General features: G+C 73.6%; 104 protein-coding genes and 1 rRNA gene (1 of these 105 running past the window's edge). 46 read left to right on the top strand and 59 right to left on the bottom strand.

Going from position 1 to position 113,450, the window contains the following annotated elements:
- The 15 genes from G339_RS0111035 to G339_RS0110965 form a co-directional block, all read right to left on the bottom strand.
- Positions 1-31, bottom strand: the 5' end (the start) of a protein-coding gene (locus G339_RS0111035) for an STM4012 family radical SAM protein (RefSeq protein ID WP_019631140.1). The gene continues 1,244 nt to the left of window position 1, outside the view; 31 of the gene's 1,275 nt are visible here — the first part of the coding sequence; its start codon is at positions 29-31; its stop codon lies beyond the left edge, outside the window.
- Positions 28-819, bottom strand: a complete 792-nt coding sequence (locus G339_RS0111030; RefSeq protein ID WP_033322923.1) for an STM4013/SEN3800 family hydrolase — start codon at positions 817-819, stop codon at positions 28-30. The genes G339_RS0111035 and G339_RS0111030 overlap by 4 nt, the downstream gene beginning before the upstream one ends.
- Positions 816-1,889 carry an STM4014 family protein gene (locus G339_RS0111025; RefSeq protein ID WP_019631138.1) on the bottom strand — a complete coding sequence of 358 codons (1,074 nt, stop codon included), beginning with the start codon at positions 1,887-1,889 and terminating at the stop codon, positions 816-818. Before G339_RS0111025 ends, G339_RS0111030 begins: the two co-directional genes overlap by 4 nt.
- A 5-nt stretch (positions 1,890-1,894) precedes the next feature.
- Entirely contained in the window at positions 1,895-2,827 is a 933-nt protein-coding gene (locus G339_RS0111020) for an STM4015 family protein (protein WP_019631137.1), read from the bottom strand.
- 15 nt (positions 2,828-2,842) lie between these two features.
- Positions 2,843-3,799, bottom strand: a complete 957-nt coding sequence (locus G339_RS0111015) for an STM4015 family protein (protein WP_019631136.1) — start codon at positions 3,797-3,799, stop codon at positions 2,843-2,845.
- Positions 3,800-4,049: 250 nt separating this feature from the next.
- Positions 4,050-4,967 (bottom strand): STM4015 family protein, encoded by a 918-nt coding sequence (locus G339_RS0111010; protein ID WP_033322921.1) that lies wholly within the window; start codon positions 4,965-4,967, stop codon positions 4,050-4,052.
- 5 nt (positions 4,968-4,972) lie between these two features.
- Positions 4,973-5,899, bottom strand: a complete 927-nt coding sequence (locus G339_RS0111005) for an STM4015 family protein (protein WP_026341342.1) — start codon at positions 5,897-5,899, stop codon at positions 4,973-4,975.
- 10 nt (positions 5,900-5,909) lie between these two features.
- Positions 5,910-6,896: an STM4015 family protein gene (locus G339_RS0111000; protein ID WP_019631133.1), complete on the bottom strand. Its 987-nt coding sequence runs from the start codon at positions 6,894-6,896 to the stop codon at positions 5,910-5,912.
- 131 nt (positions 6,897-7,027) lie between these two features.
- On the bottom strand, positions 7,028-7,336 hold the full coding sequence (locus G339_RS0110995) for a hypothetical protein (protein ID WP_019631132.1): 309 nt from the start codon (positions 7,334-7,336) through the stop codon (positions 7,028-7,030).
- A gap of 108 nt (positions 7,337-7,444) precedes the next feature.
- On the bottom strand, positions 7,445-8,248 hold the full coding sequence (locus G339_RS0110990; protein WP_019631131.1) for a MetQ/NlpA family ABC transporter substrate-binding protein: 804 nt from the start codon (positions 8,246-8,248) through the stop codon (positions 7,445-7,447).
- 35 nt (positions 8,249-8,283) lie between these two features.
- Positions 8,284-8,940 carry a methionine ABC transporter permease gene (locus G339_RS0110985; RefSeq protein WP_019631130.1) on the bottom strand — a complete coding sequence of 219 codons (657 nt, stop codon included), beginning with the start codon at positions 8,938-8,940 and terminating at the stop codon, positions 8,284-8,286.
- Positions 8,937-9,935: a methionine ABC transporter ATP-binding protein gene (locus tag G339_RS33255; protein ID WP_019631129.1), complete on the bottom strand. Its 999-nt coding sequence runs from the start codon at positions 9,933-9,935 to the stop codon at positions 8,937-8,939. The genes G339_RS0110985 and G339_RS33255 overlap by 4 nt, the downstream gene beginning before the upstream one ends.
- 360 nt (positions 9,936-10,295) lie before the next feature.
- On the bottom strand, positions 10,296-11,102 hold the full coding sequence (locus tag G339_RS40835) for a DUF4097 family beta strand repeat-containing protein (RefSeq protein ID WP_019631128.1): 807 nt from the start codon (positions 11,100-11,102) through the stop codon (positions 10,296-10,298).
- Positions 11,099-11,746: a response regulator transcription factor gene (locus tag G339_RS0110970; protein ID WP_026341341.1), complete on the bottom strand. Its 648-nt coding sequence runs from the start codon at positions 11,744-11,746 to the stop codon at positions 11,099-11,101. The genes G339_RS40835 and G339_RS0110970 overlap by 4 nt, the downstream gene beginning before the upstream one ends.
- Positions 11,734-13,038, bottom strand: coding sequence for a sensor histidine kinase (locus G339_RS0110965; protein WP_019631126.1), 1,305 nt, complete (start codon positions 13,036-13,038; stop codon positions 11,734-11,736). The genes G339_RS0110970 and G339_RS0110965 overlap by 13 nt, the downstream gene beginning before the upstream one ends.
- A 154-nt stretch (positions 13,039-13,192) precedes the next feature.
- On the opposite strand from G339_RS0110965, the gene G339_RS33250 reads away from it, so the two are divergent.
- Positions 13,193-13,648, top strand: a complete 456-nt coding sequence (locus G339_RS33250) for a hypothetical protein (protein WP_019631125.1) — start codon at positions 13,193-13,195, stop codon at positions 13,646-13,648.
- Between the two features lie 130 nt (positions 13,649-13,778).
- Positions 13,779-14,351, top strand: coding sequence for a hypothetical protein (locus G339_RS0110955; protein WP_157407508.1), 573 nt, complete (start codon positions 13,779-13,781; stop codon positions 14,349-14,351).
- Between the two features lie 3 nt (positions 14,352-14,354).
- Here G339_RS0110955 and G339_RS0110950 read toward each other — a convergent pair whose 3' ends face one another.
- From G339_RS0110950 to G339_RS0110930, 5 genes are all read right to left on the bottom strand, one after another.
- Complete coding sequence (locus tag G339_RS0110950) at positions 14,355-14,960, bottom strand: response regulator transcription factor (RefSeq protein ID WP_019631123.1); 606 nt, start codon at positions 14,958-14,960, stop codon at positions 14,355-14,357.
- Positions 14,957-16,102, bottom strand: coding sequence for a sensor histidine kinase (locus G339_RS0110945; protein WP_157407506.1), 1,146 nt, complete (start codon positions 16,100-16,102; stop codon positions 14,957-14,959). Before G339_RS0110945 ends, G339_RS0110950 begins: the two co-directional genes overlap by 4 nt.
- Before the next feature lie 47 nt (positions 16,103-16,149).
- A complete protein-coding gene (locus tag G339_RS0110940) occupies positions 16,150-16,797 on the bottom strand; it encodes an ATP-binding cassette domain-containing protein (protein WP_026341339.1) in 648 nt (215 codons plus the stop codon).
- A 91-nt stretch (positions 16,798-16,888) separates the two neighbouring features.
- Positions 16,889-18,052, bottom strand: coding sequence for a lactate 2-monooxygenase (locus G339_RS0110935; RefSeq protein ID WP_019631120.1), 1,164 nt, complete (start codon positions 18,050-18,052; stop codon positions 16,889-16,891).
- A 10-nt stretch (positions 18,053-18,062) separates the two neighbouring features.
- Complete coding sequence (locus tag G339_RS0110930) at positions 18,063-18,722, bottom strand: GntR family transcriptional regulator (RefSeq protein ID WP_019631119.1); 660 nt, start codon at positions 18,720-18,722, stop codon at positions 18,063-18,065.
- A 110-nt stretch (positions 18,723-18,832) separates the two neighbouring features.
- Between G339_RS0110930 and G339_RS0110925 the strand changes: the two genes are divergently transcribed.
- Genes G339_RS0110925 through G339_RS0110905 form a run of 5 tightly spaced genes read left to right on the top strand, consistent with a single transcriptional unit; the run spans position 18,833 to position 24,377 of the window.
- On the top strand, positions 18,833-20,002 hold the full coding sequence (locus G339_RS0110925) for a CaiB/BaiF CoA transferase family protein (RefSeq protein WP_019631118.1): 1,170 nt from the start codon (positions 18,833-18,835) through the stop codon (positions 20,000-20,002).
- Complete coding sequence (locus G339_RS0110920; RefSeq protein ID WP_019631117.1) at positions 19,999-21,171, top strand: acyl-CoA dehydrogenase family protein; 1,173 nt, start codon at positions 19,999-20,001, stop codon at positions 21,169-21,171. Before G339_RS0110925 ends, G339_RS0110920 begins: the two co-directional genes overlap by 4 nt.
- Positions 21,172-21,203: 32 nt before the next feature.
- Positions 21,204-21,461, top strand: a complete 258-nt coding sequence (locus G339_RS0110915) for a type II toxin-antitoxin system Phd/YefM family antitoxin (protein WP_019631116.1) — start codon at positions 21,204-21,206, stop codon at positions 21,459-21,461.
- Positions 21,446-21,844 carry a type II toxin-antitoxin system VapC family toxin gene (locus G339_RS0110910; protein WP_019631115.1) on the top strand — a complete coding sequence of 133 codons (399 nt, stop codon included), beginning with the start codon at positions 21,446-21,448 and terminating at the stop codon, positions 21,842-21,844. Before G339_RS0110915 ends, G339_RS0110910 begins: the two co-directional genes overlap by 16 nt.
- A 58-nt stretch (positions 21,845-21,902) precedes the next feature.
- Complete coding sequence (locus G339_RS0110905; protein WP_033322917.1) at positions 21,903-24,377, top strand: DNA gyrase/topoisomerase IV subunit A; 2,475 nt, start codon at positions 21,903-21,905, stop codon at positions 24,375-24,377.
- A 593-nt stretch (positions 24,378-24,970) separates the two neighbouring features.
- Here G339_RS0110905 and G339_RS38705 read toward each other — a convergent pair.
- Together G339_RS38705 and G339_RS0110895 are read right to left on the bottom strand one after the other, a co-directional pair.
- The gene (locus tag G339_RS38705; RefSeq protein WP_019631113.1) at positions 24,971-25,750 is read right to left on the bottom strand and encodes a hypothetical protein; all 780 of its coding nucleotides are present in this window, start codon (positions 25,748-25,750) and stop codon (positions 24,971-24,973) included.
- Positions 25,751-25,824: 74 nt separating this feature from the next.
- Positions 25,825-26,481 carry a hypothetical protein gene (locus G339_RS0110895; RefSeq protein WP_019631112.1) on the bottom strand — a complete coding sequence of 219 codons (657 nt, stop codon included), beginning with the start codon at positions 26,479-26,481 and terminating at the stop codon, positions 25,825-25,827.
- Positions 26,482-26,832: 351 nt separating this feature from the next.
- Here G339_RS0110895 and G339_RS0110890 point away from each other — a divergent pair, with 351 nt between their 5' ends.
- The gene (locus tag G339_RS0110890; RefSeq protein WP_019631111.1) at positions 26,833-27,402 is read left to right on the top strand and encodes a thioredoxin family protein; all 570 of its coding nucleotides are present in this window, start codon (positions 26,833-26,835) and stop codon (positions 27,400-27,402) included.
- Between the two features lie 6 nt (positions 27,403-27,408).
- Here G339_RS0110890 and G339_RS0110885 read toward each other — a convergent pair whose 3' ends face one another.
- From G339_RS0110885 to G339_RS0110875, 3 genes are read right to left on the bottom strand one after another with little or no spacing between them, the layout of a single operon-like run.
- Positions 27,409-28,062, bottom strand: a complete 654-nt coding sequence (locus G339_RS0110885) for a response regulator (RefSeq protein ID WP_019631110.1) — start codon at positions 28,060-28,062, stop codon at positions 27,409-27,411.
- Complete coding sequence (locus tag G339_RS0110880; protein WP_019631109.1) at positions 28,059-29,228, bottom strand: sensor histidine kinase; 1,170 nt, start codon at positions 29,226-29,228, stop codon at positions 28,059-28,061. Before G339_RS0110880 ends, G339_RS0110885 begins: the two co-directional genes overlap by 4 nt.
- Positions 29,228-29,707 (bottom strand): DUF1453 domain-containing protein, encoded by a 480-nt coding sequence (locus G339_RS0110875; RefSeq protein WP_157407504.1) that lies wholly within the window; start codon positions 29,705-29,707, stop codon positions 29,228-29,230. Before G339_RS0110875 ends, G339_RS0110880 begins: the two co-directional genes overlap by 1 nt.
- A 271-nt stretch (positions 29,708-29,978) precedes the next feature.
- Between G339_RS0110875 and G339_RS0110870 the strand changes: the two genes are divergently transcribed.
- Positions 29,979-30,836 (top strand): hypothetical protein, encoded by an 858-nt coding sequence (locus G339_RS0110870; protein WP_019631107.1) that lies wholly within the window; start codon positions 29,979-29,981, stop codon positions 30,834-30,836.
- 313 nt (positions 30,837-31,149) lie between these two features.
- The gene (locus G339_RS0110865; protein WP_019631106.1) at positions 31,150-31,992 is read left to right on the top strand and encodes a hypothetical protein; all 843 of its coding nucleotides are present in this window, start codon (positions 31,150-31,152) and stop codon (positions 31,990-31,992) included.
- A gap of 236 nt (positions 31,993-32,228) precedes the next feature.
- Here G339_RS0110865 and G339_RS0110860 read toward each other — a convergent pair whose 3' ends face one another.
- On the bottom strand, positions 32,229-32,840 hold the full coding sequence (locus tag G339_RS0110860; RefSeq protein WP_019631105.1) for a TetR/AcrR family transcriptional regulator: 612 nt from the start codon (positions 32,838-32,840) through the stop codon (positions 32,229-32,231).
- A 57-nt stretch (positions 32,841-32,897) separates the two neighbouring features.
- Complete coding sequence (locus G339_RS0110855; protein ID WP_019631104.1) at positions 32,898-34,988, bottom strand: DNA gyrase/topoisomerase IV subunit B; 2,091 nt, start codon at positions 34,986-34,988, stop codon at positions 32,898-32,900.
- A gap of 197 nt (positions 34,989-35,185) precedes the next feature.
- On the opposite strand from G339_RS0110855, the gene G339_RS0110850 reads away from it, so the two are divergent.
- From G339_RS0110850 to G339_RS0110835, 4 genes are all read left to right on the top strand, one after another.
- Positions 35,186-36,088, top strand: a complete 903-nt coding sequence (locus G339_RS0110850; RefSeq protein WP_019631103.1) for an ABC transporter ATP-binding protein — start codon at positions 35,186-35,188, stop codon at positions 36,086-36,088.
- Positions 36,085-37,155 carry an ABC transporter permease gene (locus tag G339_RS0110845; RefSeq protein WP_019631102.1) on the top strand — a complete coding sequence of 357 codons (1,071 nt, stop codon included), beginning with the start codon at positions 36,085-36,087 and terminating at the stop codon, positions 37,153-37,155. The genes G339_RS0110850 and G339_RS0110845 overlap by 4 nt, the downstream gene beginning before the upstream one ends.
- A 128-nt stretch (positions 37,156-37,283) precedes the next feature.
- A complete protein-coding gene (locus tag G339_RS0110840) occupies positions 37,284-37,514 on the top strand; it encodes a DUF7455 domain-containing protein (RefSeq protein ID WP_019631101.1) in 231 nt (76 codons plus the stop codon).
- A gap of 119 nt (positions 37,515-37,633) precedes the next feature.
- A complete protein-coding gene (locus G339_RS0110835) occupies positions 37,634-38,374 on the top strand; it encodes a YaaA family protein (protein WP_019631100.1) in 741 nt (246 codons plus the stop codon).
- A 156-nt stretch (positions 38,375-38,530) separates the two neighbouring features.
- Here the strand turns inward: G339_RS0110835 and G339_RS0110830 are convergent, their stop codons facing one another.
- The 3 genes from G339_RS0110830 to G339_RS0110820 all read right to left on the bottom strand — a co-directional run bounded on the left by G339_RS0110830 (position 38,531) and on the right by G339_RS0110820 (position 43,855).
- Positions 38,531-39,520 (bottom strand): hypothetical protein, encoded by a 990-nt coding sequence (locus G339_RS0110830; RefSeq protein WP_019631099.1) that lies wholly within the window; start codon positions 39,518-39,520, stop codon positions 38,531-38,533.
- Positions 39,521-39,740: 220 nt separating this feature from the next.
- Complete coding sequence (locus G339_RS0110825) at positions 39,741-41,402, bottom strand: RNA polymerase sigma factor (RefSeq protein WP_084693200.1); 1,662 nt, start codon at positions 41,400-41,402, stop codon at positions 39,741-39,743.
- A gap of 257 nt (positions 41,403-41,659) precedes the next feature.
- On the bottom strand, positions 41,660-43,855 hold the full coding sequence (locus G339_RS0110820) for a SpoIIE family protein phosphatase (RefSeq protein ID WP_019631097.1): 2,196 nt from the start codon (positions 43,853-43,855) through the stop codon (positions 41,660-41,662).
- A 484-nt stretch (positions 43,856-44,339) separates the two neighbouring features.
- Here G339_RS0110820 and G339_RS0110815 point away from each other — a divergent pair, with 484 nt between their 5' ends.
- Positions 44,340-45,824 carry a WD40 repeat domain-containing protein gene (locus G339_RS0110815; RefSeq protein ID WP_019631096.1) on the top strand — a complete coding sequence of 495 codons (1,485 nt, stop codon included), beginning with the start codon at positions 44,340-44,342 and terminating at the stop codon, positions 45,822-45,824.
- Positions 45,825-45,827: 3 nt separating this feature from the next.
- On the opposite strand, the gene G339_RS0110810 is transcribed toward G339_RS0110815, so the two are convergent.
- Positions 45,828-46,328 (bottom strand): HhH-GPD-type base excision DNA repair protein, encoded by a 501-nt coding sequence (locus G339_RS0110810; RefSeq protein WP_276203762.1) that lies wholly within the window; start codon positions 46,326-46,328, stop codon positions 45,828-45,830.
- A 679-nt stretch (positions 46,329-47,007) separates the two neighbouring features.
- Complete coding sequence (locus G339_RS0110805; RefSeq protein ID WP_019631094.1) at positions 47,008-47,736, bottom strand: hypothetical protein; 729 nt, start codon at positions 47,734-47,736, stop codon at positions 47,008-47,010.
- Positions 47,737-47,904: 168 nt separating this feature from the next.
- Here G339_RS0110805 and G339_RS0110800 point away from each other — a divergent pair, with 168 nt between their 5' ends.
- The 4 genes from G339_RS0110800 (at position 47,905) to G339_RS0110785 (ending at position 49,430) form a co-directional block, all read left to right on the top strand.
- The gene (locus G339_RS0110800) at positions 47,905-48,273 is read left to right on the top strand and encodes a hypothetical protein (RefSeq protein ID WP_157407502.1); all 369 of its coding nucleotides are present in this window, start codon (positions 47,905-47,907) and stop codon (positions 48,271-48,273) included.
- Positions 48,270-48,482: a hypothetical protein gene (locus G339_RS0110795; protein WP_019631092.1), complete on the top strand. Its 213-nt coding sequence runs from the start codon at positions 48,270-48,272 to the stop codon at positions 48,480-48,482. Before G339_RS0110800 ends, G339_RS0110795 begins: the two co-directional genes overlap by 4 nt.
- Complete coding sequence (locus G339_RS33240; RefSeq protein ID WP_019631091.1) at positions 48,479-48,718, top strand: hypothetical protein; 240 nt, start codon at positions 48,479-48,481, stop codon at positions 48,716-48,718. The genes G339_RS0110795 and G339_RS33240 overlap by 4 nt, the downstream gene beginning before the upstream one ends.
- Positions 48,719-48,872: 154 nt before the next feature.
- Entirely contained in the window at positions 48,873-49,430 is a 558-nt protein-coding gene (locus G339_RS0110785) for an HD domain-containing protein (RefSeq protein WP_019631090.1), read from the top strand.
- Here the strand turns inward: G339_RS0110785 and G339_RS0110780 are convergent.
- Complete coding sequence (locus G339_RS0110780; protein WP_019631089.1) at positions 49,423-49,899, bottom strand: NUDIX domain-containing protein; 477 nt, start codon at positions 49,897-49,899, stop codon at positions 49,423-49,425. The two genes, G339_RS0110785 and G339_RS0110780, sit on opposite strands and share 8 nt — an antisense overlap.
- Positions 49,899-50,645 carry a helix-turn-helix domain-containing protein gene (locus G339_RS0110775; protein ID WP_026341336.1) on the bottom strand — a complete coding sequence of 249 codons (747 nt, stop codon included), beginning with the start codon at positions 50,643-50,645 and terminating at the stop codon, positions 49,899-49,901. The genes G339_RS0110780 and G339_RS0110775 overlap by 1 nt, the downstream gene beginning before the upstream one ends.
- Before the next feature lie 180 nt (positions 50,646-50,825).
- Between G339_RS0110775 and G339_RS0110770 the strand changes: the two genes are divergently transcribed.
- From G339_RS0110770 to G339_RS0110755, 4 genes are all read left to right on the top strand, one after another.
- Positions 50,826-51,035: a hypothetical protein gene (locus G339_RS0110770; RefSeq protein ID WP_019631087.1), complete on the top strand. Its 210-nt coding sequence runs from the start codon at positions 50,826-50,828 to the stop codon at positions 51,033-51,035.
- 128 nt (positions 51,036-51,163) lie between these two features.
- Positions 51,164-51,349, top strand: coding sequence for a hypothetical protein (locus tag G339_RS0110765; RefSeq protein ID WP_019631086.1), 186 nt, complete (start codon positions 51,164-51,166; stop codon positions 51,347-51,349).
- A 17-nt stretch (positions 51,350-51,366) separates the two neighbouring features.
- Positions 51,367-51,690: a hypothetical protein gene (locus G339_RS0110760; RefSeq protein WP_157407500.1), complete on the top strand. Its 324-nt coding sequence runs from the start codon at positions 51,367-51,369 to the stop codon at positions 51,688-51,690.
- Positions 51,687-53,453, top strand: coding sequence for an FtsK/SpoIIIE domain-containing protein (locus G339_RS0110755; RefSeq protein ID WP_019631084.1), 1,767 nt, complete (start codon positions 51,687-51,689; stop codon positions 53,451-53,453). The genes G339_RS0110760 and G339_RS0110755 overlap by 4 nt, the downstream gene beginning before the upstream one ends.
- A 270-nt stretch (positions 53,454-53,723) precedes the next feature.
- Here the strand turns inward: G339_RS0110755 and G339_RS0110750 are convergent, their stop codons facing one another.
- Entirely contained in the window at positions 53,724-55,349 is a 1,626-nt protein-coding gene (locus G339_RS0110750) for a recombinase family protein (RefSeq protein ID WP_019631083.1), read from the bottom strand.
- A gap of 266 nt (positions 55,350-55,615) precedes the next feature.
- Between G339_RS0110750 and G339_RS0110745 the strand changes: the two genes are divergently transcribed.
- The 7 genes from G339_RS0110745 (at position 55,616) to G339_RS0110715 (ending at position 64,443) form a co-directional block, all read left to right on the top strand.
- A complete protein-coding gene (locus G339_RS0110745) occupies positions 55,616-57,130 on the top strand; it encodes a hypothetical protein (protein ID WP_019631082.1) in 1,515 nt (504 codons plus the stop codon).
- 101 nt (positions 57,131-57,231) lie between these two features.
- On the top strand, positions 57,232-58,446 hold the full coding sequence (locus G339_RS0110740) for a TY-Chap domain-containing protein (protein WP_240489786.1): 1,215 nt from the start codon (positions 57,232-57,234) through the stop codon (positions 58,444-58,446).
- Between the two features lie 62 nt (positions 58,447-58,508).
- Positions 58,509-61,754 (top strand): TY-Chap domain-containing protein, encoded by a 3,246-nt coding sequence (locus tag G339_RS0110735; protein WP_026341335.1) that lies wholly within the window; start codon positions 58,509-58,511, stop codon positions 61,752-61,754.
- Complete coding sequence (locus G339_RS0110730; protein WP_026341334.1) at positions 61,751-62,131, top strand: hypothetical protein; 381 nt, start codon at positions 61,751-61,753, stop codon at positions 62,129-62,131. Before G339_RS0110735 ends, G339_RS0110730 begins: the two co-directional genes overlap by 4 nt.
- Before the next feature lie 49 nt (positions 62,132-62,180).
- Positions 62,181-62,933, top strand: coding sequence for a LamB/YcsF family protein (locus G339_RS0110725; RefSeq protein WP_019631079.1), 753 nt, complete (start codon positions 62,181-62,183; stop codon positions 62,931-62,933).
- Entirely contained in the window at positions 62,930-63,526 is a 597-nt protein-coding gene (gene pxpB, locus G339_RS0110720; RefSeq protein WP_019631078.1) for a 5-oxoprolinase subunit PxpB, read from the top strand. The genes G339_RS0110725 and pxpB overlap by 4 nt, the downstream gene beginning before the upstream one ends.
- Entirely contained in the window at positions 63,523-64,443 is a 921-nt protein-coding gene (locus G339_RS0110715; protein ID WP_019631077.1) for a 5-oxoprolinase subunit C family protein, read from the top strand. The genes pxpB and G339_RS0110715 overlap by 4 nt, the downstream gene beginning before the upstream one ends.
- Before the next feature lie 19 nt (positions 64,444-64,462).
- Here the strand turns inward: G339_RS0110715 and G339_RS0110710 are convergent, their stop codons facing one another.
- Complete coding sequence (locus tag G339_RS0110710) at positions 64,463-65,530, bottom strand: winged helix DNA-binding domain-containing protein (RefSeq protein WP_019631076.1); 1,068 nt, start codon at positions 65,528-65,530, stop codon at positions 64,463-64,465.
- A 37-nt stretch (positions 65,531-65,567) separates the two neighbouring features.
- Positions 65,568-68,000 carry an AAA family ATPase gene (locus G339_RS0110705; protein WP_084693198.1) on the bottom strand — a complete coding sequence of 811 codons (2,433 nt, stop codon included), beginning with the start codon at positions 67,998-68,000 and terminating at the stop codon, positions 65,568-65,570.
- A gap of 150 nt (positions 68,001-68,150) precedes the next feature.
- On the opposite strand from G339_RS0110705, the gene G339_RS0110700 reads away from it, so the two are divergent.
- The 6 genes from G339_RS0110700 to G339_RS0110675 are packed head-to-tail and all read left to right on the top strand — an operon-like array spanning position 68,151 to position 73,049.
- Positions 68,151-69,065 (top strand): ABC transporter ATP-binding protein, encoded by a 915-nt coding sequence (locus tag G339_RS0110700; protein WP_051107825.1) that lies wholly within the window; start codon positions 68,151-68,153, stop codon positions 69,063-69,065.
- Complete coding sequence (locus tag G339_RS0110695; protein ID WP_019631074.1) at positions 69,062-69,790, top strand: ABC transporter permease; 729 nt, start codon at positions 69,062-69,064, stop codon at positions 69,788-69,790. The genes G339_RS0110700 and G339_RS0110695 overlap by 4 nt, the downstream gene beginning before the upstream one ends.
- A gap of 44 nt (positions 69,791-69,834) precedes the next feature.
- Complete coding sequence (locus G339_RS33235; RefSeq protein WP_019631073.1) at positions 69,835-70,992, top strand: sensor histidine kinase; 1,158 nt, start codon at positions 69,835-69,837, stop codon at positions 70,990-70,992.
- Complete coding sequence (locus tag G339_RS0110685) at positions 70,989-71,594, top strand: response regulator transcription factor (protein ID WP_019631072.1); 606 nt, start codon at positions 70,989-70,991, stop codon at positions 71,592-71,594. Before G339_RS33235 ends, G339_RS0110685 begins: the two co-directional genes overlap by 4 nt.
- Before the next feature lie 20 nt (positions 71,595-71,614).
- The gene (locus tag G339_RS0110680; RefSeq protein WP_019631071.1) at positions 71,615-72,373 is read left to right on the top strand and encodes a ribonuclease HII; all 759 of its coding nucleotides are present in this window, start codon (positions 71,615-71,617) and stop codon (positions 72,371-72,373) included.
- Positions 72,374-72,410: 37 nt separating this feature from the next.
- The gene (locus G339_RS0110675) at positions 72,411-73,049 is read left to right on the top strand and encodes an HhH-GDP family DNA glycosylase (protein ID WP_019631070.1); all 639 of its coding nucleotides are present in this window, start codon (positions 72,411-72,413) and stop codon (positions 73,047-73,049) included.
- 379 nt (positions 73,050-73,428) lie between these two features.
- On the opposite strand, the gene G339_RS40990 is transcribed toward G339_RS0110675, so the two are convergent.
- Complete coding sequence (locus G339_RS40990; RefSeq protein ID WP_019631069.1) at positions 73,429-75,978, bottom strand: oxidoreductase; 2,550 nt, start codon at positions 75,976-75,978, stop codon at positions 73,429-73,431.
- 53 nt (positions 75,979-76,031) lie between these two features.
- Between G339_RS40990 and G339_RS0110665 the strand changes: the two genes are divergently transcribed.
- The gene (locus tag G339_RS0110665) at positions 76,032-76,436 is read left to right on the top strand and encodes a MerR family transcriptional regulator (protein ID WP_019631068.1); all 405 of its coding nucleotides are present in this window, start codon (positions 76,032-76,034) and stop codon (positions 76,434-76,436) included.
- A 5-nt stretch (positions 76,437-76,441) separates the two neighbouring features.
- Here the strand turns inward: G339_RS0110665 and G339_RS0110660 are convergent, their stop codons facing one another.
- From G339_RS0110660 to G339_RS39785, 4 genes are all read right to left on the bottom strand, one after another.
- Positions 76,442-77,413, bottom strand: a complete 972-nt coding sequence (locus G339_RS0110660; RefSeq protein WP_026341328.1) for a zinc-binding dehydrogenase — start codon at positions 77,411-77,413, stop codon at positions 76,442-76,444.
- 129 nt (positions 77,414-77,542) lie between these two features.
- Positions 77,543-81,454: a vitamin B12-dependent ribonucleotide reductase gene (locus tag G339_RS0110655; protein WP_019631066.1), complete on the bottom strand. Its 3,912-nt coding sequence runs from the start codon at positions 81,452-81,454 to the stop codon at positions 77,543-77,545.
- 117 nt (positions 81,455-81,571) lie between these two features.
- On the bottom strand, positions 81,572-82,042 hold the full coding sequence (gene nrdR, locus G339_RS0110650; RefSeq protein ID WP_019631065.1) for a transcriptional regulator NrdR: 471 nt from the start codon (positions 82,040-82,042) through the stop codon (positions 81,572-81,574).
- Positions 82,043-82,387: 345 nt separating this feature from the next.
- Positions 82,388-83,128: a LysM peptidoglycan-binding domain-containing protein gene (locus G339_RS39785; RefSeq protein WP_019631064.1), complete on the bottom strand. Its 741-nt coding sequence runs from the start codon at positions 83,126-83,128 to the stop codon at positions 82,388-82,390.
- Positions 83,129-83,322: 194 nt separating this feature from the next.
- Between G339_RS39785 and lexA the strand changes: the two genes are divergently transcribed.
- The gene (lexA, locus tag G339_RS0110640) at positions 83,323-84,003 is read left to right on the top strand and encodes a transcriptional repressor LexA (RefSeq protein ID WP_019631063.1); all 681 of its coding nucleotides are present in this window, start codon (positions 83,323-83,325) and stop codon (positions 84,001-84,003) included.
- Positions 84,004-84,244: 241 nt separating this feature from the next.
- Here the strand turns inward: lexA and leuS are convergent, their stop codons facing one another.
- Positions 84,245-86,755: a leucine--tRNA ligase gene (leuS, locus tag G339_RS0110635; RefSeq protein WP_019631062.1), complete on the bottom strand. Its 2,511-nt coding sequence runs from the start codon at positions 86,753-86,755 to the stop codon at positions 84,245-84,247.
- Between the two features lie 336 nt (positions 86,756-87,091).
- Between leuS and G339_RS0110630 the strand changes: the two genes are divergently transcribed.
- Positions 87,092-88,636 carry a long-chain-fatty-acid--CoA ligase gene (locus G339_RS0110630; RefSeq protein WP_019631061.1) on the top strand — a complete coding sequence of 515 codons (1,545 nt, stop codon included), beginning with the start codon at positions 87,092-87,094 and terminating at the stop codon, positions 88,634-88,636.
- 40 nt (positions 88,637-88,676) lie between these two features.
- On the opposite strand, the gene G339_RS0110625 is transcribed toward G339_RS0110630, so the two are convergent.
- The 6 genes from G339_RS0110625 to G339_RS33225 form a co-directional block, all read right to left on the bottom strand.
- Entirely contained in the window at positions 88,677-89,552 is an 876-nt protein-coding gene (locus tag G339_RS0110625; RefSeq protein ID WP_019631060.1) for an alpha/beta fold hydrolase, read from the bottom strand.
- A gap of 43 nt (positions 89,553-89,595) precedes the next feature.
- Positions 89,596-91,143, bottom strand: a complete 1,548-nt coding sequence (locus tag G339_RS0110620; RefSeq protein WP_019631059.1) for a GMC family oxidoreductase — start codon at positions 91,141-91,143, stop codon at positions 89,596-89,598.
- 142 nt (positions 91,144-91,285) lie between these two features.
- Positions 91,286-92,551 carry an SAM-dependent methyltransferase gene (locus tag G339_RS0110615; protein ID WP_026341327.1) on the bottom strand — a complete coding sequence of 422 codons (1,266 nt, stop codon included), beginning with the start codon at positions 92,549-92,551 and terminating at the stop codon, positions 91,286-91,288.
- A gap of 88 nt (positions 92,552-92,639) precedes the next feature.
- Positions 92,640-94,007 (bottom strand): FAD-binding oxidoreductase, encoded by a 1,368-nt coding sequence (locus G339_RS0110610; protein WP_019631057.1) that lies wholly within the window; start codon positions 94,005-94,007, stop codon positions 92,640-92,642.
- A 102-nt stretch (positions 94,008-94,109) separates the two neighbouring features.
- Entirely contained in the window at positions 94,110-94,646 is a 537-nt protein-coding gene (locus G339_RS0110605) for a DUF1707 and DUF4870 domain-containing protein (protein ID WP_019631056.1), read from the bottom strand.
- Positions 94,647-94,937: 291 nt separating this feature from the next.
- Positions 94,938-95,552 carry a polysaccharide deacetylase family protein gene (locus tag G339_RS33225; protein ID WP_051107823.1) on the bottom strand — a complete coding sequence of 205 codons (615 nt, stop codon included), beginning with the start codon at positions 95,550-95,552 and terminating at the stop codon, positions 94,938-94,940.
- Positions 95,553-96,027: 475 nt separating this feature from the next.
- Between G339_RS33225 and G339_RS0110595 the strand changes: the two genes are divergently transcribed.
- Positions 96,028-96,402: a hypothetical protein gene (locus G339_RS0110595; protein ID WP_019631054.1), complete on the top strand. Its 375-nt coding sequence runs from the start codon at positions 96,028-96,030 to the stop codon at positions 96,400-96,402.
- Positions 96,403-96,651: 249 nt separating this feature from the next.
- Here G339_RS0110595 and G339_RS0110590 read toward each other — a convergent pair whose 3' ends face one another.
- The 3 genes from G339_RS0110590 to G339_RS0110580 form a co-directional block, all read right to left on the bottom strand.
- Positions 96,652-97,647, bottom strand: a complete 996-nt coding sequence (locus G339_RS0110590) for a DUF4192 domain-containing protein (protein ID WP_033322898.1) — start codon at positions 97,645-97,647, stop codon at positions 96,652-96,654.
- Positions 97,648-97,717: 70 nt separating this feature from the next.
- On the bottom strand, positions 97,718-98,215 hold the full coding sequence (locus tag G339_RS0110585; protein WP_019631052.1) for a phosphoribosyltransferase: 498 nt from the start codon (positions 98,213-98,215) through the stop codon (positions 97,718-97,720).
- Between the two features lie 19 nt (positions 98,216-98,234).
- Positions 98,235-99,248: an MlaD family protein gene (locus G339_RS0110580; protein ID WP_019631051.1), complete on the bottom strand. Its 1,014-nt coding sequence runs from the start codon at positions 99,246-99,248 to the stop codon at positions 98,235-98,237.
- Between the two features lie 158 nt (positions 99,249-99,406).
- On the opposite strand from G339_RS0110580, the gene G339_RS0110575 reads away from it, so the two are divergent.
- A complete protein-coding gene (locus tag G339_RS0110575) occupies positions 99,407-101,473 on the top strand; it encodes an ATP-dependent DNA helicase (RefSeq protein ID WP_019631050.1) in 2,067 nt (688 codons plus the stop codon).
- Positions 101,474-101,497: 24 nt separating this feature from the next.
- Here G339_RS0110575 and G339_RS0110570 read toward each other — a convergent pair whose 3' ends face one another.
- A complete protein-coding gene (locus G339_RS0110570; RefSeq protein ID WP_019631049.1) occupies positions 101,498-101,929 on the bottom strand; it encodes a pyridoxamine 5'-phosphate oxidase family protein in 432 nt (143 codons plus the stop codon).
- Between the two features lie 58 nt (positions 101,930-101,987).
- A complete protein-coding gene (locus G339_RS0110565) occupies positions 101,988-103,199 on the bottom strand; it encodes a pyridoxal phosphate-dependent aminotransferase (protein ID WP_019631048.1) in 1,212 nt (403 codons plus the stop codon).
- 118 nt (positions 103,200-103,317) lie between these two features.
- On the opposite strand from G339_RS0110565, the gene G339_RS0110560 reads away from it, so the two are divergent.
- The 4 genes from G339_RS0110560 (at position 103,318) to G339_RS0110545 (ending at position 107,591) form a co-directional block, all read left to right on the top strand.
- Positions 103,318-104,076, top strand: coding sequence for a TetR/AcrR family transcriptional regulator (locus G339_RS0110560; RefSeq protein ID WP_240489785.1), 759 nt, complete (start codon positions 103,318-103,320; stop codon positions 104,074-104,076).
- Positions 104,073-105,077, top strand: a complete 1,005-nt coding sequence (locus tag G339_RS0110555; protein WP_019631046.1) for an AurF N-oxygenase family protein — start codon at positions 104,073-104,075, stop codon at positions 105,075-105,077. The genes G339_RS0110560 and G339_RS0110555 overlap by 4 nt, the downstream gene beginning before the upstream one ends.
- A 2-nt stretch (positions 105,078-105,079) precedes the next feature.
- On the top strand, positions 105,080-106,615 hold the full coding sequence (locus G339_RS0110550; protein WP_019631045.1) for a flavin-containing monooxygenase: 1,536 nt from the start codon (positions 105,080-105,082) through the stop codon (positions 106,613-106,615).
- A gap of 154 nt (positions 106,616-106,769) precedes the next feature.
- Positions 106,770-107,591, top strand: coding sequence for an SDR family NAD(P)-dependent oxidoreductase (locus tag G339_RS0110545; RefSeq protein ID WP_019631044.1), 822 nt, complete (start codon positions 106,770-106,772; stop codon positions 107,589-107,591).
- Between the two features lie 40 nt (positions 107,592-107,631).
- Here the strand turns inward: G339_RS0110545 and G339_RS0110540 are convergent, their stop codons facing one another.
- From G339_RS0110540 to G339_RS33220, 3 genes are read right to left on the bottom strand one after another with little or no spacing between them, the layout of a single operon-like run.
- Complete coding sequence (locus G339_RS0110540) at positions 107,632-108,948, bottom strand: ABC transporter substrate-binding protein (RefSeq protein ID WP_019631043.1); 1,317 nt, start codon at positions 108,946-108,948, stop codon at positions 107,632-107,634.
- Positions 108,929-109,306, bottom strand: a complete 378-nt coding sequence (locus G339_RS0110535; protein ID WP_019631042.1) for a DUF742 domain-containing protein — start codon at positions 109,304-109,306, stop codon at positions 108,929-108,931. The genes G339_RS0110540 and G339_RS0110535 overlap by 20 nt, the downstream gene beginning before the upstream one ends.
- Positions 109,306-111,510 carry a sensor histidine kinase gene (locus G339_RS33220; RefSeq protein WP_051107812.1) on the bottom strand — a complete coding sequence of 735 codons (2,205 nt, stop codon included), beginning with the start codon at positions 111,508-111,510 and terminating at the stop codon, positions 109,306-109,308. The genes G339_RS0110535 and G339_RS33220 overlap by 1 nt, the downstream gene beginning before the upstream one ends.
- Before the next feature lie 182 nt (positions 111,511-111,692).
- Here G339_RS33220 and G339_RS0110525 point away from each other — a divergent pair, with 182 nt between their 5' ends.
- Positions 111,693-112,214 carry a 2-thiouracil desulfurase family protein gene (locus tag G339_RS0110525; RefSeq protein WP_019631041.1) on the top strand — a complete coding sequence of 174 codons (522 nt, stop codon included), beginning with the start codon at positions 111,693-111,695 and terminating at the stop codon, positions 112,212-112,214.
- A 152-nt stretch (positions 112,215-112,366) separates the two neighbouring features.
- Here the strand turns inward: G339_RS0110525 and G339_RS0110520 are convergent, their stop codons facing one another.
- Positions 112,367-113,068 (bottom strand): haloacid dehalogenase type II, encoded by a 702-nt coding sequence (locus tag G339_RS0110520; protein WP_033322890.1) that lies wholly within the window; start codon positions 113,066-113,068, stop codon positions 112,367-112,369.
- 232 nt (positions 113,069-113,300) lie between these two features.
- Positions 113,301-113,417 (bottom strand): 5S ribosomal RNA (gene rrf / locus G339_RS0110515).
- Positions 113,418-113,450: the final 33 nt, after the last annotated feature.

Genomic DNA, 113,450 nt, shown 5'->3' with positions numbered 1-113,450 from the left:
AGTAGACGTAGGACTGGTAGGGGCTGGTCATGTCAGCGGGAACTCCCCGTATGGAACGGTCCAGACGACCGGGTGGCCCAGGCGGTGCCCGGTATGGCCGTCCTCGCCGTAGGCGGTGCCGTGGTCGGAGCAGACGATCACGTAACTCGGCCGCCGCAGCAGCCGGAACAGGCGGCCCAGCTCGGCGTCCGCGCGGCGCAGCGCGGCGGCGTGGCTGGCGCGGGTGTCGCCGGACGCGCGGGTCGCGCCCGGCAGGTAGAACCAGTTCGGCTGGTGCAGCGCAGCGACGTTGAGCAGCAGGAACAGCCGCCGCTCCGCCGGGAGCCCCGCCAGCACCTCGGTGATCCGGTCGACCTGGTTGCGCAGCGAGTCGGGGTCGGTGACGCCGAACTCCGGCTCCCAGTGCGCCTCCTGGAACAGCGACGGCAGCGCCGAGCCGAGCGCGGTGCGGTTGTTGAAGAAGCCGACGCCGCCGACGCAGACCGTCCGGTATCCGGCGGCGGCGAGCCCGCCGGGCAGGTCGGCCGCGTCGAACGTCCAGGTGCCGGGCGCGGTGGTCTCGCTGCCGGGGAACGCGGCGGCGAAGAGGCGCGGGTGCGGGCCGGGCGCGGCCGGGGTCGGCAGGAACCCGGCGAGCATCGCCGCGTGCGCGGCGTAGGTGAAGCTGCCGGGCGTGTGCCGCTCCTCCCAGCGGCCGCCCGGCAGGACGGCCGCGAGGTTCGGGGTCTCGCCCGCCGCGCAGAGTTCGGCCGCGACGTCGTAGCGCAGGGTGTCGAGCGTGATCAGGACGATGTCGTGCGTCCCGACGATCTCGTTCATGTCCGGCACAGGGCCTCCCGGTCCGCGTTGATCTGGGCGGTGTAGACGTCGAGTCCGGCGGCGGGCCCCTCGGGCAGGCCCGCCAGGTTCGGCAGCAGGTCGCCGAACGCGTTGACCTCCCCGACCGCCAGCCGCCGCCCGCCGATGCCGACGAGCAGGTCCACGCCCGCGACCGGGCTGCCCGGGAAGCACGCCGCCGCGTCGGCGCAGACGTCCAGCGCGCGGCGGAACCCGGCCGGGCCGAGCAGGTCGCGGACGGCGGCCAGGTCGCCGCGCGCGCCGCCGAGGTGCAGGTTCGTCAGCGGGCCCGAGCCGGTGCGCGCGACCGCGTGGGTGGGCGCGCCGCGCACGACGACGACGCGCAGGTCGAACGGCCGCCCGTCCAGCGCGGCCTTGGGCAGCCAGTGCTCGACGTGCAGCCCGTCGGGGGCGAGCGCGTCGATCAGCGCGGCGACCTCGCGTTCGGTGGTGTAGGTGCGCAGCCGCAGCGAGTTGACGGGGCCGTCCGGGGTCAGCGCGGTCGGCGTGACGGCCTTGATCCGGCCGGGCGCGACCTGCAGCGCGACGACGCCGGACCCCGACGAGCCGTGCGCGGGCTTGACGAACACGCGCCGCTCCCCCGCCGCGTCCATCGCCGCGCGCAGCTCGTCGTACCCGGTGACCTCCGGCAGCGCGGCCGGGACGGGCACCCCGGCGGCGGCGAGCCGCACGTGGCAGCGGCGCTTGTCGAACATGACGCCGATTTCGTCCGGGTCGCGGGTGAGCCGCGCCCCGGCGGCGCCGGCGGCGGCCCCGACGCGGCGGAGCGCGGCGGTGAACGCGGCGTGCCAGGCCGCGCCGCCGCCGGTGCGCGCCGGGTCGCCGGGGCCGCGCAGCAGCGCGTCGGCCTCGGGGCTCTCGCCGGGCGAGTCGACGCGGACGAGCGTGCCGGGCGGGATGCGGAGCGGCGCGCCGCGCAGCACGTCCGGCCAGCCGACCAGGTGCGGTTCGGGGAGCCCGGCGGCGCGGCACGCGGCGGTGAACAGGGTGACGCGGCGGTCGCCGGGCGAGCCGAGGACGGTGTACTCCATGCGCGTCATTCGGAGACGGCGATGAAGCGGCGCCTGCCGTCCGGATCGAACCGGTCGTCCAGGTTGATGTCGATGCCGGGCAGCGCGGTGCGGAGGCGGTCCATCACCACGTCGGTGAGGAAATGATGGTGGAGGTCGAGTTTCTTGAGATGCGTGAGGGGCTGGCCGGACAGCAGCGCCTCGGCTCCCGCGTCCGACAGCGCGCCGAGGGCGAGGCTCAGCGACTCCAGCCGGGCGACGACGGGCGCGCCCGCGACGGCCGCCGCGATGCCGTCCGCGTCCTCGGCGTCCTCCAGGCCGAGGTGCCGCAGCGCGGGCAGGCGCTCGCCGCTGAGGATCGGGGCGAGGTCGGCGGCCGTGGCGTCGCCGCCGTACGCCTCGGTGCCGAGCCACAGGTCCAGGTGCTCCAGCGCGGGCAGGTCGGACGCCGCGACGGAGCGGACGACGGTGGCGGGCAGGCCGCCGGTCTCCAGCCGCAGCGTCCGCAGCGCGGTGCTCTTGATCGGCTCGAAGGCCAAGCCTTCGGCACCGCGCACGTCCAGCCGCTCCAGCTCCGGAAACGCGGGGAACAGCGGCGTCAGGTCGCCGTGCTCGATCCAGGAGACCTCGGACTCCTCCAGGACGATGTCGCCGACGAACAGCGACCGCAGGTTCGGGAACCGGTCGGCGGACTCGGTGAGCAGCGCGGTCAGGGCGGGCGGTTCGGCGTCCTGGAAGCCCCAGTAGCCGATGATCAGCGCGCTGACGGCGGATGTCTCGACGGTTTCGAGGAACCGCGCCCACACGTCCTCGAACGGGGTTCCGTCGAAGTCGGTGCGGACGCGCCAGGCGTGCCCGGCGGCCGGAGGCAGCTCGCTCCCGGCGTCCGGCACGTGGACGTCGGAGAACTCGGCCACGGGAAGTCCCGCGTACGTGCCGAGGTGGTCGTTGAAGGTCATGGGGGGTCCGTTCGGCTATTCGGATACGGCGATGAAACGGGCGACCTCGCCGTCGTCGAAGACGTACGGCTCTTCCCGCTCGTCCAGGTCCACCTCGACGCCGGGCAGCGCGGCGCGGACCCGGGCCATCATCTCCTCGCTGAGGTAGTGGTGGTGCAGGTCGAGTTTCTTGAGGTGCGTGAGGGGCTGGCCGGCGAGCAGTGCTTCCGCGCCGTCGTCGGTGAGCGCGCCGAGGGCCAGGCTCAGCGACTCCAGGCGGGCCACGACGCCCGCGCCCGCGACGGCCGCCGCGATCTCGTCCGCGATTTCGGAGTCCTCCAGGCCGAGGTGCCGCAACGCGGGAAACCGCTCGCCGCCGAGGATCGGCGCGAGGTCCGCGACGGTGGCGTCGCCGCCGTAGTTGCCGGTGCCGAGCCACAGGTCCAGGTGCTCCAGCGCGGGCAGGTCGGACGCCGCGAGCCCGCGCACGACCGCGCCGGGCAGCCCGCCGGACTCCATCCGCAACTCGCGCAGCGCGTTGTGCGCGACCGGGTCGAGGCGCAGGCCGGACGCGCCGCGGACCTCCAGCCGCGTCAGCTCCGGATAGGCGGCGAACAGCGGCGTCAGGTCGCCGTGCTCGATCCAGGAGATCTCCTGCTCCTCGCCTTCGATGTCACCGATGAACAGCGACCGCAGGTTCGGGAACCGGTCGGCGGCCTCGACCAGCAGCTTCACCGGGTCGGCGGCGTCGTTGTCGTAGGACGCGCCCCAGTAGCCGAGGACCAGCGCGGCGACCTCGGCCGTCTCGACGGCCTCGGTGAACTCGGTGAAGACGTCCGCGAACGCGGGGCCGTCGAACTCGGTCGAGACGCGGAGGGCGTGGCCCGCCGCCGGGAGCGGGTCGGCGGCGCGGCCGGGCTCGTCGGCGCTCGTGGGGACGAACTGGATGACGGGGAGGCCGGCGAAACCGATCCCGTGGGTCATGTTGCGCATGATTCCTTTCGGTCATTCGGAGACGGCGACGAAACGGGGGGGCGTCCTCGGTCGCGGTGTCCTGGTCGTCGAGGTCGATCTCGACGCCGGGCAGCGCGGCGCGCAGGCGGTCCGTCATCGCGTCGTCCAGGAAGTGGTGGTGCAGGTCGGGTTTCCGCAGGTGCGTGAGCGGCTGGCCGGACAGCAGCGTTTCCGCGCCGTCGCCGGTGAGCGTGCCGAGCGCGAGATGGTCACGAGGGCCTTTCCGTGGTCATTCGGAGACGGCGATGTAGCCGGCCACGCCGCCGATGATCTCGGCGGGGGCCATGCGGTCGGTCAGGTCGAGCTCGGCGCCGGGCAGGGCCGCGCGGAGCCGTTCCGCCGCCGCCTCGCCGACGAAGTGGTGGTGCAGGTCGAGTCGGCGCAACGCGGGAAACGCGTGGGCGGCGAGGGCGTCGGCCCCCGCGTCGGTGAGCGCGCCGAGGGCGAGGCTCAGCGACTCCAGCCGCGCCGCGATCGGCGCGGCCGCCAGCGCCGCCGCGAGTTCGTCGGCGTTCTCGGCGTTCTCCAGGCCGAGGCGGCGCAGCGCCGGGAACCGGCCGTCCAGGACCGGGGCGAGGTCCGCGGCCGTGACGCCGCCGCCGTAGTCCTCGGCGCCGAGCCACAGGTCGAGGTGCTCCAGGACGGGCAGGTCGCTGGCGCCGAGGGCGCGGACGACGTCGGGCGGGAGCCCGCCGGACTCGAAGCGCAACGTCCGCAACGCGCCGTGCGCGAGCGGGTCGAAGGCCAGACCGCCGGAGCCGCGCACGTCCAGCCGTTCGAGGGCCGGGAACTCCGTGAACAGCGGCGTGATGTCCACGTGCCCGATCCAGGAGATCTCCGACTCCGCGACCGTCACGTCCCCGAGGAACACCGACCGCAGGTTCGGGAACGCGTCGGCGGCCTCGGCCAGCAGGTCGGTCGGGTGGCCGCGGACGTCGTGGTCGGCGTCCCAGTAGCCGACGACGAGCGCGGTGAGGCGCGCCGTGTCGGTCTCGTCCAGCAGCGCCTCGAACGCCTCGGCGTAGGTCGCGCCCGCGTACTCGGAGCGGACGCGGACGGCGTGCCCGGCGGGCGGCCGCCCGTCGCCCGGCGAGAAGTCGATGACGGGCAGGCCCGCGTACTCGGCGAGGTTCTCGTAGAGGTCCATGCGCGTCACTCCGCCGCCGCGACGAAGTAGTAGGTCTCCTCGCCGTCGTCGTCCGGCTCCTGCTGGTCGTCGAGATCGACGGCCACCCCGGGCAGCGCGGCGCGGACGCGGTCCATCATCGCGTCGGTGAGGAAGTGGTGGTGCAGGTCGAGTTCCCGCAGGTGGGTGAGCAGTTGCCCGGCCAGCAGCGCTTCCGCGCCGTCGTCGGTGAGCGCGCCGAGCGCGAGGCTCAGCGACTCCAGCCGGGCGACGACGGGCGCGCCCGTCAGCGCCGCCGCGAGTTCGTCCGCGATCTCGGAGTCCTCCAGCCCGAGGTGGCGCAACGCCGGAAACCGCTCGCCGTTCAGGAGCGGCGCGAGGTCGGGGGGCGTGACGTCGCCGCCGTACTCGTCCACGCCGAGCCACAGGTCCAGGTGCTCCAGCGCGGGCAGCTCGCAGGCCAGCACGTCCGCGACGACGCGGCGCGGCAGGCCGCCGCTCTCGAACCGCAGCGTGCGCAGGCGGTCGCTCGTGAACGGGGTGACGCGCAGGCCGTCCGAGCCGCGCACGTCGAACCGCTCCAGGCCGGGGAACGCGCTGATCAGCGGCGTGACGTCGCCCAGCTTGATCCAGGAGATCTCCTGTTCCTCGAACACGACGTCGTTGAGGAACAGCGACGTCAGGTTCGGGAAGCGGTCCGCGACCGCGATGAGCAGGTCGGCGGGGTCCTCGCCGTCCCAGTCGCCGTTCTCCCAGTAGCCGAGCACGAGCGCGGTGACGCGGGCGGTGTCGGCGCCGTCGAGCAGCGCGGCGAGCGACGCCGCGAACGACGGCCCGCGCCGGACGGCCCGGACGCGGAACGCGTGTGCCTCCTCGGCGGGCAGCGCTTCGCCGGGCACGACGTCCACGACGGGGAGTCCGGCGTACTCGTCCATCAGTTGGCCGATGGTCATGATCAACCCCCTATTCGGAGACCGCGACGAAGCGGTCCTCGGCGTCGTCCCAGACGTCCGGGCTGTACGGGTCGTCCAGATTGACGGCGACGCCGGGCAGCGCCGCGCGGACGCGCTCCATCATCGGCTCGCTGATGAAGTGGTGGTGCAGGTCGAGTTCCCGCAGGTGGGTGAGGGGCTGGCCGGACAGCAGCGCCGCCGCGCCGTCGTCGGACAGCGCGCCGAGGGCGAGGCTCAGCGACTCCAGCCGCGCGACGACCGGGGCGCTCGCGACGGCCGCGGCGATCTCGTCCGCGGCCGGGGAGTCCTCCAGGCCGAGGCGGCGCAGCGCGGGGAAGCGCGCGCCGTCCAGGAACGGGGCGAGGTCCGCGACGGTGGTGTCGCCGCCGTAGTGCTCGACGCCGAGCCACAGGTCGAGGTGCTCCAGCGCGGGCAGCTCGCTGGCCGCGACGGATTCGACGATCCCGCGCGGCAGGCCGCCGCTCTCCAGGCGCAGCGTGCGCAGCGCGGTGCTCGTGATCGGGTCGAAGCCGAGGCCCTCGGAGCCGCGGACGTCCAGCCGTTCGAGCGCCGGGAACGCGGTGATCAGGGAGGTGATGTCCTCGTGCTCGATCCAGGAGATCTCGTCCTCTTCCTGGAGGACCTCGCCGAGGAAGAGCGCGCGCAGGTTCGGGAACCGGTCGGCGGCCTCGGCGAGCATCGGCGCGGGGTGCGGGACGTCGTCCGCCGAGATGCCCCAGTAGCCGATGATCAGGGCGGTGACCTCAGTCGTGTCGACGGTGTCGAGGAACGCTTCCCAGACCTCGGTGTACTCCGCCTGGTCGTACTCGGCGCGCAGCCGCCAGGCGTGCCCGGCGGCGGGCGGGAGGGGGCCGCCGGTGCCGCGGAGCGGTTTGACGTAGGCGGGGAGCTCGGCGGCGGACGCCGGGAGTCGCGTGACGTCGAACTCCGCGACGGGCAGTCCGGCGTACTCGCCGATCAGGGTGCTGGTGGGCATGGACGAACCGGCCTTTCGTCGGCTCTGGGGATCTTCGTCCGGACCGTCCTACCAGTTCCGCCCGACAAATCCCGCCGAAACGACGAACACCCCGTGACCGGACCAAGGCGATTTACGCCCTGCTTTCCTTTTCAGACCGGGCAGCAGACCGGGTCGTCGCAAGGTTCGCCGACCTCGCTGCCGTAGACCGCGAAGCCCTGGACGGGCGCGAGCACCTGGGCGGCCAGCGCGGGGTCGGGCGCGGTCGCGGACGTTTCCAGCGGGGCGCCCCACTCGGGCGGCAGCGCGTCGGCGTCCCAGCGGGCGGCGCCGTCCACGAAAACCGTCCACAGCGGGTGGTCGGGGAACCCGTTGAGCCGCAGCACCACCCAGCAGCCGTCCATGTTGGCGGCGACGGGGAAGCGCGCGTCACCGGTCCGCCACCACTCCAGCCCGTCCATCGCCCCATTGTGTCCTGGTTGACCCGTGCGCACGCGAAGTCCGGTTTCGGCCCGATACGCGCGCGGCCCCGGCGGGACAGTCCGCCGGGGCCGCGCGCGTGCTGCGGGTCAGGCCGGGATGACCGAGCCCTGGTACTTGTCCTCGATGAACTTCTTGACCTCGGGGCTCTTCAGGAGTTCGACCAGCTTCTTGATCTTCGGGTCGTTCTCGTCCCCGGGGCGGGTGACCAGGCCGTTGACGTACGGGTTGCCCTCGGTCTTCTCGGCGACGAGCGCGTCCTTGGCCGGGTTCAGCCTGGCCTCGAGGGCGTAGTTGCCGTTGATGACGGAGGCGTCCACGTCGCCGAGCTGGCGCGGGAGCGACGCGGCGTCGGTCGGGCGGAACTTGATGCCCTTCGGGTTCGTCGCGACGTCCTTCTCGGTCGCGGTCTGGCCCGCGCCGTCCTTCAGGGTGATCAGGCCGTTGTCCGCGAGGAGCTTCAGCGCGCGGCCCTCGTTCGTCGGGTCGCTCGGCAGCGAGACCGTCGCGCCCTGCTTCAGCTCGGAAAGGCTCTTGACCTTCTTGGAGTAGACGCCGAGCGGCTCGAGGTGGATTCCGGCGACGAACACCAGCTTCTCGCCGGTCTTCTGGTTCGACTCGTCCAGGTACGGCTTGTGCTGGAAGTAGTTCGCGTCGAGCTGCTTGTCGGCCAGGGCCGGGTTGAGCTGCTCGTACTCGCTGAACTCCTTCACCTCCAGCTTGATGCCGGCCTTGGCGGCGAGGTTGTCCTTGACGTAGTTCAGGATCTCGGCGTGCGGGACCGAGGTGGCCCCCACGGTGAGGGTGTCGTCGTCGTCCGACGATCCGCCGCACGCGGCGAGGCCGAACAGGAGCCCGGCGGACAGGGCGACGGCGGTCAGTTTGCGGAGCACGAGAAGTGCCTTTCTCTTCGGGTGGGACAAAGAACTCAGCGGTGGCCGAGCCGCCGGGCGGCCCAGTCCCCGAGCATCTGGACGAGCGCCACCAGCACGACGAGCAGGACGACGATGATCAGCATCATCCCGGTCTCGAACCGCTGGTAGCCGTAGCGTTTGGCGAGGTCGCCGAGGCCGCCGCCGCCGATCGCGCCCGCCATCGCGGAGTAGCCGATGAGCGCGATGACGGTGACGGTCAGCCCCGCGATGAGGCCCGCGCGGGCCTCGCGGAGCAGCACCTTGCCGATGATCTGGACGCGGGACGCGCCGAGCGCCAGCGCGGCGGCGACGGTGCCCGGCTCGACCTCCCGCAAAGACGTCTCGACGAGCCGTGCGTAGAACGGGATCGCCGCGATCGTCAGCGGCATGATCGCCGCCGTGGTGCCGATGGACGTCCCGACCACGGCCGTCGTGACGGGGATCAGCGCCATCAGCAGGATGATGAACGGCACCGCCCGCCCGATGTTGACGATCAGCCCGACGACGGCGTTGACGGGCGCGAGCGGCAGCAGCCCGTCCCGGTCGGTGACGACGAGCACGACGCCGAGCAGCAGCCCGCCGACGGCGGTGAACAGCGCCGACCAGAACGTCATCTGCAAGGTTTCGAGTGTTCCCTGGCGCAGCAGGGGCTCCATCTCGTCCCAGGTCATGCCCGCACCTCCGGCGTGTGGGTCTCGAAGGCCAGCCCCGCGTCGCGCAGGTACGCCAGCGGCCCGGCGTTGGCGGCGGGGTCGCCGGGCAGCTCGACGCGGAGCCGCCCGATGCGGGTGCCGCCCGCCTCCGCGACGGAGCCGCCGAGGATGTTGACGTCGATGTCGTGGGCGCGGGCGAGCGCGGACACGAACGGGCGGTCGGCCCCGTCGCCCTCGAACGTCACGTCCACGACGGTCGTGCCGGGCCGCGGGTCGGGGTCGGGCAGCGGGAACAGGCCGCGCGCCAGCTCCGAGCCGGGCCGCAGCAGCAGGTCGCGGACGGGCCCGGACTCGGTGAACCGGCCCGCGCGCATCACCGACGCCGAGTCGCAGATCCGCCGGACGACGTCCATCTCGTGCGTGATCAGCAGGATCGTGAGGCCGAGCCGCCGGTTGAGGTCGCGCAGCAGCTCCAGGATCGACGCGGTGGTCTCGGGGTCGAGCGCGGACGTCGCCTCGTCCGACAGCAGGACGTGCGGCCGTCCGGCGAGCGCGCGGGCGATGCCGACGCGCTGCTTCTGCCCGCCGGAGATCCGCGCGGGGTAGGCGCCCGCGTGGTCGGTCAGCCCGACGAGGTCGAGGAGTTCGGCGACGCGCGCGGCCCGCTCGGCGCGCGAGACGCCCATGACCTCCAGCGGGAACGCGACGTTCCCGGCGACGGTCCGGCTGGACAGCAGCCCGAAGTGCTGGTGGATCATCCCGATCCGCTGCCGGGCGCAGCGCAGTTCGCCGCGCGGAAGGGCGAGCAGGTCGCGGCCGTCCACCAGGACGCGGCCGGAGTCGGGGCGTTCCAGCAGGTTGACGCAGCGCAGCAGGGTGCTCTTGCCCGCGCCGCTGCGGCCGAGGACGCCGTGGACCGTTCCGGCGGCCACCGCGAGGTCGACGCCGTCGACGGCGGCGACGGTTCGGCCGCGGGTCTTGTAGACCTTGCGAAGTTTCTCGATCTGAATCACAGGAAATCTGTCCCGGCGGAGGCGGGCCGCGGGCGGGCGGCGCGGACGAGGGCGGTGCTGGACGGCGCGCGGCTACGCGAGACCCGGCGGATACGGGGCGTGCGTCAGCCGGTGCAGTTCGAGTTCCACGTGCGGTGTCCAGAGGCGCGGTGCGGTTCGGCTCGCTTCGGGGCGCGAGGCGGGACGGGGGCCCTCAGCACCCGCACATTCGGCACGCGTGCGCCGTCGCGGCGGCGGTCCCGGGCATCCGGGAGCGGCACGGCGGGCGGAGGCGTGCGACGGTCATGCGTACGAGTTAACACGCTCCGCACAAAAAACGTCAAACCGTACATGCCGGATGACCTGGGGTTATGACGAGGGTCACAATCCCTCGTCGGGCGCGGCGTACCGCACCGCGACCGAGCCCGAACCGGTCGACAGGTCCAGAACCCCCGGCGCGTTCGAGTCCGGAACGGCCTGGTCGATGTTCCGGTCCCCCGATCCGGTCTCGCCCCGCAACCGGTAGTGCGAACCGGGCGGCACCGCAACCTCGATCTCCCCCGAACCGGTCCGCGCGTCCACCGACTCCGGCGCGCCCGCGAACCCCATTCGGACGTCGCCCGACCCGACGTGCGCCTTGACGCGCGCCGCGCGCAGGCCCCGCGCCAGCAGATTCCCGGAGCCCGCCTCGAAGTCCACCGGCCCGGACGTGTCGGCCAGGTCCAGCGAACCGCCGCGCGTCCGCATGACCACCGGGCCGGTCAGACCGCGGACCGCGACCTCGCCCGCCGCGGACGTGGACGTCACCGCCGTCGCCGCGGGGACCTGGAAGTCCAGCGCGACCGAGCAGGACAGGCCCGGCGTCATGCGCTCGCGGTGGCCGCACTCGACCTTGACCCACAGGACGTCGCCGGACCACGTCATCCGGACCGCCGGACGGCGCAGCGCCCAGGTCAGCCGCTCGTGGACGCGGGCGCGCCCGTCCCGCGCCGCGCCGAACGACACCCGCGCGTTCCCGGCGTCCAGCCGGACCTCGCGCGGCGGCCGGTCGAACGCCACCGGCACCTCGACGGTCTGCCGCAGCAGATGCCCCGCCGCCTCCGCCGACGCGGGCAGCACCACCGCGCAGCCCGTCAGCGCCGCCAGCGCCAGCCACACGCCGCGCCGCCGCGGCCGGCCGGCGCTCACGCGTCACCGTCCAGGAACCGCAGCACCGCCAGGACGCGGCGGTGGTCGCCCTCCGCGTGCGGCAGGTCCAGCTTGGTGAAGATGCTGTTGATGTGCTTGGCGACCGCGCTCTCGCTGACGGTCAGCGCGCCCGCGATGCCCGCGTTCGACCGGCCCTCGGCCATCAGCGCCAGCACGTCGCGCTCGCGGGGCGTGAGCCGGCCGAGCGGGTCGGCGTTGCGGCGCAGCAGGAGCTGCGCGACGACCTCCGGGTCCAGCGCGGTGCCCCCGGCGGCGACGCGGCGCAGCGCGTCGAGGAACGCCGAGACGTCCGCGACGCGGTCCTTCAGCAGGTAGCCGATCCCGCTCGTGTGCTCCGACAGCAGGTCGGCGGCGTACCTCTCCTCCACGTACTGCGACAGCAGCAGCACCGCGACGCCCGGCGACTCGCGGCGGATCACCAGCGCGGCGCGGACGCCCTCGTCGGTGTAGCCCGGCGGCATCCGCACGTCCACGACGGCCAGGTCGGGCCGGTGCTCGGCGACGGCGGCCAGCAGCCCGTCGGCCTCCCCCACCGCCGCGACGACCTCGAACCCGGACGTCTCCAGCAGCTTGATCAGCCCGGCCCGCAGCAGAACCGAGTCCTCGGCGATCACAACGCGCACGGCAGCTCCACGGTCAGGGCGGTCGGGCCGCCGGGGGGACTCACGATGCGGAACGTCCCGTCCACGGACCGGACGCGGCGGGCGAGGCCGGTCAGCCCGGTGCCGCGCGCCGGGTCCGCGCCGCCCGCGCCGTCGTCGGCGACGCGGACGCGCAGCGCCGGGCCGTCCCGGACGACCTCGACCTCCACCGACGCCGCGCCCGCGTGCTTCACGACGTTGGTCAGCGCCTCGGACACGACGAAGTAGGCGACGGCCTCGACGGTCGCGGCGACCCGCTCGGGCACGTCCACCCGCAGCCGCACCGGCAGCGGGACGCGCGCCGCGACGCCCGACAGCGCCGCGTCCAGGCCCCGGTCCTCCAGGACGGCCGGGTGCAGGCCGCGGATCAGGCCGCGCAGCTCGGTCAGCGCCGCCTTGGCCTCCTCGTGCGCCTCGACGATCACGCGCATCGCGGGCTCGGGGACGCCGGTCAGCGTCTCGCGGGCCAGCCCGAGGTTCATGGCCAGCGACACCAGCCGCTGCTGCGCGCCGTCGTGGAGGTCGCGCTCGATGCGGCGGCGCTCCAGGTCGGCGGCGTCCACGACGTCGGCGCGCTTGCCCGCCAGGTCCTCGACGCGGCGTTCCAGCTCGCGGGCGCGGTCGGGGCCGAGCAGCGCGCGCATGGCCCGCAGGTCCAGCCGCCGGACGGCGGCGGCGGCCCACGGCGCGGCGGCCAGCAGCGCCAGCCCGGCGGCGGTCAGCACGGCGGTGCGGACGGTGTGGGAGCCGAGGCTGACGGTGAACCGGGCGAGCGTCCCGGCGTGCGCGCCGATGTCGAGCGGGTCGGCGTTCGGGAGCTTCCACGCGTACAGGGCGTACGCGGCCAGGCCGGCGCCGCCCGCCCAGGCGAGCGCGAGCAGCGCGGCGGCCGCGCCGAGCAGCGGGCCGACGAGCAGGTGGTAGCGCAGCTCGCGCCACAGGTCCTCGGTGCGCAGCGCCCGCAGCGGGCCGCGCAGTACGCCGCCGGGCCGGGGCGGCGGCTCGGGCACGTCCGCGCCGAGCACCGCCCACGCGCGCTCGCGGTGCGCGCGGGTCAGCGGACGCGCCAGCGCGAGGACGGCCAGGAACGTCGCGGCGAGGACGCCGAGCACCGACAGCGTGTCGACGGGCACCCACACGGTCCACGGCAGGACGAGGATCGCCCAGCACGCGGCGTGCAGCGGCGCGCCGGACAGGGCGAACGCCGTGTCCCGCCACGCGGCGCGCGTCCAGGGGGCGTGCGCCCGCAGCGACCGGGCGGGCGGGGAGACCATGCCGGAAACCCTAGAGGCCGGGACGAACCCCCACCATGCAGCGACTTCCAGGGCGGGGGTGTACCTAGTGCCACCCCCGGTCGGAAAGCCGCGTTACCGACATCGACGGCGCGCGGCGGAAGGCTGGGGACCAGACCACCGAAGGGAGCACGACATGATCAGCAGCGCGCCCACCGCCCGGCCCCTGTTCCGGACCCGTCCGCTCACCGCGCGGGGCCACCTGCCGTGGGTCCTGACGGGCGCGGGCGCGGCGCTCGTCCCGTGGGTCTGCTTCCTCGCGGCACGGCTGCCGGCGACGGCCGAGGTGTCCAACTGGTCCACCGCGTGGGTCGGCCTGGACCTGGCGATGGCCGCCGGTTTCGTCGCCACCGGGCTGCTGCTGCGGCGGGGTGATCCGCGCCACGGCCTGACCGCCGCCGCGACCGCCGCGCTGCTCGCGATGGACGCCTGGTTCGACGTCACGACCGCCGCTCCGGGAGCCGACCGGACGGTCGCCGTCGCCCTCGCCGTCGGGGCTGAAATCCCGCTGTCCGCACTGTGCGCCGCACTGGCCTTCCGAGCCCTCTCACCAGCGATTTCACCGAAGCTTTCCGCACCGCCACGAGATTGATACCGGTTGAACGGGAAGAGAACGACCGTCTGCGCAAAACCTCACGAGCCGGACCTTTAGAGTATGTGCGCCGATGGTTCCGCGCTCGCGGTGCCGTCGTCCTGCCCAGTGAAGACAGAGGTCCGGGATCATGAACGATCATGAGGTGAACGAGGAGTGTCTGCGCCTCCTCCGCGACGGCCTGCCCGACGCCGTTGAGGCGCCGGTCGCGGACCGGTCGTTCCTGCCGCTCGCCGTGGACGTCAACGGCGACGTCGCCGTCGTCGCCGTCCTGACCCTGGAGGACACCGGAACCCTCGGCGAGGGCTTCATCGACGGCTGGACCTTCCACCGCCGCAACGGCGAGTGGCTCGCCCTCGGCGGCGGGGGCGGGGCCGCGCCCGCCGAGCCGCTGGCCCGCCGCACGGCCGCCGAACTGGGCCGCCACCTTCGCCGCTACGGGACCGGCCGGACGGTCCGCAACGCCGACCGGCTGCTGCCGTGGGGCGCGAAGTACGTCAACCAGGTGCGGCTGCGCGTCGCCGCCGAGGTCGCGCAGATCCGGGTGGGGCCGCGGCTGCTGCCCGTCCCGGCGCACGGGCACGTCGCCGTCGTGTGGTCGGCGCGGCGCGCGCCGCTCATCGAAGCGCTCGACCCCGCGGGAACGGTCCTGGACGTCCTTGAATTGGAGCGGTCCCACGCCCCGGCGAACCACCCCGTCTGACCCTCAGAGCCACCCGGCCTCCCGCGCGGCCCGCACCGCGCCGTGCCGGTTGTCCACCCCCAGCTTCGTGACGGCCGACGACAGGTAGTTGCGGACCGTCCCCTCCGACAGCCCCAGCGCCCGCGCGATCCGCGCGACCGGCGCCCCGTCCGCCGCCGCGCGCAGCGCATCCAGCTCGCGCGGCGTCAGCGGGCACTCCTCCGCCGCCAGCGCGTCCGCCGCGAGCTGCGGGTCGATGTACCGCGCGCCGCCCGCCACCTGCCGGATCACCTCCGCCAGCCGCGCGCCCGGCGCGTCCTTGCCGAGGAACCCGCGCACGCCCGCGCCCATCGCGCGGCGCAGGTTGCCCGGCCGGCCGTGCGCGGTGACGATCACCAGGCGGCACGTCGGCAGGTCCCGCGCCAGCCGCTCGGCGGCGGCGAGCCCGTCCAGGCCGGGCATGTCGATGTCCAGGACGGCGACGTCCGGTTTGAGGGCCAGCGCCCGGTCCACCGCCTCGTCGCCCCGGCCGACGTCCGCGACGACCTCGATGCCGTCCTCGGTCTCCAGCAGGAGCACCAGCGCCTCCCGGATCAGGAGGTGGTCGTCGGCCAGCAGGACCTTGATCATGCCTCTCCCTTCGGGACGGCGGCGGCGACCCGGAACGTTCCGTCGCCCACCGGCCCGGCGGTGAACTCGCCGCCCGCGGCCGCGACGCGCTCGGCGAGGCCGGACAGGCCGGTGCCCTCGCCGTGCGTCCGGCGGGCGGCCCCGTCGTTGACGATCTCCAGCCACACCCGCGCGTCGTCCGCCCAGACCGTGATCAGGCACCACGTGGCGCTGGAGTGGCGCAGCACGTTCGTCGCGGACTCGCGCGCGACCCAGCCGAGCGGTTCGTGGACGTGCGCGGGCAGGTCCGCGCCGACCTCGGGCCGCTCGCAGCGGATGCCCGCCGCGCGCAGCACCGCCGAGACGCCGTCCAGTTCGCCGCGCAGCGACGTCCGCCGGTAGCCGCGCACGACCTCCCGGACGTCGCGGACCGCGTCGCGCGCCATCGTCTGGATCTCCGCCAGCTCCTTGCGGACGCGCCCGGCGTCGCGCTCCAGGAACCGCTCGGCGACCTCGGCGCGCAGCGCGACGGCCTGGAGGCTGTGCCCGAGGACGTCGTGCAGGTCGCGGGCGAACCGCAGCCGCTCCTCCCCGACCGCCGACCGGGCCAGCTCGGCGCGCACGTCCGCGAGCTCCTGCACGACGTGGAACAGCCAGACGGTCGCGTACCCGGAGAACGCCGTGATCGGGATCGCCACGACCGCGTAGACGACGGCCAGCACCGGCTGCCCGAGCGCGAGCCCGTACACGGGGGCGGCGACCGCCGCGACGGCCGTGACCGCCGTCGCCGCCCGCACCGGCAGCACGACCGCGAACAGCCCGGCGGGCGCGATCAGCGCGTTCCCCCAGCCCGCCGACGCGCCGAGCAGCGCGGGCAGCAGCCAGCACGCGACGGTGATCAGCGCGAGCCCGGCGACGTGCGCGGGCGCGGCGCGGCGCAGCAGGTTCTGCCACAGCAGCCGCCCGTACAGGACGAACACGGCGGCGAGCAGCGCGACGGCGACCAGCGCCCGGCCGAGGTCGCCGCGCCCCGACACCTCGTTCCACAGGGCGGGGGCGAGCAGCCCGGCCATCGTGAGCTGCGTCAGCGCCACGAGGATCGCGGCGATGACGGTCGGCCGCGGAATCCTCGGCTGCACCCGGCTGCCCGCCTCTGCTCGCATGATGGGATTCCTCAGCGTATGTCACCGATGGCCGGGTTCGGACGGGCTCAGGCGGCGCGCAGCCCCGCCCCGCGCGCGTCCGGGACGAGCCGCCCGTCGCGCAGCCGCCCGGAGCGGTCCGCGCGCGCCGCCTCGGCCTCGTCGCGGACCGTCGCCAGCACCGTCACGCCGTGCTCGGCGGCGAACCGCAGCACCGACCAGACGCGGTCGGCGTCGCCCGCGCCCAGGCCCGCCGTCGGCTCCTCCAGGAACAGCGCGTCGGACCGGCCGACGAGCGCCAGCGCCAGGTCCAGCAGCCGCCGCTGCAGCGCGGTCAGCCGCTCGAACGGGACGCCCGCCGCGCCCGCCAGGCCCGTCCGGCGCAGCGCCTCGTCCCGGCCGAGCGGGTCCAGCGTCCAGCGCCGCCAGGTGTCGACGACCTCCGCGACGGTCAGGCCCGGGAACAGGCCGCCGTCCCGCCAGACCGCCCCGGCGCGGACCTCGTCCGGCCGGGCGTACGGGTCGCCGCCCGCGACGCGGACCGTCCCGGCGGCGGGCCGCCGGACGCCCGCCGCGGCCTCCAGCACCGCCCGCGCGCCCGGCCCCCGCAGCGCGCCGATCTCCCCCGCGGCGAGGGCGAACGAGACACCGCGGACGGTCTCGTCCTCCCCGGCGCGGACCTCCAGGTCGCGTACCTCGATCACATGTCCCCTCATGCCCTCCATGCTTCCCGCCGGGGGCGCGCGGGGGCAGTCACGGCCGTCAGGAACCCGGCGTGAGGTTCGCGGGGGCGGCCCGTGACAAATGTCAGGGGGCCGCGAGCGCGTCCAGCGTGGCGTCACCGGGGCCGGTGAGCCCGGCGAGCGCCAGGTTCAGCTCCAGGTCGGCCAGCAGGCAGCGCAGGACGTGCCGGACGCCCGCCTCGCCGCCGAGCGCGAGGCCGTACGCGAACGGGCGGCCGACCAGCACGGCCTTCGCGCCGAGCGCGAGCGCCTTGAGGACGTCCGATCCGGTGCGGACGCCGCTGTCGAACAGGACGGTCAGCCGGTCCCCCACCGCGTCCGCGATCGGCGGCAGCGCGTCCAGGGAGGCGACCGCGCCGTCCACCTGGCGGCCGCCGTGGTTGGAGACGATCACGCCGTCCATCCCGGCGTCGGCGGCGCGGCGCGCGTCGTCGGGGTGCTGGATGCCCTTGAGCGCGATCGGGCCGTCCCAGTGCTCGCGCAGGAAAGCCAGATCGTCCCAGGTCAGCGCGGGGTTTCCGAAGTTGGCGACCCAGTGCAGCAGGGCGGTCGGGCGGTTCTCGTCGGTGACGGGCCCGCCCACGGCCCGCTGGAACACCGGGTCGCTGAAGTAGTTCGCGACGCCGATGCCGCGCAGGAACGGCAGGTACGCGCGGTCCAGGTCGCGGGGCCGCCACGCGAGCGTGAACGTGTCGAGGGTGACGACGAGCGCGGTGTACCCGGCGGCCTTCGCGCGCTCCAGGAAGCTGGCGGCCAGCTCGCGGTCCTTGGGCCAGTAGAGCTGGTACCAGCGCGGGCCGTCCCCGGCGGCCTCGGCGACGTCCTCCATCGCGAACGACGACGCCGTGCTGAGGACGCTCGTCACGCCCACCGACGCGGCGGCGCGGGCGGTGGCCAGCTCCCCGTCCGGGTGGAAGATCGACTGGACGCCCAGCGGCGCGAGCAGGACGGGCGCGGGCATCCGCTGCCCGAAGACCTCCACGGACAGGTCGCGCGCGGAGACGTCCCGCAGCATCCGGGGCACGATCCGCCACCGCTCGAACGCCGCCCGGTTCGCGCGGGCGGTGGACTCGCTGCCCGCCGAGCCCGCCACGTACCCGAACGCGTCGGCGGACAGGACGGCGCGCGCGGCGTCCTCCAGCTTCGTCAGGTCGGTGGGCGCGGTCGGCCGGGCGTCGCCCAGCCCGGCCAGGTAGATCTCGTTCTGGAAGTCGGCCGGTGCGCCCACGGATTTCCCCTCAGCTCTCGTCGGAGATGATCGCGCTCAGCGCGGCGACCGCGTGGTCGCGGTGCTCGCCGAGCCGGGCGGCCAGCCGGTCCCCGTCGCGGTCGCGCAGGGCCGCGACGATGGCGGCGTGCTCCTGCTCGACGCGGGCGCGGTTGGCCGGGGCATTGTAGTAGACCGACCGGTAGACATCGGTCGAATCCCAGAGGGACCGGACGATCCTGGCGAGACGCGGCATCCGGGCCGCGTCGATGATCGTGAAGTGCAGCCGCCGGTTCGCCGCCGTCATCGCCGCCAGGTCCCCGGCCGCCGACGCCGCCGCGACCTCGGCGGCGGCCCGCTCGACGTCCGCGACCTCCGCGTCCGTGATCACCTCGACGGCCGCCCGCGCCGCCGCCGACTCCAGCAGCCCGCGCATCAGGTACACCTCGCGCAGGTCCGCCAGCGACAGCTCCGCGACGAGGTAGCCGTGGTGCGGCCGGTGGACGACCTGGCCCTCGCCCTCCAGGATCTTCAGCGCCTCGCGGACCGGCACCCGGCTCACGCCCAGCGACTCCGCGACGCCCTCCTGCCGGATCGGCCGCCCCGGGCGCAGCTCGCCGGACGCGATGGCCCGGCGCAGCTCCGCGAGCACGTACGCCTGAACCGTCGGCGGACGCGGCGTCTCCCCCATGCGCACCTGCTTCCTCGCGGTCCTTGCGGCGGGGTCCAACCTAGCGGCGGCCCCGCCGGGCGGCGGCGAATGGAGAATGTATATTGGATCCAACTTTACGGGAGGCGCCCATGCCGGACGGCCCGCTCGACGGCCTGCTCGTCGCGGACTTCAGCCGCGTCCTGGCCGGGCCGCTCGCGACGATGGCGATGGCCGACCTCGGCGCGACCGTCGTCAAGGTCGAACGGCCCGGGACCGGCGACGACACCCGGAGCTGGGGGCCGCCCTGGACCGAGCGGTCCAGCGCGTACTTCGAGGGGCTGAACCGGGGCAAGCTCAGCGTCGCCCTCGACCTCGCGGACGCGCGCGACCGGGAGGCCGCCGTCGAACTCGTCCGCCGCGCCGACGTGCTCGTGGAGAACTTCCGGCCCGGCGTCCTCGCCCGGCACGGCCTCGACTGGGCCGGCGCGCGGGCGCTGAACCCCCGGCTCGTCTACGTCTCGATCTCCGGGTTCGGGAGCGCGGCGGGCGCGGGCCTGCCCGGCTACGACTTCGTGGTGCAGGCGGCGGGCGGGCTGATGAGCGTCACCGGCGAGCCGGACGGCGACCCGATGAAGGTCGGCGTCGCGCTCGTGGACGTCCTGACGGGCAAGGACGCGCTCACCGGCGTCCTCGCCGCGCTGCGCCTGCGCGACCGGACGGGCGAGGGCCAGCGCGTCGAGGTCAGCCTGCTGCAGAGCCTGCTCGGCGGGCTCGTCAACCAGGTCTCGGGCTATCTGGCGACCGGCGGGGCGCCCGCGCGGATGGGCAACCGGCATCCCAGCATCGCGCCGTACGAGACGCTGCGCTGCGCGGACGCGCTGCTGGCCGTCGCGGTCGGCAACGACGCCCAGTTCCGCCGGTTCGCCGCCGCGCTCGGCCGGCCCGTGCTGGCCGACGACGCGCGGTTCGCGACCAACGCGGCCCGCGTCCAGCACCGCGACGCGCTCACGGCGCTGCTGGAGGACGCGCTGGCCGCGCGCGCCGCCGCCGACTGGGAGCCCGTCCTGCACGCCGCCGGGATCGCGTGCGCGCGCGTCAACGACGTCGCCGCCGCCGTCCGGTACGCCGCCGACCTCGGCCTGGACCCGCTCGTCGCGGTCGGCCCCGGCCACCCCGACCAGATCCGCCCGCCGATCACCTTCTCCGCCGCCGCCACCGGCCCCGCCGGGCCGCCGCCCGCGCTGGACGAGCACGGCGACGCCGTCCGCGCCTGGCTGCTCGACGGCGCGCCCCTCCCCGACCGACAGGAGCACCCGTGACCGCCTTCCGCCGCACCGACCCGCTCGACGTCGACTCGCTGCTCAGCGCCGAGGAGATCGAGATCCGCGACACCGTGCGGGCGTTCTGCGCCGAGCACGTCACCCCGCACATCGCGGAGTGGTTCGAGCGCGGTGAACTGCCGACCGCCCGCGAACTCGCCAAGGAGATGGGCGCGCTCGGCCTGCTCGGCATGCACCTGACGGGCTACGGCTGCGCGGGGACGAGCGCCACCGCGTACGGCCTGGCCTGCCTGGAGCTGGAGGCGTGCGACTCCGGCATCCGCTCGCTGGTCTCCGTGCAGGGCTCGCTCGCGATGTACGCGATCTGGCGGTGGGGCTCGGAGGAGCAGAAGACCGAATGGCTCCCCCGCATGGCCGCCGGGGAGGCCATCGGCTGCTTCGGCCTCACCGAGCCCGACCACGGGTCCGACCCCGGCTCGATGCGGACGTCCGCGCGCCGCGACGGCGCCGACTGGGTGCTGAACGGCCGCAAGATGTGGATCACCAACGGGTCCATCGCGGACGTCGCCGTCGTGTGGGCGCGCGCCGAGGACGGCGTCCGCGGCTTCGTCGTCCCCACGTCCGCGCCCGGCTTCTCCGCGCCGCTCATGCACCGCAAGCTGTCGCTGCGCGCGTCGGTGACCAGCGAACTCGTCCTGGACGACGTCCGCCTCCCCGCGTCGGCCGCCCTCCCCGAGGGCACCGGCCTGCGCGCCCCGCTGAGCTGCCTCAACGAGGCCCGCTACGGGATCGTCTGGGGGGCGACGGGCGCGGGCCGCACTGCGCTGGAGACCGCCCTGGACTACGCGACGACCCGCGAGCAGTTCGGCCGCCCCATCGCCGGATTCCAGCTCACCCAGGCCAAACTCGCCGACATGGCCCTGGAGGTCCACAAGTCCCTGCTGCTCGCCCTGCACCTCGGCCGCCTCAAGGACGCCGGGAACCTCCGCCACGAGCAGGTCAGCTTCGGCAAGCTCAACAACGTCCGCGAGGCCCTGGACGTCTGCCGCACCGCCCGCACCATCCTCGGCGCCAACGGCATCTCCCTCGAATACCCCGTCATCCGCCACATGACCAACCTCGAATCCGTCCTCACCTACGAGGGCACCTCCGAGATGCACACCCTCGTCCTCGGCCAGGCCCTCACCGGCCACCCCGCCTTCCGCTGACCCGAAATCTGAGAATCAGATATCCTGGCCGCATGCGCACCATGACGGCCACCGAGGCGTCCAGGAGGTTCTCCGACCTCCTGGACGCGATCGAGCACGGCGAGACGATCACCATCACCCGCGGGCACCGCCCCGTCGCCGAGATCGGCCCCGCCCGCCGCCGGACCGGCGCGGACCTGCGCGCCGCCCTCACCGGCACCGCCCCGCCGGACGACCGGTTCGAGGCCGACGTCGACGCCGCCCGGGACCTTCTCACCACCGAGGAGAACGACCCGTGGGCCGACGCCTGATCCTCGACACGAACGTCCTCATCGCCTACGAGCGCGGCACGGTCGACCGGGCCGCGTTCGACGACGACGAACTCGCCGTCGCGGCGGTGACCGTCGCCGAGTACCGCACGGGCATCGAACTGGCCGACACGGCGGAACGCTCCGCCGAACGCGCCCGCGCGCTCGCGGCGATCACGTCCGTCGTCGAGGTCCTCGACTACTCGGCGGCGACCGCCGCGCACCACGCGCGGCTCCTCGCGGCCGTCCGCCGGGCGGGCTCGCCGCGCGGCGCCCACGATCTGATCATCGCCGCGCACGCCGCCGAGACCGGCCGCGCGATCGTCAGCCGCGACGTCAAGGCGCGCTTCGCCGGACTGCCCGGGGTCCTCGCCGTCGAGCCCTGACCCGCGCGGCGGGCGGGGCGTGCGCGAGTTGTCGGCGGGAGCGGCCACAATGCTGCACATGGCACGACGCGGATCACAGGCCCTACCCCCGCCCGACTTCGAAGAGAACATCGTCGACGTCGACGTCTCCGAGGAGATGCGCGGCAGCTACCTCGAGTACGCCTACTCGGTCATCTACCAGCGGGCGCTCCCCGACGCGCGCGACGGGCTCAAGCCCGTCCAGCGCCGGATCCTCTACTCGATGAACGAGATGGGGCTGCGGCCGGACCGCGGGCACGTCAAGTGCGCCCGCGTCGTCGGCGAGGTGATGGGCAAGCTGCACCCGCACGGCGACTCGCCCATCTACGACGCGATGGTGCGGATGGCGCAGCCGTGGGCCGTGCGGATGCCGCTCGTGGACGGGCACGGCAACTTCGGGTCGCTCGGCGGCGACGACATGCCCGCCGCCATGCGGTACACCGAGGCGCGGCTGTCCCGCGAGGCGATGCTGATGGTCGCCTCCATCGACGAGGAGACCGTCGAGTTCCGGCCGAACTACGACGGCCAGGAGCACGAACCCGTCGTCCTGCCCGCCGCGTTCCCGAACCTGCTGGTCAACGGCTCGTCCGGCATCGCGGTCGGGATGGCCACCAACATGGCCCCGCACAACCTCGGGGAGATCGTCGCCGCCGCGCGCCACCTCATCGACCACCCCGACGCCACCCTCGACGACCTCATGCGGTTCGTGCCCGGCCCCGACCTGCCCACCGGCGGCCGCATCGTCGGCCTCGACGGCATCCGCGACGCCTACGCCACCGGGCGCGGCACGTTCCGCACCCGCGCCACCGTCAGGATCGAGAACGTGACGCCGCGCCGCAAGGGCATCGTCGTCACCGAGCTGCCGTACGCGGTGGGCCCCGAGCGCGTCAAGGCCAAGATCAAGGAACTGGTCAACGCCAAGAAGCTCAACGGCATCGCGGACCTGAAGGACCTCACCGACCGCACGGTCGGCCTCCACCTGGTCATCGAGGTCAAGAACGGGTTCCACCCCGAGGCGGTCCTGGCCGAGCTGTACCGGCTGACGCCGATGGAGGAGACGTTCGGGATCAACAACGTCGCCCTGGTCGACGGGCAACCCCGGACGCTCGGCCTGCGGGAACTGCTCGACGTGTACGTCCGGCACCGCATCGACGTCGTGCGCCGCCGCTCGGAGTTCCGCCGCCGCAGGCGCGAGGACCGGCTCCACCTGGTCGACGGCCTGCTCGTCGCGCTGCTGAACATCGACGAGGTCATCCAGGTCATCCGGCAGAGCGACGACTCCGGGCAGGCCAAGCAGCGCCTCATGCAGATCTTCGAGCTGTCGGAGATCCAGGCGCAGTACATCCTCGACACGCCGCTGCGCCGCCTCACCCGCTTCGACCGGCTGGAGCTGGAGAAGGAGAAGGAGCAGCTCGCCAAGGAGATCGCGGAGCTGACCGCGATCCTGGAGTCGGAGACCAAGCTGCGCAAGGTCGTCTCCAAGGAGCTCGCGGCCGTCGCCAAGGAGTTCGCGACGCCGCGCCGCACGGTGCTGCTGGAGGCGTCCGGCGAGGCCCGCACCGCCGACGTGCCGCTGGAGGTCCCCGACGACCCCAACCTGGTGCTGCTGTCCACGACCGGCCTGATCGCCCGCACGGCGAGCGCCGACCCGCTGCCCGCCGAGGGCGGCCGGTCCGCGCACGACGTGCTCGCGGCGGTCGTCCCGGCGACGGCGCGCGGCGGGGTCGGCGTGGTCACCTCGGCCGGGCGGATGATCCGCGTCGAGGTCATCGACCTGCCGACGCTGCCGCCCTCGGCGTCGCCGCCGTCGCTGGCGGGCGGCGCGCCGGTCACCGAGTACGTCGAGCTGGAGCCGGGCGAGACCGTCGTCGGGCTCGGCTCGTTCGGCGACGTCGGGGGCGGGCTCGCACTCGGCACCGAGCAGGGCGTGGTGAAGCGGGTCGTCCCGGACTTCCCCGCCAACCGCGACGAGTTCGAGGTGATCACCCTCAAGGAGGGCGACCGGGTCGTCGGCGCGGTGCAGCTCCTCAGCGACGAGCACGACCTGGTGTTCATCACCACCGACGCGCAACTGCTGCGCTACAGGGCGTCGCTGGTGCGGCCGCAGGGCCGCGCGGCGGGCGGCATGGCGGGCGTGAAGCTCGGCGCGGACGCGCGGGTGCTGTGGTTCGGCGCGGTCGACCCGGCGCGCGAGTCCCGGGTCCTGACGGTGGCGGGCTCGGCGGCGGCGCTGCCGGGCACCCAGACGGGCGCGGTGAAGGTCGCGGACTACGCCGAGTTCCCGGCGAAGGGCCGCGCGACGGGCGGCGTCCGCTCGCACCGGTTCCTCAAGGGCGAGGACGTCCTGATCACGGCGTGGGCGGGCCCGTCCCCGATCCGCGCGACGACGGCGACGGGCAAGCCCCTCCCCCTGGACGTCCCCCTGGGCCGCCGCGACGGCTCAGGAGAACGCCTCCCCCAGGAACTGGGCGCGGTAGGCGGCCCCATCGGCCCCGCCCCCACACCCGAAACCTGACCCGGCGGGGTCCAGGCCCAACCCCCGGACCCCGCCCCCACAGAACCAAACCCCACCCACCCGAACCTCCGCACGACCGCACGCAGGACCCCACACGCACGCCCGGGACCGCGCACGACCGCACGCAGGACCCCACACGCACGCTCCGGGCCGCGCACGACCCCACGCCGCGCCCCAACGCGCGCGGCCGCGAGCCGCCAGGCGAGCGGCCGGGCGCGCAACCACGGGCGGCCCCGCGCGCACGGCCCACGCCGCCGGGGCTGCGCGGCCGCGCGCCCACGGCAACCACAGGCGTTGCCCGCACGCAACCGGCAAGGCCGCGCGCCACGCGCGCGCAGCGTGTGTGGAGCGCGCGGGCGGGCGCTCACCGCGAGTGTCACCCGCCCGCTGCGGGAGTTCCGCACGGCCGCGCCCACGGCCACCGCAGAGGCCACCCGCACGACCGCGCGCCGCGCCCCAACGCGCGCGGCCGCGAGCCGCCAGGCGAGCGGCCGGGCGCCAGCGCACGCGAGCGGCACCAGCACACACGCAACCGCCCACGCGCGCGGCCGTGAGCCGTCAGGCGAGCGGCCGGGCGCAGGCAGCAGGGACGGTCAGTGGATCGTCGTCGTTCGGGCGTTCACGGCCGCGCCGCCGTAGGAGCCCAGGGCGATGAACGTGTTGAACGTCGCCGTGTTCTTCCCGGACGGCGACGGCAGGCCCGCCGCCCAGTCGATGACCGGCCCGAGGAGACCGCAGTCCGACGCGGGAACCGAGAACGTTTCGTCGGAGGCCGTGGCCGACAGCACGGTCGGGCTGCCCAGCGGGTCCGCCGGGTCGCCCGGCGACACGATCCGAAGCGTCGACATGTCCGCGATCATGGAGAAGCGCAGCGGGTCCTTCTCCCCGCCGAGGTAGCAGGAGTCGCCGAGGAACAGGTTGTCGATCCGCACGCGCAGGTCCATCGTCGCGGTCGGCAGCGCGAACGAGAACCCGCCCGCGTAGTGCGGCTCGATCGCGACGCGGACGCCGGGCACGTCGTCGAGCCCGGGGAACGTCGGGATGCCGAGCAGGCCGAACACCCCGCCGGGCACCTTCATCGGCGCGGGGTCCATCCGGACCTGCTTGACCTCGTTGGGCCCGCCGCCGGCCGGCGGCCCGGCCTGCACGACGAGCCGCAGCGGCGCGCTGATCTGCTGCGTGATGCCGCCGAGCGTCATGGAGCCGCCGGCGACGACCATCTCCAGGCACTCCCAGGCGGCGGGTTCGGCCCCCGCCGGGAGGGCCGGGCAGTCGGCGCGCAGGTCGAAGGTCGGTGTGGTGTCGGCGGTCGCCGGGGCCGCGACGGCCAGGAGCGACGGAACGGCCAGCAGGGCCGCGAGGGCAGAGCGCATCGGATTCAACCGTTTCTGCGGGGAGGGGTGGGCGGCCGGTCCGGGCCGCCGCGCGACGGCCCGGACCGCGTGCGTCACGAGGTGACGTACAGCTTCTGCGTGTAGGTGGTGGAGGTGGACGTGACCTTGCCCTTGGCCGTCCCGGTGCCGTTGGCGACGACACCGGTCGGGCACAGGAAACTGCCGGACTTCAGGCCGAGGGAGACGTTGTTCATCGTTCCGGCGAGCTGACCGGTGGAGTTCGCCGCGTTGTCCGGGTTGCGGACCTCGAACGTGAGCTTGGTGTGCGTGGCGTCGAACCCGTACACGCAGCTCAGCCCGGCGAAGTTCGCCTCGATCTGCAGATCGCTGTCGGTGAACGTGAGGAGCGCGTCGTACGTGCCGCTCGGCCCGTACACGAGCGCGCCGTCGGTGTAGGGGAGGTTGCGGAACGTCACGGTCGGCGTCCCGAGGCTGCTGCTGCAGCCGGAGACGGCCGCGGAGTCGAGCGTCCCGCTGCCGGTGGAGGTGAGCGTGCCGCGCAGGTCCGCGCTGGAACAGCTCGCGCTGATGCCGCTGCCGGAGAACGTCAGGTTCCCGACGTTGACGATCTGGTACGCACCGCTGTACGCGGCACCGGTGGCGCTGTCCTTGCGGACGGTGGTGGTGCCCGCGGACGCGGGCACGGCGGCCAGGCCGATGACCGCGCAGGCGGCGAGGGTGGTCGTGCCGATCTTGCCAGGGGCCTTCATCGATCCTCCCGGATGGGGTGTTTCGGAGAGTTCGACGGGCGGTGCGGCGCGCGGGGTGATCAGGCCCGTGCTCCGGCCCGTCCCCCGAGCGGCGCCGGGACGGCCCTGTGACGTACGCCACGTGACGTACGCCATAGAACCTGGCGCCGACCCCGATTCAAGACCGGCCAACCCAACCAAGCAAGTGTTTGGGTACTAGAAATTGATCGTCAGATCACAATTAGTCCCTATTCGGAACGCACCGAATGGGGCACCCGGTCCGACCGACCCGCCCGGACCGTTCCACCTGCGACGACGGCTCCGCCCGCACCGCCGCCCCGGCCGCGCGCCCGGGTCCGCGACAATGGCCGCATGGCGATCGCATCGTTCATGGTCCCCCTGGGCTCCCCCGCGCCCGACTTCGCCCTGCCCGCCGCCGACGGCGGCGGCACGTTCGCGCTCGCGGACGTCGGCGACGCGGCGGCCCTGCTGGTGGTCTTCCTGTCCAACCACTGCCCCTACGTCCGGCGGATCGAGTCGGCGCTCGGCGCCGTCACCGCCGAGTACGCCGCGCGCGGCCTCGTCACGGTCGGCATCGGCAGCAACGACGCCGAGCGCTACCCCGACGACGGCCCCGACCACCTCGTCGAGCAGGCCAAGCGCGCCGGGTTCGGCTTCCCCTACCTGGTCGACGCGACGCAGGAGACCGCCCTGGCCTACCGCGCCGCCTGCACGCCCGACTTCTTCCTCTACGACGCCGACCGGCGGCTCGCCTACCGGGGCCAGTTCGACGCCGCCCGGCCGAGCAACGACGTCCCCTGCGACGGCGCGACGCTGCGCGCCGCCCTCGACCTCGTCCTCGCCGGGCGGCCCGTGCCCGAACCGCACACGCCCAGCCTCGGCTGCGGCGTCAAGTGGCGGCCCGGCAACGAGCCCGCCTGACGCCCGTCAGCCCGCCAGCTTGTGCCGGTAGGCGTAGCTCACCGCCTGCGCCCGGTCGCGCAGGCCCGCCTTGGCGAACAGGTTGTTGATGTGCGACTTCACGGTCGCTTCGGAGATGACCAGTTCGGCGGCGATCTCGGCGTTGGACAGGCCCCGCGCGATGAGCGCCAGCACCTCCGCCTCGCGCGGGGTCAGTCCGTCCGGCAGCCCGCCGCGCGCCGCCGGGCGCTCCGCCGCCGCGACGGCCTCCACCAGGCGGCGCTGGACGGCCGGGTCGAGCTGCGCCGCGCCGCCGCGCACCGCCGCGACGGCGCGGGCGATCTCGTCGGCGCCCGCGTCCTTGGTGAGGTAGCCGCGCGCGCCCGCCCGGAGCGCGGCGAAGATCGACTCGTCGTCGGCGTAGGTCGTCAGCACGACGACCTCGACCTCGGGATGCGCGGCCTTGATGCGGCGGGTGGCCTCCGCGCCGTCCATCCGGGGCATCCGCAGGTCCATCAGGACGACCTCGGGGGCCAGCTCGCCGACCAGCTCCACGGCCCGCTCGCCGTCGGACGCCGACCCGACGACCTCGATGTCGGGCAGCAGCTCCAGCAGCAGGATCAGGCCCTCCCGCACCACCGTCTGGTCGTCGACGACCAGGATTCTCGTCCGGCCCGTCACGCCGGTACCCGCAGCGACACTCGAAAGCCCTTCCCGTCCGGTCCGGCCTCCAGGGTGCCACCGATCAGCTCGGCGCGTTCCCGCATGCCGACCAGGCCGTAGCCGCCTCCGGCCAGGTCCAGCGGCGGCCCGGCCGCCCCGGTGTCGGCGACGGCGAGCCGGATCTCGCACGGCGTGTACGCCAGGTCGACGCGGACGTCCGCGCCCGGCGCGTGTTTCCGGACGTTCGTCAGCGCCTCCTGCGCCGTGCGGACGACGGCGAGCGCGACGGGCGGCGCGACGTCGCGCGGCTCCCCGTCCACCCGGACCGGGCACGCGTGCCCGGTCGCGGCGGCGAAGTCGGCGGCCAGCGCCGCCAGCGCCTCGTCCAGCGGCGGCGCGTCCCCGCGCAGCGCCGCCAGCGCCCGGCGGGTCTCCTCCAGCCCGGACCGCGCGAGCCGCCCCGCGCGCTCCACCTGGTCCAGCGCCTGCGCGCGGTCGGCCGCGCCGTCCCGCGACAGCAGCAGCCGCGCCGCCTCCAGATGGACGACCTGCGCCGACAGCGAGTGCGCGAGGATGTCGTGGATCTCCCGCGCCATCCGCGACCGCTCGTCCAGCGCGACGGTCTCGGCCTCGGCGCGGCGCGCGGCGTGCTCGGCCGCCCGCTGCCGCCGGTTGGCGACGGCCCCGAGCAGCAGGCCGACGACGGCGGTCAGCACGCCGACGTCGAGGCCGCCCGGCGACCGCAGCTCCCCGATGACGGCGATGGCGACGAGCACCGCCGCGCTCACCCCGACCGCCGCGATCGTCTCCAGCCGGGCCGCCAGCGTCCACAGGGCGATCAGGGCGAGGACGATCCCCGGCTCGCTGACGCTCGCCAGCGCCAGCCCCGCCACCAGCGCGCCGAGCAGGACGCCGACCGCGACCCGCTCCCGGCGGGGGTCGGCGGGCGGCGCGCCCGGCAGCCAGCGGGGGCCGCGCGCGGTCCGCGACGCCTTCATCCCGCCGACCAGCAGCCCGGCCGTGAGGACGTTGAGCGCGATCACCAGCGGCCCGGCGCCCGTGCCGACCGGCCGGGGCAGGTGGTCCCACACCGCCGCGACGTACGTCCACATGCCCCACGACATGAGGCCCGCGACGAGGACGAGGGTGAGCAGCCTGCCTTCCCGGCCGGGGTCGCGGGCCATCAGCCCGCCAGGCCCGGCCGCGCCCCGGCCCGCAGGTTCCGCGCGCGGTACCCGACGAGGAGGCCCTGCACGATCAGCGACACCGCGAGGAACAGCAGGACGCCGCCGCCCTCGTGGAGCCCGGATGCGTACCCGACCGCGATCAGCCCCGCGCGCAGCGCCACGGTGACGAGCCAGGTCACGACCGTCCAGGCCGTCCCGCGCCGCCACGGCGCGCCCGCGTCGTCCAGCCAGACGCGGACGGTGAACGCCCGCACCACCCCGGAGCCGACCGCGACGGCGAGCCCGGCGGCCAGCAGCCCGCCGCTGACGGCCGGGTGCGCGCGGTCGACCAGCCCGCCGCTGACGAGCCCGATCACGCCGAGCACGAGCGGCAGCGTGAACGCGGACCGCTCGTCGATCGGACGGACGGCGAGCTGCCGGCGCAGCACGAGGACGACGGCGACCAGGGCGAGCAGGACGTTCCCCACAGTGTTCATGGCATCAAGGTAGGAATCGGGCGGGGTCCGGCGCATCGGCGCCGGGATGGAACCCGCCCGGTCCACCCCGGGGTGGAGAGGCCCCACCCGGCCAGGCCGCGACTGGCCGCATCCGGCCATCGTGATTCCCCGCGCAGCACTTGCACAGTAAACGATCACGTTCTTGAATCGGCCCATCCATGATCTTTGTCGTGATCCGACAAAGAGCCTTTCTTACAACGTTCCAGTTTGTCATTCCCCCCACATCGCAAGGAAAGGCCGAACAGTTCCTGTGAAGCTGATCCACCGGGCGGCCGCCCTGGCGGCACCCCTCGCCCTGGCCCTCGGCGCGCTCGGGCCGACCGCGCACGCCGCGCCCACCGCTCCCGCCGCTCCCATCGACGACCCCGCCTCGCTGATCAACCCGCGGACCGACTGCCCGCCGGACTACCCGCCCGGCTCGCAGTACCCGATCTGCCTGATCCTGCTCGTCGGCGGCGGGTCCATGAAGCTCGGCGGGCTCACCCAGCAGATCGACCAGCCGATCAAGATCGTCGTCCAGAACCTCATCACGGCGGACGGCGACCTCAAGGACACCTACACCGCCATGTCGGGCGAGCCGATGACGATCCCGGGCGGCGTGCTCGGCGTCCTCGGGCTGCCCGACGTCCCGTTCCTGTCGAGCCTGCCGCTGTTCCAGGTCAAGGTCCAGGCGCAGTACGCGGGCAAGTTCGCCATCAACCTGCCCAACGTCAACCTCAAGATGAAGATCAAGGTCGAGAACCCGCTGCTCGGCGACACCTGCACGATCGGAACCGACGAGGACCCGATCGACATGAACCTGAACGCCGACCTCGGGAACCTGACCATCGTCAAGGAGGGCGACCCCGACCGCCCGTTCGACGACCCGTCCGTCATGCGCGTCCCGGCGGAGGAGAACACGTTCTCGGTGCCGAAGACGTCCGGCTGCGGGTTCCTCGCGCCGATCATCGACTGGGCGGTCGGGCTGCCGTCCGCGTCCGGCCAGAACTCGGCGCACTTCGACAGCTACCTGACGATCGCCGCCTACCCGACCGGCGACGCCGCCACCGACGCCCGAGCCCGCAAGAGCCTGACCACCCGCTTCCCCGCCCTGACCGCCAACCACTGACCCGACTCTCCCCCGGCCGTCCGCGCCGCCCCCGGCGGCGCGGACGGCCGCGGTCGTTTTCGGGCGCTGAGCAGGGCCGATCGGTGACGGCCGGTCTCCGCCCGGTTCCGGTCCGAGACCGTGAGTGCGCCCGTGAGGCCCTTGGGAAGCAATTGGCCGGATGTGGCCAGTGTGATCTCTTGCATGAGAAACAGTTGCGTTTTTCAATCAAGTGTTCCCAGAACCCGCGCACTTACTGAGCGCGGACGTGCCATCTGGAGCGTTCCATCACCCCCGCGTGCGCTCCTCGTGCCAAGAAAGGCCCACCCACTCCGTGAAACTGATCCACCGCGCCGCCGCGGTCGCGGCGCCCGTCGCCCTGGCGTTCGGCACCCTCGCCGCCGCCCCGGCCCAGGCCGCCCCCACCGCCCCGCAGGACGCCGCGCCGACCGTCCCCGTGTTCGACATGGCGGAGAACTGCCCCCAGCCCGCCCCGGGCGAGGACCTGACCGACCAGATCTGCGTCGGCCTGATCGTCAGCTCCGGCTCGATGAAGCTCGGCGGCCTGACCCAGGAGATCACCAAGCCGATCCGGACCTACGTCAAGATGGTCCCCGGCCCGAACGGCGAAGCCGTCACCGACAAGGTCGTCATGAAGGCCGACCCGATGGACGTCCCCGGCGGCGTCCTCGGCGTCCTCGGCCTGCCGAACATCCCGTTCCTGTCCGACCTGCCGCTGTTCCAGATCCAGGCGCAGCCGCAGTACACGGGCGGGTTCACCTTCGAGCTGCCCAACGCCGGGCTCAGCATGAAGATCAAGCTCACCAACCCGCTGTTCGGCGACTCCTGCACGATCGGGTCCGACGACGACGCGGTGGACCTCAAGCTCGACGCCGACATGGACAGCCTGGAGATCGTCGACGCCGGCGCCGCCACCATCGCGCAGCCGCTGATCGCCAAGGCGAACGCCGCCGACACGACGTTCGCGGTGCCGGGCACCTCGGGCTGCGGCCTGCTCGGCGGGATCATCGACTGGGCCGCCGGGATTCCGTCGGCGTCCGGCCAGAACTCGGCGTCGTTCACGACGTACGTCGCGCTCGGGCTCTACTCCTCCGGCGCCGCCAAGAGCGCGGCGGCGGCCCCGATCAAGCAGCTCCGCGCCCTCGCGAAGCGCTGACCCGCCCCGCGCGGGGCTGATCACAGAACGCTGATCGCCCGCCCCGGCTCCGGGACCGCCGCCCGCTCCGGCGGTCCCGGACCCCGCGCCCCGCCGACACGGCCCGTCAGCGCGGCCCACCAAACACGGCCCACCAAGCAGGGTCCACCAGCGCCGCCCACCAGTGCCCCGGTCCGCGCGATCCGTCAGCACCACCCGGCGCCACCGCCTGTCGGCGCGCCCCGCCGACACACCCGTCAGCGCGGGGCGAGCATCCGCCGCACCAGAACGTGCAGGTAGCCGCGGAAGTGTTCGATCTCCTCGGCGTCCGGCCGGTGCCGCGTCGGGAACCCCGGCGTCGGCCGCCCCCCGCTGAGGAACCCGAACACCGTCCAGATGATCGTCGCGACCAGGAAGTACGTGTCCACGTCGTCGGGGATCACCGACCCGACGCGGTCCAGCACGTGCTGCGTCTGCGACAGGACGTACTCCGACTCCAGCGCCTCGGTGTCGGCGGCGTCGGCCATCCACCGGTGCATCCACAAGGCCCGCAAGTGCGGATGCGCGGCGTAGAAGTCCAGCACGGTGTCGACAACGGCCGTCGCGCCGGACTCGTCGGGCGTGAAGCCCTCCAGCGAGCCCGCCAGCATGAGCTGCTCCGCCTCGTAGGCCCGGCGCATGACCTCCAGGTACAGCGCCTGTTTCCCGCCGAACAGCTCGATGATCTTCCCGGTGCCGGTCCCGGCGGTGTCGGCGACCAGTTCGAGCGGTGTGGCGTCGTAGCCGAGTTCGGCGAACAGCAGCGTCGCGACCTCCACGACGCGTTCGCGCTGGCCGTCGCCGCCGGAAGCGTTCTGTTCGTCACTCACCGTGACAACACTAGACGGTGGGTGATCACCGTCCCGGCACCGGCTCCCCGGCGGCCGTCAGGTGTCGATGCGGTCCATGTCCAGCTCGGACGCCCCGGCGGTGATGAACGCCCGGCGCGGCGCGACCTCGCTGCCCATGAGCAGGTCGAACGTCGCGGCGGCGGCCTCGGCGTCCTCCACCCGGATGCGGCGCAGCACGCGGTGCCGCGGGTCCAGCGTGGTCTCGGCGAGCTGGTCGGCGTCCATCTCCCCCAGGCCCTTGTACCGCTGGATCGGCTCCTTCCAGCGCTGCCCGCGCCGCTCCAGCTCCACCAGGCGCTGCCGCAGCTCGCCGTCGGAGTAGGTGTAGATGTACTTGTCCTGCCCCTTGCGAGGCTTGACCAGCTCGATCCGGTGCAGCGGCGGGACGGCCGAGAACACCCGCCCGGCCTCCAGCATCGGCCGCATGTACTTGTAGAACAGCGTGAGCAGCAGGCAGCGGATGTGCGCGCCGTCCACGTCCGCGTCGGCGAGCAGGCAGACCCGCCCGTAGCGGGCGGCGTTCACGTCGAACGTGCGGCCCGAGCCCGCGCCGAGCACCTGGATGATCGCCGCGCACTCGGCGTTCTTCAGCATGTCCGCGACGGACGCCTTGTGGACGTTGAGGATCTTGCCGCGGATCGGCAGCAGCGCCTGGAACTCCGAGTCGCGCGCCAGCTTCGCCGTGCCGAGCGCCGAGTCGCCCTCGACGATGAACAGCTCGCTGCGGTCGTCGGCCGAGCGGCAGTCCACCAGCTTGGCGGGCAGCGCCGAGTTCTCCAGCGCGTTCTTGCGGCGCTGGTTGTCGCGCTGGGTGCGGGCCGCGATGCGCGTCTTGGCCGCGCTCGCGATCTTCTCCAGGACCGTGCGGAGCTGCTGCTTCTGCCCGCGCCCCGGGTTGTCGAAGACGGCCTTCAGCTCGCGCGCCACGACCTGCGACACGATCCGCGTCGCCGCGGACGTGCCGAGGATCTCCTTGGTCTGCCCCTCGAACTGCGGCTCGGGCAGCCGGACCGTCACGACGGCGGTCATGCCCTCCAGCACGTCGTCCTTGAGGACGTCCTCGTCGTTGTTCTTCAGCAGCTTCACCGCGCGGAGCTGCTCGTTCAGCACGCGCAGCAGCGCCCGCTCGAACCCGCGGACGTGCGTGCCGCCCTTCGGGGTGGCGATGACGTTGACGAACGAGCGGATCGTGGACTCGTAGCCGGTGCCCCAGCGCAGCGCGACGTCCACCTCCAGCTCGCGCTCGACGTCGGTCGGCGTGAGGTGGCCCTGGTCGTCCAGCACCGGGACGGTCTCGGTGAACCGGCCCCGGCCCTCCAGCCGCAGGACGTCGATGACCGGCGCGTCCTTGGCGAGGTAGGTGCAGAACTCCCCGATGCCGCCGTCGAAGCGGAACGACTCCTCGACGACCTCGTCGCCGCGCTCGTCGCGGACGTCGATGGCCAGGCCCGGGATCAGGAACGCCGTCTGGCGCATCCGGTCCATGACCAGGTCGCCGTCCACGGTGGCGTCCGCGAGGAAGATCTGCAGGTCCGGCCAGAAGCGGACGCGGGTGCCGGTGACCTTCTTGGCGATCCGCCGGACCTGCCGCACGCCCGACCGCTTCTTGAACCGCGCGTTCGCGCGGCCCTCGTCGGCGAACTCGCCGGGCAGCCCGCGCTTGAAGCTCATCGCCCAGGTGTGGCCGTCGCGGTCGACCTCGACGTCGAGGCGGGCCGACAGCGCGTTCACCACGGACGCGCCGACGCCGTGCAGGCCGCCGGACGCGGTGTAGGACACGCCGCCGAACTTGCCGCCCGCGTGCAGCCGCGTCATCACCAGCTCGACGCCGGGCAGCCCGGTGCGCGGCTCGACGTCCACCGGGATGCCGCGCCCGTCGTCGGCGACCTCGAACGACCCGTCCTTGCGGAGGATCACCTCGATGCGCGTGCAGTACCCCGCCAGGGCCTCGTCGACGCAGTTGTCGACGATCTCCCAGAGGCAGTGGGCCAGGCCCCGGCTGTCGGTGGACCCGATGTACATGCCGGGGCGCTTGCGCACGGCCTCCAGCCCCTCCAGCACCGAGAGGTGCCGGGCGGAGTAGCCCTGCGGGTCGTCGGTCTCGGGTTCGGCGGTCGCGGCGGTCAACGCGGTTGTGCTCCTCGGGGGCGAGCCGGGTGGTGGCGGGGTGATCTCCACCGCCGGGGACGAGAGTACCCCCGGGCGCCGACAGTCCTCCGCCAGGCTCGCCGCCGCCCCGGCCCGCGCGCCCTTCCGCGGGTGGAGGCGGCGAATCCACCCGTGGGCGGGTGCCCCCGGGACGCTCCGTCCCTAGGCTCCCGATCATGGCATACACGATCAGCGCGGACGGACTGCGGAAGCGTTACGGCGACGTCCAGGCGGTCGACGGGGTCTCGTTCGACGTCGAGGAGGGCGAGTTCTTCGGCATCCTCGGGCCGAACGGCGCGGGCAAGACGACGGCCCTGGAGATCATCGAGGGCCTGCGCGAGGCCGACGAGGGAACCGTGTCCGTCCTCGGCCTCCCGCCCTGGCCGCGCAACTCGAAACTGCTGCCGCGCATCGGCGTGCAGTTGCAGGCGTCCTCCTTCTTCGAGCGGCTGACCGCGCGCGAGCAGTTGCAGACGTTCGCGTCCCTGTACGGCGTCCCCGCGCGCCGCGCCGACGCGATGCTGGAGGCGGTCGGCCTCACCGCGAAGGCGGGCGAGCGCGTGGAGAAGCTGTCGGGCGGGCAGGCGCAGCGGCTGTCGATCGCCTGCGCGCTCGTCCACGACCCCGAACTGGTGTTCCTGGACGAGCCCACCGCCGCCCTCGACCCGCAGGCGCGCCGGAACCTCTGGGACGTCCTGCGCGAGATCAACACCGAGGGCCGCACGATCGTGCTGACCACCCACTACATGGACGAGGCCGAGAGCCTCTGCGACCGCGTCGCGATCATGGACGCGGGCCGCATCCTGCGGATGGGCCCGCCCGCGACGCTCGTGCGCGGGCTGGACTCGCCCGCGCGGATCAGCGTGCCGAGCGGCGTCCTGCCGCTGGACGACGCCCGCGCGCTGCCGGGCGCCGGCGAGGCGGCCGACGACGGCGTCTCGCTGGTGATCGAGACCCGCGACCCGTCCGCGGTCGTCGCGGCGATGGCCGCCCGGAACGCGCTCACCGGCGTCCAGATCCACGGGGCGACGCTCGAGGACGTCTTCCTCGAACTGACCGGACGGGAGTACCGCGCGTGAGCACCTGGCAGAGTTTCCGCAGCCTCGGCCGCGCCATGTTCCTCGGCTTCGTCCGGGACAAGGGCGCGCTGTTCTTCACGATCCTGTTCCCGATGATGTTCCTGGTGATCTTCGGCGGGGTGTTCGGCCACCAGTCGACGTCGAAGGTGGAGGTCGTCGAGATCGGCGCGGCCCCGCTGATCGACCAGGCCGTCGCCCGCGACGCCGACCTGCGCAAGACCCTCAAGGTCACCCGGTACGAGACCCGCGCGGCGGCGCTGAAGAAGGTCGAGAAGGGCGACGCCGACGCGGCCGTGGAGCAGCGCGGCGGGACGCTGGACGTCCACTACTCGGCGGCCGACCAGGTGAAGGCCGGGACGGCGCAGGGCCTCCTGGGCTCCATCGTCGAGTCCGCGAACCAGGCCAAGTCGGGCGTCGCGCCGACGTACCGCCTGGCGGCGCAGCAGGTCGAGGACGACTCCCTCAAGGCCATCCAGTTCTTCACGCCGAGCCTGCTCGGCTGGGCGCTGGCCTCGGCGGGCGTGTTCGGGGCGTCCCAGACGCTCGTGTCGTGGCGGACGAAGGGCATCCTGCGGCGGCTGCGGCTGTCCCCCGCGCCGATCGCGACGGTGTTCGCGGCGCGCGTCGTGGTGAGCGTGGGGGTGGCGCTGGTGCAGCTCGCGCTGTTCCTGGCCGTGGCGCAGCTTCCGTTCTTCGGGCTCAAGCTCCAGGGGTCGTGGTGGATGGCGGTGCCCGCCGTCGTCGCGGGCGTCCTGGCGTTCCTCGGGATCGGGATGCTGATCGGGGCGTGGGCCAAGTCGCAGGAGACCGCGCAGTCCGTCACGCAGCTCGTCGTGCTGCCGATGGCGTTCCTCGGCGGATCGTTCTTCCCCCTGGACGCCTCGCCCGGCTGGATGCGGACGCTCTCGTACATCTTCCCCCTCCGGTACCTCAACGAGGCGATGCTGAACGTGATGGGCCGGGGGCTCGGCCCGATGTCCGCGCTGCCCCAGATCGGGGTGCTCCTGGGGGTCGCCGTGGTGGCGTCCTTGCTGGCCATGCGGCTTTTCCGGTGGGATTCGGCGTGACGCGGGCGGTGTGACCTCGGTCACTAAAGCCGCCATTCCGCTCTCGGCGTACGCGGAAACGGGTTGGGAACGTTCACGTCGGGTTAGATGTTGTCCTAAGTACCGACCCCGAGCATGAGGAAGGTGCCGTGACTGGAGCCCTTGCCCCGACCAAGCCGCTGACCGTCGCCGACCGTTGCGACCGCTGCGGTGCCCAGGCCTACGTCCGTGCTGTCCTTGTAGGCGGCGGCGACCTCCTCTTCTGCGCCCACCACGGGCGCAGGTACGCGGAGGCGCTCCGTTCCACCGGGGCCGACATTCAGGACGAGTCCGCCCGACTCACCGAGACCCGCGCCACCGCCCCCGACGACGAGCGGTAGCCCGCAACCAGAACCGCAGGCGGCGGTCGCCCGGACACCGGGGGCCGCCGTTTCCGGTGCCCGGACCGTTCCGAGCTGCGCACGACGTTCGCCGGGCGCCACGTCCCCAGGGGAAACACGTGCTCATCCTGCTTCCGCCGTCGGAGAAGAAGGCCGCCGACGGGGACGGGCCGCCGCTCGACCTGGCCGCCCTGGCGTTCCCGGAGCTGAACCCCGTCCGCGAGCGGGTCATGGCGGCGCTGGCCGCCGTCTGCCGCCGCCCCGGCGCGGCGGGCGTCCTCGGGCTGTCCGCCGGGCAGGCCGCCGAGGCCGCCGACCGCGCCCGCGCGCTGACGACCGCGCCGACGCTGCCCGCCGCGAAGCTCTACACCGGCGTCCTGTACGACCATCTCGCGCTCGACACCCTCGACGCCGAGCGCGCCGCCGAGCGGATCGTGGTCTTCTCCGGGCTGTGGGGCGCGCTGCGGCTCGCCGACCGCGTCCCGCCCTACCGGCTGGCGATGAACGCCGCGCTGCCGCCGCTCGGGCGGCTGGCGGCGCTGTGGCGGCCCGCGCTCGCCGCCGCGCTGCGGCCGGACGGGCTCGTGGTCGATCTCCGCTCGGGGCCGTACGCGGCCGCGTGGCGCGCGCCCGCCCCGGCCGTCGCCGTCCGCGTCCTGCGCGAGCGCGTCGTCGGCGGCGAGGTCCAGCGGACGGTCGTCAGCCACATGGCCAAGGCGACGCGCGGGGCCATCGCCCACGACCTCATCGCGTCCGGCGCCGACCCGCGCACCCCGGACGAGCTGCTGAAGGCCGTCGCCGGGCTCGGCCACACGGCCGAACTGCACGGCGACCGCCTCGACGTCGTCCTCGCCGACTGAACCGCCATGCGCTGCACCGGCGCCGACTGAACCGGCACTGGCTGAACCGGCGCTGACCGAACTCCGCACGGGTTGAACCGGCGCGGACGAACCAACGTCGGCCGAGCCGGCACGGGCCGCCCCGGGGCCGCCCGGAACAACGCGGGCTGAACCGGATCAGTCCGCGAAGACGTTCAGATGGCGGCACGCCTTCATGTACTGGTGGACGGCGTCGCCGCCGAGGTACGTCCACGGCAGCGCGCTCGGCCGGCCGAACGTCCGCAGCAGGTGCTGCCGGGCGGGCCGCCGCGCGTCGGCCAGATGGAACGCCGCGCCGAACACGTTGTGCGCCTCGATCGTCCGCGGATGCGGCACGTGCCCCTCGAACCAGCCGCGCGCGGCCGCCGCGACGTCCCGGTTCTCCTCCGGCGTGAACCACGACGACGACCCGCGGATGATCCCCGACCGGAGCTGCACGAAGTACTCGAAGTAGGCCAGCGGGACGAGCGCCGCGCGCGGGTCCGCCCGGTCGGCGGTGCCCATCGCGACCCGCGCGAAGTCGAACATCTCGTCCGGATCGCCGCCCCACTGCGGCGACAGGCTGACGACCCGCGCGACGTGCGCCCCGTACAGCGTGGGGCACCGGGCGCTGGCGCGCTCCCACAGCAGGTCCTTCTCCTCGCGGTCCAGGTCGAGGCCGAGCGCGAGCCACAGCATCGACTCCCACGGGACCGGGTCGTCCGGCAGGAGTTCCGCCGCCGTCAGCAGCGGCTCCCGCGCGCCCCGCATCAGCTTGGCGTACGCGGTGAACCCGGCGGCCTGGACGGCGCGCGCCCGGCCGTCCGGCCGGATCGACCACGCCTCCTCCACCCGCGTCCGGCCGAGCCACAGCCACAGGTCGGGGTTGCGCGGATCTTCGGCGAGCAGCGCCTCGACGCCGCCGCTCCAGCCGATCGCCGCCTTCGCCAGCGCCTCGACGCGCAGCGAGCGGACCTCGGGATCGGCCCGCGACTCGGCCAGGACGTGCGCGCCGAACCGGAAGTACCGGTCCCCGACGGCGGTGACCGCCTGGTCGAGCGCCGGATCGGTCCAGGGACGCCCGCTGATCACCTGCGCGGCGCGGGGACGCACCACCGCGGCCCCGCCGGTCGTCCGGTTGCGGTCCACCGGTCCTCCCGGTGCCCGGTCAAGCTCCATGAGTCCCATAGCGCGGAACACTAGGGAGAGGCGAGGCGGCGGACGCTACCTGGCGGTAAACACTGTGTTACGTACCCCAGAGTAGCTTGACCTGGCCCTTTGCGCCGGGTGAGGACGTGACGAAACGTGCGCGTAACGTGTCCGGCCCCCGTCCGGAAGCGGACGGGGGCCGGGACGCGCACCGGAGCGGTCAGTCCAGGTAGTCGCGCAGCACCTGGGACCGCGACGGGTGCCGCAGCTTCGACATCGTCTTGGACTCGATCTGCCGGATGCGCTCGCGGGTGACCCCGTACACCTTGCCGATCTCGTCCAGCGTCTTCGGCTGGCCGTCGGTCAGGCCGAACCGCATCGACACCACGCCCGCCTCGCGCTCGCTCAGCGTGTCGAGCACCGAGTGGAGCTGCTCCTGCAGCAGCGTGAAGCTCACCGCGTCCGCCGGGACGATCGCCTCGGAGTCCTCGATGAGGTCGCCGAACTCGCTGTCGCCGTCCTCGCCGAGCGGCGTGTGCAGCGAGATCGGCTCGCGGCCGTACTTCTGGACCTCGACGACCTTCTCCGGCGTCATGTCCAGCTCCTTGGCCAGCTCCTCCGGAGTGGGCTCGCGGCCCAGGTCCTGGAGCATCTGCCGCTGCACGCGCGCCAGCTTGTTGATGACCTCGACCATGTGGACCGGGATGCGGATCGTCCGCGCCTGGTCCGCCATCGCGCGGGTGATCGCCTGCCGGATCCACCAGGTGGCGTACGTGGAGAACTTGTAGCCCTTGGTGTAGTCGAACTTCTCGACCGCGCGGATCAGACCGAGGTTGCCCTCCTGGATGAGGTCCAGGAACAGCATCCCGCGGCCGGTGTACCGCTTGGCCAGCGAGACCACCAGGCGGAGGTTGGCCTCCAGCAGGTGGTTCTTGGCGCGGCGGCCGTCCTCGGCGATCCACTCGAAGTCCTCGAGGTCCTCCTCGGACATCGCCGGGCCGTCCGCGGCCAGGCGCTCCTCGGCGAACAGGCCCGCCTCGATGCGCTTGGCCAGCTCGACCTCCTGCTCGGCGTTCAGCAGGGGGACCTTGCCGATCTGCTTCAGGTAGTCCTTCACCGGGTCGGCGGTGGCGCCCGCGGCGGCGATCTGCTGCGCGGGGGCGTCCTCGTCGTCGTCGCCGAGGACGAACGCCTCCTCCTCGGCGGTGGTGGTCGCGCCGCCCTCGGCGGGCTTGCCGGGCTTGGCCGCCGCGGCGGCGGCCGGCGCGGCCTCCTCCGACTCGGTCTCCTCGGCCTCCAGCTCGACGGTCTCCTCGGCGGTGTCGTCGGCGGTGTCGTCGGCCAGGTCGGCCTCGAGGTCGGTCAGGTCCTCGTCGAGGTCGGCGACGTCGACCTCGTCGTCCAGCTCGGGGTCGTCGCCGGCCTTCTTGGCGGCCTTGGCCGGGCCCTTGGCGGGCGCGGCGGCCGCCTTCTTGGCGGCGGTCTTCTTCGGCTTGGCCGGGGCCTTCTTCGCGGCCGGCTTCACGGGCTTGGGCTTGGCGACGGCCTCGTCGTCATCGCTGACGACGGCGGTCACCGTCTCGGGCTGCTGCTCCTTGGCGGCAGCGGCGGTCTTGGGCCGGGGCGCCTGGGGCGTCGTCGCGCGCTTGCGCGGACGCTTCGGCGCTGCGGATTCGGCGGCGCTCACCACGACCGTCACACCCTCCTTGCTGAGGCTCCGCAGGATGCTGGAGGCCTTCGACACGGGGATGTCGGCCTCCTCGAACGTACGGCGTACGTCGTCGGCTTCGAGGTAACCCTGGGACCGTCCACGCTCGATCAGTTGCGCGATGACGTGCTCGTGCAGATCTGACGCTTTCGAGGTCGAGCTAGCAGGCGACACAAATACCTCTCGAACGAACGTGTGGCTTGGTTGACCCAAGTGCCCTGACGGGCCCGGCCTCACACGGGGTGGGACCACACACCGAGCGGGACCACCTGTGCGGGACCGCAGCGTACCCGCTCTCTGTTTGGGTCAAGCATTCTGGCACGGCTGCGCATTCCGCCTGGCGTCCTCCCGGTAACTCCCCACCTTAGAGGGCGCGGAGCGGTCCTTCGTACGCGCGAGACCGTCTTCTTCGGCGCGGCCGGGAACGTTTCCTACGCGGGTCCGGGCGGGACGTGCAGGGCGAGTACGGTCACATCGTCGGCCTGCTCGTAACCGGCAAGCATGCGATCGACCAGGAAGTCGACGAGTCTCTTGGGATCTCCTACCACTTCAGGTGGGGCGTCCGCCGCGACCGAGGCCAGCTCCTGCAGCCCCACGTCCACCCCACGCCTACGGTTCTCCACAAGTCCATCGGAATAGAAGACCACGGTGTTGCCGGTCTCCACGGAAAAACTTGTCTGCGTGCGCTCGCTCGGCCAGCCGAGGGGTGTCCCCGGTTCGATGTCGTCCACGCGCGCGGGCGCGTCCGGGGCGACGATCAGCGGCGGGGGATGCCCCGCGTTGCTGAAGGCGCCCCGCCCGGTCTCGGGGTCGACGACCGCGTAGGCGACCGTCGTGAACTGCTCCTCCGACTCGGTCGCGCTGAACAGCCGGTCCAGCCCGGACAGGACCGCGGCGGGCCGCGGGTCGTTCAGCGCCAGGGCGCGCAGCGCGTTGCGGACCCGCCCCATGACGGCCGCCGCGAGCACGCCCTTGCCCATCACGTCCCCGACCGCGATGGCGAGCCGGTCGTCGGGCAGCTTGAAGACGTCGTACCAGTCGCCGCCGACCGCGACGTGCCGGGTCGCCGGGCTGTAGCGCGCGGCGAGCACCATGTTCGGGAGCTGCGGCAGGTCGCTCGGCAGCAGGCTGCGCTGGAGCTGCTCGGCGGTGCGGTGCTCGCGCTCGAACAGCATCGCCCGCTCCAGCGCGAACGCGCACTGGCCCGCCAGCGCCTCCAGGAACACGCGCTCCTCGTCGGTGATCTCGCGCGGGCGGGTGAAGGAGAACCGCAGCGCGCCGATCGCCGCGCCCGCCGCAAGCAGCGGCAGGCCGACCCAGGCGCGCTCCTCGGCGTGCCGGGCGAACAGGCCGGACTCGTCGCGGCCGAGCTGCAGGCGCAGCTCGGCGGGGTGCGCGGCCAGGAACGGGCGGCTCTCGCGGACCGCCACCGACATGACCGTCTGGTCGGCGACGGCGAACACCTCGCGCAGCGCCGCGCCGGTGTCGTCCTCGCCGCCCGGCGCGGAGGACTCCACGATCGACAGGTTCGCCTTCGCGTCGTCCAGCAGCGCGACCGCCGAGTAGTCCGCCCCGATCGCGGACCGGCCGACGTCGGCGACGACCTGCACCACCTGCGCGACGGTCAGCGCCTCGGCGAGCATCGACGTCGCCTGCTGGAGGCGGGCCGTGCGCAGCGCCGCCGCCGAGAGCTGCTCGGTCAGGCGGCCGCGCATCTCCTCGGCCTCGCGCTGGCCGGTGACGTCCAGGTTCGCGCCGACCCACTCCACGACCGTCCCGCCGCGCCAGATCGGCACCGCGCGGACGTCGAAGTGGCGGAACGCGCCGGTGCGCGTCCGGACCCGGTACGCGCCCTCGAACACCCGGTTCTCGGCGACGCAGTCGCGCCACAGCGCCTCGACGCGCGGCCGGTCCTCGGGGTGGACGACGGCGAGCCAGCCGCCCTCGGCGTAGTCGGCCTGGGTCTGGCCGGTGACGGCGCGCCAGTCGGGCGCGTCGTCCAGGACGGTGCCGTCCGGGGCGGCGACCCACACGATCTGCGAGCTGGCCTCGACCAGGGAGCGGTACCGCTCCTCCTTGCGGCGGACGACGTCCTCGGCGCGGCGGCGGTCGGTGACGTCCAGCGCGGTGAGCACCGCGCCGACCGGCGCGCCGTCGGCGTCGCGGGCGGGCGTCCAGGTGCAGGCCAGGATGCGCTCGGCGGGCGCGGCCCGCCACGGCGACGGCTCGGCGTCGGGCGCGGTCTCCGGCGTCGTCGGCGCGGGGACGGCGGGCGCGGCCTCCCGGTCCGCGGCGCGCGGCTCGGGGAGGGCCGGGACGATCAGCTCCGTCTCGGTGATCACCGGCTCGCCGCCGAGGACCGCGCCGAGCGCCGACTCGGCCGCCGCGGCGGCCTCGCCCGACAGGATCTCGCCCAGCGACCGGTCGCTCAGCTCGTGCGCGGCGACGCCCAGCAGCCGGCCGAATGCGTCGTTGGCGCGGCGGCAGCGCCGCCCGGTGTCGAAGAAGGCGATCCCGGCGGGCGCCTCGTGCATCAGCGCGGTGTAGAGCGCGGTGTCGGACGCATTCATCGGCGGCCCCTCCACGCCGGAGACGCGGGGATGCGGAACGGGCGTCCCCGTGCTCATGAGCGACACCTCCGGCCCCGGGACTCCCGCACCGCGCGGCGAGTTCTCATCACTATGGGTGAATGGGAGCACCGTAGCGCTCCCGTCTCGATCACAACACCGGTCGAAGTCAGGTTCTCATCATCCCGATGGTTCGGCGCGGGCGGAAGAGCCGGTGACGTCCAGGTCCCGGCGCCCCCGCCGACGGCGGTGGACTCGGACGCGCCTCCGCGCGGTCCGAGGGCCGGGGCGCGCGGGGGCGGCAGGTAGGAGATGGTACGACGCCGCGGGGCCGATCGGGGTCCGGCTCGCCGGGATCAGTTCAGGCGAGATCGGTCCGTACCACCGCGAAACCGTCCCGACCATTCAGCAAAAACCTGGTAAAGCGCCATCGCGGGCCTTGCCATCCCGTCCGTCGCGTCCCACGCGTAATACCCGGCGCCCGCTCACGCGTCTTCCCCGTCGGGCGCGGCTATCCCGTCCGCGCGACGACGAGGGGACGACGATGGAAGAGAGCCCGGCTGCGGCACCGGCGGTGGATTCGGTCGCGGCGGCGGTGACCCGCCTCGGGGAGGCGATCGCGGCGACGGACTTCCGCCCGCGTCCGGAGACCTCTCCTTACACGCTGGCGGACTTCCGCATCGCGCTGGACACCTACGACGCGGCCAGACGCGCACTGGACCGCGAGGGCGACCCCACACGCGCCCTGATCTTGGCCGGGGACGGCCAGCATGTCCTCAACCGCCTCCGCGCCCGACTGGAAGGCCGAGAGGTCCCGCAACCGTCCCTGACGGCGTCCCCTTGTTTTTTCAACGCCGCCCACGGCCCGGCGACGGCGTCCATCGAGTACCAACCACCCGGCGGAACCCTGCGGACGATCGGCGTGTGCTCCGACGACGCGGCCCTCCTCGTCGCCCGTTACGCCCGCGCCCTTCCCGACCGCTCGACTCCCGCGACTTCGCGGCCCGCGCCGATCCGGACTCCCCCTCCGGAACCCTCTCCGCCGCGGGCCGAGCCCCTTACTCGCGCGCTTCCGATCGAGCCGCGGCGGCTCGTCGGTCACCGGGGCGAGGTCGTCACGGTCGCGCTCGGCCGCCTCGACGGAAGGCCGATCGCCGTCTCCGGCTCGGAGGACCGGGCGCTGCTCGTCTGGGATCTCGAAACGGGGAAGCCGATCGGCGGACCACTGCGCGGCCACGGTGAGCGAGTCGATGAGGTGGCGCTGCTGACGGACGGCGACGACGTCCTGGCGCTGAGCCGCTCCATGGAAAACGCCATCATCTGGAACGTCCGCACCGGCGCACGGCTGAGGCCGTCACACGACATCGAATTCGACGAATTCGTCGAAGCAATCGCGGTGGCTCGGATCGACGGCCGGCCGATCGGGCTGGTCGGGATCAAGGAGGACGTCCGCCGCCTCGACCTCCGGACGGGCGACTGGATGAACGGCCCGCAGATCACGCACTCCGCGGACGTCACCGCGCTCGCGGTCGGCCGGATCAACGGGACGCCGGTCATGCTCTCCAGCGACGGCGACGATCCTTATCTGCCGTCTCCCATTCACATCAGGGATTGCGCCACCGGCGCGCATCTCGGCGCATTGGAGGGCCACGAGGGGATCGTCAAGAGGCTGGTGACCGCCGAGTCCGACGGCAGGACGTTCGCGCTGTCCGCCGGCAGCGACCGCACGGCCAGGCTCTGGGACCTGGACTCCCGCGAGCAGGTCGGCCCCCCGCTGCCGACCCCCGAAAAAACCGGCGAGTACGCGCCGCTCATCGCCCTCGCCCGTCTCAACGGCCGCCTCGTCGCAGCCACCAGCCAGGCTTTCGACGGCGTCTTGCTCCTGGACGCCATGACGCACGAACGGCTCTATCACGAGGAGGACGAGAGCTGGGTATGGGACATCGCCCTCGCCGACCTGGGCAGCGGCCCCATCGCCGCCATAGCGGCGGACAACGCCATCGAGATCTGGGACCTCGCCGGGATCTGAGCGTCAGCGGTCGGCCTTGGCGGCGGCCTTGCGGGCCTGTTTGAAGGCGCGGACCTCCGCGAGGGATTCCGGGCCGGTGATGTCGGCGACCGAGCGGCGGGAGTCCTCCTCGCCGTACTCGCCCGCGGCCTCGCGCCAGCCCTCGGGCCGGACGCCGTACTGCTTGCCGAGCAGGGCCAGGAAGATCTGCGCCTTCTGTTTCCCGAAGCCCGGCAGGGCGTTCAGGCGGCGCAGGAGTTCCTTGCCGGTGTCCGCGTCGCGCCAGACCGCTTCGGCGTCGCCGCCGTAGTGCTCCACCAGGTACGCGCAGAGCTGCTGGACGCGCTTGGCCATCGAACCCGGATACCGGTGGACGGCGGGCTTCTCCGACAGCAGCGCCGCGAAGCGCTCCGGGTCGAACGCCGCGATCTCGTGCGCGTCCAGGTCCTCGGCCCCGAGCCGCCGCGCGATCGTCAGCGGCCCCGTGAACGCCCACTCCATCGGGATCTGCTGGTCGCAACACAAAGACAGAGGGATGAAGAAGGTTTCACAACTAGGGGCAGACCGGAACGACAAATACGCGATATCACCGAATTTATATAAATACGACGATATGCCCTGACCCCAGGGAGGGCTCCCCAAAATTTTTAGGCACTCGCCGCGCCAGGCCGAGCGACATATTGGCGCAGGTCAGCACGTGAGCACGAGAGCGGACGAACGCTTCAATGGACATCTGCGGGCCATCAACCGAGGCCCGGCAGCTATGCAGTACACGGTAAGCTTCCTCCCATGGACGAAGAAGATTCGCCCAGCGATGAAAATAAATCCGAGAGGGAGATCGATCGAAAGCACGAACGATCGAAGACGGATTTTCGAGACATGGCCAGAAAGGTCATGCAAGCCATAATTGTCACAACCGCGGCAAACTTGGCAGTTTGGGTGATATGGCATCTTGTAAGGCTAATTGCCAGCTAGCCCCGTAGGGGCGCCGAAAGTCCGGTGGCGCGAAGGCAACCCACATGCCTTCGCGCCACCGGCAGCCCTGCACTTGCAGGGAGAATCATAAAGCAGCACATTATGCACTACACCGCAAGTGGGCCATTCCCGCAATAACGAGAACTATTTCCGCCCCCAGTGTACCATACTCAAAAGCCGCCACACACTCAACAATATTAACCAAGTTGACCATATCGCCGATGCAGGATTAGTAATCCAATCCAGCCGACCAAGCGTTCCGCAAGCTTGCCCAGTAGGCCGCGAACATTCCAGCCACCCCTTCTCGAAGGTGCATTACCGGAGCCTGAGCCGCTGGCACGCCGAATATGTGCGAGTTCACCAGCAACATCCCATCGGCTCGATAAATGGAATTATATAGAGCTGTGTCGTGTAGGCGAATGTCAACGCCTTCGATGTCGCGTAGTGGTTGGTAGAGGGTTAGGGCGTTGCGGATTTTGGCGGGCATGGCGTCGCCTATGCCTTCGGCTTCGCCTCGTTCGGCGATGTGGTGGCCGTTGGGGTCGCCTAGGAGGATGCGGACGGTGACGCCTGCGCGGGCTTTTTCGGCGATGGTGTTGAGGAGGCCGGTGTCTTCGGCGAGGAAGAGGGCCGCGTAGGCGAGGATGTCGATTTCTTGTTCGGCGCTCTCGAAGAGGCGTTGCCAGACGGTGCGTGGGACGGCCCAGCGGTGGGGGTAGGTCGCGATGATTTCCGGGCTGCCGTAGTCGCGTGTGCCGTTGCCGCGTGTGGTGGGTTCGGGCCAGAGGTCGCGTTCGTTGGTGTTGAGGAGTCCGGCCAGGGCTTGGCGGTGGCGGCGGTAGGGGGTGCGGCCGGTGACCCATCGGTCGATGGTTTTGGTGTCCACGCCGATGCGGTCGGCGAGTTGGGCGTGGGTGAGGCCGGATTCGGCGATGGCGTGGCGCAGCGGTTCGTTCACCGGATCTCCCGAGGCGTCGGTTACGCGCGACGGTAGCAGAAGACGTCCCTAGACGTCCCTGGATGCCGGTGGAGACGTTCCGCAGGTCACGTGAGGCTCGGGGCACTCGGGACGGCGCGTCGAGCCGTCTTCGAGGTCACGGAACCCACGCGCCGACGAGGAGGCGTCATGTCCTTCGACCGACCCCGAGAAACCGATGCTCCGCCGGACGATCTCGCGTTGTCAGGGTTGCGGCGGCGGGCATTGGCCGCGCTGGCGGTGCGGTTGGACCTGCATGGACTCACGACCGCGCTCACGAGCGGTGGCCTGCGTGTGAGCAATCCGAACGCGCCGGGGTGCTGCCCGGACAACCCGCACCCCTGCGACCTGATCACTTGCAAGGCGTTCGCGCTGGATGGCGGGCGTTTGTGGTTCTTCACGTCGGCCGGTGACCCGATCGGTCCGGCGCGGCACGTCGCCGAGGCCGTGACGTACCTGCGGGACCGGCTCGTGTCGTCGCCCGATGCGTTCGGCGTCAGGAAGGCGCTGGCGCGGTGAACCGCTACGTGGAAGACACGGTGCGCGAGCTGTGCCGCGACTTTCCGGGGTGGTCGTTCGAGCGCAACGATCACCGGTTGTGGCCTTGGCGCGCGTCCTTGGTCGGCGAGAGCGGGATGAAGCTGTGGGCCGCCGACCCCGAGACATTGCGGGAACTCGTCGCCGAGGAGATCGGTCGGCGGTCCCGGCACGAGACGGATCAGCCGTGACGGCCGGTATCGGAGACACCCGTGCCGATGCGGTTCCGGTCGCGCGGATGCGCCATGCCGCCGCCAAGCGGATTCAGGACCGGTTTCCCGGAATCTGGGCTTGGTACGGGCTGCGGACGGGTTCCTACTGGGCGTTCGTCCGCCGCCGGGACGGTGACCGTCTGGTCGAGGCTTCGACGCCGGACGGGCTCAGCCAGGCGTTGATGCATGTCGTCGGCAGCGCCGGATGGCGGTGACGGACGGGCGCGGCTGGTCTCGATTCAGTCGGCCGGTCGCGTCCGTCGTCACGCTGTTCGCCTGCTCGTGTCAGGACGCGCCACCGGTGAGACGTCCCTAGATAGTCCGGCCGCGTCCGTGGACGTCAGCCCGTGTTTTCGTAGCGTCGGGGATATGAGGGACGACATCGCACAGTGGGCGCGTGAAACCGCCCGCGCGCAGCTCGAAGGACCATTGCCGCGCCGTTGGGCGCACACGCAGGGCGTCGCCCGGCAGGCTCGAACGCTCGCGCCGCTGGTCGGTGACGACGCGGGAGTTCTGGAAGCCGCCGCCTGGCTGCATGACATCGGGTACGCCCCCGCCCTGACGGCGACCGGGTTTCATCCGCTTGATGGCGCGCGGTACTTGCGCGACGTCCACAGCCTTGATGCGTGGCTGTGTCGGCTGGTCGCGCATCACACGTGCGCGTTGCTGGAAGCGCGTGAGCGCGGGCTCGATGACGTCCTGGTCGCCGAGTTCGGCGCGGAACCGCCCGCGTTGTTCGAGCCGCTGCTCTACTGCGACATGACGACGAGCCCGGACGGCGAACAGCTCCCGGTAGAACAGCGCATCGCGGAGATTCAAGCCCGCTACGGTCCGGGGCACTTGGTGTCGCGGTTCATCACCGCCGCCTCGCCGACGCTGGTTGAGGCCGTCAACCGCGTGGAAGGCGCGTTGCGTCCGGTCAGGTGATGATCGGTTCGCTGCGGCCGGAGAGGTAGTCGCGAAGCCGCAGGCGCATCGAGCGGTGCATCCGACGGTCGGTGATTTCACCTCGGGCGATCCATTGGACGTCGCGGGACTCGTCGCTGACACGCGGACTTCCGCCGACCGGGCGGCCGGTCAGCAGGATCGAGAATTCCTGTCGGACCTCGTCGTTGCTGGTGTAGTGGATCAAATGTTTGGGGTCGCTGTAGATCCCGACTAGGCCGGTGATCTCGCAGTCGATGCCGGTCTCTTCTTTGGTTTCGCGGACGGCGGCTTGGGCGACGGATTCGCCGAGGTCGATGGCTCCGCCGGGGACGGCCCAGTTGTCGTTGTCGGTGCGGCGGATCATCAAGATCTCGCCGTTGTCGTTCTCCACCACGACGTTCACCGAGGGGACGAGGCTGTTGGGCTCGGGCGCGTCCGGGTCGTCGTAGTAGTCGATCCTGCGGCCCATCAGCGCTCCGGCTCGAACGGCGTCGCGCCGTCCCACACGCGGTCGAAGCTTTCCAAGTAGGTGTTCACCAAGTCCCCGCCCGCGACTTTGCGCAGATGCCAGACGGGTGCGTGCGGCGCGGTCACGCCGTAGATATGCGTGTTGACCAACAGTTGGTCGTCGGCGCGGTAGATCGAGTTGTAGAGCACCGTGCGATGCAGCCGGAACTCGATGCCGTCACGCCCGAACAGGGGTCGGTACAGGACCATCGCGTTGCGGATCTTCGCGGCCATCGCGTCGTCCACGCCCTCGTCCGCTCCGCGTTCGGCGACCTGCGGGCTGTCGGGGTCGCCGAGCAGGATGCGCACGCGAACGCCGGCGTCCGCTCTCTCGGCGAACGTCCGCAGAACGCCGTTGTCCTCCGACAGGAACAAGCCCGCGTAGACCAGGACGCCGATCTCCTGCCGCGCGGTGGCGAACAGCCGTCCCCAGGCGTCCCGAGGGACCGACCAGCGGTGCGGGTAGATCGTGATCAGCTCGCTGTTGGACGCCGCCGCCGTCTGCTCCCCGGTCAGCGCGTCCGGCCACAGGTACGTCTCATCGAGCCCGAGCTGCGAAGCCACCGCGTAGCGGTGTTTGCGGTACGGCGTGCGGCCCTGGGTGATCCACCGCTCGACCGTCTTCTGATCGACGCCGATGCCCTCGGCGAGCGTGGCCACCGTGATGCCTCGTTCGAGCAGCGCCGCGCGCAACCGTTCGTTCGCCATCCACCCGACCGCATCGACAGGACGTCTCAGGACGCGGTCAACCCTATGAGGACGTCCCGAACACGTCCAGTCAGGCACTGATCTCGTCCCGCTGGTCAGGCGCACTCTCGATCACGTCAGCACGCCGCAGCCCGAACCGCCCCCGCCGGGCCGGGTTTCACGCGAAAGAGGTGATCGACCATGATCCTCATCCTGGCCACCGCAGCCGCCGTGTTCCTCGGCGGAATCGTCCTGGGTGTCTTCACCATGCTCGTCGTCGGCATCCACGCCGAGGAGCGCCGCGCCCTGTGCCGCGACACCCGCCGCACGCGCACCGCGTCCGCCGCCAACCGCCTCCTGACGACCCGCACCGACGACGCCGAGCGCGTCCGCGTTCCGGCGGGGCGGTGACCGTTGCGCCTTCCCGTCGCCATCACCGGCTTCGCCTGCCCCTGCGGCGCTCGCCGCGAGCCGGGCAACCGGCGCTGCCGCAAGTGCCGAGCCCGCGCCCGCTGGCGGCGCCGCAGGACGCTCGCGCGATGACCGTCACGGTTCCGCTCGTCGCCGTTCTAGGCGTCGGAGTGTGGTTCCTGTGGCGCTACCTCGGACTGCGCGTCTGGCACATCGCCGTGTGCCTGCTGTTCGGGTTCTTCCTCGCCGCCACGGACGCCGCGCCCGAGATCCGCCGCGTCGTCGCCGCCCTGCTCACCCTCACCCAGCACTGACCGAAGGAGGGATGCCCGTGCCCGACCCGTCCCGCCGCTTCACGCTCGACCTCCAGGAGGCCCGCACCCGCAACCGCACCGCCCGCGAAACCCTCGCCCACCTGGCCGAAGCCATGCCGCGCCTGATGGCCGCGTGGCTGCGACTCGATCTCGCCCTCACCGCCGCGTCGATCCTCATCGCCGAGACCGGAGAACTGCGCCGCGCCCGCGCCGACCTCGCCGCCGCCGCACGCGCCACCCTGCACGCCCACCACGACGCCGAGCCCGACCCGCTGTACTACCTGCGCGACGAACTGCGCGCGCAGGGGTTCCTCCCGCCTGACGAGCGGGGGCACCGGTGAGCCGGAACCGGAAGATGCGCCGCCACGCGCGCGCCATGCGGCGCAACGGGCTCCAACCGGTCGTCGTCATCGACGGGGACGAGCGCCTTCCCGACCTCGCCGTCATCGTTCTCGGACGAGTCCTGTGGCGGTACCGGTCCGAACTCGCGCCGCTCAACCTCGCTGTTGCGCTCGTTGTCGGTGCAGCCGTCCTGCGGCTCGAACATCCGGGATGGTGGCCGTTCCTTCTCGGCGCGGGCACGGCCGTGGCGTCGGCGCTCGTCGCGGTCGGCGAACGGGTCGGGCTCGCCCGGCGCGCCGAACGCCTGTACGCCGCCGCGGTGGCGTTCTCCTGCGGCGCGTGGACGGCGGCGGCCGTCGCGCTCGGGCCGCTGCGGACGCCGCTGCCCGCGCTGCTCGTCGGCGGCGGCCTCGTCCTGTCGGTCCCGTGGTGGACGCACCGGCGGCGGCGCGCCCGCGTCCGCGTGGACCGGCAGTTGGCCGCCTGGCCCGACATCGCCCGCGCCATCGGGCTCCCCGGCTCGGCGGTGCAGTCGGCGACGGCGGACGTGTGGGGATGGCGCGCCCGCGTCGCGCTCGCGCGGGGGCAGACGCTCACCGACGCCACCGGCAAGGTCCCCGCGCTGGAATCGGCGCTCGGGACGTTCCGGGGAGCCGTCCGCGTCACGCCGACGCGCGACGGCAAGGCCAACCGCGTCGAGCTGCGCGTGCTCGACACCGACCCGCACGCCGACGCCATCGCCTGGCCCGGACCGTCCGTCGCCTCGATCACCGAGCCCATCGACTTCGGACCGTTCGAGGACGCCACCGCCGCGCGCGTGTCGTTCCTGCGCCGTCACGCGCTCATCGGGGGCGTCGCCGGATCGGGCAAGAGCGGCGGGATCAACGTCCTCATGGGCAACCTCGTCGCCTGCCCTGACGCAGTCGTGTGGGCCATCGACCTCAAGCGCGGCATGGAACTCCAGCCCTGGGCACCCTGCATCGACCGGCTAGCCACCACGCCCGAACAGGCCCGGATGCTGCTGCGCGACGCCGTCGCCGTCCTCGAAGCGCGGGCATCCGCGCTCGCCGCGCAGGGACGGCGCGTGTGGGAGCCGTCCCCGGACATGCCCGCGCTCGTCATCGTCATCGACGAATACGCCGAACTCACCGACGACGCACCCGACGCCATGCCCGACACCGACTCCATCGCCCGACGCGGACGCGCCGTCGCCGTCACCCTCGCCGCCGCCACCCAACGCCCGACGCAGAAGGCGATGGGCAAGGGCGCGGTCCGCTCGCAGATGGACGTGCGGATCAGCTTCCGCGTCCGCGAACGCAAGGACGTCGACCTCATCCTCGGGCAGGGGATGCTCAACGCCGGATGGCACGCCCACACCCTTGACGCGCCCGGCAAGTTCCTCATCAACGCGCCCGACCACGACACGCCCCGCCGTGCCCGCGCCTACCTGCTCACCGACCAGACCGTCGCCCGTACCGCCGACCACTACGCCGACCACCGGCCCGAACTCGACAGCGTCTCGCGCAACGCCGTCGAACAAGCCCCCGTCGCCGAGGAACACCGCACCGACGACTCCGACACCGTCCTGTGGGACATGCTCACCGCAGCACCCGACGACGGATGCACCGTCCCGCGCCTCATCGCGGCCACCGGCCGAAGCCGCCCCTGGGTCTACCAACGCCTCCGCGAACTCGCCGACACCGGCCGCGTCACCCAGGTCTCACGCGGGCACTGGCGCGCTGCCAACAATGACTCTCCGTAACTCGTCTACGTCCACGTCTCGCGCGCGCCTGCACGTAGGGCGCGTAGGCGAGCCGTAGACGAAGACGCAGACGAGCACCGAGCGTGAGGGAAGGCAGGTGATGCCGAACGCCCGAACTGGACGAACGAGATCGTGAATGGGCGCGTCGCCAAGCGGCGCGCGCTCCCCGGTGGAGCGAGGCGAGATGGAGACGGATCACCGCCATCGTTCACACGCCACGCGAACGAACGCGACGACGGGAACCCTCCAACGAGGGTTCCCGTCGCACGTTCACTCGGCTTCGCGCCAGAGGGGTTCAAGGCGGTCGGGGTTCCATCGGGTCTTGCCGTTCGCGGGATGGACGAGGACGGAGATCAGTGCCTCCTCGATGTACGCGCGCTTCTCGGGAAGCGTCAGGCCCGACCACCGCTCGCGCAGGTCCACCGGACGCGCCACCGCCGAGTAGGTACGCGCCATCCACGCCTCGCGTTCGGCGACGAGTCCCTGTTCCTCGCGTTCAAGTCCGGGCAACTGCTCGAAGTACCGGGCGGACGAGATGCGGCGCGGACGCGCCCGCCATGCCGCCGTCAGGTCCTTGATGTCGTCGCGGACCTGCCGCAACTCCTCCTCGCGCGGCCAGATCTCCGGAGCCTCGTCCGCTCCCCCGCGCCGCCGCGCCTCCTCCTCGTACTTGGCAATGACCATTTCGGTGAGGACCAGATCGACTTTGGGACCGGGGATGCTGACTCCCCCGCAGCCGCCCGAGCCCTTGGACGGACATGCGTAGTAGAACAGGCCGGGCGTCTTCGTCCGGCTCGCGTGCGCCTTGAGCGCGCGCAGTTTCGCACCGCATTCCGGTTTGCCGCAGCGCAGCGTTCCCGTGAACAGGTACGTCCGGCTGTTCACCCCTCGCCCGTGCAGCGGGTTGCTGCCGATGAGCGCGGTGACCGCCTCCCATTCCTGAACCGAGATGATCGGCTCGAACTGGCCGATGACCGGTTCGCCTTCCTCGTTCGTGACGACTTCGACGCGCCACGATTCCTTGCCCGTCTCGGGATGGATCTCGCGGACGTTCCGCGACCGGTAGCCGCAGATCCGGGGATTGCGGAAGACGTTCTTGACGGTCGTCCGGACCCACTTGTTCCCCAGCGGAGTCGTGAACCCTCGCTCGTTCCAGTCGGCCACGATGGCGGACAGTGGCGCGCCCTCGATGATGCGCCGCGCGCTGGCCCGGATGATCTCGGCCTCCGCCGGTTCGAGCGTCCGCTTGTCCGCCTTCCAGCCGAACGGACGACGTCCGCCGGTCGGGATGCCCGCCTGTTCGAGCGCGCGGTGCTTGCGCTTCACCCGCCGCGCCGTGTCCGCCGACTGCTTGTTGTAGGTCGCGACCACGATGCGCGCGACCGTCCGGCCGTTGTCGGTCAGGAGGTCGAGCGTCCCGGTGATGTCGAGGATCGGCCGGTTGAAGTGCTGGACGACCTCGATGGCGTCCTCAAGATGCCGGTTGTCGCGGGTGAGGCGGTCGATGTCGTAGACGACGATGCCGTCGAGGCGGCGGCCGTCCGGGGTCGCGCCCCGCTTGAGGTCTTCGAGCGCGCCCTCGAACACCGGCCGGACGACGCGGTACGCGGTGCGCCCGTCCGGGAGCACGACCCGCCTGCGCTTGAACGCGCTCGTGTCGGGTTCCTCGTAGGTGTGGACGTACGAGCCGCCCCGGCTCTCCACGTACGCCCGACAGTCCTTCTCCTGCTCGTCCCTGCCCTTGATGTCCCGCCCGGACATGTACGCGCCCGAACGGCGCTCTGCGGCGCTCTCAGCGGCGTCCGACTCGAAGGAGAGCCGGACCAGTCCCGCCAGGTTCAGCCCGGAGAGGTCTCCCCAGTGCGCCCGTTGGACCAGGTCGTCCCGTTCGCCCATGAGCGGAACATACATCCGCGTGTGTGCTGGTCGAGCAGCATTCCGGTGAGGGCGGCGAGGGGGCTGCGGGAGAGGAGGGCGTCGGCCTCCGGGGACTGGGCCAGGCGGACGGTCGTGGGCATGCGCCCAGCTTAGAGGGGGTGCGCGCGGGTCGGGCGGGGGTCGGGTGGACGGGGCGGGGGCGGGGATCTGCGAAGCTGGACGGTGTGAGTCCCCGGAGCAGCCGCCGTTCCGCGGGGGGACGCCCGCCCCGCCCCGCCGACGAGATGTCGTTGATCTACGAGGGGATGCTGCGGCACGCCCGCGAGCTGCTGGCCGTGCGCGGTCCCCTGGACGCGGAGTTGATCGTCTCGGACGTCCTCGGCTCGTGGTGGGGGCGGCGCGTCGCGGACGGCGACGTGGAGGAGGTCGTCGGCGAGGGTCTCGTCCGGTACGCGGCCGACGCCGGGACGCCCGCCGCGCTGGCACTGCTCACCGGCGTCGCGTGCCTCGGGACGCCGGGGCAGGCCGCGGCGGCGGAGAAGGCGGCGGCGCGGCTGCGGGAGCGGGGCGTCGCGCGGCCGCCGTGGGCTGACCTCGTCGGGACGGCTACGCCCGAGGGCTGTTACGTGTCCGGTGACGTCTACGGCGACCAGGAATCGCTCGTCTGCGTCTTCTCTTACGGCGGCGCGGACCGGCACGCGCTCGTCGTGTCCGTGGACATGGCGAAGTCCGAGACGGACGGGCGCGTCCCGGCGTACGGGATGGTCCGGGACGCGTGGGTGTCCTCGCGCGTCGACCGGCTGCTCGACCAGTGCCGCGCCGAGGACCGCGACCACCCCCTGATGCGGTTCGGCGACATCGACCCGGCGGCGGCGCGGGCGCGGCTGGACCGGGCGCTGGAGCGCACCGCGGAGGTCCCCGACCCGCCCGTCGCGGACACGTTCGCCGCCAAGCACGCCCTGCTGCGCGCGCGGCTGCGGGCGCTGCCCGCGGGCGGGCGGCCGCCGCGCCCGGACGTCCCCGGCGCGGACCGGCGGGCGACGCTCGCCGCGCGGTTCCTCGCGTCGGACGAGGCCGAGGGCCTGTCGGACCTGTCGGCGGCGGGCCGCTGCGTGGACCGGATCATCGACTACGGCTGCGTCCGCGACTTCGGCCGCCCGCTGCGCGTCAGCCCGCTGAAGGCCGAGATGTTCCTGCTGGACTGGCTGCCCCGCAAGGTGCTGCTGTCGCCCGCCGAGCAGGAGGCCGTCCCGCACGTCCTGGCGTCGTGGGTGCGGTGGGCGGGCCGCCGGACGGGCCTGCCGGACGAGGGCGTGCGCGCGACGCTGGACGCGGTGTGGGACGCGACGGAGGCGTTCGCCGCCGCCTACCGCGACCCGGCGGCGTCCGGCCTGGACCGGGACCTGGTGAACCGCCTGCTGCCGGACGGCGACCTGGAGGCCCTGCCGCGCCGGGCGTTCGCGCTGCCGTTCCTGACGGGGCGGCATCAGGTGGCGGGCCGCGAGGTGGACTTCGGGGCGCTCGACCCGTCCGACCCCGGCGACCGGCGCGTGATGCTCGAGTTCGACCGTCCCGGCGCGTCGGCGGACGAGCTCGACGCGCGCGAGCGCCTCACCGTCCGGCTGTGGGCCGGGGACCCGCCCGAGCTGTGGGACGCGGCACAGGCGCTGCTGGACGCGGGCGTCGAGCGGCACGCCGTCCTGAACCGCCTGGAGGCCGCGCTGGAGCGGGCCGGGGACGACGCGGCGCGCCTCCGCGCGGCCCTCGCCGCGCTCCGCCGCGACCCGCCGCGGGGGTGACCGCCGGTTTGCCAGAAGGAGTCCGGGGCGGCAATCATCGGGACCTCGGGACCTGGTTCCGCGCGGCTCAGGGGGGCCGCCCGCGGGCATAAGGAGTGATCTTGTTGGAGTGGTCCGAGTTCACCCGCCGGCTGGGGCGCGAGCTGGCGGGTCTCGACCGGGACACCATCCTCATCGTGCGCGAGCGCGACGAGAGCCGGCACTACGTGCAGGCGATGCGCGAGCCGGACCGGCTGTACGCCGAGGCGGTGAGCAACAACTTCCTCGACGGACCGCTCGCCCTCACCCTCGCGGACGAGGAGGTCATGAGCGAGGCGGGCTGGCGGCCGCCCGCCGACCCCGCGCCCCGCAACTGGTGGACGGAGCTGCCCGCGTTCGCGACGGCCGCCGACCACGCGCGGCTGGCCGAGGTGATGGTGACGGCGCTGCGCGACGTGCAGGGCGTCCGGCGGCCGTCGGACCTGGTGTACGAGTCGTTCCACCGGCACGGCACCGGGCTGATCGAGCTGCTGGACTTCGGCATCGACGTCGCGGACCCGGCGCGGGTCGCCGAGCGCCGCTCGACGTCGGCGGTGCTCGCCGAGGCGGCGGTGCGCGAGGACGCGCCCGTCGCCGTCCCGGCGGCCCGCGAGGAGCCGCGCCGCCGCGTGAACGGGTCCGCGCACCCGGACGCGGCGGCCGTGCTGGCGGTCGCGGGGGCCGCGCCGCTCGGCGCGCCCGTCCCGGACGCGCCGCCGCCCCCGCCGGAGACCGCGCCCGCCGGGGACCTGGAGCCGTTCCTCGCCGACGCGCGGCGGCGCGGCGACCACGGCGCGTACTTCGACCTGCTGCGCGGCGCGGACCTCGTCCTGCCCGGCGCGGGCGGGCCGGAGGAGCCGCACGGGTTCCCGCTGATCTCGATCGGCGGGGGGACGTACGTCGCGGTGTTCACCTCGCCCGCGGCGATGTCGAAGGACGGGGTGCCGCCGGGGCCGTTCCGGCGGACGTCGTTCGGCGAGCTGGCCGCCGCGTGGCCCGACCCGTCCTGGCAGCTCGCCGTGAACCCCGGGCTGGCGAGCGAGGTGCTGCTGGACGCGGCGGCGGTCGCGCGGCTGGCGGCGCGGCAGCGGCCGGACGCGCCGCTGGTGCCCGCGCCCGCGCCGCCGCCCGCGCCGGACGTCCCCGTCCTGCAGCCGCCGCACGGCACGCGGCTGTGGCGCGTCGACGCCGCCGAGGGGCGCGAGCCCGCCGCCGCCCCCGTCGCGGTGTACGACGCGATCGGCGGGGTGTGGGCGCCGGTGCGCGCGGACGTCCTGCCCGGCTCCCCGCCCGAATGACGCACCAACCGTCCCGGGCGGCTACCGTTCGCTAGGGCGTTTCGACGAAGGCGGGAGCGGGAGTGGACTGGGAAGACTTCGCCGGACGGTTGTCCCGGGAGCTGCAGCGGCTCCCGGTCCGGTCGTTCATCATCGTGCAGGGCCCCACGGGGCTGCCGTACGTGCAGGCGATGCGGTCCACGAGCGCGATCGACGCCGAGGCCGTCTCCAGCGCCTTCCTGCCCCGTCCGCTGTCGCACCGGCAGGAGCGGCGGCTCGGCGCGCTCGGCTGGCGCAAGCCCGCCGGGAAGGGCCGGGTGAACTGGTCGCACCGGCTGGACATGCCCGCCCGGATGCGGCTGACGCCCGCGCAGTCCGCCGAGGTCGACCGGCTCGCCGACCGGATGGTCGGCGCGTTCCGCGACGTGTACGGGGTGCAGTCGCCGCTCGACCTCGTCTACCAGGCGGGCAGGACGTCCGGGGACGGCGGCGGGCTCGCCCTGCCCGGCCTCGGGCTGCCGCTGGCGATCCCCGAGGCCGAGCAGACGACGGCGGAGGCGGTCGGGTTCGTCCCCGAACCGCAGGGCACCGACCTGGAGGCCGAGCTGACCGCCGCCCGGCGGCGCGGCGACGAGACCGCCTACCTGGCGCTGCTCGCCGGGGCGACGCTGTGCCTTCCGGTACCGGGCGAACCCGGGTCGGAGGCGGCGGACCAGTTCGCGACGGCCAAGTTCGGCGACGGCACGTTCGTGCTGGGGTTCAGCTCGCCGGACGCGATGGACCGGTCGCTGCGCGGGCAGGCGGTCCACCACCGGCCCGCGACGCTGGCGGAACTGGCGCGGCGCTGGCCGGACCCGCGGTGGGGGCTGGCGGTCGATCCGGGGCTGCCGAGCGCGGCGTACCTGGACTCGGACACGGTCGCGGAGACGGCGGGCGGGACGCGGGACGCGTCGGCGGCACCGGACGCGGGGACCTCTCGCGCGGGAACGCCTGATGTGGGGACGCCTGATGTGGGGACGCCGGGCACCGCAACGCCGGGCACGAGGATGCCAGGCACTGGGGCGCCGGGCACTGGGACGCTTGGCACCGGGACGCCGGGCGCGGGAACGCCAGGCACGGGAACGCCAGGCACCGGGCCGTCGGACGCCGCGACGCCGGGCCGCACGCCCGCCGCGTCGCCCAGCACGCCACCCGCCGCACCGCCCAACACGGCGAGCGGCACAACGACGCCCGACGTCATGCCCGGCACGCGCACGCCTGCCACGCCTGGCGCGCTCGGCGCACGAATGCCCGGCGCGCACGGCGCACGCACGCCCGCCGTGCCCTCGACGCCATCGACGCCATCGACGCCCTCGACGTCTGCGCCTTCCGCGCCCACCTCGCCCGCCACGTCTGCGCCCGCTACACCCGCTACACCGAGGAGCGCACCGGCCGCCGCGCCGCCGAGCAACCCGCCCGCCGCGACGCCCTCCACGCCGCCTGCGGCCTCGCCCGGCACCCCGTCGTCCGCGCCGCCTTCCACGCCGCGCGGCGCGCCGTCCAGCACTCCCTCGCCCGCGCCACGCGCCACGCCGCCCGTTACGCCCGCCGCCGCGCCGGCCGCAGCGCAGCCAGGCACGCCATCCACCACGCCGCCGGGGACGCCGTCCGCCGCGCAGCCGGGCACACCGCCCGCCGCGCCGCCGGACGCGTCGCCCGCCGGATCGCCGCGCACGCCGCCCGCCGCCGTGCCGTCCGCTCCGGCGGCCGGCGGGCGGTCGGGCGCGGCGGACGGCGAGCCGCCCTCGGTGCGGACCGCGCCGCTGCCGGTCGTGTCGCCGCCGCCCGCGCCCGAGCCGGAGGACAAGCGCGTCGCCGGGCGCAGCATGCGGCCCGCGGCGTCCGCGAGTCCCGGCACGCCGTCCGCCGCGTCGCCGGAGGCGGGGCGGCGGGGCGCGCACGCGGGGCGGCACTCGGCGGCCCCGACGCCGGACGAGTCCGGCCTGCCCGGGTCCGGGCCGACGTCCGCGCCGAACGCGGCTCCGGCCGCCGGGCGGAACGGCGCCGTCCAGCCGGACGCGCCGCGTCGTGCGGCCGAGCCCAGCGGACCGTCCGTCACGCGGCGCGACGCCCCCGCGCGGAACCCGGAGCTCTCCCCCGCCGCGACGACGCCGGACCCGATCCGCGCGGTGACCGCCCGCCCGGCGGACGCCCCGGCACAGCCCGCGCAGTCGCCCGCCCGCCCGCAGCCGCCGCGCTCGGAGCCCGCGCACGCCCGGCCCGCGCCGTCCGAGGCGACGCCCGGCGAGCCCGCGCGCATCCGCCCCGCGCACGCCCGGCCGCTGCCCGCCGACGCCGCGCACACCCAGCCCGCCGAGTCCCCCGGCCGCACGCGCACCGACCCCCCGCCGTCCGACCCCGGGTACGCCGGGCGCACGCCCAGCACGCCGAGCACGCCCGGCACGCTCGCGCGCGCCGAGTCCCCGCGCGAGGCCGCGCGCGCCCGGCACGCGTCGCCCGCGCCTTCCTACGGCGCGCCGTCGCGCACCGAGCCCACGCCGCCCGCGCCCGGCGCGAAACCGGCGTCCGGGACCTCGCCCGCCGCGCCGTCGCGGCCCGCCTCGCCGTCCACGCCCCCCGGGTCTTCCGCGCCGGCCGGACCGTCCACACCCGCCCGGCCGTCCACGCCCGCGTCACCGGCGACGCCTGCCCGGCCGTCCACGCCCGGATCGCCGTCCACGCCCGGTGCGGAACCGGCGGACGCGGCGGACGCGGCTGGTGCGAAGTCCGGGGCGGGGGCGGCGTGGTCGGGGATCGTGCGGGCCGCGCCGCCGCGGGGGGCGCGGCCGGTCGCGGCGGACTACGTGGTGATGCAGAAGGTGCTGCGCCCCGAGCACGTCCGCCACTACGTCGAGGGCGGCTACCACCTGGTCGCCGGGTACGTCCACCGGATGAAGGACGTCGCCGCGCTGACGACGCCCGCCGAGGTCGTCCGCGGCCTCGGCCTCACCTACGAGGGTTCGCCGTTCTCCGCGGCGGACGACACGATCCACGTGCTGCGCTGGCCCGCGGTGAAGCCCGCGCTGTTCCGGACGCCGCTCGGCGGCATCGACGAGTGGAGCATGGAGATCATCCCCGGCGGCTGGGTCATCGAGAAGGCCCCGTTCCCCGGTTCGGGCTACGCGCCGGGCGACGGCCCGCCGATCCCCGAGTTCAAGATCGAGAGCCAGCGGCTGCCGCACGAGGCCGAGATCTACCGCATCGACCGGACCGGCGCGACGACGCCGGTGGCGCGGTTCGACGCGGACCGGCTGGCGTGGCGGCGCCTCGCGGCGGGGGGTGCGCGGTGAGCGACGCGACGGCCGTCCGGCACGGCTACTACGCGGGCTGGGGCGGCGCGGACTACGAGGCGAGCCCGGACGGCCCGCGCGCCCGCCTGTACTCGCCGCGTCCGGCGGCGGGTTTCACGGCGGCGCGCGACGGCCGGTACGTCCGGGTCGTCCCGGTGACGGAGCTGGAGCACCTGTCGTACGTCAGCACGCGGTGCGTGTGGCGCGGCGAGCCGTTCCTCGTCCTGGCGCACCACGACGGGTGGCTGCGCGTGGAGTACACCGGCGGGAAGGCCCCCGTCGCCGAACGGCTCGGCCTGGAGCCGTTCGACCGCGGCGTCTACCAGGCGTGGGCCCCGCTGCGGGACGTGACGGAACTCCGGGAGGAGTGGGTCTGAGCCGACCCGCCGCCCGCGCGTCGGGGACGGCGTCGGGAACAATGGCGGGATGGCGGTCATCGACATCAACGCCGACCTCGGCGAGGGGTTCGGCCGGTGGGAGCTCGGCGACGACGCGGCGCTGCTGGAGGTCGTGACGAGCGCGAACGTCGCGTGCGGCTTCCACGCGGGCGATCCGCTGACGATGCGGCGGATCTGCGTGGGCGCGGTGAACGGCGGCGTGGCGATCGGCGCGCAGGTGTCGTACCGGGACCTGGCGGGTTTCGGGCGGCGCGAGATGGACGTCCCGCCGGACGAGCTGACCGCCGAGGTCCTGTACCAGATCGCCGCGCTGGACGGCATCGCGCGCGCGAGCGGCGGACGCGTCGCGTACGTGAAGCCGCACGGCGCGCTCTACAACCGGATAGCGCGCGATCCGGTGCAGGCGGCGGCGGTCGTCGCGGCCGTCCGCGCCTACGACCCGGAGCTGCCGATGCTGACGCTGCCGGGTTCGGCGGTGTACGGCGTCGCGGACGGGCTGACGGTCGTCGCGGAGGCGTTCGCCGACCGCGCGTACACCCCGGAGGGCGCGCTGGTGTCCCGGCGCGAGCCCGCCGCGGTGATCCACGACCGGGACGCGGTGGTGCGCCGCGCCGTCGCGATGGCGACGGAGGGCTACGTCCGGGCGGTGGACGGCACGCGGGTGCGGCTGCGCGCCCGCTCGGTGTGCGTCCACGGGGACACGCCGGGCGCGGTGGACCTGGCGCGCGCGGTCCGCGCGGCGCTGGAGGACGCCGGGGTCACGCCGGAGCCGTTCGCGTGAGGGTCCGGCGCGCCGGGGACGCGGCGCTGCTCGTGGAGACCGGCGACCCGCACCGGCTGGACGCGGCGGTCCGCGCGGCGGGCCTGCCGGGCGTCGTGGACGTCGTGCCGGGCGAGCGGACGGTGCTGATCACGACGGACGGCGATCCGGGCCGGCTCGCGGACCGCGTCGCCGCGCTGGAGCCGCCGCCGCGCACGGCCGCCGACGCGCCGCCGGTGGAGGTCCCGGTCGTCTACGACGGCGCTGATCTGGCGGAGGTCGCGGAGCTGACCGGGCTCTCTCCGGACGAGGTCGCCGAACGGCACTCGGCCGCCGAGTACACCGTCGCCTATCTGGGTTTCTCGCCCGGTTTCGGGTATCTGACGGGCCTGCCGAACGAGCTGCGCGTGCCGCGCCGCGCGACGCCGCGCACGTCCGTCCCGGCGGGGTCCGTCGCGGTCGCGGGGCCGTACGCGGCGGTGTACCCGTCGGCGTCGCCGGGCGGGTGGCGGCTGCTGGGCCGCACCGGGCTGGCGCTGTGGGACGTCACGCGCGATCCGCCGTCGCTGTTGCGGCCGGGGACGCGCGTCCGGTTCGTCCGGGAGGCGCGATGAGCGGGGACGGACCGGTTCAGGAGGCGCTGGACCTCGCGGGCGAGGCCGTGCTGGAGGTCGTCCGGCCGGGCCCGCTCGCGACCGTGCAGGATCTCGGACGGCCGGGCCTGGCGCATCTCGGCGTCCCTGGGTCCGGCGCGGCGGACGCTCCCGCGCTGCGGCTCGCCAACCGCCTCGCCGGGAACCCCGAGGACGCGGCGGGCCTGGAGCTGACGTTCGGCGGCGCGGCGCTGCGGTTCCGCCGCGCGGCGTGGGCGGCGGCGACGGGCGCGCCCGCGCCGGTGTCGGTGGACGGGCGCGCGGCGCCGTTCAACGCGCCGTTCCGCGTCCCGGCGGGCGGCCTGGTGGAGGTCGGGGCTCCGGCGCGCGGCGTCCGGACGTACGTCGCGGTGCGCGGCGGCCTGACGCCCGAGCCGGTGCTCGGCAGCCGGTCCGCCGACCTGCTGTCGGGGCTCGGCCCGCCGCCGCTCGCGGCGGGCGACGCGGTGCCGCTCGGCCCGGTGACCGGCCCCGGCCTGGCGCTGGAGCCGCTGCGCGTGGACGTCGCGCCGGTCCCGGAGCCGCCCGCCGAGCCGAGGCTGCGCGTCCTGCCCGGCCCGCGCGACGACTGGTTCGCCGCCGGGGCGCTCGCGGCGCTGACGTCGGCGGTCTACACGGTCGCGGACGCGTCGAACCGGGTCGGCGTCCGCTTCGACGGCCCGCCGCTGGACCGCGTCCGCGACGGCGAACTCCCCAGCGAGGGGATGGTGACCGGCGCGCTCCAGGTCCCGCCGGACGGCCGCCCGATCCTGTTCCTTGCCGATCATCCGACGACGGGCGGTTATCCGGTGATCGCGGTCGTCACCACCGCCGACATCCCGGTCGCCGCCCAACTCCGCCCCGGAACGAAGGTCCGCTTCACGACCCATCCGCGCTGATCCCCGGACCGTGGCACGCCTACTTCTCGCGGGCGAGCGAGCGAACGCGGTCGATCTCGGCGGCGAGCGCGGCGGCGGGCAGTTCCTCGAAGGCCTTCACCGCGATCTCGCCGTCCTTCTCGTCCCAGACGCCCGCGACGCGGCCCTCGTGGAGGATCACGGGAGCGATCCACCCCGCCGCGCGGCTGACGTCCTTGCGGCGGTCCGGGGGGATCAGGTACTCGGCACCGGTGCCCGCGCCGAGGACGTACGGGTCGAACGGGCCGAGCAGCCGCAGCGGCGCGGGCGGGGCGGCGGCGAGTTCGTCGGCGTGCTCGGGGAGCGCCTTCATCGGGACGCCGTCCACCTCGACGTCCGCCAGCTCCCCGGCGGCCTCGAACCACCCGGCGACCTCGCGTCTGCGGTTGCCGCCGCGCGACAGCCAGTGGTCGAACGTCGCGGGCGTGCCCGGCCCGTGCGCGCCGAGGAACGCGCGGACGACCACCGCGGCGGCCTCCTCGACGGGCACGTCGCCCCGCCAGCCGGGCAGCGCGGACGGCGCGGCGAACGTGACCCGCGCGCCGCGCGCCGGCCCGTGGCACAGCACGCCCCACCAGGCGAGGGGTTTGAGGAGCGTCCCCCAGCCGGAGCCGAGGACGTCCGCGAGGTGCTCCGAGCCGGTCCGTTCGACGATCGCGGCGGTCAGCTCGTCGCGGGTGAGCGCCGCGCCGCCGGACAGCGCGTCGGCGGCGGCGGCCGCGGCGGCCTCCAGGTCGGCGGGCGTCGCGCCGAACGTCCGCTGCCAGCTCGGCTTCTCCCAGTTGCGGACGCGGGCGCACAGCGCGAGGTAGGCCCCGGCGTCGGCGGTGGGCAGCAGGTGCAGGGTGCCGCGCATCGCCCAGGTCCTGACGAGCGTCCCGGCGGCGAGCGCGGGCGCGGCGGGCGACGCGCCGCGCACGGCGAGCGCCAGTTCCGCCGCCGAGGCGACCTGCGCCTGCACGCCGCCGAGCCGGGCGGCCGCGGCGACCGGCGACGCGCCGCCGGGGGCGGTGAGGAACTGCCGTCCCATCCGCCACGCGAGCACCTGCGACCACGTCAGCGACACCATGCCCCGATCAGACCACACGAGACCGACAAAACGGACGTCAGGGAGCGACGCGGCCCCGGCCCAGCTCCGCGAACGCGTCCCGGACGTCGGCCGCGGTGAGGACCGTCAGGTCGGCGGGCGTCGCGGCCTCCCCCAGCTCCGCCGCGCGCAGCGCCCGGCACGCGCACGCCTTCTCGTACAGGGACCGCGCGAACCGGCCGTTGCCCAGCTCGTCCACCCGGCCCTGCCCGACGACCCGCTGGAACACCAGCGCGAGGTCGTCCAGGGCGCGCTCCTCCCAGACGTCACCGCCCTGCTCGGCGATGAGCAGGGCGATCCGCAGCAGCTCGTCGGGGCCGTAGGACGGGAACTCCACGCGCGTCCCGAACCGCGACGCCAGCCCCGGATTGGACGCCAGGAAACGGTCCATGTCGGAGTCGTAGCCCGCGAGGATGACGACGAGCCGGTCCCGGTCGTCCTCGGCGCGCTTCAGCAGCGTCTGGACGGCCTCCGCGCCGAACGCGTCCCCGCCCGCGTAGCCGGGGTTGCCGAGCGAGTACGCCTCGTCCACGAACAGGACGCCGCCGAGCGCGGAGTCCACGAGCCGGTTCGTCTTGAGCGCCGTGGACCCGAGGTGGTCCCCCACCAGGTCCGCGCGCTGCGCCTCCACGACGGACGGCCGCGCGAGCAGCCCGAGCGCGGCGAACACGCGGCCGAGCAGCCGCGCCACGGTCGTCTTCCCGGTGCCGGGCGGCCCGGTGAACACGAAGTGCCGCGTCGGCGGGCGCGTCACCAGGCCCTGGCTCTGCCGCAGCCGGGCGACGCGGGCCTGCGCGGCGATCTCCCTGACCTGGCGTTTCACCGGTTCGAGGCCGATCATCGCGTCCAGTTCGCGCAGCGCCTCGTCGGGCGTGGGGGTCTCGGCGAAGCCGCGGTAGCGCTCGGTCAGCTCGGCGAACGCGTCCTCGACGTCCGCGCCCCGGACGGTGACGAGGTCGTCGGCGCTGGGCCGCCCGCCCGCGACGACACGGACGTCGCGGGCGCGCGCCGCGCCCTCGACCAGCGAGCGGACGAACCGGCCGTTGCCCAGCTCGTCGGCGATGCCGCGCCGCCGGACGTCCTCGAACCGCTCCGCGAGGCGCTCGCGGGCGTCGGCGGCGAGCCGGTCGCCGCGCAGCGCCGCGTGGTACTCGGCGATCCGCAGCATCTCCTCCGGCAGGTACGTCGGGAAGTGGACGCGCGTGCCGAACCGGGACGCGAGGCCGGGGTTGGAGTCCAGGAACGCGTCCATCTGCGGCTCGTAGCCCGCGAGGATGACGACGAGCCGGTCCCGGTCGTCCTCGGCGCGCTTCAGCAGCGTCTGGACGGCCTCGTCGCCGAACCGGTCCGGGCGGCCCTCGGCGGCGTTGACCAGCCCGTACGCCTCGTCCACGAACAGCACGCCGCCGATCGCCGCGTCGATGAGCGCGTTGGTCTTGAGCGCGGTCGCGCCGAGGTGGTCCCCGACGAGGTCGGCGCGGCCCGCCTCGACCACGGCGGGCGTCGGCAGCAGCCCGAACGCGTAGAAGATCTTGGCCAGGACGCGGGCGACGGTCGTCTTGCCCGTCCCGGACGGCCCGACGAACACGAAGTGCCGCATCGGCTTCTCGGTCGGCACCCCGGCCGCCGCCCGCAGGTGCGCGGCCTCCAGCGACGCGGCGATGGCGCGGACCTGGCGTTTCACCGGTTCGAGGCCGATCATCGCCTCAAGTTCGGCGAGGGCGTCCGCGACCGAGACGTCGGGTTCCTCCTCGCTCGGCGCGGCGGCGACGCGCTGCTCGTACGCGGCCTGGAGCGACGCGGGCACGCCCGGCGCGGGCACGGCGGCGGGCTCCTCGGGCTCCGGCGGCGCCGCGACGGGCTCCGCCTGCTCCTGCACCCACCCCGTCTCGTACGCCTCGGCGGCGACGGTCCGCCGCGCCCGGTTCCAGCGCAGCGCGAGCACCGCGACCGCCGCCGCGAACGCCGGGACGACGCCCGCGCGCGGCAGCGCCGGGGCGACCGCCGCCGTGACCAGCCCCGCCGCGCCGAGCGCGACGAGCGCCGTCCGCCACGGCGCGTACCCGCCGAGCCGCAGCGCCGCCGCCGCGACGGGCGGCGCGAGCAGCCACAGCAGCCACCGCTCCGGCCCGCCGTCCGGGTACAGCCGGGCCAGCGGCACGCACGCGGCCAGCCAGCACGCGATGACGAGCGCGACGGCCGTGCCCGCCGGGGACCGCAGCAGCAGGTGCGTCCCCGCCAGCAGCGCGACCGCGACGGCCGCGACGAGCGGGACCGGTCCGTCGCACACGAACGCGACGGACGCGGCGGCGGCGAGCAGCACCCCGCCGCCGAGCAGCCGCAGCCCCGGCGGCACCTGGAAGTAGCGGGACCGCAGGCGCTCGAACAGATCCCGCGCCGTCGTCGCGACCACCGTCGCCGGGCGGGAGCGGAAACCGCCGAACCGTGCCATCCCACCGAGTAAATCGCAGGACCCGCCGGAACGGGACTCTTCGGCGTCGGTTCGTTGGCGCGCGTCGAATCGCGCGCAGGACATTTGTCCCGCCGGACGGTGGATGCGCGGCCCTGCCGCCGGACGGCCGCGCTCCGTAGCGTCGTCGCCGTGACCACGAACACCACGGAACCCGTCGTCCTCGACGGCGTCGCCAAGAGCTACGGGCCCGTCCGCGCCGTCGCCGGGATCGACCTGGCCGTCGCGGCGGGCGGCGTCGTCGCGCTGCTCGGCCCGAACGGCGCGGGAAAATCCACCACGATCGCGATGCTGCTCGGCCTGACCGAGCCCGACTCGGGCCGCGCGGCGCTGTTCGGCGGCCCGCCCGAGCGGGCGGTGCGCGCGGGCCGCGTCGGCGCGATGCCGCAGGACGGGCGGCTCATCGGCGGCGTCTCGGTGCGCGAGCTGGTGGCGTTCGCGCGCGGCGCGTACGCCCGCGCCGGACGCGACGTCCCGCCGCTGGACGAGCTGCTGGAGACCGCCCGCCTCACCGGCGTCGCGGGTCGGCGCGCCGACCGGCTGTCGGGCGGGCAGGCGCAGCGCGTCCGGTTCGCGCTGGCCGTCGCCGGGAACCCGGACCTGCTCGTGCTGGACGAGCCGTCCGCCGGCCTCGACGCCGAGGCGCGCCGCGACCTGTGGGCGGCCGTGCGCGGCTGCGCGGCCCGGGGCGCGACCGTGCTGTTCTCCACGCACTACCTGGCCGAGGCCGACGAGTTCGCCGACCGGATCGTCGTCGTCGACCGGGGCCGGGTCGTCGCGGACGGGACGAGCACCGCGATCAAGGCGCGCGTCCCCGCCCGGACCGTCTCCCTCGACCTCGGCGACACACCGCCCGCCGCGCTCGACGCGCTGCCCGGCGTCGTCGGCGGCGAGGTCCGCGGCGGCCGCGCCGAACTGCACACGACCGACTCCGACGCCACCGTCCGCGCCCTCGCCGACGCCGGACTCCTGCGCGGCCTGGAAGTGCGCGGCGCGAGCCTGGAGGAGGCGTTCCTGACCCTGACCGCCGACGGAGGCGCCCGATGATCCTCGCCTACACCCGCCTCGAAGTGACGCGCCTGCTCCGCGACGGCGGCTATCTCGCGATGTGCCTGGTGTCGCCGCTGATGATGTACCTGGTGTTCACCAATCTCGACATCGCGGGGGGCGACGGCCGCGACGCCGCCGTCTACGCGATGGTCGGAATGGCCGGGTTCGGGGCGGTCGGGGCGGTGATGAACGGCGGCGTCGCCATCGCGGAGGACAAGCCGCTCGGCTGGATCGCGCAACTGCGGCTGCTGCCGATCCGGCCGGTGGAGGTCGTCGTCGGCCGGACGGTCTGCGCGGTCGTCGCGTCCGCGCCGCCGATCGCGGCCGTCTGCCTGGCGGGCGGCCTGGTGGACGGCGTCGGCCTCAGCCCCGCGCGCTGGGTCGCGGTCGTCCTGCTGCTGTGGCTCGGCGTCACGCCGCTGGCCGTCCTGTCCACCGGCCTCGGGTACACGCTGCCGCCGCGCCTCGCGCAGCTCGCCGGGATGGCGTTCTACCTGGGGCTTTCCATGCTGGGCGGGCTGTGGTTCCCGATCGCGAAGTTCCCCGGCTGGCTCGCCGACGTCGCGCGCGCCACGCCCGTCAACCGGTACGGCGACCTGGCGTGGGCCGTCGCGGACGGCGGCGCGCCCGCGGCCTCGACCGTCGCGGTCCTGGCCGGCTGGGCGGCCCTGTTCACCGTGTTCGCGACCTATGCGTGCCGCCGCGCGGTCCGGCGCGGATGAGCGAATCGGTACGTTCGCGGTATGGAACGGACAGCGATGGCCAGATGCGGCGCATGACCCGCCGCCGCCCGCCGATCGACCTCGTCCACGCCGACGGCGGGCCGGACGACCGCGGGCTGATGATCTGGATCGCCGCGCTCGGCTGGCCGCTGTCCGACGCCCTGTCCGGGAGCGGAGGCCACCGGTGGGCCGGGCTGGCCCTGATCGCGGCCGTCGCCGTCCTGTACGCGGCGACGCTGCGCACGGTGTTCGACGCCCGGTACCCGATGCGGCTGCCGCTCGCGCTGCTCGCCGCGCAGACCGCCGCGACCGCCGCCGCGCTCGGCTGGCTCGGCCGCCCGTGGCTCGCGGCGGTCGGCGTCCTCGGCGTCGCGGCGGGCGCGGTCGCCGGGCACCTCCCCCGGCCCGGCGGCGGCATCGAGTGGGCGATGCTGCTGGTCATCGGCGGCGCGACGGTCCCGGTGACGGCCGCCGCGCGGCTCGGCGGCCTCGCCTGGGACGCGGCGATCAGCGCGCTGTGGGTGACGGGCACGGCCGCGCTCGTCACGGCGATCGTCATCCGGCTGTTCCTGCTCATCGGGATGCTGCGCGACGCCCGCGAGGAACTGGCCGAGGCCGCCGTCGAACGGGAGCGGCTGCGGTTCTCCCGGGACCTGCACGACCTGCTCGGGCACACGCTGTCGCTGATGGTGGTGAAGGCGCAGGCCGTCCGGCTCGTCGCCGGGCGCGACCCGGCGGTCGCCGCGCAGCAGGCCGCCGACATCGAGACCGTCGGGCGGGAGGCGCTGGGCGAGGTCCGGCAGGCCGTCGCCGGGTACCGGGGGCGGGGGCTCGCCGCCGAGTTCGAGGCGGCGCGCGCGGCGCTCGCCGACGCCGGGGTGGAACCGGTCGTCCGCCGGACCGGGCCGCCGCTGCCGGACGCCGCCGACGCGCTGCTCGGCTGGGCCGTGCGGGAGGGCGTCACCAACGTCATCCGGCACAGCGGCGCGCGGACCTGCACGCTGACGCTCCGCAACGGCGGCGGCTCGGCCGTCCTGGAGGTCGCGGACGACGGGCGCGGCGGCGCTCCGCGCGGCGGCCACGGGCTGCGGGGCCTGCGCGAGCGCGTCGGAGAGGCGGGCGGCGAGGTCGCCGCCGGGCCCCGCCCGGACGGGGGCTTCCTGCTCACCGTCACCGTCGGCACGGAAGAATTCCCGGCGTGATCAGAGTGCTGCTCGCCGAGGACCAGGGCATGATGCGCGGCGCACTGGCCCTGCTGCTCGGGCTGGAGGACGACATCGAGGTCGTCGCGCAGGTCGGGGACGGGGCCCGCGTGCTGGACGAGGCCCTGGCCGCACGGCCGGACATCGCCGTCCTGGACATCGAGCTGCCCGGCCGCAGCGGCCTCGACCTCGCCGCCGACCTGCGCGACCGGCTGCCCGGCTGCCGGGTGCTGATCGTCACCACGTTCGGGCGGCCCGGCTACCTGCGCCGCGCGATGGACGCGGGCGCGGGCGGGTTCCTCGTCAAGGACGGCCCGATCGAGGACCTGGTCGCCGCGATCCGCCGCGTCCTCGCGGGCGAGCGCGTCATCGACCCGGCGCTGGCCGCCGCCGCCCTGTCGGTCGGGCCGAACCCGCTGACCGCGCGGGAGCGGGAGGTGCTGGCTGCCGCCGCCGACGGCGCGACCGTCGCGGACGTCGCCGCCGCGCTGCACCTGTCGGAGAGCACCGTCCGCAACTACCTGTCGTCCGCGATCGGGAAGACGGGCGCGCGGAACCGGATCGAGGCGGTCGGCACGGCCCGGCACAACGGGTGGCTGTGACGCCGTAGGCTCGGGCCGCGATGAAGGACAGCCCTGAGACTCTGCCCGGCCTGGCCGCCGCGCCCCGGCGGGCGCGCGCCGCCGCCGGATACGCGATCGAGCGCGACCTGCGCGCCGCCCTCGGCCCCGTGCGGATCGCCGGGATCGACGAGGTCGGGCGCGGCGCGTGGGCCGGGCCCGTCGTGGTCTGCGCCGCCGTGACCGATCTGTCCGACCCGCCGGACCTGCCGGGACGGGGCGGGAAACGCGTCCGCCTCACCGACTCCAAACTGCTCACCGAGGCGCACCGGGACGCGTTCGCGGGCGTCCTGCCCGGATGGCTCGCCGGGCACGCGATCGGCGCGGCCTCCCCCGCCGAGATCGACGACCTCGGGATGACCGCCGCGCTGCGGCTCGCCGCGCGGCGGGCGCTCGCGGAGCTGCCCGAACCGCCCGACGTCGTCCTGCTCGACGGGAGCCACGACTTCCTCGGCTCGCCGTGGCGGGTCCGCTGCGAGGTCAAGGCCGACCAGCGGTCGGTGACGGTCGCCGCCGCGTCCGTCCTCGCCAAGGTCCACCGGGACCGGCTCATGGCCGGGCTCGCCGCCGAGCACCCCGGCTACGGGTTCGCGGACTCGGCGGGCTATCCCTCGCCCGTCCACCAGGCCGCGCTCGCCGAGCACGGGCCGACGCCGCACCACCGGCTGAGCTGGTCCTACCTGGACGATCTTCCGCGCTGGCGGCACCTGAAGAAGCACCGCGACCCCAACGCGGGCGAGGGCCAGCTCAGCCTGCTGTAGGCGCGTCAACCGGCGGCGCGCGGGTAGGGCGGGCCGCATGGACGCCACGACGAAGAAGCTGATGGACCGGGCGGGGCGGCGCACGTACGCCGAGGACGCGGGCGTCGCCGTCAAGGACCAGCCCGCCGCCCTGTGGAAGCTGCTCGTGCTGACGAACCTGCTCAGCGCCCGCATCTCCGCCGACATCGCCGTCGCCGCCGCCCGCGAACTGTTCGCCGCCGGGGGCGGGACGTCCGCCGGCATGCTGACGCTGACCTGGCAGCAGCGGGTGGACGCGCTCGGCCGCGGCCACTACCGCCGCTACGACGAGGGCACCGCCACCCGGCTCGGCCGCATGGCCGAGATCGTGCGGGACGAGTACGGCGGCGACCTGCGCCGTCTCCCCGCCAAGGCCGACCGCGACCCCGACCGCGCCGCCGAACTGCTGGAGGGCTTCCCCGGCATCGGCCCGACCGGCGCGGCGATCTTCTGCCGCGAGGCCCAGGCCGTCTGGCCGTGGCTGCGCCCCTACGTCGACCCGCTCGCCCTCAAGGGCGCGGACCGCCTCGGCCTCCCCCACGACCCGAACCGCCTCGCCAAGGAGGTCCCCGCCAAGGACATCGCCCGCCTCACCGCGGGCCTCGTCCGCGTAGCCCGCAACAAACGCCTGGCGGACAGCATCACCCGAGAAACCTGACCACCCACCCGCACCCAACAGACAGCCCGATTCAGGCACAGCCGGGCGCGCATGCGAAAACGCGCCCGGCAGACAGCCCCAACGTGGAGAGACGACCGACCCACACCCGCACGACCACGAGCCGCCAGGCGAGCAACCACACGGCCGCACTAACCCGCACCCCGCAGACAACCCCACGCAGGCACGGCCGACCCGCACCCGCACGACCACGAGCCGTCAGGCGAGCAACCACGCGTCCGCGCTGACCCGCGCCCGGCAGACAACCCCGCGCAGGTACGGCCGGCCCGTACCCGCACGGCCGCGAGCCGCCAGGCGAGCGGCCGTGCGGCCGTCGTAAGGCGCGCCGTCTTCGGCGGTGCGGGGGCAGGCCCCGGGGCAATCAGTCCTTGCCTCGGGAGGCCACCCACTCCAGGTTCCAGTTGTACGCCTCGTCGACGGCCATCTTGCCCCAGCGCGGGCGGCCCGGCGGGGGCAGGATGAAGCGGCCCTCCCGGCGGACGACCAGTTCGCCGTTCACGTTCTCGATCAGCGCGAGGACGGCGTCGCGGGACGCGTCCGCGCAGTCGTCCATGCGCATGTCGATCGGCGGGGAGCCGACCGGGTACAGCGTGGCGGTCGCGTCGAGGCCCCGGAAGTCGTCCGCGCCGTCGTAGATCTCGGCGAACACCAGGATGCGCTTGAACTTCGCCGTGAAGTCCAGGTTGATCGTCAGGTTCTCGCCGGTCTCGACGGTGCCGGTGCGGTCGTCCTTGTCGAGCTGCAGGTAGGGCGGGCGGTCGAGCGCGCCCATGTCGCCGACCGCGTGGACGATGCCGCGCCGCCCGTCGGTCAGCTCCCACAGGGCGCACAGGTCCAGGTCGAGGTCCAGGCCGCGCCGCCGCTTGCCGAGGCGGCCGCGCGCCGCGCCCTCGCGGGCCGTCCAGTTGAGGTTGACGCGCATGTTGCCCGACGTCGCGCCGTGCTTGGTGAGCGAGACGGACGGCGCGCTCTTGGTCAGCGAGATCTTCCCGCCGGGCTGCGCGGGCGGCTGCACGGATGGCTGCACGGGCGGCTGCGCGGCGGGCGGCGGCGCGTACTGCCCGCCCGGCGGGGGCGGCGGAACGTACGGCCCGCCCGGCGGCGGAGGCGGCGGCGCGTACTGCCCCGGCGGAGGCGGCGGCGTGTACTGCCCCGGCGGAGGCGGCGGCGTGTACTGCCCCGGCGGAGGCGGGGGCGCGTACTGCCCGCCGGGCGGCGGAGGCGGGACGTACGGCCCACCCGGGGGCGGAGGCGGCGGAACGTACTGCCCACCGGGCGGCGGAGGCGGCGGCGCGTACTGCTGCTCGGGCGCGGCGGGCGCGGGCGGCGGCGGGACCGGCGGCGCGGGCGGCTGCGGCGGCGCGGGCGGCGGCGCGTCGTCCACGCTGATCCCGAAGTCCGTCGCCAGCCCGGCCAGCCCCGAGTCGTACCCCTGCCCGACCGCCCGGAACTTCCACGCGCCCTGCCGCCGGTACAGCTCCCCGAGGACGAACGCCGTCTCGCTCGTCGCGCCGCTGCTGTCGAACCGGGCGATCTCCGTGCCGCTCGCCGCGTCCACGACCCGCACGTACAGCCCGTCGAACCGCGCGAACGTGCCGCCGTCCGCCGACGCCGCGATGACGATCTTCTCCACGGCGGGCTCGACGCGCTCCAGGTCGGCGGCCAGCACGTCCGTGACGACCGGCCCGCGCTGCTTGCCCTCGTGCCGCACCGCGCCCGACGCGTGCGCGGGCTGGTTGTAGAAGACGAAGTCGTCGTCGGACCGGACGCGCCCGTCGCCGCCGACGAGCAGCGCGGACGCGTCCGCGTCCGGCGTGCCCGGCCCGTCCCGCCAGCCCAGCTCGACCCGGACGGACGCGGCGGGCACCGGGGTGTTCGCCCCCTTCTGCAACGACATAACGCTCCTCGCAACCGTGGACGGACGCTCCGCCCCTCCCCACGAGACGGACGGGCGCCGCCCAGGGTTCCCGCGCTGCCCGAACGCGTCCACGCCGGTCAGCTCAGCGGACAGCGTCCACAGCCGCGCCGCCGACGCCGGGTCGACCGCCCACGGCTTGACGCCGCCGACGAGCATGTCGTCGCCCGGCGCGGGTTCGGCGACGTCGCAGTCCTGGCAGTACACGCCGGGCAGGTCCGCGAGGCGCGGGCTCGTCGCCGCCCAGACACCGGTCGCCGCGCCCTGTTCGGGCGTCTTGAAGCCGGGTGCCGCGCCGCCGTCCGCCCCGACCCAGCCGAGCCCGGCCCATTCGGTCTCGGGGACGTGCCGTTGCAGCGGCGTCAGGATGCTGCCGGGGTGGACCGCGAACGCCGCCGCGCCGAACGCGGCGAGTTGCACGGCGAACAACGCGTTGGCCGTCTTGGACTGCGCGTAGGCGAGCCACCGGTCGTACCCGTCGCGGAAGTGGAGGTCGTCCCAGCGGACGTCCGACAGGAAGTGCCCCGACGACGCCACCGACACGATCCGCGCGTCCGCCGCGAGCACCGGCCGCAGCCGGTTGACCAGCGCGAAGTGCCCGAGGTGGTTGGTCGCGAAGTGCGCCTCCCAGCCGCGGCCGACGCGCGTTTCGGGGCACGCCATGATCCCGGCGCCCGCGATGACGATGTCCAGCGTCCGGCCCCGCGCGACCACGTCCTCGGCGAAACTCCGGACGCTCGCCTGATCCGCCAGGTCCAGCGCCGCGACCTCCGCCCGGGGGACGCCGCGCAGCGCCTCCGCCGCGCGCCCGGGGCGACGCGCCGGGACGAGCACCGCCGCCCCCGCCTTCGCCAGCGCGCGCGTCGCCGCCAGGCCGAGGCCCGAGTACCCGCCCGTCACCAGGGCCGTCCGGCCGGTGAGGTCGACGCCCGCCAGGACGTCGTCCGCCGTGCTGCGGGCGTCGAAGCCCGTTCCGATCCTTCGCTGTCCGATCATGGAGACGACCGTAGGAACTAGAGCCGACTCTAGGTCAAGCTACGCTCTCGCTCATGGACGAATCCGGCGAACTGTCGATCGGGGACGTCGTGGCCGCGACCGGACTCGGCGTCCACGCGCTGCGCTTCTTCGAGCGGGAGGGCCTGTTCCCGCGCGAGATCGCGCGCACGGCGGGCGGCCGCCGCGTCTACACGCGCGCGGACGTCGAGTGGCTGCTGCTGTGCAACCGGTTCCGCGCGTCGGGGATGCCGCTGGCGACGCTGCGCGCGTTCGTGGACCTCGTCCGCGCCGGGCCGGGCAACGAACCCGAGCGGCTGGCGCTGCTCCGCGAGCACGAGTCCGCCGTCCGCGCCAGGATCGCGGAACTGGACGCCTGCCTGGAGATCATCCAGCACAAGGTCGCCACCTACGAGTCCCACGTCCAGGCCGGGACCGCCGCGTCGCTCTGGAACCCCTGAAGCCGTCAGACGAGCAGCAGCGTTTTCCCCGGCACGGCGCGGGCCTCCATCGTGGCGTGCGCCGCTGCGGCGTCGGCCAGCGGGAACGTCCGGCCGACGACGGGCCGGAGCCGTCCGGCGGCGGCCTCGGCCAGCGCCCGCTCGACGCGCTCCCGCGCGCCCTCCGGATCGGACAGCGGGAAAAGCTGCTCGATGCCGAGCACCGTCACACCGCGCTCGGCCGCCTCATCCGGCCTGATCTCGGTGACGCCGCCGCTGGACGCCCCGTGGACGGAGAACCGCCCGCCGCGCGCCGTCGCCTCGAACGCCGCGCGGCCGAGCGCGCCGCCGACGCCGTCGAACACCAGGTCCGGCCCGCCGCCGGTGGCCTCCCGGACGCGCTCGGTCCAGCCGTCGCGCGAGTAGTCCACGACCGTCTCCGCGCCCAGCTTCCGCGCCAGCTCCAGCTTCTCCTCGCTGCTCGCCGCGCCGACGACGTGCGCGCCCGCCGCCCGCGCGAGCTGCACGAGCAGGCTGCCGAGGCCGCCCGCCGCCGCCTCGACCAGGACGTGCTCGCCGGGCCGGATCTTCGCGTTGTCCACCAGGCCGAGCGCGGTCGAGCCGTCGTTGAGCAGCGCGGCGGCGTCCGTCAGCGGCACCGCGTCCGGGACGGCGACCAACTGCGCCTGGTCGGCGACGGCGAACTCGGCGTTCCCACCGAACCCGTCCGCCGTCCGCACCACGACCCGCCGCCCCGACCAACCCTCGTCCGCGTCGGCCCCGACGACGGTCCCCGCAACCCCGCCGCCCGGCACGTACGGCGGCTCCGGCAGCGGTGGCCCGGGCGTGAACCCCCGCCGAATCTGCGTCTCCACAAAATTGATCTCCGCGACCTCGACGCGGACGAGCACCTGCCCCGCCCCCGGCTCCGGCACGGGAACGTCCCCCGCGACCAGCACCTCAGGCCCCCCGAACCGCGTCACCCGAACAGCACGCATCAATCCCACCCCTCTCGTATCGACAAGAACGAGTCTTCATCCTCAACCTTGGTCGAGGTCAACCCGCTCGGCGGACGAACGAAAAGGGGACCGGCCCACGGCCGGTCCCCTTCGTTCAGCGTCGTGCTGTCAGCTGCAGCCGCTGGTCGAGCCGCAGCCCTCGCAGACGTAGCAGCTCCCCGCCGGGCGCATCTTCGTCCCGCAGGTCATGCACAGCGGCGCGTCGGCCGTCCGCCCCTGCGTGCTCTCGATGATCTCCATCGAGGAGCGCGCCGCCGGGGCAGCCGGGGCGGCGGGTGCGGCGGCCTCGGGCGCCGGACGGGTGATCTCCGCCGACTGCGCCAGCAGGTCGTGCTCGACCTCCGCGTCGGCGTGCAGCGTCGCCGGGTCCTCCCCGTTGGCCTGCATCGCCCGCTCCGCGGCGGTGAAGATCCCCAGCTCGGCGCGCTGCTCGAACGGCATGTTGTCCAGCGCGAGACGCCGGAAGATGTAGTCCATCACCGACGTCGCCATCCGGATGTCCGGGTCGTCCGTCATGCCCGCGGGCTCGAAGCGCATGTTGGTGAACTTCTCCACCCACGTCTCCAGCGGCACCCCGTACTGGAGGCTGATGGAGATCGCCATCGAGAACGCGTCCATGACGCCCGCGAGCGTCGAGCCCTGCTTGCCGAGCTTGAGGAACACCTCGCCGAGCCCGTCGTCGGGGTAGGACGACGCCGTCATGTACCCCTCGGCGCCCGCCACCGAGAACCGGGTGACCGTCGCCGGACGCTGCTTGGGCAGCCGCTTGCGGACGGGCCGCACCTCGGCGGGCGCCGCCGCGACGGCCTCGACCGGCGCCGCCGCCTCCTTCTTGCCCGCCGCCGACAGCGGCTGGCCCACCTTGCAGTTGTCGCGGTAGATCGCGAGCGCCTTCAGCCCGAGCTTCCAACCCTCGAAGTACACCTTCTCGATGTCCTCGATGGTCGCCTGCTCCGGCATGTTGACGGTCTTGGAGATCGCCCCGGACAGGAACGGCTGCACCGCCGCCATCATCCGCACGTGCCCCATCGGGCTGATCGCCCGCTCGCCCATCGCGCAGTCGAACACCTCGTAGTGCTCGGGCCGCAGCCCCGGCGCGTCCACGACGTGCCCGTTCTCGGCGATGTACTCGACGATCGCCTCGATCCGCTCCTGCTGGTAGCCCAGCTTGGCGAGCGCGCGCGGCACCGTGTGGTTGACGATCTGCATGGACCCGCCGCCGACGAGCTTCTTGAACTTCATCAGCGCGAGGTCCGGCTCGATGCCGGTGGTGTCGCAGTCCATCATCAGGCCGATCGTCCCGGTCGGGGCGAGCAGCGACGCCTGCGCGTTGCGGTAGCCGTTCTTCTCCCCGACCTTGAGGCACTCGGTCCACTGCCGCGTCGCGGCGGTGTGGATGGCCTTGTCGATCGCGTCGAGCGTGCGCAGGTCGTCGTTGGCGGCGGCGTGCTTGCGCATGACGCGCTTGTGCGCCTCGGCGTTGCGCGCGTACCCCTCGTACGGGCCGACGATCCCCGCCAGCTCCGCCGACCGCCGGTACGCGACGCCCGTCATCAGCGACGTGATCGTCGCCGCCAGCGACCGGCCGCCGTCGGAGTCGTAGGCGTGCCCCGTCGCCATCAGCAGCGCGCCGAGGTTGGCGTACCCGATGCCGAGCTGCCGGTAGTCGCGGGTCGTCCGCCCGATCTTCTCGGTCGGGAAGTCGGCGAACGTGATGGAGATGTCCATCGCCGTGATGATCAGCTCGGTGATCTTGACGAACCGCTCCACGTCGAAGACGTCGCCCTCGCCGAGGAACTTCAGCAGGTTGATGCTCGCCAGATTGCACGACGAGTTGTCCAGGGACATATATTCCGAACAAGGGTTACTTGCGGTGATCCGTCCGGTTTCCGGGTTCGTGTGCCAGTCGTTGATCGTGTCGTCGTACTGGATGCCCGGGTCCGCGCACTCCCACGCGGCCTTGGCCATGAGCCGGAACAGCTCCTTGGCCTGCACCTTCTCGATGACCTCGCCGGTGAGCCTGGACCGCAGCCCGAAGTCCCCGTCGCCCTCGACCGCCCGCATGAACTCGTCGGACACCCGCACCGAGTTGTTGGCGTTCTGGTACTGGACGCTCGCGATGTCCCGGCCGCCGAGGTCCATGTCGAACCCGGCGTCGCGCAGCGCGCGGATCTTGTCCTCCTCGCGCGCCTTGGTCTCGATGAACTCGGCGACGTCGGGGTGGTCCACGTCCAGCACGACCATCTTCGCCGCGCGCCGCGTCGCGCCGCCCGACTTGATCGTCCCCGCCGACGCGTCCGCGCCGCGCATGAACGACACCGGCCCGCTCGCCGTCCCGCCCGACGACAGCAGCTCCTTGGACGAGCGGATGCGCGACAGGTTCAGCCCCGCGCCCGACCCGCCCTTGAAGATGATCCCCTCTTCCTTGTACCAGTCGAGGATCGACTCCATCGTGTCGTCCACCGACAGGATGAAGCAGTTGTGGACGCGCAGGTTGCCCGACAGGTACTCCCCGCTCTCGGTCTGGATGTCGTAGACCTCCATCGGACCGAGGTCCTCGATCGAGGCGATCTCCAGGCGCTTGGTCGGGTGCGCGCCGCGACCCGCCTTCTCGAAGCCCGCGTGCAGCTTGGCGGCCTTCACCGGGTCGATGAAGCCGATCTCGTCGGCGAAGATCCGCCGGTCCCCGGCGTTCTGGATGCGCAGCGTCCAGATCAGCTTCTGGTCCGGACGGTTCGGGCGCTTCGTGCCGACCCGCGAGAAGATGCCGAAGCGCAGCAGGAGCCGCTGCATCCCGCGGATCAGCTCCTCGGAGATCATGTCGACCTCGACGACCGTCGACGCCTCGCGCGCCGAGACGAAGCCCTCCGCCTGGAAGACGCTGCGCAGGTACGCGGCGACGACCGGCAGCGGCGCGGTGAACAGCCGCTTCGGCACCGCCATGTCGACGCCGCGCGCACGCAGCCCCCAGGCGTCGACGTAGTCGGCCAGGACCTCGCCGTAGAGCCGCGTCCGGCGGCAGTCCAGGGCGTCGTCCTTCGTCTCGACGGCCCGCTCGTGCCGGTGGACGCCGGGGAAGACGATGTCGAGCTGGCGCCGGACCCACTCCAGCTCCGCGTCGGTGACCGTCATCGCCTCGATGGTCAGCGAGCGGTTCGTGCCCTGCTCGTACCGCCCGACGAACCCGTCCGACTGCAGCCAGCCCGCCAGGGCGGCCTCGGCCATCCCGCGCGAGGTGATCTCGGCCTCGCCGTAGGCGTCGCGCCGGTGCCACTCGAGCTGGTCGCCGGCGAGCAGCGTGCCGGCCTCGACGAACGCGCCGGTGCCCTGGCCCGTGCTCTTCCAGACGAGGTGGTCGGCGGTCACGTCGAGCGTGTAACCCGCCTTGGTGTGCAGCCGGAGGACGTTCTTCACGCCGTTGGACTTGGTGGCGACGACCCTCGTCAGGCCGTGCGCGTCGTACACCTTCGCGCCGACCGCGTCCTCCTCGACCAGCTTCCCGATCGGCACCAGACCGGCGGGCGTGCTGACCAGCGCGTCGTAGGGCTGGCACGCCGAGACCTGCTGGGGGGACCTGGTGCCGACGTTGAACCAGACGGGGGAGTTGAAGCTGAACATCTGGTGGGCGAGCGCGTAGGTCAGCTCGTGCTCGAAGATTTCGGCGTCGGCGGGCGAGGCGAAGTAGTTCTCCGCGACGCCCGTGTCGACGTACTTGCGGACGACGCGGTCGATGAGCTGCTTGAGGCTCCACTCGCGCACCGGGGTGCCGACGGCGCCCCGGAAGTACTTCGAGGTGACGATGTTGACGGCGTTCAGCGACCAGAAGTCGGGGAACTCGACGCCCCGCTGCTCGAAGTTGACCGAGCCGTCCCGCCAGTTGGTCATGACGACGTCGCGCCGCTCCCAGCGGATCTCGTCGTACGGGTGAACGCCGGGCGTGGTGAAGATGCGCTCGACCTTCAGCCCCTTGCGGCCCCCCTTGCCGCGCCGGGCCGCCGAGCCGCTCACCGTCTCCGTCATCGCTTCCCCCTCCGGGCCCTCCCGCCGGGCCCTGTCCAGGACAACTCGACCCGCGGGGCGGATCATCCCCCGCCCCCGGGTTCTTTCGTGATTGCTGCCGTACTGCTGGAACGCCCCTTACCGGGGCGGCGCGTGCTCCCCGGGAGCGCGCTGCCGCAGCTCGTCGATCTCCCGCGCGAAGTCGTCGAGCGACTCGAAGGACCGGTAGACGGACGCGAAGCGCAGATACGCCACCTCGTCCAGTTCGCCGAGCGGTCCGAGGATCGCCAGGCCCACCTCGTGCGAGGGGATCTCGGCGGCGCCGGTCGCCCGGAGCGCCTCCTCGACCCGCTGCCCGAGCTTGGCCAGCGCGTCCTCGCCGACGGGCCTGCCCTGGCAGGCGCGGCGGACCCCGGCGACGATCTTCTCGCGGGAGAACGGCTCGGTGACCCCGCTGCGCTTGGCCACCATGAGGAGCACGTTCTCCTGCGTCGTGAACCGCTTGCCGCACTCCGGGCACGACCGGCGCCGCCGGATCGCGGCGCCGTCGTCGGCGGAGCGGCTGTCGATGACCTTGGTGTCAGGGTTGCGGCAGAACGGGCAGTGCAACGCGTTTTCCCTTCCCCTGACCGGTCGTGTCACATGCGCGTCACACAACCACAACTTCTGGTTAATGACACCGCTGTAACTACTAGATGTTGTGGTCAACCGTAGGCCCCCGGGGAGGGGTTCGCAACCTCGCGACGACGTCCCGTCCGTAGACCCTGGTCACACGGGCCTCACGCGTCCCGGCCCGGCGTGTCGCCGCCGCGCGGCCCCGCCGCCTCGCCGATGACCAGCGGAAACGCGACCGTGACCGTGGGTCGCCGCCGGACGCGCGCCGCCGCCGACGCAGCAACTTACTCCCCTTCGGGCGGCGGTCGGCCCACGCCCCCGGCGGGCCGCCGCAGGGCCCTATTCCGTGGGGACGCGGAGCTTGCGCCCCGGCTGGACGATCGAGCCGGACAGCCCGTTCAGCTTCCTGATCCGGCGGACGGTCACGCGCGGATCGGTGCGCGGGTCGGTGCGCACCGCGATGTCCCAGAGCGTGTCCCGCTCCCCGACGACGACCGTGCGCGTCGCGGGGCGGTCCGGGACGGGCGCGGTGCCGCCGCGCGCGCCCGGCGACGGCGCGCACAGCGCCCAGAGCGCCGCGAGCGCGCCCCCGGCGACCAGCGCGGCCAGGAGGCCGACGACGATGCGCCCGCGCCGCGTCAGCCGGATTCCGGGCTCGGCCCGCGTCCCCCGAACCGGCCGCGCGACGGCCCGCGCCCGCACGCGCGCACCCGGCAGCACCGCCGCGCCTACCTGCGGCTCGACGACCGGCGCGGCCGCCGGCCGTTCGTTCGCGCGGGACGGCTCGTCCGCGCGGGTCTCGGCGGGCGGAGCGTCCGCCCGCTCGTGCGCACCAGGCCGCGTGTCCTCCGCGGGAGGCCGGGCGGCCGTGCCGTCCGCCTCGGCCGCCGGTCCCCCGGCGGGCGGTGCGGCGCCGCCGCCGCCGATGATCAGCCGGAGCTGCCCGCGCCGGCGCGGGGCCGTCGCCGCCCGCCCCGGTTCCCGGTCCGGTGCGCGCCCGGCCTCGGGCCGCGCACCGTGATCCGCCGCGGGTTCAGCCGCGCACACCGCCGTCCGGCCCGGCCGGAGCACTTCGCCCATCTCGATCCCTCTGCGACCCGATCATGTCCGACCCATCGAATAAAGTTTCGATCGAACGTCTGTACGATGTTCTAGCGCAGGCGGGGGCGGATGGCGAGCATCTTCTTCGAACAATTGTTTGATCATTGGACCCGGTCGCGGTAGCGTTCCCTGGACGAGGAGTGACCGACCCGAGCGCCGGGAGGCGACGAGCGATGAGCAAGGCCCGGAAGCTGCCCGACGTCGACGACGACGGTGTGCTGACCCAGCGGCAGCGCATGGTGCTGGAGGTCATCCGGGACTCGGTGCAGCGGCGCGGCTACCCGCCCTCGATGCGCGAGATCGGCGAGGCCGTCGGCCTGACGAGCACGTCCAGCGTGTCGCACCAGCTCCGCTCCCTGCAGCGCAAGGGCTTCCTGCGCCGCGACCCGAACCGGCCGCGCGCGGTGGAGGTCCGCATCCCGGGCACGACGCCCGTCCGCACCGAGGACGACGCGGCCGCGCCGGACGCCGAGCGCCCGGCCCCCGCGTACGTGCCGCTGGTCGGCCGGATCGCGGCGGGCGGCCCGATCCTCGCCGAGGAGGCCGTCGAGGACGTGTTCACGCTGCCCAAGCAGCTCGTCGGCGAGGGCACGCACTTCCTGCTGAAGGTCACCGGCGACTCGATGATCGAGGCCGCCATCGCGGACGGCGACTGGGTCGTGGTCCGGCAGCAGCCGGTCGCCGAGCAGGGCGACATCGTCGCCGCGATGATCGACGGCGAGGCCACGGTGAAGACGCTCAAACACAGGGACGGCCATATCTGGTTGATGCCGCAGAACCCGGCATACGACCCGATCCCGGGCGATGAGGCCTCGGTGCTGGGGCGCGTGGTCGCGGTGCTCCGCAAGATGTGATGCGGAGAATCCTGGCATATCCCGGCGGCGCCGTCCGGCGGACCGCGATCATTCGCAGGTAACAAAACGAACGCCGCCGCGCGCCGCGCCGCCGCCCGATTCCGCCCGTGAGCACATGATCACCCGCCGCGCCGGAACCGGCGACGGCGCACCCCACGCGGAACGACCGACCGCGCCGCGACGAAGCGAGAGAACGGCGAAGCCCCGCCCCGGCGAACCGGGGCGGGGCTTCGGCGTCCGATCAGCGGCCGGGCACGATGTTCACGATCTTCGGCGCGCGCACGATCACCTTGGCGACGTCCGCGCCGCCGAGGGCCTCCTTCACCTTCGGCGAGGCCAGCGCCAGCGCCTCCAGTTCGGCGGCGTCGATGTCGGGGGCGACCTCCAGCCGGTCTCGGACCTTGCCCGCGACCTGCACGACGCAGGTCACCTCGTCCTGAACCAGCAGCGCCGGGTCCACGGCGGGCCAGCCCGCAGTGGCGACGGGCGCGGTGCGGCCCAGCCGCTCCCACGCCTCCTCGGCCGTGTAGGGCGCGAACACCGACAGCAGCAGCACGATCGTCTCGGCGGCCTCGCGCACGGCCGGGTCGGCCGCGCCGGGCCCGGCGTCGATGGCGCGGCGCGTCGCGGTGACCAGCTCCATGATGCGCGCGATGGCCACGTTGAACCGCGTCGACTCGACCATGCCGGTGGCCTCGTCGATGGTGCGGTGCGTGACGCGCCGCAGCGCGCGGTCGCCCGAGGCCGGGTCGGCGCCGGGCACGGACGCGACGTCCCCGGCGATCCGGTGGACGCGCGTCAGGAACTTCGCCATGCCCTGCGGCGACACGTCCGCCCAGTCGATGTCGTCCTCGGGCGGCCCGGCGAACAGCATCGCCAGCCGGACGACGTCCACGCCGTACTCGTCGATCTGCTCGCCGAGGTCGACGCCGTTGCCCAGCGACTTCGACATCGCCTTGCCGCCGTTGATGACCTGCCCCTGGTTCAGGAGCTGCAGGAACGGCTCGGTGAAGTCGACCATGCCCATGTCGTACAGGACCTTGGTGAAGAACCGGCTGTAGAGCAGGTGCAGGATCGCGTGCTCGACGCCGCCGGTGTACCGGTCGACGGGCATCCAGCGGCGGACCTCCTCGGGGTCGAACGGCCCCTCGGTGTAGCCCGGCGAGCAGTACCGGAAGTAGTACCAGGACGAGTCGACGAAGGTGTCCATCGTGTCGGAGTCCCGCCGCGCGGCCCCGCCGCACTTGGGGCAGTCCACGTTGACCCAGCTCTCGGCGGCGGCCAGCGGCGACGTGCCCTTGGGCGCGAGGTCCGCGCCGCGCAGGTCGTCCGGCAGCCGGACGGGGAGCTGGTCGTCGGGGACGGGCACCTCGCCGCACGCCGGGCAGTGGACGATCGGGATCGGGCAGCCCCAGAACCGCTGCCGGGACACCAGCCAGTCGCGCAGCCGGAAGTTGACGGCGGCCTTGCCGGTGCCGCGCTCGGCCAGCACCTCGATGATCCGCGGGATGGCGTCGGCCTTGGCCAGCCCGTCGACCGGCCCGGAGTTGACCAGGACGCCCTCGCCGGGCGTGGCGACGCCGGTCTCGGCGGGGTCGGGCGCGCCGGTCTCGACGACGGTGCGGACGGGCAGCCCGAACTTCAGCGCGAAGTCCAGGTCGCGCTGGTCGTGCGCGGGCACCGCCATGATCGCGCCGTGCCCGTACTCGGCCAGCACGTAGTCCGACGCCCAGACCGGGATGCGCTCGCCGTTGACGGGGTTGACGGCGTACCGGCCGAGGAACACGCCGGTCTTCTCGCGCTCGGCGGACAGCCGCTCGATCTCGCTCTCCCGCGACACCTCGGCGCGGTACGCCTCGAACTCGGCGCGCCGCTCGGGCGCGACGATCTCCTCGGCCAGCGGCGCGTCGGCGGCGACGACCATGAACGTCGCGCCGAACAGCGTGTCGGGCCGGGTGGTGTAGACGGTGACGGGCTCGGCGCGGCCCTCGATGACGAAGTCCACGTCCGCGCCGGTGGAGCGGCCGATCCAGTTGCGCTGCATCAGCAGGACGCGCTCGGGCCAGCCGCCCTTGAGCTGGTCCATGTCGTCCAGCAGCCGGTCCGCGTAGTCGGTGATCTTGAAATACCACTGGGTCAGGACGCGCTTCTCCACCAGCGCGCCGCAGCGCTCGCAGTGCCCGCCGACGACCTGCTCGTTGGCCAGGACGGTCTGGTCGTTGGGGCACCAGTTGACCTGGCCGCCCTTGCGGTAGGCCAGGCCGCGCTCGTAGAAGCGCAGGAACAGCCACTGCGTCCAGCGGTAGTACTCGGGGTCGGAGGTGTGCAGGCGGCGCGACCAGTCGAAGGACGGCGCGTAGCGCTGGAACGACTCGGCCTGCGTGTCGATGTTGGCGTACGTCCACTCGGCGGGGTGGGAGTCGCGCTTGATCGCGGCGTTCTCGGCGGGCAGGCCGAAGGAGTCCCAGCCGATGGGGTGCAGGACGTCGTAGCCGCGCTGGAACCAGTAGCGGGCGGAGACGTCGCCGATGGCGAACGCCTCGGCGTGGCCCATGTGCAGGTCGCCGGACGGGTACGGGAACATGTCGAGCGCGTAGCGGCGTTCCCGGGCGTCGCCGGCGGCGCCGGCCCGGTACGGGTCGAGCTCGCTCCAGCGCGCCCGCCACTTGTCCTGGACGGCGCGCGGGTCGTACCCGTCGCCCGCCGGGGCGGGGCCGCCCTGGTCGCCTCGCGAGGTCTCGTCGCTGCTCACGTCGCCACTCCACTGGTTCCGGTCGTTGAGGGGTGCGGCCACCCGGGCCCTGACATGAAACAACCCCTCGCATGGAGGGGTGGCCGCGCTTGCCCTGCGAGGGTCAGCGCGGCGGTGGAAGAAGGAGCGTCCGGGTCCGCATACAACAAGAGTAGCGCAGGGGCAAGGGGGCCGTGCGCCTGTGGACGGCCCGCGCCCGACCATAGGGTCACAACCGGGTTGTCAAGAAACGGGCCGATATGGCGTGCATCGCGCGGCGTGTACCAGGATGAGCAGGACCGTTCGTACACTCATCAGTAATAAACGCCTGGTGACAACCCCTGTGCGAGGAGTGCCATGCTCAACCTCTCCGTCCTGCTGGAAGACGCGGCCCGCGAGGTCCCGGACCGCGACGCCGTCGTCTTCGGCGACACGCGGCTCCCGTACTCGGTGCTGGACACCATCGCCAACCAGGTCGCGAACCTGCTCGTCGCGCGCGGGCTGCGGCCCGGCGACAAGATCGCGCTCGCCTCGCCGAACCTGCCGTACTTCCCGATGGTGTACTTCGGCGCGCTCAAGGCGGGCATGGTCGTCGTCCCGCTGAACGTCCTGCTCAAGCCGCGCGAGATCGCGTACCACCTCGGCGACTCCGACGCGAAGGCGTTCTTCTGCTTCGAGGGCACGCCCGAGCTGCCCCTCGGCGAGTCCGGGCACGCGGGCTTCGAGCAGGCGGACGGGTGCGAGCACTTCTTCCTGCTGCCCGCGAACCCGGCCGCGACCGAGTCCCCGATCGAGGGCGCGGAACTGCTCTTCGCCGCCCTGCGCGACCAGCCCGGCACGTTCGACACGGTCCGGACGGAGGCGACCGACACCGCCGTCGTCCTCTACACCAGCGGCACGACCGGGCAGCCCAAGGGCGCGGAGCTGACGCACGGCAGCCTGCTCTCCAACGCGATGATCAGCGACACGCTGTTCGCGCGGACCCTGCACGACACGCTGCTGGTGGCGCTGCCGCTGTTCCACATCTTCGGGCAGACGTGCGTGATGAACGTCGGGTTCTACCGGCACGGCACGCTGATCATGCTGCCGCGCTTCGACGCCAAGCAGGCCATCGCGCTGATGGTGAAGGAGAAGGTCAACGTCTTCGCGGGCGTCCCGACGATGTACTGGGCGCTGCTCACCGACGACACCTCGCCCGAGGACGTCGAGGCGATCCGCACCAACCTCAACCAGGTCACCGCGGGCGGCGCGTCGCTGCCGCTGGAGGTCCTGAGGGGGATCAAGGAGAAGTTCGGGCTGGACGTCCTGGAGGGCTACGGCCTGTCGGAGACGTCGCCGGTCGCGTCGTTCAACCGGCCGGACCGCGAGCCGCGCCCCGGCTCGATCGGCCTGCCGATCTGGGGCGTGGAGATGCGCCTGATCGACGACGACTGGAAGACGATCGAGGGCGAGGGGCCGGGCGAGATCGCCATCCGCGGCCACAACGTCATGAAGGGCTACTACAAGCGGCCCGAGGCGACCGCCGCCGCGATCAAGGACGGCTGGTTCCGCACCGGCGACGTCGCCCGCCGCGACGAGGACGGCTACTACTACATCATCGACCGCTCGAAGGACATGATCATCCGGGGCGGCTTCAACGTGTACCCGCGCGAGCTGGAGGAGGTCCTGATGACGCATCCGGACGTCTCCCTCGCGGCCGTCGTCGGCGTCCCGCACGAGTCGCACGGCGAGGAGATCAAGGCGTACGTGATCCGCAAGCCGGGCGCGACCGTCACCGAGGACGAGCTGGTCGCCTGGGGCAAGGAGCAGTTCGCCAACTACAAGTACCCGCGCGTGGTGGAGTTCCGGGACGCGCTGCCGATGACGGCGACCGGGAAGATCCTCAAGCGCGAGCTGCGCTGACGCGGCCGGTCCGGGCGGAACGCCCGCCCGGACCGCCGGGTCACGACGCCAGCCAGTCCAGGACGCGGGCGCGGATCTCGTCCGGCCGCTCCAGGTGCAGGAAGTGGCCCGCGTCCGCGACGATCTCGGCGCGGGAGCCGGGGGGCAGGTGCGGCAGGACGGCGGCGGGCTCGGCGGTCTCCGCGCCGAGGCAGCCGTCGTCCGCGCCGTGCAGGTAGAGCACCGGGCGCGTCCCGGGCCGCTCGACGGTCTCCTGCGCGGCCTTGTACCGGTCGACGTGCCGGGCCGGGTCGAGCATCGCCCGGTAGTAGCCGAGCGCCGCCGCCGCGTTCGCCGGGGCCGCCAGCGCCTCGGCGGCGCGGGCGGCGTCGGCCGCGCCGTCGTGGCCGGGCGACCAGTCGCGCCACAGCGCAGCGATGAACTCCGGGACGAGGACGGCCTCGGCGAGCGGCGTCTGGAACAGGAACACGTAGAACGACCGCTTGAGCTGCTCGTAGCGCAGGAACCCGGTGAGCAGCGCGCCGACCGGCGGGAGCGCCAGCGCGACGGCGCGGCGGAACCGGTCGGGGGCCAGGGCCGCGGCGCCGTACGCGGCGGCGGCGCCCCAGTCGTGCCCGATGAGGACGGCGTCGGGGCCGCCGCCGAGCGCGTCGTGCAGCGCGACGGCGTCGGTGGCGAGCGCGGCGGTCTGGTAGGCGCCGTCCGCCGGGACGGACGTCGGCGCGTACCCCCGCTGGAACGGCGCGACGGCGCGGTACCCGGCGTCCGCGAGCGCGGGGAGCAGGTGCCGCCACGTGTGGGCCGTGTCGGGGAAGCCGTGCAGGCAGAGGGCGAGCGGGCCGTCCGCCGGGCCGGTCTCCAGGAGGGCGAAGTCGAGGCCGTTGGCGGACGCCGTGCCGCGCCGGAGAGCTTCCATAAGTGGAAACTTACGCCAGCGCGGGCGCGGCGTCAGCCCCCCGTCAGCCCCGGATGAGGTCGGCGGCCCGCTCCCCCACCATGATCGCGGGCGCGTTGGTGTGGCCCCGGATGATCTCCGGCAGGACGGACGCGTCCGCCACCCGCAGCCCCGCGACGCCGCGCACGCGCAGCTCGGGGTCCACGACCGCGTCGTCGCCCGTGCCCATCCGGCACGTCCCGACCGGGTGGTACAGCGTCTCGCAGTTCGCGCGGACGTACGCGGCGAGCCGGTCGGGATCGGCCGTCCCGTCGTAGGGGGCCAGCGGCGCGCCCGCGTGCCGGGCCAGCGGCTCGGTCGCCAGCAGCTCCTCGGCCAGCGCGATGCCGTGCAGCAGCCGGGGCAGGTCGGCGCCGGCGGTGAGGTAGCCGGGGTCGATGACGGGCGCGCCCGCGGGGTCGGCGGGGGCGAGCGCGATCGTCCCGGCCGATTCGGGCCGCAGCAGGACCACGCCGACCGTCAGGCCGTGCTCGGTCGGCGGGGTGAGGCCGTGCGCGACGAACGGGACCGGCGCGAAGATCAGTTCGAGGTCGGGGGCGGGCAGCGCCGGGTCGCTCTTGGCGAACACGACCGCCTCCCCCACGTTGGACGTCAGCGGCCCGCGCCGCGCCAGCAGATAGCGCGCGATGTTCGGCAGCGTGTCCGCGCCGGTCAGCGTGACCGGCCGCGTCGCGTGCCGCAGCACCATGATCGCCAGGTGGTCGCGCAGGTTCCGGCCGACGCCGGGCAGCGCGGCGACCGGCTCGACGCCCGCCGCGCGCAGCCCGTCCGGATCACCGACGCCCGACAGCATCAGCAGGTGCGGCGACCCGACCGCGCCCGCCGCCAGCACGACCTCGCGGCGCGCCCGGACGATCCGGCCGCCGTACTCCACGCCCGTCGCGCGCCCGTCCTCGATCACGACGCGGGACACGTGCGCGCCCGTCACCACGCGCAGGTTCGGCCGCCGCCGCGCGGGCCGCAGATAGGCGTCGGCGGTGCTCCAGCGGCGGCCGCGCCGCTGCGTGACGGGCGTCAGCGCGCAGCCCTCGTTGGACGGGCCGTTCAGCTCCGGCAGCCGCCGTATCCCGCGCGCGGCGCAGGCGGCGAGGAACGCGCGGGTCGTCTCGTTCGGGTCGCGCTGCTCGGAGACGGTCTGCGGCCCGCCCGTCCCGTAGACGGCCCCTGCGTTGCCGCCGACGCGGCCCTCCAGCCGCCGGAAGTACGGCAGCACGTCGTCGTAGGACCAGCCGGGCACGCCCCAGCCGTCGTAGTCCTCGCGGTGGCCGCGCACCCACATCATCGCGTTCATCGACGACGAGCCGCCGAGTATCCGGCCGCGCGGCCAGTACAGTTCGCGGCCGTCCAGCGCGGCCTGCGGCGCGGTCGTGAAGTCCCAGTCGTACGGCGTCTTGAACAGCTTGGGGAACGCGGCCGGGACGCGGATCTCCTGTCTGGCGTCCGGCCCGCCCGCCTCCAGCAGCACGACCTGCGCCGCGGTGTCCTCCGACAGGCGGGCCGCGAGCGCGGCCCCCGCCGACCCGGCACCGACGACGACGTAGTCAACTTCCATGAGGCTCCTCGGCGTGGGGGCCGCCCGCGACGGCCCGGACGAACACCGAGATACCACCGGAAAGCACCCGGCCGAAACCCCGCAGAAACGGCGGAGGCCGCGCCGGGTCGCCCCGACGCGGCCCCCGCCGCAGGTCAGCCGGTCACGACGCCCAGGTCGGGCGCAGCGGCATGTGCGACGCGCCGTTCTCGTCGAGCTTCACGCCCAGCGTCTGGTGGAGCTGGATCCAGTTCTGCTCGAACCCGATGACGCAGCCCGCCATGTAGACGCGCCACACCCGCGCGGTGCCCTCGCCGACCTCGGCGACGGCCTCGTCCCAGTGCTCGTCCAGGTTCTTGCACCAGCCCAGCAGCGTCCGCGCGTAGTGCTCGCGCAGGTTCTCCTGGTGGCGGATCTCGAACCCGGAGTCGTTCATCGCCTGCTGGATGAAGCCCGGCCCCTCCAGCTCCCCGTCGGGGAACACGTACCGGTTGATGAAGCCGCCCTGCTTCATCGACGGCGCGAGGTTGTCGGGCCGGGTGATCGTGTGGTTCAGCATCCGGCCGTACGGCTTCAGCTTCCCGTACAGGAAGGAGAAGTAGGACGGCAGGTTCTTCTTCCCGATGTGCTCGGTGAGGCCGATGGAGCTGACCGCGTCGAAACCCGTCTCGGCGACGTCGCGGTAGTCCATGTGGCGCACCTCGGCGAGGTCCGACAGGCCCCGGTCGGCGATGGCCTTCTGCGCCCACTCGGCCTGCTGCTTGGACAGCGTCACGCCGAGCGCCTTCACGCCGTACTCCTTGGCGGCGTGCATCACCATGCCGCCCCAGCCGCAGCCCACGTCCAGCAGCCGCATGCCCGGCCTGAGACCGAGCTTCCTGGCCACCAGGTCGTGCTTGTTGAACTGCGCCTCCTCCAGGGTGGCGTCCTCGGTGGGATAGCAGGCGCACGTGTACGCCATCGACGGGCCGAGGACCCACTCGTAGAAGGTGTTGGAGACGTCGTAGTGGTGCGAGATCGCCTGCGCGTCACGGCTCTTGGAGTGCCGCAGCCACGACGGCACCCGGCTGAACGGCGCCTCCTGCGGCGGCGGGGGGAGCCTGCGGGACGTCGCCGCGCGGAGCAGCGGGTCGCCCAGGACCCCGGCGATGATCCGAAGCTTGTCACGCGGCGTCACGTCGTCGAGGACCTGCTGCATCGTCGACAGGGCGGTATACATGTCGCCGCTGACGTCGATCATGCCGCTCACGTACGCGCGGGCCAGACCCAGCGCGCCGGGCGAGTGGACCAGGTACGAGACGGCGTACGGGGAGCGCACGTCGAACCGGATGTCCGCGCCCGGCTGCCCCGAGCGCGATCCGTCATAGGCCGAGAACTCCACTGGCGCCCCAGGCCCGGCCAACTGCTCGAAGACCTTGGCCAGCGTCATCTTTCTTCCTCCTGTCTCCACGCCCCTCCGGGGCCGCGGCTTGCGCACCGGCCCCGGCCGGGGCCTTCCCCCGATGGCCGCGGACGCGTCAGCGCCCGCGCACGCACTTGTCGTAGAGGTCCAGCAACCGTCCGGCGGGGTCGTAGCCCGCCTTCAACCGCTGGTAGGTTTCCCCGTCGTAGTAGCGCCAGAACTCGTCGCGGCCGTAAAAAGCGGTCGAGTAGAGCGACTTGTGCCCGTCCAGCGCCGCGACCTCCCGCTCGATGAGGCGGTTGTGGTACTCGGGGATCTGGCCCGGGGGCAGCCGGACCGTCCCCCAGAAGCCGGCGTTGACGTACGTCCGCCCCTGCTCCAGCGGGTACAGCGGCCAGGACTCGCGGGCGCGCAGCGGGCACAGCCAGATCGGGCTCATGCCGACCTTGGCGTGGAAGAAGTCCAGGAACTCCGGAACCCGCTCGACGGGGACCTCGATGTCCTGGATGACGTCCTCGCGGGGCCGCAGCCCGCGCCACCGCTCGATGCGCGCGAGGATCTGGTACCGCCGGTCGTAGGCGACGAGCCTGCGGTAGACGTCCGAGCGCTTGGCGCGGTCCGGCCAGACGCGCCGCACCAGCGGGTTCTGCACGCCGAACGCGCCCGAGCACCAGAACCAGTCGGTGTCCCAGCGCCAGATGTAGTCGTGGACGGTCAGGAAGTCGACCGAGCGCTGCTGGATCGACCGGTAGTAGATCCGCTGGCCCGTGTAGTCGGACGTGTAGGGGGCCTCGTCCACGAAGAAGCCGAGGGTGATGTACTGCTCGTCCGCCGAGAAGACGGTGCCGTCCATGAAGTCGATGGTCTCGCCCTCGTAGACGCCGCTCTCGACCAGCTCGGCCAGCGCCGTGCTCAGCGCCGCCGCGTCCGCGAACCGCAGGTGCCGCACCCGGACGTACGGCTTGACCTCGATCAGCTCGATCTTCAGCCGCAGCGAGTAGCCGAGCGTCCCGTAGGAGTTGGGGAAGCCGTAGAACAGGTCGCGGTGCTCGTTGTCGCGGGTGGCGGTGACGACCTGGCCGTCGCCGGTCAGGACCTCCAGCTCCAGCACCGACTCGTGCGGCAGGCCGAGGCGGAACGACGTCGACTCGATGCCGAGGCCGGTGACCGCGCCGCCGAGGGTGATCGTCTTGAGCTGCGGGACGACCGTGGGCATCAGGCCGTGCGGCAGCGTCGCGGCGACCAGGTCCTCGTAGGTCGTCATGCCCTGGACCTGCGCGGTGCGGGTCTCCGGGTCGACGCTCAGCACACGGTCGAAGCCGGACACGTCCAGGCCGGGGGCCTCGGACGGGTCGCGCCAGCGGAACAGGTTCGAGGTCTTCTTCGCCAGCCGGATCGGCTGGCCCTTCGGGATCGCCGCGTACGACCGGCGCAGCGCCTCGACCGCCCGTGCGTGATCACCGTTGACCGACAGGTCCGTCATCTACCCCTCCCCGAGACAGTAAACCGATCATCCCATGTATCGTCCACATAATCGGGCGAGAGGGTGCTCACAGGCACCCTCGGGAATAAACAGCGCTACGCACTATCTCACGAGACGCAGAATCCACGGGGTCCGGAAGCCGTTCCCGGCGAGCGCGACGGCGGCGGCGACGGCCGCGACCGCCCAGGTCAGGGCATAGAGGACGCCGCCGAGCCCGAACGTGACCACCGTGACGAGCAGGACGGTCAACTGGAAGTTGACGGCCTCGACCGCGTGGCGGCGGACGTACGCGGAGCGCTTCCCGCTCGTCAGCATCATGATCAGCGGGCCGACGAACAGGGTCGGGACGCCGAGGAAGTGGGACAGGGCGGCGAGGACGCGGTCCTCGCCGGTCGGCGCGGCCCCGTCGGCGGGGCGTCCCGCGCCGCGCGGCGCCGGGGCGAGGTCGCGCTCCAGGGGGTCGAGGTCCCCCCGCGTCTTGGCGGTCATCGCGAGGTGGGCGCGCAGGTCGAACTCGTCGTGGTCGAGGCGGCCCTCGGCGTACGCCTCCTGGAGGCGCGCGACGACCGCGTCGCGCTCGGCGTCGGACACGCGCAGATGGCCGGTCGTCGGGGCGCCGGCGGCAGGGAAACGGTCCATGCCCCCATGCTCCGCGCCCCGCCGGCCGCCCGCCATCGGGGAACCCCCTGACCCGACCCTGACCCCGCCCTCGCCCACCCGGCGGACCCGCCCTCCGCCCGGAGCACGCGTCCGCCGTCCGCTGCGGGCGTCCGGTCGGGTGCCCGGCCGCCGTGCCTCCGCTTGGCGCCGGTCCGGCGGAACCCGCTTCCGCCCGTGCGCCGGACACGCGCTGTCCGCCCGTCCGGCGGAGGCCTCCCTTCGTCCACCGGCGGACGTCCGCCATCCGCCGGAGGGTTGCGGGCGGGTGGGTCAGCGGGGGCGTTTGAAGTACTTGTGGCCCGGCTTGAGGTGGCCGCTGAAGAGTTCGGGGACCGTGACGAAGACGTAGCCCTTCGCCTTGAGGCGGGCGATGATCGCCGGGACGGCGTTGACGGTCGTCCGGTGGATGTCGTGGGACAGGATGATGTAGCCCGGCCGCGCGCCGCGCACGACGCGCTTGGTGACGAGGGCGGTGTTGCGGTCCTTCCAGTCCAGCGGGTCGACGGTCCAGAGGATCTGCGCGAGGCCGAGGCCGCGCGCGACGGACGCGACGGTCCCGTTCGTGGAGCCGTACGGCGGGCGCATCAGCGTCGGCGTCCCGCCGCCCGCGCGCTCGATGGCGCGCTGCGTGCGCGCGAGTTCCGAGCGGACCCCGGCGGCGGACCTGCGGCGCAGGTCCGCGTGGTCCCAGCTGTGGTTCGCGACGACGTGGCCCTCGGCGCGCTCGCGGCGCACCAGCTTCGGGTACGCCCGCGCGTTCGTGCCGACCAGGAAGAACGTCGCCCGGACGTGCCGCGCCGCGAGAATGTCGAGCAGCTTCGCCGTGTAGGGGCCGGGGCCGTCGTCGAAGGTCAGCGCGACGCATTTGGCGTGCGCGCAGTCCACGCGGCGGGGCGCGGCCGGTTCCCCGGCCGCCCCTGATTCGGGGGCCGCGGATTCCGGCGGCGCGGCCGTTTCCCGAGGTGCGGCGGATTCGGGAGGCACGGCGGACTCGGGGGCCGCGGCGGATTCCGGGTGCGCGGCGTTCCGGGAAAGCGCCCCGCCGGAATCGGTCCGGGCTCGCGGCGTCGTGCCCTCCGCGCCCGCGCCCGCGCCCGCGGCGGGAAACGGCCGATCGGCCGCCGCCGTTCCGAAAGCGCTGACCCAACCGCACACCGCGACCGTTCCCGCGATGGCCGCGCTCCAGCGCACGCGACTCGTCATGATTCCCCCTCCGACCGCCCCGATTCATTGATTCTAGAACGCGGCGGTCCGGAATTCCCGGCGTCGGGAACCCGCGCGTCTCGATGGTCGTTATCGTCATACTCTGCCCATCGCCCCGGATATCGCCCGGCGGCGAACACGACGGACGGGGGACGCCATGAGGTTCCGGGACCGTTTCGGCCTGCGCAGACACGGCGGCGCGCGCCGCAACACGCTCGACCGCGAGGCCACCGACGCCGACCTGGACGCGCTCGTCGCCTTCGCGCGCTCCCGGCGCGGCGTCGAGTTCTTCGTCGAGCCGGAGACGTTCGCGACCGACACGACGGCCGTCGCCGTCGCGCACGACGGCGAGTGGACCCGCCGCCGCGTCGGCTCCCCGCGCGTCATCGCCCGGCTCGCCCACGAGCTGAGCCTGCCGGTCTACGACGTCCACGCGGTCGGCTACCCGCCGCGCATGCGCGCCTGGAACGAGCGCAACCGCGCCGCCCGCGTCGACCCCGGAAAGCCCGGCGAGTCGGTCTCCTCTTCCTGACCGGCGCGATTATCCCCGCTTCGAACGTCTCTCCTGCGCACATGACGCGTCGTTCACGCTCCGTCCTTTGAACACGTGGTCGGGAGGCGTTCGGGTCAAGAGTTCCTCAGTTCACTTCGAACGCCTCCCCGCGCGCGGGCTCGGTCGCTCAAAACTCCGCCGGCTCGCCGTTCGCTCCGTTCATTCCGTTGTCTCTCGGGAAGTCGTCCCGGCTCAGGCGAATGGCGGCGGGCGCGGGGCGCGGCCCGGTCAGGGCTTTCGGGTGCGGTCGGAGATCACCTCCAGGTCGTCCGGGGTCAGGCGGAGGCGGATCGCGGCGGGCGGCACGCCCAGGGCGGCGGCCTCGCGCAGGAGCAGGGCCATCGAGTAGGCCGGGGCCGCGTCGAGGGCGCGGTCCAGGGCTACGTTCGCGAGCGCGCCGTCGCCGCGCACGTAGGCGGCGTAGGCCAGCAGGGACGCTGGCGCGGCGGCGTACCGGCGGGCGACGCGGCGGGTCGCGTCGCGCCAGAACTCGACGTCGGCGGCCGGGTCGTCGCCCCTGACCCGCACCCACGCCTCGTCCCGGACGCGCGGCGCGGTCAGCAGCACGCCGAGCCACGCCAGGTCGTCGTCGTCCGGCAGCAGCCCGTCCGCCCGGTGCCGTTCCAGCAGCTCCGCGACGAACGGCACCCCTTCGGCCGCGGCCGTGCCCCCCGACTCCGTGAGGTCGGCGAAGCGGATCTCGGCACGGGCCGTCGCGGCGCGCATCGCGACGCGCGCCGCGCCCTCGACCCGCGCGACGCTGCGCGCCAGGTCGGCGCGGCTGGCGAAGGCCGCGTGCCCCGCGTACACGGCCTCGGCCGTGACCCGCGCGGCGGCCGTCCCGGCGGCGCGGCCCTCGGGCGGGCAGCTCGCCGCCGCCGGACCGCCCGCGCACGCCAGCGGCCACCAGCGGTCCCCGAGGACGCGCAGCGCGTCGACCACCGCGACGCCGTGCCGGGCGAGCGCCGCGCACAGCGCCGCCGCCGCGCCCTCCACCCGGGCGGCGTCCCCGTACCCGAGCACGACGGCCCGCGTGAACCCGTTCCGCGCGACGACGGCCGCCGTGTGCTCGTCGGCCCCGGGTAAGTCCTGCCGGATCGCGCACGCCCGGCGCGGCCCGCCGAACGCCAGGCAGACGAGGCTGTCGGCCGGATGGAAGCCGAGCATGAAGGGGACGGCCGCGATGGCGTCCCCGGGTTCGCGGATGGTCAGCGGTTCGCTCATGGAGCCGAGCGTCACCGCCGCCGCGAGCCCCCGCCGAAATCGGATCGGCCCTGTGGAGAACCCCGGAGGGTCAGGCGTCGAGAACCTGCTGGTCGCGCCGCACCACGGGCGGTTCGGTGGACCACGGGAAGTTGATCCACCGGTCGGTGTGCTTCCACACGTACTCGCACTTGACCTCGGAGTGCGGCTTCTCGTACACGACGGCGCACCGCACGTCCGCGACGTGGTCGGCGCAGAAGTCCCGCACGAGCTTGAGCGTCGCGCCGGTGTCGGCCACGTCGTCGGCGACGAGCACCCGCGCGCCCGACAGGTCCACCGCGCTCGGCGTCGGCGGCAGCATGACGGGCATCTCCAGCCGCTGGTCCACGCCGGTGTAGAACTCGACGTTCATGACGTGCAGGTTCTTCACGTCCAGCGCGTAGCCGAGCGCCCCCGCGACGAACAGTCCGCCGCGCGCGATCGACAGGATGAGGTCGGGCCGGTAGCCGCTCGCGGCGACCTCGCGGGCGAGGTCGCGGCTCGCGGTCCCGAACAGCTCCCAGGTGAGGACTTCTCGTTCCGCAGACACGCGCCAATCTTCGCCGACGTCAGGGCGTGCTCGGACCCCGGGTCGGACACAGGTCGATGATGATCGCGCAGACGTCCGGCGTGAGCGGCACGCGCAGCATCGCGGGCCGGGCGCCCTGCGGCCCGTCGGTGTCGATGACGTCCGCGATGCCGGTGAAGAACCCGTTGAGCCCGTCGATCAGTTCCATCAGGTCGGGCCCGGCGGCGTTGACGACGGACGCGGCCCGGCCGCCCTGGTCGATGATCCCGCCGAGGGCGCCGCCCTGCGCTTGGAGCGTTCCGCCGACGCGTTCGGAGAGCCGCGCGGACTCGTCCAGCAGCGCCGCGAGCCGGTCGTCCGCGAGCGGCGCGAGCCCGTTGAGGTCGCGGGTCGCGCCGACGATCGCGTCCCCGCGCCCGCCGAGCGCGGTGGAGACGCCGGTGACGTCGCGGACGAGGTCGCGCAGCGTCGTCCGGTCCCCGTACATCGCGTCGATGACGGACGCGCCGTTGTCGAGGCCGCGCCGCAGCGCGGGCCCCGATCCGGCCAGCCCCCGCCCGAACGTGTGCGCGAGCGTCGCGACGTCCTGCGGGTCCACGGCCGACGCGGCCCGGTAGGCGGGCCAGGCGGTGTCGGACGGATCGGACGGGTCGACGGTCCGCGTGATCGCGCCGCCGGACGCCAGATACGGCCCGGCCTGGTCCCCGAGGTCGAGCGATATCTCCTTCGGCCCGAACACCGAAACCGGGTCGACGCGGGCCTGCGCCTCGCGGGGCACCCGCACGTCGCGCCGGACCTTCATCCGGACGAGCACCCGCCCGTCCGCCCGCAGCGAGACGGACGCGACCCGGCCCACGGTCATCCCCCGGACCTTCACGTCGGACCGCTCGTCCAGGCCCTGCCCGGCCCGGCCGAACGCGGCCGTGTACTCGGTGTCCCCGCCGTCGGGGCTCCGCGCCCCGAGGCCGACGAGCGCCACCGCCCCCGCCAGGACGGCGACGCCGATGGCGCCGAACTTCACCCGCGCGCGCGCCGAGAGCGCGGAATCGGTCATCGGACCCCCTATAAGTAAGCGCTTGCATTATGCGGGTCGGGAGGGGTCCGTGTGACGGTTGTGACGAGTGATTAGCCTCACGTCTCACCGGCCGTCCAGCCCGGCGGCTCTTCCGCAGTCCGCGCCGGGGCCGCGAGATCACGCTGTAGCGTGTCGGGGTGCCCGCCCCTGAGCTGCTGACCGACGCCCCCGACGACGCCCCGGCCCCCGGCGACGCGCCGGACCTCGACGTCCTCCTCGCCGCCGCCGTCGAGGCGGTGGGCGGCGCCGAGCGGCCCGGCCAGGTGGCGATGGCGCGGGCCGTCGAGCACGCCATCGCGTCCGGGGAGCACGTCGCCGCGCAGGCCGGCACCGGCACCGGCAAGTCGCTGGCCTACCTCGTCCCGGCGCTGCGGCACGCGGTCACCCGCCGCACGACCGTCGTGGTGTCCACGGCGACGATCGCGCTGCAGCGCCAGCTCGTCGACCGGGACCTGCCCCGGCTCGCCGAGGCGCTCAGGCCGCATCTCGACGTCGAGCCGAAGTTCGCGATCCTCAAGGGCCGCCGCAACTACCTGTGCCTGCACCGCGTCCAGACCGGCGCACCCGACGACGACGACGGCGAGGGCCTGTTCGACCCGCAGCAGCTCTCGTCCCTCGGCCGCCAGGTCAAGCGCCTCCACGAGTGGGCCGACGAGACGACCACCGGCGACCGCGACGAACTCGTCCCCGGCGTCGGCGAGCAGGCGTGGCGGCAGGTCGCGGTGTCCGCGCGCGAATGCCTCGGCGCGACCCGCTGCCCGCAGGGCACCGAGTGCTTCGCCGAGCGGGCGCGGGCGGCGGCGGGCGAGGCGCACATCGTCGTCACCAACCACGCGCTGCTGGCGATCGACGCGCTGGAGGACTTCCAGGTCCTGCCCGAGCACGACGTCGTCATCGTGGACGAGGCCCACGAGCTGGTCGACCGCGTCACCTCCGTCGCCACCGGCGAGCTGAGCGGGCCGGGCGTCGCGTCGGCCGCCAAGCGCCTCGGCCGGCTGGTCGAGGACGCCGTCGCGGACCGGCTCGCGGAGGCGGGCGAGGCGCTCGGCTCACTGCTGGACGACCTGCCGGACGGCCGGATGGACGTCCTGTCCCACGCCCTGGGCACGACCCTCGCCGTCCTGCGCGACGCCGCGCACGGCTGCCAGACCGCGCTCGGCCCCGAGCGCAAGGAGGCCGACCCCGCCGACGCGGGCGCGCGCAAGGCCGCCCGCTCCGCGCTGGAGGACCTGCACGACACCGCCGTCCGGCTGCTGGACGCGTTCGTCCCGGAGATCTCCGCGCGCACCGAGGTCGTGTGGCTGGCCAAGCCGTTCGCGCCGGAGGGCCGCCCGAGCCGCCCGCCGACGCTGCACGTCGCGCCGATCGGCGTGGGCGGGCTGCTGCGCGGCACCCTCTTCGAGGACCGCACGACCGTGCTGACGTCCGCGACGCTCACCCTCGGCGGCTCCTTCGAGCCGCTGGCCCGCCAGTGGGGCCTGCCGCCGCTCGGCGCCGCCGCCGAGGAGAAGAAGGACGACGCCAAACCGCTGAAGTGGAGCGGCCTCGACGTCGGCTCCCCCTTCGACCACCCGAAATCAGGCATCCTCTACGTCGCCCGGCACCTCCCCCAGCCCGGCCGCGACGGCCTCGCCGACGCGTGCCTCACCGAGATCACCGAGCTGGTCGAGGCGGCGGGCGGCCGAACGCTCGGCCTGTTCTCGTCCATGCGCGCCGCCCGGCAGGCCGCCGACGAGCTGAAGGACCACCTGTCGCACCCGCTGCTGTGCCAGGGCGACGACGCGACGGCGCTGCTGGTCAAGCGGTTCGCCGAGGAGGAGCGCACCTGCCTGTTCGGGACGCTGTCGCTGTGGCAGGGCGTGGACGTGCCCGGCCCGTCCCTCCAGCTCGTCATCATGGACCGCATCCCGTTCCCGCGCCCCGACGACCCGGTCGCCTCGGCGCGGCAGCGGGCCGTCGCCGCGCACGGCGGGAACGGGTTCATGGCCGTCGCCGCGACGCACGCGGCGCTGCTGCTCGCGCAGGGCGCGGGGCGGCTGCTGCGGTCGATGGACGACCGGGGCGTCGTCGCGGTCCTCGACCCGCGGCTGGCGACGGCGCGCTACGGGTCGTTCCTGAAGAACTCGCTGCCGCCGTTCTGGGCGACGACGGACCCGCAGGTCGCCCGGGGGGCGCTGCGCCGCCTCGACGCCGCCGCGGGCTGACGGCCGCGGCGGCGCGCGCCCGGCTCAGCCCCGCCTCAGCCGCCGGCCGCTGATCTCGACCGGCGTCAGCGAGATGAACGACTCGCGCGGTCCGCGCGGCCAGGGCCGCACCTTGGGGGCCCGCTCGATCTCGTCCTCGCTGAGGTGGTGGGCCGGCCCGCGCAGCAGGACGCTCCAGCCCTCCTCCAGGCGCTCGTCGAACCGGTCGACCTCGAACGCCACCCGGACCTCCGCGCCGCGCAGCACGGTCGTCACGCCCGTGTTGATCCGGCCGCCGAGGGTGGTGCGGAAGACGACCGTGTCCCCGTCGAGGATGTAGTTGACCGGCAGGACGGTCGGCCCCTCGCCGTCGTCGAACGCGACGCGGCCGACGCCCCCCGGCGCGATCAGGCGCAGGCACTCCTCCCGGTCCAGTTCCTCCGGGACCGCGCCCCCGTCTTCAGCGGACGTGCTCATCACTGGCCTCCCTGTCAACTCCAGGGGCCTCTTTCCCCGGGAGCACGCCCATCATCCCTCAGCGGCGGCGCGCGGCGAGGAACTCCCCGATGCGGCCGATGGCCTCCTCCAGGTCGTCGGCGTACTGGAGCGTGACGATCCGGAAGTGGTCGGGGTCGGGCCAGTTGAACCCGGTGCCCTGCACGACGAGGATCTTCTGCTGCTCCAGCAGGTCGAACGCGAACTGGACGTCGTCCTTGATCGGATACATCTCCGGGTCGAGCCGCGGGAAGACGTACAGCGCCCCGCTCGGCCGCACGCAGGAGACGCCCGGCAGCGCGTTGAGCTGGTCGGCGGCGCGGTCGCGCTGCTCGCCGAGCCGCCCGGTCGGCAGCACCAGCTCCTCGATGCTCTGGTTCCCGCCGAGCGCGGCCTGGATGGCGTGCTGGCCGGGGACGTTCGGGCAGAGCCGCATGTTGGCGAGGATGTCCAGGCCCTCGATGTAGGACTCGGCGTGCTCCTTCGGCCCGGACAGGATCACCCAGCCCGACCGGAACCCGGCGACGCGGTAGTTCTTCGACAGCCCGCCGAAGGTGAGGCACAGCAGGTCGGGGGCCAGCGACGCGATGGAGGTGTGGACCGCGCCGTCGTACAGGATGCGGTCGTAGATCTCGTCGGCGAAGATCAGCAGGTTGTGGCGGCGGGCCAGCTCGACGATCTGCTCCAGCACCGGCCGCGGGTAGACGGCCCCGGTCGGGTTGTTCGGGTTGATGATCACCAGCGCGCGGGTGCGGTCGGTGATCTTGGCCTCCATGTCGGCCAGGTCGGGCGCCCAGCCGGCGTCCTCGTCGCACAGGTAGTGGACGGCCTCGCCGCCGCACAGCGACACCGACGCCGTCCACAGCGGGTAGTCCGGCGTCGGGATGAGCACCTGGTCGCCGTTGTTCAGCAGCGCCTGGAGCGTCATGACGATCAGCTCGGAGACGCCGTTGCCGAGGTAGACGTCCTCGACGTCCACGCCCCCGATGCCCAGCTCCTCGCAGCGCTGCACGACCGCGCGGCGCGCCGGGAGGATGCCCTTGGAGTCGCTGTAGCCGTGGGCGTCGGGCAGGTTGCGGACCATGTCCTGGAGCAGTTCGTCCGGGGCCTCGAAACCGAACGGGGCGGGGTTGCCGATGTGCAGCTTGAGGATGCGGTGCCCCTCGGCCTCCATCTGCTTGGCGCGGCCGAGGACCGGGCCGCGGATGTCGTAGCAGACGTTGGCGAGCTTCGCGGACTGGATGACCTGCATGGCCTCCACTGTATCCGCGCGCGATCACGCGGCCCCCGGCCCGGTTCCTCATGAATTGTGACGCGGGCGACATACATGCAAGCTTGATTGCTTGTTTGTGGTTTCGTACCTTCGAACCGTGTCAGTAAGCACTCGCCGACGGAAGCCGCGCGGCCGCTCGTCCAGCACGTCGAACCGCCGCACCCAGGAGGAGCGGCGGTCCCGGACGCGGCAGCGCCTGCTGAACGCGACGATGGAGTGCCTCGTCGACCTCGGCTGGTCGGGGACCTCGACGACGGAGGTCGCCCGCCGCGCGGGCGTCTCGCGCGGCGCGCAGCAGCACCACTACCCGACGAAGATGGACCTGGTCGCGGCCGCGCTGGAGCACATGCTGGAGACCCAGCGGATCGCCTACGAGTCGGCGTTCGCGATCCTGCCGCCGTCCCGGCGCAACGTCGAGGGCGCGCTGGACCTGCTGTGGAACGTCTTCCGCGGCCGTCCGGCGAAGGCGCTGATGGAACTGGCCGTCGCCGGGCGCACCGACGACGAGCTGCGGCCCCTGTGCCGCGACATGAACGAGCGGATCGTCCAGGTGATCCTGGAGACCTTCGGCCGCCTGTTCCCCACGAACACGCTGCCGGACGACTTCATGCCGACGCTGCTGCGCGGCATGTACGCGATGTTCGTCGGGCTGTCGGTGCAGAACGCGCTCGACGACGACGCCGACGGCCACCAGGCGGACGTGCTGACGCAGGTCAAGAGCATCGCGTCGCTGATCGTCCCCGAGAGCGGCGGGCCGTGCGATCCCGCCCGTCCCACCCCCGAAACCGGCCCCGACACCGGCCCCGACACCGGCGAGGACGCCGGACGCATCACCCCCGAGGGAGCGCCATCATGACCAAAGCCCCCACCGAGCTCGCCGAGGAAGTGCGCGAGCAGGTCAAGGACAAGAAGTCGTACCTGGGCGTCATCAGCCGCCTGAACAAGGCGTCGGTGGACAAGCACTGGGAGGCGTACGCCGACATCCCGTGGGACGACCCCGAGCTCCAGGTCGACAAGAACGACCCGCGCTGGGTGCTGCCCGAGTTCGACAAGCTCGGCGAGACCGAGTGGTACAAGTCGCAGCCGCCGGAGATCCGGTCGCAGATCGGGCTGTGGCGCGTGGCGACGGCGATGAAGATCGGCCTGCAGTTCGAGAACCTGCTCAAGCGCGGGCTGCTGAACTACGCGTACCGGCTGCCGAACGGCCGCCCGGAGTTCCGGTACGTCTACCACGAGACGACCGAGGAATGTCACCACGGGATGATGTTCCAGGAGTTCGTGAACCGGACGAAGCTGCCGATCCGCGGGATGCCGCGCGCGCTGAGCCTGGTCGCGCAGGCGGCCCCGTGGATTCCGCTGGTCAGCACCGAGCTGTTCTTCGTGTTCGTGCTCGGCGGCGAGGACCCGATCGACTACGTGCAGCGCAAGTCGCTCAAGGGCGGGCACATCAAGCACCCGCTCGAAGAGATGATCATGAAGATCCACATCGCGGAGGAGGCGCGGCACATCTCGTTCGCGCGCCACTACCTCAAGCACCGCGTGCCGAACCTGGACCGGTCGCAGAAGGCGGTGCTGGGCGTCGCCGCGCCGATCGTCCTCGGCGTGATGGCGCGCATCATGCTGTCGCCCCCCGGCCCGATGGTGCGGCACTTCAACATCCCGCAGGACGTCGTCCGCGAGGCGTACCGGAACCCCGACTCGCGCGCGGAGATCTCCAACTCGGTCGGCAAGATCCGCGACCTGATGAACGAGCTGGGCGTCATCACCCCCGTCAACAAGCGGCTGTGGAAGGCGTTCGGCATCTGGGACGAGCCGGGCACGCGCCGTCCGCTCAGCACGGACCTCAAGGCCGCCTGAGCATGGCCGCGTCCGTTCCGGCCGACCGGCCCGCCGTGGTGACGCCCGCGGCGGGGCCGGGTCGGGCGTACAGCGTGGTGATCGTCGGGACCGGGTTCTCCGGGCTCGGCATGGCGATCGGGCTGAAGAAGTCCGGCGTCCACGACTTCGTGATCCTGGAGAAGGCCGACGAGGTCGGCGGGACGTGGCGGGAGAACACCTATCCGGGCTGCGGCTGCGACATCATGTCGCTGCTGTACTCGTTCTCGTTCGCCCCGAAGGCCGACTGGTCGCGGATGTTCCCCAAGCAGGCCGAACTGCTGGAGTACATCAAGGACGTCGTCGCCGAGCACGGCCTGGAGCAGCACATCCGGTTCGGCGCGGAGGTGACGGGCGCGGAGTACGACGACGCGTCCGACACCTGGGGCGTCTCGATCGCCGGTCCCGGCGCCGCGCCGGGCGAGGTCGTGCGGGGCCGCGCGCTGGCGGCGGGCATGGGCCCGCTGCACCAGCCGAACGTCCCCGACCTGCCGGGCCTGGACTCGTTCGAGGGCGCGATGTTCCACTCCGCCGAGTGGAACCACGACGTCGACCTGGCGGGCAGGCGCGTCGCGGTGATCGGGACGGGCGCGTCCGCGATCCAGTTCGTCCCGCAGATCGCGAAGAAGGTCGGCTCGCTGACGCTGTTCCAGCGGACGCCGCCGTGGATCATCCCCAAGCCGGACCGCCGCATCACCGGCGTCGAGCGGGCGCTGTTCCGGCGCGTGCCGGGCGTCCAGCGCGCGTACCGCGACGGCATCTACCTGATGCAGGAGAGCTTCGTCCTCGGGTTCAAGAACCCCCGGCTGCTGAAGGCCGCGAGCGGCCTGGCGAAGTGGCACCTGAACCGCCAGGTGAAGGACCCGGGGCTGCGCCGCAAGCTGACGCCCGACTACACGATGGGCTGCAAGCGGACGCTGGTGTCCAGCGACTACTATCCCGCGCTGACCCGGCCGAACGTCGAGGTCACGACGGCGGGTATCGCGGAGGTCCGCCCGCACTCGATCGTCGCGAAGGACGGGACCGAGTACCCGGTCGACGCGATCATCCTCGGCACCGGCTTCCACGTCACCGACGCGTTCGAGCACGCCCACATCGTCGGCCGCGACGGGTTGAAGATCCAGGAGGCGTGGAAGGACGGCATCGAGGCGCACCTCGGCGTGACCGTGGCGGGCTTCCCGAACCTGTTCCTGCTGCTCGGCCCGAACTCCGGGCTCGGCCACAACTCGATGATCTTCATCATCGAGGCGCAGGTCCGGTACGTCCTGCAGTGCCTGAAGATGCGTGAGGCGAGGGGCGGCAGCCGGATCTCGGTGCGGCCCGCCGTCCAGCGGCGGTTCAACCGGTGGGTGCAGGAGAAGTCCGAGGGCGCGGTGTGGGTCGCGGGCGGCTGCACGAGCTGGTATCTGGACCGCGACGGCGTGAACCGGGCCGCGTGGCCCGCGTCCACGGTGAACTACTGGCTCCGCACGCGCCGGCTCGACCCCGCGGACTTCGAGGTCGCGGGCCCGGCGCGCTGACGGCGGCCCCTCGCGGGGGGCACTGTCGGCGGGGCCCGGCGGGACCGTAGACTCGCCGACAATTCAACGCATCATCCAATACGTCGCCGCGGGGCCGGGGCACCTCCCCCGTCCCGGCCCCGCGGACGGCCTTCCCGAGCGAGCGGAGCACGCAATGAGCATCGCGATCGTGACCGGAGGCGCGTCCGGCATCGGCCGGGCCATCGCCACGTCCCTGGTCCGCCGCGGCGACACCGTCGTCGTCGCCGACATCAACGCCGACGGCGCCCGCCAGGTCGCCGACAGGCTGAACACCCTCGGTCAGGGCAAGGCGACCGCCGCGGCGCTCGACGTCACCGACGCCGCCGCCGTCGACGCGCTGTACCGGTCCGTCAAGGACGAGCACGGCCGCCTCGACCTGGTGTTCAACAACGCGGGCATCGCCATCGGCGGCCTGGCCGAGGAACTGTCCCTCGACCACTGGAACCGCGCGATCGACATCAACCTCAAGGGCGTCGTCCACGGCGTCGACTCGGCGTACCGGATCATGCTCGAGCAGGGCTTCGGGCACATCGTCAACACCGCGTCGCTCGCCGGGCTCGTCCCGATGCCGGTCGGCATCCCCTACACCGCCACCAAGCACGCCGTCGTGGGCCTGTCCCTCGGCCTGCGCGCCGAGGCCGCGCCGCGCGGCGTCAAGGTCAGCGTCGTCTGCCCGAGCTTCGTCGACACGCCGCTGCTCGCCAACGTCAACCCGGACCTGCCCGCGACGGCGATGAGCGGCGACGCCAAGAACGAGATCAAGAAGGCGTCGCCCCGGCTCTACACCGCCGAGAAGCTGGCCCGCGACATCGTCCGCGGCGTGGACCGCAACAAGGCCCTCATCGTCGCGCCCGCGCACGGCCGCGTCGCGTGGCGGGGCGTGCGGCTCAACCCGGCGGGCGCCGTCCGGGTCGCGCAGTTCGCGGTCTCCCGCATCCAGTCGGGCCGCAAGTGACGCGGGGACGGGCGCGGGCCGCGGGCCCGCGCCCGTCCGCTCACCTCGCGCTCGTGCAGGGCGCGTCGAGCCGGTAGCGCTGCGCGGTCTGCCCGGTGAAGTAGTCGGTGAGGACCTTCAGCCCCGTGTACTGGGTCGCGTCCGGCCGCTCGATCACCGTCTGCCGGAACGCCGCCGAGTTCGCCGTGCCGGAGAAGTCGCCCGCGGCGGCGGGCAGGATGCCCTCGTAGTCCACGAACGACGTCTCCTTCATCGCCTCGTACAGACCGTCGCGGGTCAGCCGCCCGTTCCGCACCGCCCGCTCGATGACCGCCTTCAGCGGGTACTGGATCACCCAGCCCGCCGTGTAGGTGTCGTCGGGCGCGACGCGGCCGAGCGCGCCGCGCATCGCCGTGTAGCCCGGCGCGTCCGTCGCGAACGGCTTCCAGGACGCGAGCATCAGGAAGTGACCGCGCATCGCCGGGGCCGCGGGCGTCTTCATCACCGCCGCGTTCCACGTCGTGTTGTCGCCGAGGAACCGGCCCTTGAACCCGTGCGCGACGGACTGCGACACGATCGCCGCGTTCTCCGCCGGGCCCGTGGACAGCAGCACCACGTCCGGCCGCCACTTCAGGATCTCGCGGACGGCCGCGCCCTGCGCCGCCTGGCCCTGCGGGGTCTGGACGTCCTTGTAGCGCAGCCCGTGCGCCCGCGCCGCGATCCGCGCGCCCGCCGCGCCGTCCGCGCCGTAGTCCCCGGCGAAGCGGACGCTCATGACCCGCCGCACCTTGCCCTGCCGCACCATGTAGTCCACGGCGTTCATGTAGCTGAAGCAGTACGGCGGCCCGGACTCCAGAATGACGTCCTCGAACTCCCACTTCGACTGGAACGACGCGGGCACCGCCAGAATCCGCGCGGAGCGCAGGTCGTCCAGGATCGCCTCGCTCGTCGCGGACCCGAGCGTCTGCGCCAGCGCCAGCACCCGGTCCTTGATCTCCAGGTACGCGGCCAGGTGGCGGCTCGGGACGTACCCGGTGTCCCGGACGTACGTGACGGCGTCCACGTCGTAGCCGCCGATGCCGCCGTCCTCGTTGACGCGCTGCCAGAACGCCCGTTCGGCGCGGGTCAGCGGCACGCCGAGCGAGCTGAACGGCCCGGTGGACAGGTCCGACAGCGTCCCGAGGTAGATGCAGCCGTGGTGCCGGTTCACCGCGTGCGGGCACGGCTTGTCCGTCACCCCGGGCACGGTCTCGGCGTTGGCACGGTCCGACAGCAGGCCGCAGCCCGCCGCGCCGAACAGCGCCGCGAACAGCAGCACGGACGCCGCCAGCAGCGCGGCCGCGCGGGACGGCGGCCGGTCAGAGCGCGCGGAGACCATCGATCATCTCCTTCAACAGCCTGGTGTCCGGTCGGCCGGACACCGTCTCGGGCGGGCGCGCGGCGATCAGCCGGCGCTCCAGCAGGTCCCCCAGCAGCACCCGGACGACGCCGAGCGGCAGCGCCAGCTCGGCCGCGACCTCCGCGACCGGGACGGGCGCGCGGCACAGCTCCAGGATCGTCTCCTCCTCCGGGGTCAGCGCGTCGGGATCGGGCAGCGGCTCGCGCGCCCGCACCGTCGCCAGCAGGTCGAGGCCGTCGCCGTCGGCGTGCCGCGCGCGGCCCTTGGCCAGCGCGTAGGGGCGGACGACCGGACCGGCCATCTCGTCGACCCACAGCTCGTCCGGACCCTCCGGCATCAGTCGCCACCGGACCCGTCGCCGCGGGGCTCCGGCCCGGGGGACGGCTCGTTGAACGTCACGTAGGCGTCCGAGGCGTCGGTGCGGCCGTGCCGTTCTTCTCGGTAGCGTTCGTTCCCGTGCTCGCCGATGCTGTGCTGGCCGATGCCGTGCCAGTCCGCGGCGTCCGCCGCGCGCGGCTCCGGGGCGGACGCGAGCAGCGCGGGCTCGTCGTCGCGGAGCTGCTCGACCAGGTGCGTCTGGCGGCGGCGCGCGGGCAGCCCCGCGTCGGTCTCGCGCGGGACGTCCCGCTCCGGCGGCGGCCCGACGACGATGTCCAGCGGCAGCAGCACGATCGCGGTCACGCCCCCGTACGCCGACGAGCGCAGCGTCACCCGCGCGCCCAGCCGCGCCGCGAGCCGCGCGACGACGAACAGCCCCAGCCGCGTCGTGTCGCCCAGCCGCGCGCCCGGGTCGGTGGCCAGCAGTTCGTTGCACGCCGCCAGCTCGTCGGGCGCGAGGCCGAGGCCGCCGTCCTCGATCTCGACCGCGAAGCCCCGGCCGACCAGCTCCCCGGTGACCCGGACGGTCGTCGTCGGCGGCGAGAACGTCGTGGCGTTCTCGATCAGCTCGGCCAGCAGGTGGATCGTGTCCGCGACGGCCGAGCCGCGCAGCGCGGTCCGGCCCATCGGCGCGACGTCCACCCGCGTGTAGTCCTCCACCTCGGCCGCCGCCGCGCGCGCCACGTCCACCATGCGGACGGGATCGCGCCACGTCCGCCCGGCGGGCCGCCCCGACAGCACGACCAGGCCCTCGGCGTGCCGCCGCATCCGCGTCGCGAGGTGGTCGAGGGCGAACAGCGCCTCCAGCTCCTCGGGACGCTCGGTGCGGCGCTGCATCGTCTCCAGCATCCGCAGCAGGCGCTGCAGCAGCGACTGGTTGCGGCGGGCGAGCGTCACGAAGACGTCGTTCAGCCTGCGGTGCGCGGCTTCCTCGTTGGCGGCCGAGCGCTCGACGGCGCGGCGGGCCTCGGCGAACGCGTCGCCGATGCGGCGGATCTCGGTCGTCGTGTAGGCGGGCTCGTCCGGCGTCTCCGGCGCGGCGATGCCGGGCCGCTCGCCCTCCGGCGCCGACGGCTCGTCGCCGGGCAGGCGCTCGGCCGCGAACGCCGACACGTCGCGCGCCAGCCGGCGGCTCTCCCGGATCAGCGTGCGGCCGACGCGGACGGCCAGCACCAGCGCGGTGACGACGGCGACCAGGCCGAGCCCGCCCGCGAGCCACAGCCGCAGCAGGAACGTGCGGGCGGTGTCGCCCGCCCGGTCCGTCGTGACGGTCCGGATGTCCGTCGCGAGCCCGGACAGGTCGCGGCCGACCGCCTCCGTCGCGGTGTGCCACGCGCCGACGTCCACCGCCGGAACCGCGCCCGACGCGGACCGCCGGACGACCCGCGCCTCCAGCTCCTCGAACCGCGCCGCGTCCGGCCCGGCGACGATCGACCGGTACCGGACGGCGTCCGGCCCGCTCAGCGAGTGCGACGCCTCCTCGTACAGCGCCTCGCGCGCCCCGGACAGCCGGATGACCTCGATCCGCTCGGCCTCGGTCATCCGCCCGGCGGCGAGCACACCGGTGACCAGCGCGTCCTCCCGGGCGAGCTGCTCGCGGCCCCGCTCCAGCGAGATCAGCATCCGCGAGTTGCGGACGACCTGCCTGTCACTGGACGGGACGTCGTCGTACACGTCGGCGGCGAGGTCGATGAGCGCGCTGTAGCGCGTCATGGCCTGGGTGCGGTCGATGGAGCGGTGGTCGACGGCCTGGCGGAGCGCGTCGAGGTCGTCGAGGGCGCGGGCGAGACGGGTCATCCGCTCCCGCGTCTCGTCCCGGGTCGCGCCGCGCGTGGCGGGATCGGCCGCGGCCCGGCGGAACGCGTCGCGGACGCGGCCGGTCGCGGCGCGCTGCGCGTCGAACCCGGCCCGGCCGATCGTCGCGTCGTCGCCCAGGGAGGACAGGGACATGCGGCGCTCGTCCTGGAGCGCGGCGATGAGGGCGTCCGTGGGCTCGGCGACATGCGTCGTGAACGTCTTCGCGCGGGTCTGCCGGAGGCTGTCGGTGAGCGCGGTCGTGGCGGCGAAGCCCCACAGGACGATCAGGGCGGTGAGCGGCGGGAACAGGAGCAGGAAGATCTTCGCCCGGACGGACCGCGCCCGCCACCGGCTCGTGTCGCCCATGATGACCCCCGCGGACCCGCACCCCGAATGGGATCGGACCGTATCGCGGGTGTTCGCCGGTTAATGGGAGCTTTATGCGGTTGCCGGTAATTGTTATGTTCGTGTTACCGTCGCATGTCAGGCGATCGACTCCGGCTCCTGGAAGTCCGGTTCGCGCGGGGCGGCTGGACGGGGGTGATCGGGTGGAACGCGTGCTGGTCAGCTCGTGCCTGCTCGGCCGTCCGGTGCGCTACGACGGCGCGGGCAAGGCCGTGTCGGACGACCTGTTCGCCCGCTGGCGCGCGGAAGGTCGCCTCGTCCCGTTCTGCCCGGAGGTGTCCGGCGGCCTGTCGGTGCCCCGGCCGCCCGCCGAGATCGTCCCGCTGTCCCCCGGCGCACGCGCGGACGGCGACGCGGTCCTCGACGGCTCCGCGCGCGTCCTCACCGACGCGGGCACGGACGTCACGGACGCCTTCCTGCGCGGCGCGCGCCTGGCCCTGTCCTGCGCCCGACGCGCCGGCGCCCGCGTGGCGCTCCTGAAAGAGGGCAGCCCGTCCTGCGGCTCCCGCCGCGTCTACGACGGCACCTTCACCGGCCGCGCCGTTCCCGGCGACGGCGTCACGGCCGCCCTTCTGACCCGCGAGGGCCTGCACGTCTTCCCGGAAACGGAACTCGACGCGGCGGCGGCCTTCCTCTCCCGTTTGGAAGCGTCCGCCGCGCCTTGAACAGCCCGCCTCATCGCGCGGCGTTCGGATGCTCGATACGGAGCCGAGCACCCTGCGCAATACCCCCGACGTGGGAGAGGTCGGCATCACCGGTGCGATGCTGGAGTACCGCGGCGTTCAGCCGAGGACAACGGCAGGTTCCCCGACCGTGTTCAGCCGAGGAGGTCGGCAAGCTCCCCGACCGTCTCGACGACGGCGTCGACCCCGTCCGGCACCGGGACCGGTTCGGCGCCCGGCCCCCACTCCAGCGGACGCGGAAGGTAAGCGGTGCGCAGGCCGACAGCCACCGCGGCCGCCAGGTCGTCCGGGTGACAGGCGGCCAGGACGACGCGGTCGGGCGTCGTCCCGAGGGCGTCCACGGCCATCCGGTAGACGCGCGGATCGGGCTTGAACGAGCGGGCCAGCTCCGCCGACAGGACGCAGTCGAACCGCAGGCCGGCACGACGGGCGAGCCGCGCCAGCGCCCCGACGCCCCCGTTGGAAAGCGTCCCGACGAGCGCGGACCCCTCGTGCAGCCGGTCGAGCCCGGCCACGACGTCCGGCCACACGGGCAACCGATGCCACGCCCGCACGAGTTCGGCGCGCTCCGCGTCACCCAGTTCGCCCAGGCCGCCCTCAGCGAGCACCCCGTCCAGCGTGAGCCGATGCAACGCGTCGAGCGGCATCCACGGCAGTTCGCCCTGGAGCACCCGCGCGATCGTCGGCCGATAAGCCCCGCGCCAGGCGTCCGCGACACCGGCCCAGTCGGCCGCCACACCGACCGCACGCCCCGCCGCGGCCAGCTCGCCCGTCACGCCCGACCGCCAGTCGGTCAGCGTCCCGAAGACGTCGAACAGCACCGCGTCCACGTTCATGAAATCCCCGTTCGCCGACCCGCCCATGCCGAGCCGCCCACCCTAGATCCCGGGAAACCCCCGCCAACAGCCCCACCCGAAACACACGCGCCGCCCGAGTACTCACCCCGGACATGAAAAAGGACCCCACCACGACGGCGAGGTCCCAAACAGAACAGGCCCCGCCCGCAAGGCGAGGCCCGAGAAACAGAACAGGCCCCGCCATGAATGGCGGGGCCTGTTCGTAATATGAGTCCGGCGGTGTCCTACTCTCCCACACAGTCCCCCATGCAGTACCATCGGCGCTGAAAGGCTTAACTTCCGGGTTCGGAATGGGACCGGGTGTTTCCCTCTCGCCAAAACCACCGAACGACCAACCCCAACCCCTCCGAAGCACCGAAGC

This window comes from Actinomadura atramentaria DSM 43919, assembly GCF_000381885.1.
Lineage (GTDB): Bacteria > Actinomycetota > Actinomycetes > Streptosporangiales > Streptosporangiaceae > Spirillospora > Spirillospora atramentaria.
This window is presented reverse-complemented; position numbering and strand designations above follow the sequence as displayed.

Excerpts from the sequence above, each read along its gene's own strand:
- G339_RS0110655 (WP_019631066.1), bottom strand. The coding sequence starts at position 81,454 with ATGACGGAGACGGTGAGCGGCTCGGCGGCCCGGCGCGGCAAGGGGGGC.
- G339_RS0110550 (WP_019631045.1), top strand. The coding sequence starts at position 105,080 with ATGGCCGCGTCCGTTCCGGCCGACCGGCCCGCCGTGGTGACGCCCGCG.
- G339_RS0110715 (WP_019631077.1), top strand. The coding sequence starts at position 63,523 with ATGAGCGGGGACGGACCGGTTCAGGAGGCGCTGGACCTCGCGGGCGAG.
- G339_RS33220 (WP_051107812.1), bottom strand. The coding sequence starts at position 111,510 with ATGGGCGACACGAGCCGGTGGCGGGCGCGGTCCGTCCGGGCGAAGATC.
- lexA (WP_019631063.1), top strand. The coding sequence starts at position 83,323 with ATGAGCAAGGCCCGGAAGCTGCCCGACGTCGACGACGACGGTGTGCTG.
- G339_RS0110630 (WP_019631061.1), top strand. The coding sequence starts at position 87,092 with ATGCTCAACCTCTCCGTCCTGCTGGAAGACGCGGCCCGCGAGGTCCCG.
- G339_RS0110915 (WP_019631116.1), top strand. The coding sequence starts at position 21,204 with ATGCGCACCATGACGGCCACCGAGGCGTCCAGGAGGTTCTCCGACCTC.
- G339_RS0110965 (WP_019631126.1), bottom strand. The coding sequence starts at position 13,038 with ATGGTCTCCCCGCCCGCCCGGTCGCTGCGGGCGCACGCCCCCTGGACG.
- G339_RS0110625 (WP_019631060.1), bottom strand. The coding sequence starts at position 89,552 with ATGGAAGCTCTCCGGCGCGGCACGGCGTCCGCCAACGGCCTCGACTTC.
- G339_RS0110895 (WP_019631112.1), bottom strand. The coding sequence starts at position 26,481 with ATGAAGGCCCCTGGCAAGATCGGCACGACCACCCTCGCCGCCTGCGCG.
- G339_RS0110950 (WP_019631123.1), bottom strand. The coding sequence starts at position 14,960 with ATGATCAAGGTCCTGCTGGCCGACGACCACCTCCTGATCCGGGAGGCG.
- G339_RS0110940 (WP_026341339.1), bottom strand. The coding sequence starts at position 16,797 with ATGAGGGGACATGTGATCGAGGTACGCGACCTGGAGGTCCGCGCCGGG.
- G339_RS0110750 (WP_019631083.1), bottom strand. The coding sequence starts at position 55,349 with ATGGGCGAACGGGACGACCTGGTCCAACGGGCGCACTGGGGAGACCTC.
- G339_RS0110565 (WP_019631048.1), bottom strand. The coding sequence starts at position 103,199 with ATGCAGGTCATCCAGTCCGCGAAGCTCGCCAACGTCTGCTACGACATC.
- G339_RS0110880 (WP_019631109.1), bottom strand. The coding sequence starts at position 29,228 with ATGGCCCGCGACCCCGGCCGGGAAGGCAGGCTGCTCACCCTCGTCCTC.
- G339_RS0110765 (WP_019631086.1), top strand. The coding sequence starts at position 51,164 with ATGACCGTCACGGTTCCGCTCGTCGCCGTTCTAGGCGTCGGAGTGTGG.
- G339_RS0110535 (WP_019631042.1), bottom strand. The coding sequence starts at position 109,306 with ATGCCGGAGGGTCCGGACGAGCTGTGGGTCGACGAGATGGCCGGTCCG.
- G339_RS0111010 (WP_033322921.1), bottom strand. The coding sequence starts at position 4,967 with ATGGACCTCTACGAGAACCTCGCCGAGTACGCGGGCCTGCCCGTCATC.
- G339_RS0110905 (WP_033322917.1), top strand. The coding sequence starts at position 21,903 with ATGGCACGACGCGGATCACAGGCCCTACCCCCGCCCGACTTCGAAGAG.
- G339_RS0110705 (WP_084693198.1), bottom strand. The coding sequence starts at position 68,000 with ATGGCACGGTTCGGCGGTTTCCGCTCCCGCCCGGCGACGGTGGTCGCG.
- G339_RS0110590 (WP_033322898.1), bottom strand. The coding sequence starts at position 97,647 with ATGAGCGAACCGCTGACCATCCGCGAACCCGGGGACGCCATCGCGGCC.
- G339_RS0111015 (WP_019631136.1), bottom strand. The coding sequence starts at position 3,799 with ATGCGCAACATGACCCACGGGATCGGTTTCGCCGGCCTCCCCGTCATC.
- G339_RS0110610 (WP_019631057.1), bottom strand. The coding sequence starts at position 94,007 with ATGACGGACCTGTCGGTCAACGGTGATCACGCACGGGCGGTCGAGGCG.
- G339_RS0111005 (WP_026341342.1), bottom strand. The coding sequence starts at position 5,899 with ATGACCATCGGCCAACTGATGGACGAGTACGCCGGACTCCCCGTCGTG.
- G339_RS0110695 (WP_019631074.1), top strand. The coding sequence starts at position 69,062 with ATGATCCTCGCCTACACCCGCCTCGAAGTGACGCGCCTGCTCCGCGAC.
- G339_RS0110620 (WP_019631059.1), bottom strand. The coding sequence starts at position 91,143 with ATGGAAGTTGACTACGTCGTCGTCGGTGCCGGGTCGGCGGGGGCCGCG.
- G339_RS0110605 (WP_019631056.1), bottom strand. The coding sequence starts at position 94,646 with ATGGACCGTTTCCCTGCCGCCGGCGCCCCGACGACCGGCCATCTGCGC.
- G339_RS0110745 (WP_019631082.1), top strand. The coding sequence starts at position 55,616 with ATGTCGTTGATCTACGAGGGGATGCTGCGGCACGCCCGCGAGCTGCTG.
- G339_RS0110955 (WP_157407508.1), top strand. The coding sequence starts at position 13,779 with ATGAACGATCATGAGGTGAACGAGGAGTGTCTGCGCCTCCTCCGCGAC.
- G339_RS0110875 (WP_157407504.1), bottom strand. The coding sequence starts at position 29,707 with ATGAACACTGTGGGGAACGTCCTGCTCGCCCTGGTCGCCGTCGTCCTC.
- G339_RS33250 (WP_019631125.1), top strand. The coding sequence starts at position 13,193 with ATGATCAGCAGCGCGCCCACCGCCCGGCCCCTGTTCCGGACCCGTCCG.
- G339_RS0110555 (WP_019631046.1), top strand. The coding sequence starts at position 104,073 with ATGACCAAAGCCCCCACCGAGCTCGCCGAGGAAGTGCGCGAGCAGGTC.
- G339_RS0110660 (WP_026341328.1), bottom strand. The coding sequence starts at position 77,413 with ATGCGTGCTGTTCGGGTGACGCGGTTCGGGGGGCCTGAGGTGCTGGTC.
- G339_RS38705 (WP_019631113.1), bottom strand. The coding sequence starts at position 25,750 with ATGCGCTCTGCCCTCGCGGCCCTGCTGGCCGTTCCGTCGCTCCTGGCC.
- G339_RS0110545 (WP_019631044.1), top strand. The coding sequence starts at position 106,770 with ATGAGCATCGCGATCGTGACCGGAGGCGCGTCCGGCATCGGCCGGGCC.
- G339_RS0110710 (WP_019631076.1), bottom strand. The coding sequence starts at position 65,530 with ATGGTGTCGCTGACGTGGTCGCAGGTGCTCGCGTGGCGGATGGGACGG.
- G339_RS0110850 (WP_019631103.1), top strand. The coding sequence starts at position 35,186 with ATGGCATACACGATCAGCGCGGACGGACTGCGGAAGCGTTACGGCGAC.
- G339_RS0110675 (WP_019631070.1), top strand. The coding sequence starts at position 72,411 with ATGGACGCCACGACGAAGAAGCTGATGGACCGGGCGGGGCGGCGCACG.
- G339_RS39785 (WP_019631064.1), bottom strand. The coding sequence starts at position 83,128 with ATGGGCGAAGTGCTCCGGCCGGGCCGGACGGCGGTGTGCGCGGCTGAA.
- G339_RS0110595 (WP_019631054.1), top strand. The coding sequence starts at position 96,028 with ATGAGGTTCCGGGACCGTTTCGGCCTGCGCAGACACGGCGGCGCGCGC.
- G339_RS0110945 (WP_157407506.1), bottom strand. The coding sequence starts at position 16,102 with ATGCGAGCAGAGGCGGGCAGCCGGGTGCAGCCGAGGATTCCGCGGCCG.
- G339_RS0111020 (WP_019631137.1), bottom strand. The coding sequence starts at position 2,827 with ATGACCTTCAACGACCACCTCGGCACGTACGCGGGACTTCCCGTGGCC.
- G339_RS0110665 (WP_019631068.1), top strand. The coding sequence starts at position 76,032 with ATGGACGAATCCGGCGAACTGTCGATCGGGGACGTCGTGGCCGCGACC.
- G339_RS0110725 (WP_019631079.1), top strand. The coding sequence starts at position 62,181 with ATGGCGGTCATCGACATCAACGCCGACCTCGGCGAGGGGTTCGGCCGG.
- G339_RS0111025 (WP_019631138.1), bottom strand. The coding sequence starts at position 1,889 with ATGGAGTACACCGTCCTCGGCTCGCCCGGCGACCGCCGCGTCACCCTG.
- G339_RS0110925 (WP_019631118.1), top strand. The coding sequence starts at position 18,833 with ATGCCGGACGGCCCGCTCGACGGCCTGCTCGTCGCGGACTTCAGCCGC.
- G339_RS40990 (WP_019631069.1), bottom strand. The coding sequence starts at position 75,978 with ATGATCGGACAGCGAAGGATCGGAACGGGCTTCGACGCCCGCAGCACG.
- G339_RS0110785 (WP_019631090.1), top strand. The coding sequence starts at position 48,873 with ATGAGGGACGACATCGCACAGTGGGCGCGTGAAACCGCCCGCGCGCAG.
- G339_RS0110890 (WP_019631111.1), top strand. The coding sequence starts at position 26,833 with ATGGCGATCGCATCGTTCATGGTCCCCCTGGGCTCCCCCGCGCCCGAC.
- G339_RS0110615 (WP_026341327.1), bottom strand. The coding sequence starts at position 92,551 with ATGACGCTGGCCAAGGTCTTCGAGCAGTTGGCCGGGCCTGGGGCGCCA.
- G339_RS0110570 (WP_019631049.1), bottom strand. The coding sequence starts at position 101,929 with ATGAGCACGTCCGCTGAAGACGGGGGCGCGGTCCCGGAGGAACTGGAC.
- G339_RS0110680 (WP_019631071.1), top strand. The coding sequence starts at position 71,615 with ATGAAGGACAGCCCTGAGACTCTGCCCGGCCTGGCCGCCGCGCCCCGG.
- G339_RS0110520 (WP_033322890.1), bottom strand. The coding sequence starts at position 113,068 with ATGAACGTGGACGCGGTGCTGTTCGACGTCTTCGGGACGCTGACCGAC.
- G339_RS0111000 (WP_019631133.1), bottom strand. The coding sequence starts at position 6,896 with ATGCCCACCAGCACCCTGATCGGCGAGTACGCCGGACTGCCCGTCGCG.
- G339_RS33235 (WP_019631073.1), top strand. The coding sequence starts at position 69,835 with ATGCGGCGCATGACCCGCCGCCGCCCGCCGATCGACCTCGTCCACGCC.
- G339_RS0110930 (WP_019631119.1), bottom strand. The coding sequence starts at position 18,722 with ATGGGGGAGACGCCGCGTCCGCCGACGGTTCAGGCGTACGTGCTCGCG.
- G339_RS0110820 (WP_019631097.1), bottom strand. The coding sequence starts at position 43,855 with ATGAGCACGGGGACGCCCGTTCCGCATCCCCGCGTCTCCGGCGTGGAG.
- G339_RS0110770 (WP_019631087.1), top strand. The coding sequence starts at position 50,826 with ATGATCCTCATCCTGGCCACCGCAGCCGCCGTGTTCCTCGGCGGAATC.
- G339_RS0110580 (WP_019631051.1), bottom strand. The coding sequence starts at position 99,248 with ATGACCGATTCCGCGCTCTCGGCGCGCGCGCGGGTGAAGTTCGGCGCC.
- G339_RS0110995 (WP_019631132.1), bottom strand. The coding sequence starts at position 7,336 with ATGGACGGGCTGGAGTGGTGGCGGACCGGTGACGCGCGCTTCCCCGTC.
- G339_RS0110780 (WP_019631089.1), bottom strand. The coding sequence starts at position 49,899 with ATGGGCCGCAGGATCGACTACTACGACGACCCGGACGCGCCCGAGCCC.
- G339_RS0111030 (WP_033322923.1), bottom strand. The coding sequence starts at position 819 with ATGAACGAGATCGTCGGGACGCACGACATCGTCCTGATCACGCTCGAC.
- G339_RS0110540 (WP_019631043.1), bottom strand. The coding sequence starts at position 108,948 with ATGGTCTCCGCGCGCTCTGACCGGCCGCCGTCCCGCGCGGCCGCGCTG.
- G339_RS0110815 (WP_019631096.1), top strand. The coding sequence starts at position 44,340 with ATGGAAGAGAGCCCGGCTGCGGCACCGGCGGTGGATTCGGTCGCGGCG.
- G339_RS0110775 (WP_026341336.1), bottom strand. The coding sequence starts at position 50,645 with ATGGCGAACGAACGGTTGCGCGCGGCGCTGCTCGAACGAGGCATCACG.
- G339_RS0110800 (WP_157407502.1), top strand. The coding sequence starts at position 47,905 with ATGTCCTTCGACCGACCCCGAGAAACCGATGCTCCGCCGGACGATCTC.
- G339_RS0110985 (WP_019631130.1), bottom strand. The coding sequence starts at position 8,940 with ATGACCTGGGACGAGATGGAGCCCCTGCTGCGCCAGGGAACACTCGAA.